This is a genomic window from Bradyrhizobium sp. I71 (genome assembly GCF_022354745.1).
Lineage (GTDB): Bacteria > Pseudomonadota > Alphaproteobacteria > Rhizobiales > Xanthobacteraceae > Bradyrhizobium > Bradyrhizobium liaoningense.
The window spans coordinates 2692623-2802180 of the sequence record NZ_CP059398.1 but is presented as its reverse complement, the minus strand read 5'-3'; the positions used below and the strand labels follow the sequence as shown (position 1 = coordinate 2802180).

Sequence of the window (109558 nt, the reverse complement as noted above, 5' to 3'; positions counted from 1 at the left end):
AATTGTTCGGCGCCGGCCGCGAGAAGCGCATCTACGCGATCCCGCCCTATACGCAGGTGGTCTCGCTCGATTTCGAGGATCACCCGTTCGAGCCCTACCGCTTCAACGCGCCCTGCGCGCTCTGCGGGGCGGAAAATTCCTATCTCGATGAGATCGTCACCGACGACAAGGGCGGGCGGATGTTCGTCTGCTCGGACACCGATTATTGCGAGGGCCGCCAGGCCGCCGGCCATCACGGCAGTCTCAGCGCTGCGCCGTACAGGGAAAAGGCGGGCTCACATGGTTGATCAAGGCTTGGCCGATCTCGATACACTTGAAAACGACCAGCCGCTGCTGGTGGCGGAGTCCCTCAGCAAGTCCTTCGGTCGCATCGCCGCCTGCCGCGACGTCTCCTTCGCGCTCTATCCCGGCGAGGTGCTGGCGATCGTCGGCGAGTCGGGCTCGGGCAAGTCGACGCTTCTGCAGATGCTGTCGGGCCAGCTGGCACCGAGCGCCGGCCATGTGTCCTACCGGATGCGCGACGGCGTCACGCGCGATCTTACGACGCTGGGTGAAGCCGAGCGGCGCTTCCTGTTCCGCACCGATTGGGGTTTTGTGCACCAGGACCCCGCGCAGGGTCTGCGCATGGCGGTCTCGGCCGGTGCCAATGTCGGCGAGCGGCTGATGGCGGTGGGGTGGAACCACTACGGCCGCATCCGCGAGACCGCGTCGGACTGGCTCACCCGCGTCGAGATCGACGTCGCGCGCATCGACGATGCTCCCCGCACCTATTCCGGCGGCATGCGGCAGCGTCTTCAGATCGCCCGCAACCTCGTCACCGAGCCGCGGCTGGTGTTCATGGACGAGCCGACCGGCGGCCTCGACGTGTCGGTGCAGGCGCGCCTGCTCGATCTCGTGCGCAGTCTCGTCGCCGAGCTGCATCTCGCCGTCATCATCGTCACCCACGATCTCGCGGTCGCGCGCCTCCTGTCGCATCGCGTGATGGTGATGAAGGGCGGCCGCGTCATCGAGACCGGTCTCACCGACCAGGTGCTCGACGATCCCCGCGAACCCTATACGCAACTTCTCGTCTCCTCGATTCTCCCGCCATGAGCTTTTCGATGACCGCCATGATCGACGTTGCCGATGCCCAGAAGACCTTTACGATGCACTTGCAAGGCGGCATCGAGCTGCCGGTCGTGCGCGGCGTGACGTTCCAAGTCAATCCCGGCGAGTGCGTCGTGCTGTCGGGGCCGTCGGGCGCCGGCAAATCGTCAATCCTGAAGATGATCTTCGGCAACTACCGTTGCGATAGCGGCCGCATCGGCATCCGCCATCGCGGCGCGGTGATCGACCTCGCCACTGCCGAGCCGCGGCAGATCCTCAACGTCCGCCGCTCCACGATCGGTTATGTCAGCCAGTTCCTGCGCGCCGTGCCCCGCGTCGCCACCATCGACGTCGTCGCCGAGCCGCTGATCGTGAACGGCATGGCACGTGCCGACGCACAGGCGCGCGCCGGCGAGCTGCTGCATCGTCTCAACATCCCCGAGCGGCTCTGGCAACTGCCGCCCGCAACCTTCTCCGGCGGCGAGCAGCAGCGCGTCAACATCGCGCGCGGCTTCATCTCGGACCTGCCGATCCTGCTGCTGGACGAGCCCACCGCCTCGCTCGATGCCGCCAATCGCGCCGTCGTGGTCGAGCTGGTCGCTGAAAAGAAGCGTCAGGGCGTCGCCATGGTCGCTATTGTCCATGACGACGAAATCCGTCATCTGATTGCGGACCGCATCGTCGATGTCGCCAGCTTCGCTGCAGCGGCCTGAAGGAAGAGGAAATGAACCCCAAGCCGAAGGATGCCGTCATTGCCAACGCCAGGATCGTGCTGGCCGACCGGGTGATCGAACAGGGCTGGCTCGCTCTTGCCGACGGACGCATCGCCGAGATCGGCGAGGGCAGGGCGCTTGCAGGTGCCGAGGACGCGGGCGGCGACCTGATCATGCCCGGCCTGATCGAGCTCCACACCGACCACCTCGAAGCGCACTACGTGCCGCGGCCGAAGGTGTTCTGGAATCCGGTCGCCGCCGTGATCTCCTATGACGGCCAGCTCGCGACCTCGGGCATCACCACGGTTTTCGATTCGCTCCGGGTCTGGCGTGAGGACGGCGCCGAGGAAGTCGATGGTCGCGCCGGCGTGCTCGCCGCCGCGATCACGACTGCGCGCGACGCCAGCCTGCTGCGTGCCGACCACTTCCTGCACCTGCGCTGCGAGATCCCGATGCCGAGCGTGGTCGAGGAAGCGAAGGAGTTGATCGACCGTCCCGACGTCAAGCTGATGTCGCTGATGGATCACACGCCCGGCCAGCGCCAGTTCCGCGACGAGGTCAAGCTGCGCGACTATTATCGCGGCAAGGGCGGCGGCAAGACCGATGCCGAGCTCGACGAGCTGTTCGCAAAGCGCTTCGAGTATCAGAAGCAATATGCGGCGAACAACATGCGCGAGATCGTGGCGCTGGCGCATCAGTACAAGATTCCGCTGGCGAGCCACGACGACACCACCGAGGAGAACGTCGCGGACGCCGTGCGCGATCGTGTCTCGGTGGCGGAATTCCCGACCACGCTGGAGGCCGCGCGCGGCCTGCACCAGGCCGGCATTGACATCCTGATGGGCGCGCCCAACGTCGTGCGCGGCGGCTCGCACTCCGGCAACATCGCTGCGGTCGATCTCGCCCGCGAAGGCCTGCTCGACATCCTGTCGTCGGACTACATCCCCTCGAGCCTCCTGATGGGCGCGCTGCAACTGCCGGAGCATGTGCCGGCAATCAGCCTCCCGGCGGCAGTTCGCACCGTGACGAAAGCGCCCGCCGAGGCGGTCGGCCTCACCGACCGCGGCGAGATCGCGACCGGCAAGCGCGCCGACCTGATCCGTGTGCACGTTGCCGGCAGCGTTCCCGTCGTCCGCAGCGTCTGGCGCGAAGGGAACCGCGTCGCATGAGCGAGACCGTGACCACGGCGCAGGACGAGGGGGGGGCGATCGGCCCCGGGCGACTTGTGCTCGTGGTCGGTCCCAGCGGCGCAGGCAAGGACACTTTGCTGCGGCTCGCGCAAGCGGCCTGCGCCGACGATCCCGACATCAGCTTCCCGCGCCGGGTCGTGACGCGGGAGTCCTCTGCGGACGAGGACAACATTGCGGTGAGCCAGGAAGAATTCCGTCGCGTGCGGGAGCACGGCGATTTTGCCGTGCATTGGGAGGCGCACGGGCACTCCTATGCTCTGCCACTCGAGATCAACGACGACATCCGGGCCGGCCGAGCCGTCGTTGCCAACGTCTCGCGCACGGTGATCGCCGCGCTGCGCCGAGCCTATGTCAACGTCGTGGTCGTTGCGATCACGGCGCCGCCCGACGTGCTGGCACAGCGGCTTGCCGCGCGGGCGCGGCACAGCGACGGAAACATCGCCGAGCGGCTGTCGCGCAGCGTTGACGACGCGTCGGTGCGGGCCGACGTCACCATCCTCAACGCCGGCAGCGCGGACTATCATGGCCGCCAGCTCGCGCGCGTGATCAGGAATGAATGCTGGCAGGAATAGCTGCCGATGCGACCAGGAGAGAACGGAATGACGGTGATCGAAACGGTCGAACAGTTGGAAGCCATCTACGGCGCCACCAATGACGCCTCGACCGTGAAAGTCGCCGACCACGTTACGCCGCTCTACCGGATCTTCATCGAGAAGGCGCCGTTTGCCGCGCTCGCCACCATCGGGCCCGAAGGCATCGATTGCTCGCCACGCGGCGATCTCCCCGGCTTCGTCCGCATCCATGATCCCAAGACGCTGATGCTGCCGGACCGCCGCGGCAACAACCGGGTCGATTCCCTGCGCAACATCGTGCGCGATCCCAGGGTGTCGCTGATGTTCCTGATTCCCGGCTCCGGCAACGCCGTCCGCGCCAATGGTCGCGCGCATCTCTCGATCGATCCGGCGCTGCTGGCTTCGTTCAAGGTTGAAGGCAAGGCGCCGCGCAGCGTCATGGTGATGAACGTCGACGAAATCTACTTCCAGTGCGCCCGCGCCATCGTGCGTTCCGACCTCTGGAATCCCGACAAGCGCGTCGATCCAAGAACGCTGCCGACGCCCGGCCAGATCCTCGCCGAGATGAGCGAGAACAAGGTCGGCGGCGCGGAGTACGACCGCATCTGGCCCGAACGCGCGGCCGCGACGATGTGGTGATTCTTCTGGCCCTCTCCCCTTCTTGTGCAGGGCCATCGCTAATGGGAGCGTTTTCTCTGTGTCCATCCTTCGAGACGCCCGCCGTTGGCGGGCCCTCAGGATGAGGACGGAGTGCGCGGCAGCAGTTTCGGTGGGCTCCGATGTCACTTAGCCTCATCCTGAGGAGACCGCAAAGCGGTCGTCTCGAAGGACGAGGCGCGCGCTCAGGCCCTGCCAAGAGCTCATATGCGACAGCCTTGCCGCAAGCGGGGAGAGGTGAAGGAGACCAGCTGCTTACCTAGTTAAACGCCATCCCGCCGCTGAGCGCCACGGTCTGCCCGGTCATGTATGCGTTGTCGACCAGCAGCATCACCGCTTTCGCCACCTCCTCTGCCGTGCCGAAGCGGCCGAGCGGGATGCGGCTGACGAGCTGGGGCTGGCCGCTCATCATGTCGGTCTCGATCAGCGACGGCGCCACCGCGTTGACGGTGATGCCCTCCTTCACCAGCCGCGCGGCATAGCCTCGCGTGAGACCTTCCATGCCGGCCTTGGACGCATTGTAGTGCGGGCCAATCGAGCCGGCGCCGCGCGCTGCTCCCGAGGAGATGTTGACGATGCGGCCCCACTTCCTTGATCGCATCGACGGCAACACGGCCTGCGTGCACAGGAAGGCGGATTTCAGGTTGACCAGGATGGTGCGGTCGAAATCGTCTTCGGTGAGATCGTCGATGCCGCGCGTGATGGCGATGCCGGCATTGTTGACGAGGATGTCGATCGGCCCGAGCCCGGCCGTGACGCGCTCGACCATTGCGGCCACGGCCTCGCGCTGCGAGACGTCGGCGGCGACGACGATGGCGCGGCCGCCTTGCTCGCCGATCTCGCCAGCCAGCTGCTCGGCCTGCCCGATCCGCTCGCGGCAATTGATCGCCACGGCGGCGCCCGCTTGGGCCAGCGCGCGACAGACGGCAGAGCCGATTCCGCGCGAGCCGCCAGTCACGAGCGCGGTGCGCCCCTTCAGATCATCAGCCATCTCTGGACCTCCCGAATTGCGTGCGTTTTGGCGCCAGAAGCGTATCACGCCGCCCGTGCGCCTGTGATGAACTCATCGCGAGATGAATCCGTCTGCCGGTGCTTGCGCCGAGAGAAGCGCCCCAGCGCGCCGGCCGTAAATATGGATAGCCATTTCATTGACCGATCGGGACAACCGCTCGATATTCGGAGCATCGAAACTGCTCCTCGAGCTTGACGCCGCGATATGAGAATGGATCACCAGCGTAACCAAGGCGACATGCATGCGTGCATGACGCGGCGCTGTTTCTCCGCGGCAACGGGCGCCTGTTGTCGTTGCTGACTGCCTCTTAGCAGCACCTCACACCGAAGATCCCCAAACAGGAACGCCGAGACTTCGGCGAACGAGCAGTCATGTCCCAGGCTCCGTCGAATGCCTACATCATCGAAATCCACGACCGCGCCGCCGGCATCATCACGCGAGATGAGCGCGGTTTTCGCTTCTTTTCCTCCGAGCGCCTGTTCGACAGTCTCGAAGGCCGCCAGTTCCGTTCGGCCCGCGACGCCGAACGCGCCGCACGCGCCGTGCTCTCGCAGCGGAGCCGTCGCGCGAGTTCCCCGCTCCTCGCCAGCTGATCCCACCGAAAGGACCGCAACATGATTCCACGACGACATATCCTGACCGCAGCGCTGCTCATCGCCACCGCCGTCGCCGCCCCCGTGCGCGCCGCGGACAAGCCGGCGGAAATCCGCATCGGCACGCAGAAGGGCGGGTTCTTTCCGGCTGTGCGCCAGCGCCAGACGCTCGAGAACGCCTTCAAGCCGCTCGGTATCGAGATCAAGTGGATCGACTTCCAGTTTGGTCCGCCGTTGCTGGAGGCGATCAATGTCGGCAGCGTCGATTTCGGTTTCGTTGGCGATACGCCGCCGATCTTCGCGCAGGCCGGCGGCGCCAAGATCCGCTACGTTGCCGCGGTGAAATCGGAAGGCAACACACAGGCGATCGTGGTGCCGAAGGATTCACCGATCAAGACGCTCGCCGATCTCAAAGGCAAGCGCGTCGCCTTCGGCAAGGGATCCAGTGCGCATAATCTCCTCGTTGCCTCGCTCGAGAAGGCCGGCCTGTCCTGGTCCGACATCACACCGGCGCCGCTCGCGCCGGCGGACGCAACAGCGGCCTTCGTGAAAGGCTCGGTCGAGGCCTGGTCGATCTGGGATCCCTATCTGGCGCTCGCGGAATTGAAGGAGAACGCGCGCGTTCTTGCCTTCGACAAGGATGTCCACAAGCCGAACGCCTATTACATCGCCAACACGGATTTCGTCGAAAAGTATCCCTCGCTGGTCGCCAAGCTCAACGCCAGCTTCGCCTCCGAAGGCGTGTGGGCAGAGACGCATCACGAGGAGGTCGCGAAGGCGCAGTCCGAGGCAACGGGCGTGGACATCGAGGCTGTCCGCCGCTTCGTCAATCGCTCGACCTACAGCGTGGTGCCGCTCGACGCGGAGGTGATCAAGACGCAGCAAGCGGTTGCCGACCGCTTTGCAAAGCTCGGCCTCATCCCGAAGCCGGTCAACGTGTCCGACATCGTCTGGAAATGGACGCCGCGCTCCTGAAGCAGCGCGACTGATCAGCTCCTGCGGCGCGCCCTGGTGCGCGCCGCCTTCTTTGCGGCGGCGGAGCGGACCTTGGCGCCCTTGGTGCGGCTCGCCTTGCGCGCAGCGGTGGAACGCGACGCCGCGGTTCGCCGGCTCGCGGCCCGCTTGCTCTGCTTCGACAGCGCACTGCGTGATGCGGTCGAGCGCGGCTCCTTCTTCAGGACGTTCTCGACCGCACGCGAGACGCGCGGGCGGCGCTTGGGCGTGCGTTTACCCTGGCCGACCTCATAGGCATATTTGGCGCTGCGGCGCGTCGCCTTCCTGGTGCGCCCCTTGCGTGGCGGCGGCAGATCGACACCGGCGCGGCGTGCCTCGGAAAGGCCGATGGCGATGGCCTGCTTCGTCGAGCGCGCGCCGTGCTTGCCCTTCCTGATCCTGTCGATCTCGTCCTTGACGAATTCGCCGGCCTGCGTGCTCGGTGATTTGCCGGCGCGCTTGTCCTGCCTGGCTTTACGAATGACTTCCTGTCTTGGCATGGTCGAGTTCCCCTTCTTGATTGAGAGGGATATCTCACCGCAACGCGCAAGGCAGAAGATCGATCCAGTCAGTTCCTCAGCGCCGCCAGCAGCTCGTCCGGACGTTCGGCCATGATCATGTGGCCGGCGCCGGGCACCACGACGGTCTTCGCGTGCGGGATCGCGGCCGCAAGCGCCTTGCCCGCCTTCGCCGGCGTCATCATGTCCCGCTCGCCGAGAATGAGCGTCGTCGGCACCTTGATGCTCGCCGCGGCGGCAAGCGCATTCGTGTAGGCATTGCAGGCCGACAGATCCTTGAACAGCACGCCGGGCTCGCAGGCCTGAAGCACGGCCTGTGCACCGCCATGCATCCACAGGCCCGGCGCGAGGCTGCCGCCGAGTTCGGCCTTGAAGCCGAGACCCCAGATCGAGACCATGTCGTTTGCATCCTGCGCGTTGGCTTCGGCCGCCTTCAAGAGATCCGGGCCGACCGTCATGGTCGCGGCGGTGCCGATCAGGCTGAGCGCGGAGACCTTGTCGGGATGGCGCGCCGCCGTCTCCAGTGCGATCAGCGAGCCCATGGAATGGCCGATCAGATGCGCCTTCGTGGCGGCTGCTGCATCCAGCAGCGCCGCGGTCCAATCCGCCATCTCCGCGATGCTGCCGAGTGAAGGCCCGGCGGAGCGGCCGTGGCCGGGCAGGTCGGGCGCCAGCACCGCAAAACCGTGATGAGCGAACCAGCGCGTGTGCAGCGCCCAGGTGGAATGGTCGAAGCCGGCGCCGTGGATGAAGACGACCGCGGGCAGCGACTTGTCGAAGTCGCGGCCGCCGGTTGCCGCGAACACTTCAGTGCCGTTGACGGAGAGCTTCATGGCGTCAGACCTTTTGCGAGATGCGCAGCGCTTGGGCGAGATCGTCGATGATGTCGCTTGCCGTCTCGATGCCGACCGACAGCCGCACCAGCTCCTCGCCGATGCCGGCGTCCCTGAGCTGTTCGGCGTCCATCTGCTGATGCGTGGTCGAGGCCGGGTGGATCACCAGCGTCTTGGCGTCTCCGACATTGGCGAGATGGCTGATCATGCGCAGCGATTCGATGAACTTGCGACCCGCCGGTCGGCCGCCCTTGATGCCGAAGGAGATGATCGAGCCGGCGCCGCGCGGCAGCAGGGTCTTTGCGAGCTGATAGTCGGGATGCGTCTCCAGCGAGGGGTGCAGCACCCAGTCGACGGCCTTGTTGGATTTGAGTGCTTCCAGCACCAGATGCGTGTTCTGCATGTGGCGGTCCATGCGCACGGGAAGCGTCTCCACGCCCTGCAGCAGCTGGAACGCGTTGGTCGGCGACAGGCAGGCGCCGAAATCGCGCAAGCCCTCGGTGCGCGCGCGCATGATGAAGGCCGCCGTGCCGAACTGCTCGTCGAAGACGATGCCGTGATAGCCGCCATAGGGCTCGGTCAGCACGCCGAACTTGGAGGACGCCCGCCAGTCGAAGCGGCCGCCGTCGACGATGGCGCCGCCGATCGCGATGCCATGGCCGCCGATCCATTTGGTCGCCGAATGCATGACGATGTCGGCGCCCAGCTCGATCGGGCGGCTGAGATAGGGCGTGGCAAAGGTGTTGTCGATCAGCAGCGGAATCTTTGCGTCATGCGCGATCGAAGCGACCTTGGGAATGTCGAGCACCTCCAGCCCGGGATTGCCGATGGTCTCACCGATCACGAGCTTGGTGTTCGGCTTGATGGCGCTGCGGAACGCGTCGAGATCGCGCGGCTTGACGAAAGTGGTGGTGATGCCGAAGCGGGGCAGCGTGTGCGCCAAGAGGTTGATGGTGCCGCCATAGAGCGAGCTCGACGCCACGATGTGGTCGCCGGCATTGAGCAGTGTCGCGATGGCCAGATGCAGCGCGGCCATGCCGCTCGCGGTGCAGATGGCGCCGACGCCACCCTCCAGCGCCGCAAGCCGCTCCTCGAGCACGCCCGTGGTCGGATTGGAAATGCGGGTATAGATGTGGCCGGCGCGCTCCAGGTTGAACAGCGCCGCGGCGTGATCGGAATCCTGGAACACGTAGGACGTGGTCTGGTAGATCGGCACCGCCCGGGCGCCGGTCACGGGATCCGGATGCTGGCCCGCATGCAGGCTCAGGGTCTCGAAAGCAGGCGGTTTTGGCGCGGGCATGCGTGGCCTCGTTGGTCGGTCGGCGATGGCGGCTCTTGTGCCATAAAACGGCGCGCCGCGTCAGCCCATTGACAACGCCGCCTAGCCCCGGATCGCCTGCTCGATGGCGCGCGCCTCCCGCAGCAGAATCTCCGCGACCTCCTGCTCGCGGCGGGGGCCGAGCCTGGTTCGAACGGCGGAGACCGTGATTGCGGCGGTCGGCTGTCCGTCCGGGGTCTTGATCCAGGTCGAGATCGATTTGGTGCCCTGCACGAGGCCGATCTCTCTCATGTTGTAGCCCCGCCGCCGTGCTGCAGTGACCTGGCTCGTCACGGCGCCCACGTCGGTCTGGTAGGCCTCGAACCGCTTCTCGTTGGCTGCAACGATCTTTCGCGCGTCCTGCGCCGGCATTGCGGCAAGGATGGCGACGCCTGCGCTGGAGACGCCGAGCGGCCGGCGCGCGCCGATCTCGATCGACAGCACCTGGATCGGATAGACGCCGATCCGGCGATCGACGCACAGCGTGTCGTTGCCGGTGCGCACCGTCAGGAACAGCGTGTCGCCGATCTCGGCGGACGCGCGCTGCAGCGACGGATTTGCGGCGACCAGCAGCCGGGATGGCCGCGGCCGTGCGAGCGCCAGCTCCGGCACCTGGTTGCCGATGGCGTAGCGGCCGCTCCTGCCATGCCGCTCGACGATGCCTTCCTCGATCAGCACGTGGACGATGCGATGCACGGTCGGGCGGGTGAGGCCGGTGGCCCGGACCACCTCGGCCAATGGCACACCGTCTTCGCGGCCTGCGGCAAGGATGCGCAGCACCGCGAGCGCGCGCCGGATCGCCTGCGCGCCCTGTCGCGGTTCCGCGGCGCCACGGGCGGATTTCGTTGAACGCCTCTTGTCCATAATATGGACAAGAACGCCATAATTCCCTCGACAGGGCAAGCGCGCATCTGGAGATTGCGCTCCGATCGGAATGCCATGCGAAACGTCAGGCATTCGAAGTGAGTTTGTAGCGCTGCCGGGAGGTTAACATGAGATTAATCTGGATTGCCATAGCCGCCGTCACTGCGATGCTGGCGGGGCCGGCGTCGGGCCAGCAATGGCCGGCGCGCAACGTCAAGCTGATCGTGCCTTATCCCGCCGGCGGCAATGTCGACAGCGCCGCGCGCATCGTCGCCGACAAGCTGCAGGAAAAGCTCGGCCAGCCCTTCATCATCGAGAACAAGGCCGGCGCCGGCGGCATGATCGCGGGCGAGGCCTTCGCGAAGTCGGCACCCGACGGCTATACGCTGTTCGTCGGCGCCAACGGCCCGGTGCTGTTCGCGACCGAGATCAACAAGCGCGACGCCTACAACTGGAAGAAGGACTTCCTCCCGATCTCGACGATCTCGATGACGCCGCTGGTGCTCGAGGTGCATCCGTCGGTGCAGGCGACGAACTTCAAGGAGTTCATCGATCTCGCCAAGCGCGAGCCCGGAAAGCTGACCATGGCCTCGCCCGGCCCCGGCACCACCAATCATCTGCTCAGCGAGCTGATGCAGTCCAGCCTCGAATTGCAATGGGTCACCGCGCATTACCGCGGCAACGCGCCTGCGATCAACGATCTGCTCGGCGGCCAGGTCCAGTTCGCGTTCGACCAGCTCACGGTCAGCCTCCAGCACATCAAGGCCGGCTTGTTCCGCGCGCTCGCGGTCACCAGCCCGCACCGGCTGAAGTCGCTGCCCGACGTGCCGACCTTCGCCGAGCTCGGCTACAAGGATTTCGACGGCCAGACCTTCACCGGCCTGTTCGCGCCCGCGGGCACGCCGGCGCCGATCGTGGACAAGCTGCACGAGACGCTGGTTGCGATCCTGAAAGATCCGGCCGTGATCGACAAGTTCGAGAAGCTCGGCGGCGAAGCGACGCCGATGACGCCGGACGAATTCAAGGCCTATCTCGCGCGCGAGGACGCCAAGTGGATTCCGGTCGTGCGCAAGGCCAACATCAGGGCGGATTGATCGATGCGGATCAATCCCGCCGAGCTCGGCGCCGAGCGCATCTACCGGCTGATGACCGGCATCGTGGTGCCGCGCCCGATCGCCTGGGTGACGAGCCTGTCGCGGAGCGGTGTGCTCAACCTCGCCCCGTTCAGCGCCTTCACCTTCGTCTCGCAGAAGCCGCCGATGCTCGCTATCAGCGTCGGCCGCAAGGGCGCCGACTACAAGGACACCGCGCACAACATCCTGGATACCGAGGAATACGTCATCCATATCGCCGACACGCCTCTGATGTCTGCGGTGCACGACTCGTCGGTCGAGCATCCGCCAGAGATCAGCGAGGTCGAGCATCTCGGCCTGGAGACGCTGCCCTGCGAGCGCATCAAGGTGCGGCGGCTCGCTGCCGCGCCGGTCGCGATGGAATGCCGCTTCCGGCAATGCCTGGAGTTCGGCGATGCCAAGAGCCGGCTGATCGTCGGCGAGGTCGTGATGTTTCATCTGCGCGACGGCCTCGTGAACGACGGCAAGGTCGAGACCAGGGCGCTCGACCCGATCGCGCGGATCGGCGGGCCGCGCTACGCCCGTCTCGGCGAGATCGTGACGCTGAACACCGTGTTCCAGACGCCCAAGTCGAAAGACTGAGCGCGCGGGTCTGTCTCGGGCCCAGCTGCCTCAAGATCATTGGAGGAAATACAATGCGACTCCTGAGCTATCTCCTGGACGGAGAGCCGCGCTACGGTGCTGCCGTCGAAGGCGGCGTGATCGATCTGACGAAACGGATCGGCCGCGACTTCTCCGATGTGAAGGCGCTGATCGCAGCCAACGCGCTGTCCGATGCGCAGGAAGCGGCGGCCGGACAGAAGCCCGACTATCCGCTGGAAAGACTGGTCCTGCTGCCGCCGGTGCTGACGCCTGAAAAGCTCTGGTGCATCGGCGTCAACTACGCCGAGCGCAATGCAGAATATAAGGACAATTCGGACCTGCCCAAATATCCCAGCCTGTTCGTGCGCAGCATGTCCTCGATGACCGGCTCGGGCCAGCCGATCGAGAAGCCAAACGTCTCGGACCAGCTCGACTATGAGGGCGAGCTGGTCATCGTGATCGGGCAGGGCGGCCGCCACATCCCGCGTGAACAGGCGTGGTCGCACATCTTCGGCATGACGCTGTGCAACGAGGGCACGATCCGCGACTGGCTGCGCCACGGCAAGTTCAACGTCACGCAGGGCAAGAATTTCGACCGCTCCGGCAGCATCGGTCCGTGGATCGTCACGGCGGACGAGCTCGATCCGCGCGGGCCGCTCGACATCATCACGCGCGTCAACGGCGAGCTCCGGCAGCAGGACACCACCGAGCGGCTGATGTTCCCGTTCGATGTCCTGATCTCCTATCTCTCCACCTTCGCGACGCTCAAGCCCGGCGACATGATCGTGACGGGCACGCCGACCGGGGCGGGCGCCCGCTTCGACCCGCCGCGCTGGTTGAAGGTCGGCGACGTCGTCGAGGTCGAGTCGAGCCGCATCGGCGTGCTGCGCAACACCGTGGCGGCGGAGCAATAGATCATGCTGGACACCGCCACGATCGAACGCCTGGCCGCGCGGCTGGACGAAGCCGAGCGCACGAAATCGCTGATCCCGATGTTCTCGAAGGATTATCCGGACTTCAGCATCGAGGACGCCTACGCCGTGCAGCGCGCCTGGACCAGGCTTCAGCTCGGCCGCGGCCGTGTCGTCAAGGGGCACAAGATCGGCCTGACCTCGAAAGCGATGCAGAACGCGGTCGGCATCTCCGAGCCCGATTACGGCGTGCTGTTCGCCGACATGTTCTATGCCGATGCCACGCCGATCCCGTTCGACCGTTTCCACGCGCCGCGCATCGAGGTCGAGCTCGCCTTCGTGCTGAAGGCGCCACTGCGCGGGCCGGACTGCACCATCTTCGACGTGCTCAACGCCACCGACTACGTCACGCCCGCGCTGGAGATCCTGGAGACGCGCATGCATCGCGTCGATCCGGAGACGGGCAAGACGCGAAAGGTCATGGACACGATCTCGGACAACGCGGCCAATGCCGCGCTGGTGCTCGGCGGCCGGCCGATCCGCCCGATGGATGCCGATCTGCGCTGGATCGGCGCGCTGCTGTTCCGCAATGGCGAGGTCGAGGAGACCGGCCTTGCCGCCGGTGTGCTCAATCATCCCGCCAACGGCATCGCCTGGCTTGCCAACCGCCTCGCGCCGCATGACGAATATCTCGCCGCCGGCGAGGTGGTGCTGGCGGGATCGTTCACGCGGCCGGTGGACATCCGCCGCGGCGACACGTTCCATGCCGACTATGGCGCGTTCGGCTCGGTGTCGTGCCAGTTCGTCTGAACCAACAACAATCAGGGAGCGCACCATGGGTCAAACACGGCGCAAGAGCATCCACATCGGCGGCTTCAAGCACGTCAATCCGATTCCGAACGCCTGCCGCATCGGCAATCTCGTGATGTCGGGCGTCATCCTCGGCCGCGATCCCGCGACCAATACGATGCCGGAGAGTCTCGAGGCCCAATGCGCCAACATGTTCGCGCATATGAAGGCGACGGTGGAGGCTGCGGGCGGCAGCACCGACGACATCATCAAGATGACGGTGTGGCTGAAGGACCGCACGCAGCGCGGCCCCGTCAATGTCGAGTGGCTCAAGATGTTTCCGGACGAGCATTCGCGCCCGGCGCGCCACGCGCTGCCGATGGACAACATGGACGGCGGCGCGCTGGTGCAGTGCGACTTCACCGCCGTGATCGACTGAAGGAGCGCTTGCATGCCGACCTATCTGCCGTTCGATCCCAATCCCCGCCGCCCGGCGAAGGCGCCGCCGCCGAAGACCGTCGACAGCCAGTTCCACGTGCTGGGTCCCATCGACAAATATCCGGAGCGCCCCGGCGCCGCCTATCGGATGCCGACCGCGACCTGGGAAGCGGCGCTGCGCATGCACAAGGCGCTCGGCATCGAGCGCGGCATCATCGTGCAGACCACGACCTATGGCGCCGACCATGCCGTCGTGCTCGACGGGCTCAAAGCGATGGGGCCGAACTATCGCGGCTGCGCCAATGCGCTGGTGTTCGCCGAGGCGAGCGACTCCTACCTCGCCAAGCTGCATGATGCCGGCGTGCGCGGCGCGCGCTTCAGCTTCCGCCAGGAACTCGGCGCCGTGCTGTCCGATGCCGATTTCGCCCGCGCGATCGCGCGCATCCGCGAACTCGGCTGGTACGTCAAGATCCAGCCGGAGAAGGACGGCATCATGTCGAGCGTCGCCAAGTACGAGACGCTCGACGTCCCCGTGCTGATCGACCACATGGCGCGCCCCGATCCCGAAGCCCGCAAGGCCGATCCGAACCTGCGCAAGATGCTGGAGTTGCTCGGCAAGGGCAATTTCTGGGTGATGCTGTCGCTCGGCGAGAAGACCTCGAAGACCGGGGCTCCCTACGACGACGTGATCCCGATCGCGCGCGCCTATATCGAGGCCGCTCCCGATCGCTGCGTCTGGGCCAGCGATTGGCCGCATCCGGTCTCGGTGAAGCAGCCGCCGAACGATGCCGATCTGCTCGAGCTGATGTATCGCTACGCCCCGGACCAGGCGGAGCTTGAGAAGATCCTGGTGCACAATCCGGCCAAGCTGTTCGGCTTTCCGGATTAGAAGGCTCTAAGCTCGCTCGGAAGACGGTGCGCTCCCTCTCCCGCGTGCGGGAGAGGGTTGGGGTGAGGGCTCTCTCCTCTTGGGGATTGTCCCATTGCGGAGACACCCTCTCCCCAACCCTCCCCCGCGAGCGGGGGAGGGAGCCCACCTTCGTTGTTGCGGCAGCCAGGCCTGATCGGATCGTCGCGCACCGCGCTCACATCGGCTGCGTCGCCAGCCGATCCCGCACCTCGGCCGCGATCTCGAACGAGCGCAGCCGCGCGGCGTGGTCGTAGATCTGCCCCGTCGTCATCAGTTCATCCGCGCCGGTCTCTGCGATCAGCGCCTTCAGCTTCTCTTCTACCACGGCCGGCGAGCCGACCGCGGAGCAGGACAGCGACTGGCCGACGCCGGCCTTCTCCGCCGGAGACCACAGCGCGTCCATGTCGCCAGTCGGCGGCGGCAGCGGGCCCGGCGTACCGCGGCGCAGGTTGATGAACTGCTGCTGCAGCGACGAGAACATCCGCTGCGCCTCTTCGTCGGTGTCGGCGGCGAACACGTTGACGCCGATCATCGCATAGGGCTTGTCGAGCTGGGCAGAGGGCTCGAACCGCGCGCGATATTCGCGCAGCGCCGGCATCATCATCTGCGGCGCGAAATGCGAGGCGAACGCAAAGGGCAGCCCGAGCATCGCGGCAAGCTGCGCACCGAAGGTGCTCGATCCCAGGATCCACAGCGGTACCTTGGTCCCCATGCCCGGCACGGCGCGGATCGCCTGGTTCGGCTGCACGTCGCCGAGCAGCGCCTGCAATTCCAGCACGTCATGCGGAAAATTCTCGGAGGTGGTGGCGAGGTCGCGCCGCAGCGCACGCGCGGTGAACTGGTCGGTGCCGGGCGCCCGGCCGAGCCCGAGATCGATCCGCCCGGGATAGAGCGATTCGAGTGTGCCGAACTGCTCGGCGATGACGAGCGGCGAATGGTTCGGCAGCATGATCCCGCCGGAGCCGACACGGATCGTCTTTGTTCCGCCCGCGACATGCCCGATCACGACCGACGTCGCCGCGCTCGCGATTCCCGTCATGTTGTGATGCTCGGCGAGCCAGAACCGTTTGTAGCCCCACGCCTCGGCATGCCGGGCTAGGTCGAGCGAGTTGCGGAAAGCCTGCGCCGCATCGCCGCCCTGGCGGATGGGAGCGAGGTCGAGCACGGAAAAGGGGATCATATGGGGGGCTGCCGGTGTGGAGGGCTGCGCGATCATGCGCGTCTTGAGGAAAGACATGTAGTGGCAGCGCGCAGGATGGGTAGAGCCCTCGCACGTTTCGTCACCAGGGCTGGTGGGTTCTCCACCACGCGACCCATCCTGCCCGCCATGAGCTGCGACTGCCCCGGATCACAACACTGTTATTGCGACCTATGGCGCCCTTCGTCTCAACTGGGCGTTCTGCGCCTGTTGTTGTAGCTTGCGCGAGCAAGAGCCCCGTTGCCGGGAGGAACTGACATGACCAACGTCGTACTCGACCGCCGCAGCCTCCTCGCCGCCGGCGGCTCCGTCCTCGCAACCGGGGCCTTGGTATCAGCCTTCCCCGGCCTCCTGGTGCCGGCGCGCGCGGACGGCCTCGCACCGACCCAGTCGATGTCGGGCGGGGCGAACAACTACCGCAAGGGCGCGGCGACCGTGGAGCGGATCGGCAAGGGCGGCTTCTGGATGAGCGGCACGGTGCGCCGCGCCGGCGATGGTGCTCCGCTCGCCGGGCAGCGCATCCAGATTTGGGCGCACACGGTCGAAGGGCAGGAGCACGAACCGCAGAGCCACGGCGCCACGCTCACCGACAAGGACGGCAAGTTCCGGCTCGAGATGCCGCAGATTATTCCGATCTTCGGCCAGCCGCACGGCCATCTCGCCTATGACAGTGGTGAATTCAGGACCGTCTTCCTGCGGCCGGTGATGCGGAGCGCCAAGGAAACCAGCCTCGAGGCGCACTTCGTGCTGCAGCCGGCCTGAGCCGACTCTGCAAATGAGGGGATGGAGATCGGCCCGGGCGATCCTGATCTGGGCGGCCCTTGCTCTGGCCATTAGCGTGCCGATCGCCGCGGCTGCGGCAAGCGAGCAGCTCGCATGGCGCGGCCCGGTTTACATCCTCGCCGGTTTCGCAGGCATCGTCGCGCTCGCTCTCGTGCTCATGCAACCCCTGCTGATCGGCGGATATCTGCCGGGCCTGCCGGCCTATCGCGGACGGCGCGCCCATCACTGGATCGGCGGCGCGCTGGTGCTCGCGGTGGTGATCCACGTCGCCGGCCTCTGGTTCACCAGCCCGCCCGACATGATCGATGCCCTGACCTACGCATCGCCGACGCCGTTCTCCCCCTTCGGCGTGACCGCGATGTGGGCCATCTTCATCGTCGCGCTGCTGGCGCTGCTGCGTCGGCGGTTGGGACTGCGGCTGCGGACCTGGCGCATCGTCCACATTCCGCTTGCGATCGTCATCGTCGCAGGCAGCGTGGTGCATTGCCTGCTGATCGAGGGGACGATGGAAACGATCTCGAAAGCGGCGCTTTGCGCGCTTGTGCTTGCGGCGGCTGCGAAGGTCATGGCTGACCTCTGGAGACGGCGGACGTTGCGCGGCGAGAGTGTTGCGCGGCAGTGAACCGCGGGGAATTGACCGCGCGTCGCTGGACCTCCCTGTTCGAGCACATTGGGCCTCACTCATTGGGCGGCGTCAGCATCGGTGCGCTCTGCTTGCCGCAGATGGCGAGGGGGCGTATCTTGGCGCAATGGCCACCGCTCCCGATCTGAGGGCGTTCCTGCGCGCCACACCGTTCTTCGGCGGTCTCCCGGAGCCGAGCCTCGACCTCCTGATTTCAATGCTGGTCGAGCGCCGCTTCGATGCCGGAGCAACCGTCGTCGCGGAGGGCGAGCCGGGACGCTCGATGTTCATCGTCAAATCCGGTCGGCTGGCGGTGAGCAAATGGGCCGGTTCGGGCAGCGTCATTCCGCTTTCCGGCCTGGAGCCTGGCGATTTCTTCGGTGAAATGACGCTGATCGAAATGCAAAACCGCTCCGCCACGGTGGTCGCGGAGAGCGCGACCGAACTGTACGAGCTGACGGCCCAGAAGCTCTACGCCTGCTACAAGAGAGATATCCACGCCTATGTGATCGTCCTGCAGAACATCAACCGCGAGCTCTGCCGACGGCTGCGACGGGCGGATGAGCGGTTCGCAACACTGCAGGTGGGTGGCTCGATCGATGGTGCGCAGGACGGCTAGAGCTGTTGCGAAACCATCATGTTTCGCCACTGAGCAAGGCTCGATGGGTCCTGGAAATCACGACTTATCGTGCGCGTACTTCTCCAAGACCAGCCGATCATATTCATCTCGCACGGCTCTTCGCGAAACATGCCCTTTCCGGTCTTTGGCGATTTTCAGAAGGTCGGGATCAGTCGGTGCCCTCCGCCTGAATCTCGCAAAGAGCCGGGTCGGAGGTGACGACGTCCTTCCAAACAGCCGGTCAAACCATTCCATCGTGTCCTCCCGGACGGACCGCAGGTTACGACATTATCACCATGAATTCAGGGGTCAAAAGGACAGCGTGACTGCATCTTTGCGAAGAGCGCCGCCGCAAGCGGATATCGATCGCAACGACTTTTGACCCGTCGGGCAAAACACCCGCCTCTCCCAAAATCCCGTCAACCCCCTTCCACGAAAATATTCCACTTTACCGAAATTCGGTTTTGCGGCATTCTCCCGCCATCCCGGTCCAGGGAGAGGGGCGATCGTACGTCGTCACGAACGTGGGCCGGGGTGCGGTGGACGCGGCAGCGCCGGGCACGCGAAGTGGGACCAGGGCGAGATGAACCTCGTGAGGTCCCGACTGCGTGCGGACGAACGGCGCTCAAGTCCGGCGAAGCCCTCGGGCGGAGCCGGGCCGGCTGCGTACGGCGAAAGCGCGTGGTCCTGACCGTCGTTGCTACGGTCAAGCCTTGCGGAGATGGGTCGGGGCTCAACCGGGTCGCGATGCATCGCCAATTCGCGAGGTGACGGAGGCCAGAAGGAACTCGGCTCCGGGGAGAGCGCGCATAAGCCGTCAAACCATCGCGCAGGGAAGGCCGGGTGTTTTTCCGGCCCACCTGTCGTCCCGCCTGCGCATTTGCGTGTGCAAATTCTTCGCGCGGCGGATCATGGGTGCCAGCCGGCACCCGGCCTTCCCTGCGCTCTCTTCACTTGGAGAGGGTCAAGGAAAACAGCAAAACTCGGACGCTTCGCGCCGCGAGAACGCTGCTTGATGTGTGAGCGCAGGAATGACCGAGCTTTCTCGCCTCGCCGATGCCGCTCGAGGATCAGCGGCGGGCGGCGATCGCCGTCAGCTCCAGCCTGACGCCTGGACCGAGGTCCGCGCCGCCGATGGCGGCACGCGCCGGCAGATGGTCCGCGGTGAAATAGCGCTTCCACACCTGGTTGAACGCCGCCTTGTCGGCGAGATCAGACATGAAGATGGTCACCTGCAGAACGCAGGAGAGATCGGAGCCGGCCCCATCGAGCAGGGCTTTCAGCTGTCGAAGCACATCGTCGGCCTGGCCCGACATGTCGAGCCCCGGATCTTCGGGAACGATGCCGCCGAGATAGAGCACGCCGTTATGCTCGACGATCTCGTGGAGCAGTCCTTCATAGGGCAGGGAACGTTTGATCACGATGGCATCCGGGAGTTGCGGGCTCGCTGGCCAGGCGCAAGGCTTGTTTCAATAGGGCTCGCTTCAATGAAGGAAGCTGGTGCTGCCAGACAGGATTGAACTGTCGACCTCTCCATTACCAATGGAGTGCTCTACCACTGAGCTACGGCAGCATGTGCTGGTGAAAGAATCGGGCGCCCGAGGGGGCCTACCAAGCGGGCCGATATCTGCCACAAGCCCCCCTCCTGTGCAAGCTTGCAAGCCCCGCCGAAACGAGAAAATCGAGCCGATATCGGGGCCAAAATGCCCCATTTGATGGGAAATCACCGACTTCCCGCCGATTCGGGGCTCGATATCCCGGCCAACTGGCCAGTTGCCCGGGACGCTGGACTTGCTCCATTTCGCGTTTCGCACGATCGGATCGCGTCGGCCTCTTGAGCTGCCACACTTCGGTGGCATCCTGTCCCCGATTTCCGTGAATGGACCCTTGATGACCGACCAGAACGACAAGAGCGCGAGCCAGGCGCGGCCGTCCCGCGACGACCGCCTGAAATCGGCGCTGCGCGAGAACCTGAAGCGGCGGAAGGTGCAGGCGCGCGAACGCGCCGCAAGCACCGACCCCTCGCAGAACGACGATGGTTCCCTAAATGAGGGGGCCGCCGGCAAGACCGGTCATTGAAGGCGGGCGGCTGGAATTTTTGGAGTGCATGAGGTGGCCATGGGGCAGGACGAACCGCAACGAACCGACCGTGACGCGCAGCTGTCGCGCTTCATTCGCCCTGAGCAGACCTTTCCGGCGCTGTCACCCGCCGAGATCGAACGGATCAGGCACTTCGGCGAAATCCGCACCTTCGTGGATGGCGCGTTGCTGTTCGAGACCGGCAAGCCCGGCCCCGGCATGTTCGTCGTGCTGAAGGGCCATGTCGCCATCACCCAGCGCGACGGGCTCGGCCACGTCACCCCGGTGATCGACCAGGGGCCGGGTCAATTCCTGGCCGAGCTCAGCCAGCTCTCCGGCCGGCCTGCGCTGGTCGACGGCCGGGCCGAGGGCGATGTCGAGACGCTGCTGCTGCCCCCGGACCGGCTGCGCGCGCTGCTGGTCGCCGAGGCCGAGCTCGGCGAGCGCATCATGCGGGCGCTGATCCTGCGCCGGGTCAATCTGATCCAGGACGGCGCCGGCGGTCCCGTGCTGATCGGACCGTCGAACTCCGCCGGCGTGGTGCGGCTGCAGGGGTTCCTCACCCGCAACGGCCAGCCGCATCATCTGCTCGACCCCGATCGCGATCGCGATGCGGCCGAACTGATCGCGCGGTATTTGCCGAAGCCCGAAGACTGGCCGCTGGTCGTCACCGCCGATGGTGCGGTGCTGCGCAATCCCAACGAGACCGAGCTCGCGCGCGCCATCGGCATGATCGGCGGCGCAAAGGGCGACCGCATCTACGACGTTGCGGTTGTCGGCTGCGGACCCGCAGGGCTCGCCACCGCCGTGTATGCCGCATCCGAAGGGCTGTCGGTCGCGGTGCTCGACACCCGCGCCTTCGGCGGCCAGGCCGGCGCCAGCGCGCGGATCGAGAACTATCTGGGTTTTCCGACCGGCATCTCGGGCCAGGCCCTGACCGCGCGTGCGTTCACCCAGGCGCAGAAATTCGGCGCCGACATCATGATTCCGGTGACGGTGAAGTCGCTGGACTGCACGCGCGGGAATGGCGCATTTTCGGTAACGCTCGAGGGCAGCGATCCCCTGCGCTCGCGCGCGGTGGTGGTCGCGAGCGGCGCGCGCTATCGCCGGCCTGACATCTCGAACCTCGACAAGTTCGAGGGACGCGGCGTCTGGTACTGGGCCTCGCCGGTCGAGGCGCGGCTCTGCGCCGGCGAGGAGGTGGCCCTCGTCGGTGCCGGCAATTCGGCAGGGCAGGCCGCCGTGTTCCTCTCGGGCCATGCCAGACGCGTGCTGATGATCATCCGCGGCGGCGGCCTGGGCGCCAGCATGTCGCGCTATCTCATCGAGCGCATCGAAGCGACGCCGAACATCGAATTGATGTTCAACACCGAGATCACCGCGCTCGAGGGCGACGAGGCCTCGCTGCTGCGGCGCATCCGCTGGAAGAGCCGGTTGTCGGACGACGAGGATTCTGCCGACATCCGCAATCTCTTCCTGTTCGTCGGCGCCGATCCCGCCACCTCCTGGCTCGACGGCTGCGGCGTGACGCTCGATCGCGGCGGCTTCGTCGTGACAGGTGCGCAGTCCGAACAGAACCAGGGCAAGCTGGTGGCGCCGCTGGAAACCTCCGTGCCCGGCGTCTACGCCGTCGGCGACGTCCGCTCCGGCTCGGTCAAGCGCGTCGGCGGCGCCATCGGCGAGGGCGCGCAGGTCGTGGCGTCCCTGCACGGCTATCTCGGCGACGTCGCAAAACCGACGCTTTAGACAAGGAGAAGACAAGCGAATGGCAAGTCAAATGGGACTTGCCATTGCGCCACATCCTGCAGACTATCCCCTCATCCTGAGGAGCGCGCCTGAGCGCGCGTCTCGAAGGATGAAGGCCCGGACGACCCGGGCCTTTCATGGTTCGAGACGCGTGCTTCGCACGCTCCTCACCATGAGGATCCAAACACAACAAATTTTTCACGGGAGGACCAAATGGCTGAAATCGTCGTGCTGTACAAAACACCCAAGGACACTGCCGCCTTCGACAAGTACTATGCCGAGACGCACATCCCGCTCGCCAAGAAACTTCCCGGCCTGAAGAAATACGCCGTCAGCAAGGGGCCGGTCGCATCTCCCGCAGGTCCTTCCGGGATCCATCTCGTCGCCATTCTCACCTTCGACAGCGTGGCCGACATTCAGGCGGCATTCGCCAGCCCCGAAGGCAAGGCGACCGGCGCCGACGTGCCCAAGTTCGCCAGCGGCGGTGCCGACCTCTTGATCTTCGACACCAAGGAAGTGTGAAGGATCGATTCGACTTTCGTCGGAAACGGCCGTCCGTCGTGACGGCGGTGCAAGAAAATCAGCCATGCGTTTGTCGATTCGCACGATGACGCATGGCCGCGCCTCTGCATGTGACGACAACGCAGGTGGCAATCCCATGAGGACCGTAATACTACTCTCAGCATCTCAATGCGGAGAACAGGAGAAATGTCATGGTCCTTGGGTTGAGTCTGCCCGCCCTTACGCTGATCCATGTCATCATCAGCCTGATCGCCATCGTCGCCGGCCTCGTGGTGATGTTCGGCCTGCTCGGCTCGAAGCCGATGCCGGCCCTTACCGCGATCTTCCTGCTGACCACGATCCTCACCAGCGCCACCGGTTTCCTGTTTCCGTTCAAGGAGCTGCTGCCCTCGCATATCATCGGCATCATCTCGCTGGTGCTGCTCGCGATCGCCTGCGTCGCGCTGTACGGCATGAAGCTCGCCGGAGTCTGGCGCCCGGTCTATATCGTGACCGCGATGATTTCGCTCTATTTCAACGTCTTCGTGCTGGTCATCCAGTCGTTCCTGAAGGTGCCGGCGCTCGCCGCGCTCGCACCGGCCGTGCCGCCGGCGCCGCCGTCCGGTCCGGTGTTCGCCGTGGTGCAGGGCATCGTGCTGGTGTTCTTCGTGGTGCTCACCATCGGCGCCTGGCGCCGCTTCCGACCGATGGCGTTTGCCTGATCACACGATTCTCAACGCTCTCCGTTGATGCGAGGCATCGCATTCAGAATCTCGCGTAGCTATCTGCACGGCATTGGCGCGTGCTCGTCGGCGCGCCACGCAGTTAAATTTTCACCGAAAGAGAGCAATCCATGCCCACCATCACCACCAAAGACGGCGTCGAGATCTTCTACAAGGATTGGGGCTCTGGTCAGCCGATCGTGTTCAGCCATGGCTGGCCGCTGTCGGCGGACGACTGGGACGCGCAGATGTTGTTCTTCGTCGCGCACGGTTATCGCGTCATCGCCCATGACCGCCGCGGCCACGGCCGCTCGGCGCAGGTCGCCGACGGCCACGACATGGACCACTATGCCGATGATCTCGCCGCGGTCACCGCGCATCTCGACCTCAAGAACGCCATCCATGTCGGCCATTCCACCGGCGGCGGCGAGGTCGTGCACTACATCGCGCGCCACGGCGAGAGCCGGGTGGCGAAGGCCGCGATCCTCTCCGCCGTGCCGCCGCTGATGGTGCAGACGCCGGCCAATCCCGGCGGGCTCCCAAAGAGCGTGTTCGACGATCTCCAGAAGCAGCTCGCCGCCAGCCGCACGCAATTCTATCGCGACCTCCCCGTCGGCCCGTTCTACGGCTACAACCGCCCCGGCGCGAAACCGTCGGAAGCGGTGATCCAGAACTGGTGGCGCCAGGGCATGATGGGCGGCGCGAAAGCGCATTACGATGGCATCGTCGCGTTCTCGCAGACCGACTTCACCGAGGACCTCAAGAAGATCAACGTGCCGGTGCTGGTGATGCACGGCGACGACGACCAGATCGTGCCCTACGCCGATTCCGCGCCGCTCTCGGCCAAGCTGCTCAAGAAGGGCATCCTGAAGACCTACAAGGGCTTTCCGCACGGCATGCCGACCACGCACGCGGAAACCATCAACGCCGATCTCCTGGCGTTTTTCAGGGAGTGAGAGACCTCACTTCAAGATCGCCCTGATCGCATCGAAGGTGCGCTTGACGAAAGCTTCCGGCTTTTCCCGCGCGCCTTCGCCGATCCAGCTCTCGCCGCCGACGCGCATGGCGCCGGTGGCGATCATGGCGACGAGCCGCGCCTTCTGTCGGTCCGGCTTGGTGCGTGCGCGCTGTGCCAGGCCGTCGGCCAGCGCGCGCTCGATCTTCTCGTATTTGAGCTGGTCGCGCGCCTGCAGCGCGGGATTGTCGCGCTTGAGCCGTGACATCGCTGCAGCCTCCGCCGGATCGAGCCGTTTGGCCACCGCCGCCATCGCATTCTCCGCCGCCGTCAGCATGGATTCGTCCACGGGCCGGGCGACGATCTCGGCCACCAGCGCGCTTGCGGCGCCTTCCTGCCAGGCGGCGACCACGTCCTCCTTCGACGCGAAATAATGGAAGAAGCTGCGCCGCGACACGTCCGCTGCCGCCGCGATGTCGTCGATGGTGGTGGCCTCGAAGCCGCGCTCCAGGAACAGGGTCATCGCCGCGCGGCCGAGCCGCTCGCGGGTCTCCTGCCGCTTGCGCTGGCGCAGGCCGGTTGCGGACGGAGATTTCTCCCCTGCGGACAATGACTTGACGCCTTTCCCGGCGAGCTTCGAAGCCTTCAAATCGTTTCACCTCTTGCAAACTTGCACTCAGTGCACATTTAGACCGGTCGCGGGCCTTTTCCATCCCTGAAAGCCGCGGAGACATGGCATGACCGACTGGACCACGGCAGACATCCCCTCACTCAGCGGCAAGACCGTCGTCGTGACGGGGGCGACGGGCGGCCTCGGTTACGGGACGGCGATGGTGCTCGCGGGCGCTGGTGCCATCGTCATACTCACCGGACGCGACGACGCAAAGGGCCTGCGGGCGATCGAGGGCATTTGCGAGCGGTTTCCCGACGCTCTGATCGCCTATGAGCATCTCGACCTCGCAAGCCTTGCCTCCATCGCCAATTTCGCCGGGCGCTTTGCCGCCGAGAACGAACGGCTCGATCTCCTCGTCAACAATGCCGGTGTGATGGCGCTGCCGAAGCGGCAGCAGACGGAGGATGGTTTCGAGATGCAGCTCGGCACCAACTATCTCGGTCACTACGCCCTGACGGCGCGGTTGTTGCCGCAGCTTCGCCGCGCCAGGGCGCCTCGCATCGTCAATCTCTCGAGCCTTGCCCACCGCTCCGGCGCTATCAATTTCGACGATCTGCACAGCAAGCATTCCTATCGTCCCTGGCGCGCCTACTGCCAGTCCAAGCTCGCGATGCTGATGTTCGCGCTCGAGCTGCAGCGTCGCAGCCTTGCCGCCGGCTGGGGCCTGACGAGCGTTGCCGCCCATCCCGGCTACGCGCGGACCGACCTCATCGCCAACGGGCCGGGCACCAACAGCGTCCAGGAGCGGCTTGGCCGATTGTTACAGCCGTTGATCAGCCAGTCCGCAGCCGAAGGCGCGCTGCCCACGCTGTTTGCGGCGACCTCTCCGGACGCCGAGCCCGGCGGCTATTACGGTCCAAACGGCTTCTATGAATTGAAGGGACCACCTGGGCCGGCGAGGATCATGCCGCAGGCGAAGGATCTCGCTGCTGCGGCCATCCTGTGGGATGCCTCGGCAGCGCTGACCGGTGTATCCTTCGACGAGATCGCGGCCGCCGCATGAGCCGCGAGGTCGCTGGAGACATTCCGATGAAGGTCATCATCTTCGGCGCGACCGGCATGGTGGGGCAGGGCGTTTTGCGCGAATGCCTGGTCGATGCCGGCATCGACCGTGTGCTCGTGGTCGGCCGCAGCCCGACAGGCGTGCGGAACGCCAAGCTCGCCGAGATCATCCACGAGGATTTTCTGGACTATTCGGCGATCGAGCCGCAGCTGACCGGCTTCGATGCCTGCTTTTTCTGCCTCGGCGTCTCCTCGATCGGCATGAGCGAGCAGCGCTACCGCCACCTCACCCATGATCTCACGCTCGCTGCCGCGACGACGCTGGCGCGGCTCAATCCGCAGATGATCTTCACCTATGTCACCGGCGCCGGCACCGATTCCACCGAGCGGGGCCAGCGGATGTGGGCGCGGATCAAGGGCAAGACCGAGAATGATCTTCTCAAGCTGCCGTTCAAGGCCGCCTACATGTTTCGGCCCGGCGCGATCCAGCCCCTGCACGGCGCCCGGTCCAAGACCCCCTGGGTGCAGGCCGTCTATGCCGTGAGCGGGCCGCTCTGGTCGGTGCTGCGCCGGATTTCGCCGCGGCTCGTGACCTCGACCGAGCAGATCGGCCGCGCCATGATCCGCGTTGCCCGGGAGGGGTATCCGCGCAAGGTGCTGGAAATGGAGGATATCAATAGCCTCTAACCTGCCGGCCGGTTAGTTTGCGCGGAAATTTCGGGGCCCGCACGCGTTGAGCCCTGACCCCCCAATGGAGAAGCGTCGGAAATGTCGCCCCAGCTCAAACTGATCGCGCTCGACGCCGACGACCTTGCCGTGATCTCGACCCATGTCCAGGACGCCCGAGTCCAGACCTCCGACATCATCTGGCGGCAGGGCGAGAAGCGGCTCGTGGTCGGAATGAGCCGGCTGGACTGGGAGCAGACATTGGAGGGCGAGGCCGAGCCACGCCGGCTGGTCGCCGCGCTCCGTTTCGACCGTGTGCTCGCCTGCAAGTCGCGCAACATCGATCTCGCCGCGCCGGACAAGGTGCTGGACCTCGTCGGCATTGAATTTCACTCCCAGGACGGGCGCCACGAGGAGCCCGGCGGCAGCGCCCTGCTTCTGTTCGCCCAGGGTGGCGCCATCCGCCTCGACGTCGAGTGCCTGGAATGCGAGCTGACCGACCTCGGGGACGACGCGCTGGGAACGGGCATCGAGGGGGAGGGGTGAAGTGGCCGGTATACCAGCCGAATGGGCTGAGGCCCTCGCCGGAACGGCATCTGCCGAGGGTTGACGCAGCTTCCCCGCCGCGCCATTGAGCAGGGGGCCCGGTGCGCCGATCCGCCCCCAAAATACCAGCCAGAAGCCAAGCGAAACATGCCCGTTCGCCTCGACCGCAGCAGCGCCGATTTTGACCAGCGATTCGCCGCATTCCTCGCCGCCAAGCGCGAGGTTTCGGCCGATGTCGAGGCCGCCGCGCGCGCGATCGTCGACGACGTGGCCAGGCGTGGCGATGCCGCCCTGCTCGAAGCCACGGCAAAGTTCGACCGGCTGACGCTGGACGCATCCTCCTTGCGCGTCTCCGCCGCCGAGATCGAGGCCGCCGTGAAGGCCTGCGATGCCGCGACGCTGGATGCGCTCGAGCTCGCGCGGGACCGCATCGAGACCTATCACCGCCGTCAGCTTCCAAAGGACGAGCGCTTCACCGACCCGCTCGGCGTCGAGCTCGGCTGGCGTTACACCGCGATCGAATCCGCCGGCCTCTACGTGCCCGGTGGCACCGCGGCCTATCCGTCCTCGGTGCTGATGAATGCGGTGCCCGCGAAAGTCGCCGGTGTTTCACGCCTCGTGATGGTGGTGCCTTCGCCTGACGGCAAGCTCAATCCGCTGGTGCTGGCGGCCGCGCATCTCGGCGGCGTCACCGAGATCTACCGTGTCGGCGGCGCGCAGGCTGTCGCCGCGCTCGCGCACGGCACCGCGACGATCGCGCCGGTCGCAAAGATCGTCGGCCCCGGTAACGCCTATGTCGCCGCCGCAAAGCGGCTGGTGTTCGGCAAGGTCGGTATCGACATGATCGCCGGCCCCTCGGAGGTGCTGGTGATTGCCGACGATACCGGAAACGCCGACTGGATCGCCGCCGACCTGCTGGCGCAGGCCGAGCACGATGCGAGCGCGCAGTCGATCCTGATCACGGACTCGGCACGCCTTGCCGCAGACGTCGAAAAGGCGGTCGAGGCGCAGTTGAAGACGCTGCCGCGCGCGGCGATCGCAGGCAGCTCCTGGGCCGATTTCGGCGCCATCATCATGGTGAAGAACCTTGCCGAGGCGATCCCGCTCGCGGACGCCATCGCTGCCGAGCATCTCGAGATCATGACCACCGATCCGGAGGCGCTCGCCGAAAAGATCCGTAACGCCGGCGCGGTGTTCCTGGGGCCCCATACGCCCGAGGCGATCGGCGACTATGTCGGCGGTTCCAATCACGTGCTGCCGACGGCTCGCTCGGCGCGATTTTCCTCGGGGCTCTCGGTGCACGACTTCATCAAGCGCACCTCGATCCTGAAATGCGGACCCGATCAATTGCGTGCGCTGGGTCCGGCCGCGATGACGCTGGGCAAGGCGGAGGGGCTGGACGCCCATTCGCGTTCGATTGGATTGCGCCTCAATCTGTCATGACAAAGCCGCCCGAACAGGACGACTCGACCAATCGCATCGTCGCGGTCACGCTCGACGAGGACTCGATCGGCCGTTCCGGGCCGGACATCGAGCATGAGCGTGCGATCGCGATCTATGATCTGATCGAGCAGAATCTGTTCGCGCCCGAGGGCGCGGAGGGCAAGGGCCCGTTCACGCTGCATATCGGCATCACCGGCAACCGATTGATGTTCGACATCCGCCGCGAGGACGGCTCGCCTGTCGTCGCGCATCTGTTGTCGCTGACGCCGTTCCGGCGGATCGTGAAGGACTATTTCATGATCTGCGACAGCTACTACCAGGCGATCCGCACCGCGACTCCCGACAAGATCGAGGCGATCGACATGGGCCGCCGCGGCATTCATGACGAGGGATCGCGCACGCTCCAGGAGCGACTGAAGGGCAAGGTCCGGGTCGACTTCGAGACCTCGCGCCGCCTGTTCACGCTGATCACCGTGCTGCACTGGAAGGGCTAGGGCATGGCCCGGAAAAGTGTGCAGCGGTTTTCCGACGAGACCATGCCCCCTATCAAAAGGGACTAGGCGCGATGGCGGGTCCGCCACGCGCACGCGATCCGCAATCGGTGCTGTTCGCCTGTGCGATGAACAGCGTACGCTCGCCGATGGCCGAGAGCCTGTTGCTGCACATGTTTCCGCAGGGCCTTTACGTGAAGTCGGCCGGTACCAGGAAGGGTGAGCTCGATCCATTCGCAGTCTCCGTGATGGCCGAGCTCGGTCAGGACATCTCGGCCCACAAGCCCCAGACCTTCGAGGAACTGGAGGACTGGGAGGGGCTGAATTTCGACCTCATCATCACGCTCTCGCCCGAGGCGCATCACAAGGCACTGGAGCTGACACGGACACTCGCGGCCGAGGTCGAATACTGGCCGACGCAGGATCCCACCATTATCGAAGGCAGCCGCGACCAGAAGCTCGCTGCCTACCGCGAGGTCTGCGATCAGCTCTTGATGCGCATCCGCCGGCGCTTCGCCAAGTCGGGCGCGGCGAGCGGGTAGGGCGCGCGCCCCGGACGCTGCGGCTCTTCCCCCTCGCCCCGCTTGCGGGGAGAGGGTCGGGGTGAGGGGGAGTCTCCGCGAGGACGGTGACAGTGAGACTCGCGGAGAGTCCCCCTCACCCGGAATTCAAGCACGCTTGAATTCCGGCCTCTCCCCGCAAGCGGGGAGAGGCGAAGAAGCCGTAACACCCGCGTCACAGAGCGCAGGCACAGGCATGTCGGACACTTCGAATCACCAAACCCCCGGTTCCCGGGTTGTGAAATCAGCCCCCTTCCGATAGGTTCCGCGCGCAATTCACCCCTCCGCTTCATCCCGCAAATCACCTGATGCTCGGCCGCCCCAAATTCGTACTTGCCTCCGGTTCGCCGCGTCGCCTGTCGCTGCTCAACCAGGCCGGCATCGAGCCCGATGCGCTCCGGCCGGCCGACGTCGACGAGACGCCCAAGCGGGGCGAGCTGCCGCGTGCCTGCGCCAACCGCCTCGCCCGGGCCAAGGCCGATGCGGCGCTGAAGTCGGTGCAGCTGGACGATGAGCTACGCGGCGCCTTCATCCTCGCCGCGGACACTGTGGTGGCGGTCGGTCGGCGCATCCTGCCCAAGGCCAATCTGGTCGACGAAGCCGCGCAATGCCTGCGGCTGCTGTCGGGCCGCAACCACCGCGTCTACACCGCGATCTGCCTCGTCACGCCGCGCGAGGCGTTCCGCCAGCGCCTGGTCGAGACCCGCGTGCGCTTCAAGCGTCTGTCGGAGGAGGACATCCAGGCCTATATCGGTTCAGGCGAATGGCGCGGCAAGGCCGGCGGCTACGCCGTGCAGGGCATCGCCGGCTCCTTCGTGGTGAAGATGGTGGGGTCCTACACCAACGTCGTCGGCCTGCCGCTGTACGAGACCACGACGCTGCTCGGCGGCGAAGGTTTTCCGATCCGTTTCGGCTGGCTCAACACCACCGCGGTGTGAATGCGGCCGCCGCGCCGGCGGGCGCCCCAGCAAAAATCGCGAAGACAAGCCCATGCGAAGACAAGCCCATGCAAAGCAGGATCGTCGCTCCGGACACCCGCGGACCGCATCCGTTGCCGTCCAGGGAACCCGGTTGCCGACAGGCGCTTGAACTTCACCGCGTGTAAGCTGCCGCCGACATCATGGACGACGAAGTCAAAAAGCAAGCCTCCCCGCTCAAGACTTGCCCGATCTGCGGCAAGCCGCAGGCGCAAGCCACCCGCCCGTTCTGCTCCTCGCGCTGCCGCGACGTCGACCTGAACCGCTGGCTGAAAGGCTCCTACGTCATCCCCGGCCGCGACGACGAAGTGGATGACGTTGAATAGATAAGTAATATCAATCAATTACAGGTATGGGCGCCGCGCCGCGCGCAGGCGATGGCCGGACGGCCGCACCTTGTGCACAGCCGGGCCGAACCCCGCGAAGCCAAAGGCGAAGCGTGGGTGGACAGGCCGCCCCGAGCCCACTATAAACCGCCCGCTCGATGGGCTTTGGCCCCTCTCTTGGAGCACGCCCAGGTAGCTCAGTTGGTAGAGCATGCGACTGAAAATCGCAGTGTCGGTGGTTCGATTCCGCCCCTGGGCACCATTCTCCTGACATCGCCGAGATGTGGCTGCCCCGGAGCCACCACCCTCGCTCGCTATACGAGCCGGACCGCCGCTGCTATGATCCTCGCCATTGGACGGTAAACGGCAGCTCGCCACCAACTTTTCTGCGATGCCGGCCTTTCTGATCGGACCTCGATCCCGCTCGCGCCTTTTCGCATTGCCTCGACAAGAACGCTGAACAAATTCGTCAACGGCTGCCGCGTCCTCGCTCACATTTGGAGATGTGCCATGGCTGCATCGGACTGGCGTCTCGAAGGCGAATGGATGAAAAATTGCAATTGCGCGTTTGGCTGCCCCTGCGATTTCAACGCTCTACCGACCCACGGCTATTGCAAAGGCATGGTCGGCATGCGGATCACGACGGGGCATTTTGAGGGCGTCAAGCTCGATGGCCTTTGTTTTGCGGTCGTGGTGGATTTCCCCGGCGCGCTGCATCAAGGCAACGGCAAGATGCAGCCCATCGTCGACCAGCGCGCGACGCTGGAGCAGCGACAGGCGCTGTTCAATATTCTGTCGGGCAAGCATTCGGCCGAGGGTACGCTGTTCCACATCTTCAGCCTGATCGTGACGACCATTCACGATCCGATCTTCGCGCCGTTCGAATTTTCCTTCGACAAGGATGGCCGTGTCGCAAAACTGGTCGCCGGCGACGTGCTCGAGACCGAGGTGGAGCCGATCAAGAATCCCGTGACCGGTGCTCCACATCGAATTCAAGTGGTCATGCCCGAGGGCTTCGAGCACAGGGCTGCCGAGATCGCGTCCGCCAACATCCGCTCGGCCGGTGCGATACCATTCGAGACCCAGGGCACGCACAGTTCGCTCGCCAACGTCGTGCAGACGCCCGAGGGCGTCGCGGCGTGATGCAGCGCTGACACCGAGGCCGCATCTTCGGTGTCAGCTCGTTGTCTTCCGGGGAGCCGCGGCGCGACGGATGAATATCCGGCCCTGGGATAGGTCATTGCGCTGGCAGATCAAGCTATGCACGGGCGTGCGATACTGGAACATGTGCTCCACCGCGATCGGTTGATCGTCGCGATCGGGACCGCCGTCGTGGCGGCGCTCGCCTGGGCCTATCTCATGGGCGGCGCCGGCATGGACACCGACATGATGGCCGAGATGCCGGACATGGCGCCAATGCCGTGGACGCTGCGTTCTGCTGCGCTGCTGTTCGCCATGTGGTGGGTGATGATGATCGCGATGATGGCGCCGAGCGCGGGGCCCACGGTCCTCTTGTATGCGACGATCAGGCACAAGGACGAGACTGGATCCCGCGCAGCAATCGATGCCTGGATCTTTCTCGCCGGGTACCTCGTGACGTGGGCTGGGTTCAGTCTCGCTGCAGTCCTGGCACAATGGGCGCTTGAACGCCTCGGCTTGTTGTCGATGGCGATGGCAAGCACCAGCGCGGTCTTGGGCGGCGTCATCTTGCTTGCCGCGGGACTCTACCAGTTCACGCCCTTCAAACGCGCCTGCCTGCGCTACTGCGAGAGCCCGCTGTTGTTTCTCAGCCGGCATTGGCGGCCCGGCGCGCGCGGGGCATTCCGCATGGGGCTGCGCCACGGCAGCTACTGCGTCGGCTGCTGCTGGGTTCTGATGGTCTTGCTGTTTGTCGGCGGCGTGATGAACCTGGTCTGGATCGTCGGCCTCATGCTCTATGTCGCCGGCGAGAAGCTGCTGCCGTTCGGCCGAAGATTGAGCTATGCGGCAGGCGGGATCCTCATCCTGTCCGGCGCGATCGTTCTTGCGCACGCAGTGTGAGGCCCGAAACCGCCAGCGCTGCCGAAGCGCGATGAGACTGGGATGAATCGTCATCGCGCTTTGGATGTTTGTCTGAGGGTGAGCCTTTCGGAAAACCGCTGCGCACTTTCTCCGGATCATGCGTTGATATTCCGCCCGCTGCTGGCGGGGGCCGCGGTCCCCTGAGCCGCGTCAGCTCCGGCGTGCAAAAACCAGCTGCCGGACGTCGATCTTTCCGGCCCTGAATCCTGCCTCGCAGTAGCACAAATAGTATTCCCACAACCGGCGGAAGGGCTCGTCGAACCCGAGCGAGGTCAGGTCGCTCCATGCCTGCCCGAAGTTCTCTCGCCACAGCGCGATCGTCTTTGCATAGTCTTGTCCAAACACGCGCTCGCGAATGACAGGCAGCTCGAAGCGTTCGCCCAGCGAGCGCAGGATATTCGTCGAGGGGAGCATCCCTCCCGGAAAGATGTATCTCTGGATGAAGTCCACACGCTGCCGATAGCTGTCAAAGAGCTCGTCGCGGACCGTGATGGCCTGGATGCCTGCCAGACCGCCGGGCTTGAGCCGCCGGTTCAACTGATCGAAGTAGGCTGGCCAGAATTGCTCGCCGACGGCCTCGATCATCTCGATGGAGGCGATGCGGTCGAAATGACCTTCCTGGTCGCGATAATCCTGCAACCGGACCTCGACCTTTTCGCCGAGCCCGGCTTCGTGGATTCGTCGACGGGCAAATTCGTGCTGCTCCTTGCTGATGGTGAGTGCCACCACGCTGGCGCCGTAAGTTTTCGCGGCAAACTCGGCGAAGCCGCCCCAGCCGCATCCGATCTCGAGCACGCTCTGACCCGGCCGCAATTCGATGGCTTTCGCCAGTTGTTCGTATTTGTGCTGTTGAGCGGCGGGCAGGTCGGCTGTCTCGGCCGGAAACAGGGCCGACGAGTAGGTCATGCTCGAATCGAGCCACGCAGCGAAGAACTCGTTTCCGAGGTCGTAATGCGAATGGATGTTGTGCCTCGACCCCTGTCTCGTGTTCCGGCGCAGTCGATGAAGCACCCGCCGGCAGAGCCGGACCAGCATGTTCCCGGCAAAGGCACTGTCGACCAGCTCTTCGTTGAGACAGAACACGTAGAGAAGCTGGGTGAGATCGGGCGTGCTCCAATCGCCTCGAATGTAAGCCTCGGCCATGCCGATGTCACCGCCCATGACGAGACTGCGCGCGAACCTGTAGTTGTTGAGCTCGATGGTGGCCGACGGACCCGGAAGCCGGCCGCGCAACGTGACGGTTCTCTGGTCGGGAAGGCGCACATGAACCGTGCCGTGTCTGATCTGCGATGCAAGGCGCAGCGCCAGTCGGGCAAGGAATGGGACACCATCGAATTGAACGGCCTGATGCGTGGCTGCGAGGTCCATGGTTCAAGTCTCGCGTTGTTTCAACCGGGGCACGTGCGGAGCACCTTTCAGCCAAAGCCGCATCGCTTCCCAGTGGATGGCTGCGATCACTTTGAACGTCAGGAAGGGCAGACCGAACAGCGCTGCCAATAGCGAGTGGCTGGTCAGAGGGCGGCGTCGTCCGCGGAACGCTGCCGCAAACATCGCGCCCTGCTCGTTCGTCTGCAGGATTCTGACCCTCACATCTCGCTCCGGTGGAGAAATGCTGAAGCGGTAATGTGTTTCCATCGCCATGAAAGGCGAAACGTAAAATTCCTTCGCCTGGCTCTGCCGTATTGTGCAGCCCGGTCGCGCATCCTGCACGGGCAGGATGTAGGAATGCATGTCCCCGAAGGTGTTGCGGACCTCGTAGATCAACAGTGCGAGATCGCCGGACGCGCGGTAGCAGAAATAGACCGAAAGCGGGTTGAACACGTAGCCCAGAACCCGGGGATAACAGAGAAGGAGAATGCGGCCTCCGGAGAGATCGATGCCGCGTTCCGCCGCCAGTCCTCGGACGTGCTGGCCGAGGCTGGCGCTCTTGCCCTCACCGTGATCGCGCTCGTGGAAGCTGAAGGGTGCTGCTCGATTGACGCCAAACAGCCTGGACTGGCCGTTTGCTTCGTCCAACCGGTCGAGATCGATCAGCAGGCTCATCACGCGGTAGCTGAACCTGTGCTGCACGGGCCGCCATCTGGCGTGCATCACCTTTCCCCGGTAGAGCGCGGCGGGCGCTATCGCATTCTCCGCTCTCGTCGGTTTCGTTCGGACCATCGTGCTACTCGGCAGCCTGAACCAGCAAGGGGGCCGACCGACGCCATGGAACCTGGCCGCCAAGCGCGTCGGCAACGGAGATGCCGGACTGCAAGCCATCCTCGTGAAAGCCGTAGCCGGTCCAGGCACCGCAGAACCACGTCCGGCGGCGCCCTTGAATTGCGGGGAGCCGTCGCTGCGCCGCGAACGCTGCCAGGTCGTATTGCGGATGGGCGAAGCTGAATTTTCCAAACGTCAGATGGGCCGCCGGCTCGAAAGGCGGATTGAGACTGACGAACAATGGCTTGCGGTCGTCTATGCCCTGCAGCCGGTTCATCCAATAGGTCACCGCGACGTCGTTATGGACGGGCGTTTGTCGCGGCCATTGCAGGAAGTTCCAGGACGCCCATGCCTGCCGGCGCCTGGGCATGAGATTGCGATCGCGGTGCAGATAAACGGTGTTGGGGGCATACCTGATCGCGCCGAGAACGGACCGCTCCTGGGCGTCGGCATCCGACAGCGCCGCCAAGGCCTGATCGCTGTGACAGGCCATCACGACGGCATCGTAAGTCTCCACACCACCATGACTGTCGCGGATCGTCACGCCATGCTCCGCTCGATGGATCGACGTCACCGCACAGCCTAGCCGAATGTTGTCCCTGAACATAGCGGTGAGCTTGTCGACATAGCGCCGGCTGCCACCCTCCACGGTCCGCCAGCGCGGCCGGTCCAGGTGCAGGAGCCGGTGGTTGTCGAAGAAGGCGACGAAGTTTTCCGCTGGGAAAGACAGAATGTCGGCCGACGAGGACGACCAGATGGCCGCCCCCATCGGTCCGAGATAATCGGAGAACAGGCGCGGCCCGAATGATTCCTTGCGCAGATACTCGCCCAGCGTCAGGTTGTGCAGCCGGCCGGCGCGCAAGTCGGCCGCGCCCTGCCTGTTGAATCGCAGGACCTCGGCCAGCATGCGGAAATAGGATGGCGATGAGAGGTTACGCGGTTGTGCAAACAGGCCGCAAACAGTCTGCAGAAAGGTCTCGCCGCCTCCCCGCCATTCGAACCGGCCCTGATCGGCGGACATGGCGAAGCTCATGCAAGTCTCGACGGTCCTCACGCCCAGCCGCGCGAACAGCGCGGTCAATTGCGGATAGTTCGCCTCGTTGAACACGATGAAGCCGACATCGACGTCAACGGCCTCGCCATCATAGTCGACGCGAACGGTATGGCTATGTCCGCCCGGGCGCAGCTCGCGCTCGTACACCGTCACGGCATGGCGTTTCGACAGGAGCCACGCGGCGGCATTGCCGGCAATTCCTGTCCCGATCACGGCCAAACGCATTCCCTGTCGCCCCCACTGGATACCGTCAATACGGTGCTCGAAACGGTCGCTGTGCAAGGAAACGTTCGGCGAGATGGCGCGGATCACCTTGCGGACCATCGGCCGACCCGCCGCCGAACGCGAAACCGGCTCCTGCAGCCGACGTATCGAGGAGAGGGCAATTCTGGTGAGGGCATGGTTTTGGTGCATGTTCAGGCAATAGGCGGCATTGCGCTGGCCCTTTGTCTCCTGATGGGACTGGCCTGGGTCGTTCAGCAGCGTACGGGAAACTCCGGATGGGTTGATGCAATCTGGTCCTACGCGACCGGCCTCGTTGGCGCGGTCGCCGCCCTGTGGCCTCTCGCCGACGACACGCCGGCGCGCCGGGTGCTCGTCGCAGGGCTCGTGCTGCTTTGGTCGGTGCGACTCGGCACGCACATTGCGCGCCGGGCCGCAGCAGGCATCGACGATCCGCGGTATGCGAACTATGCGCGTCAATGGGGGGCTGCGGCCCCTCGCCGGATGTTCTTTTTCCTGCAATCGCAGGCGCTGGTCTCGGTGCCGCTGCCGTTCGCCGTCTTCCTCGCGGCGCACGCTCCCGAGCCCGGATTGCGACTGCAGGACGACGCCGGAGCCGTCATCATTCTGGCAGCCGTCGCAGGCGAGGCATTGGCGGACCGGCAATTGCGCCGGTTCAAGCTCTGCCCATCCAACGCCGGACTCGTCTGCGATGCCGGCCTTTGGCGCTGGTCCCGTCATCCGAACTATTTCTTCGAATGGCTGGGGTGGTGGGCTTACCCGGTCATCGCGCTGTCGCCCGGATATGCATGGGGGTGGGCCAGCCTGGCGGCGCCGGCGATCATGTACTGGATACTCGTGCATGTGACGGGGATACCCCCGCTCGAGGAGCAGATGCTGCGATCGCGCGGCGATCGGTATCGGGAGTATCAGGCAAGAACCAATGCATTCTTCCCGTGGCCGCCGAAACACGCACATTGATGACCGGTGCCTGCTGTGTTGACTGGACGCAAGCGGGTGTGAGTGCGCGGATATGATCCGGCGCGGCTCGCCGGTCGTTAATCCGGTGCCGGGTTCGACAAGCCGGCCAGGTGCAACCGGACGGGAACGCGGACATGAATCCTCTCTTCACCTATCTCTCGGTGGCCTTGACCTTCGTTGCAATCGACATGGTCTGGCTCAAGATCATGGTTGAAAGACTTTACCGGCCGGTGCTGGGCGATATGTTGCGGGCCGAGCCCAATCTGGCGGCCGCTGCAGCATTTTACTTGTTGTATCCCATCGGTTTGATCTGGTTCGCCGTGCTGCCCGCGCAGCAGGATGGGAGTGCGCTGCGCGCTTTCACATCCGGCATGATGCTCGGCTGCTTCAGCTATGCGACCTATGATCTCACCAATCAGGCGACCCTGCGGAATTGGTCGACCGGGCTGACACTTGCGGATGTTTGCTGGGGATCGTTTCTTGCCGGCGTCAGTGCCTGGATCGGATTTCTCGTCGCTCGAAAGCTGGCCCACTAAGCGGGGAGCAAGCGTGCCAGGCCGAGCTAGGTATAACTTCGCCCTCCAAGCTGGTCGAACGTGTCTCTGGTTTCCGCGATCTTGTCGGACAAGGACCTGAATGCGCTTTGAGCCTGCAGCTTCGCATCTTCGTCGAGCAGGAGGCAGGCGAGATCGACCAGTTGATCGCTCATGTGCTCCATGGCAGCAAGCAGCTGATCGAGGCTGGCTCCGGGATCGTCGGCTCCGACACGTTCGACATCTCTCAAAACCGCTTCGAGCCGTGCGATCGAAGAGACGAGCCGATCCCCGCGATCGGGCTCCGGAAATGCGATGATCTCTGCAGCCATGCGCGTTCTCCGGCTTCAGGCCGCGGCCGATGCCGCAAGGCAATCCTTGCGTACCGCCAGGATGGTTCGATGCAGCCAGGTCTTGATGGTGCCGACCGGCACACCGAAGCGTCGTGACAAGCTGGCGCGGCTCTCGCCTTCGAGATAAGCGAGAGCCACCAGCCTGCGGCGATCTTCCGGCAAACGAGCCAATGCTCCGCGCGCAATCGGTTCGGCGCTGGCGTAGTCGAAATCCTCGATCGATGACGCGCCGGCTCCCGCCGGAACCAAGAGCGCTTCGTCCAATTCGTAAGTTGGCTGCCTTCTGGTCCGCCGATGATCAATTGCGGTATTCCGGACGATCGCGGACATCCAGGCCATCGCCGGGGCTCGTCCGGGATCGAACCGACCAGCCTTGCGCCAGATCTTCAGAAAGGTCTCCTGGAGGATGTCGTCGACGTCGTGAGGTGAGGCTCCAACGGCCAGCGCTGTCCTGCGCAGCCGGCCCCGTGTCAGCGTGTGGAGCTCTGCGAAGGCACGTGTCTCGCCTGCGGAAACGCGTGCCAGTAGTTCAGGCAGCCTCTCGCTCGGCACCTGACTCGCCAGGCTTGAACCGGCCATGTCCTGTCTCCCTTGCGTTTGTTTCGAAACGCTCCGGGCGCGTGTCTGGATCACCCCCGGGGAGAAGGACTCGAGAGAATCAAAGCCGCACGAATGGCCCGATCAGTCGGCCGAGAAAACCGTTCATGCGCAGGTCGCCGGTCATCGCAACCAGGCAGACGCATGGGCCTTCGTCCCCGACGATGGGACGGTGCTCGATCTCGTCATCACCGTAATCGAAATCACCAGGGCCAAAGCGACCGCCCTCGTGACTGAAGCTGCCCTCGAGGACGAGGGTCAGTTCGGTGCCGGTGTGCGTGTGTTCAAGCATGCGCGAGCCTGGTGCGGACCGAAGCAGAAAGGCGCGCGCCTTGCCCGAACCGGAAAGCTCGATCGGCCGCATGCTCAGACCCGGCGCGATGCGCCGGCGCTTGCCGATGCGATACTTTCGCAGTGCCGGCGGAAGATCATGATTGGCGTCGGACGTGAGGGGCGGCGCCGCTTCGCCTTCCGGAGAGCTGTCAATTCGCGACATGACGCGGTCGAACGCATCTGGTGCGATCGGCACCGGCTCGACATCCTCCAGCGCGGCTCCCGCAAGCTGCTCTATGGCCTGCACAAAGCGGGCGCACCGCGCGCAACCTGCCACATGAACTCCCACGACCAGCTGATGGGCCTCTTCCAGCTTGCCGGCCGCGAAATCGGCCAGAAGATCTTCAGGCGGGTGGTGGCTGATCGTCATGCTTCTTCGTCCAATATGTCTCTCAACCGGTTCATCGCCAGCCTGATCCGAGACTTGACCGTTCCGAGCGGAATACCGAGCTGGCTCGCGATTTCCGGATGCGCCCTTTCCTCGATGAACGACAGCCTCACCACCATGGATTGCTCTGTCGAGAGTTGCTTGATGGCCGACTCGATCCGTGTGGCATCCTGCACCCGCGAAATGACGGCATCTGCCGGTTCGGCTGGATCCGGTGCATCGGGCAGCTCGGAATCGGCATGCAGACGGTTTGCCCGCGCTCTGCGACGGAATAAATCGATCCGCAGGTTGCGCGCGATCGTGAATATCCAGGCCGCCACGCCCGCTGTCGCAGGATCGAAAAGGCTCGCCTTCCGCCACACGGCGATCATCGCGTTTTGGGCGATCTCCTCCGCCTCGTCGGAGCTGCACCCGGCTTTCTGCATCAGTCCCTTGATGCGAGGCGCGAAATGCTCGAATAGCCGCTTAAAAGCGGCCCGGTCACCGTGAGAGGCGACGCGTCCGATCAAATCAGCCCAGTCCACCTTTGCCTTCGGCCCTTTGCTCGCACCAATGGACAGCCGCGCCTCACCCCGCCGGGGCACGCGAGCTTCAGCCCGGATTGGCACATCTATAGCCCGGATAGCAGCGATCATAGCGCCTCGACAAGCGATCTCCGAGACTGAGAACGAGCGGGAACAGGCCCCGGATCACTGTGCAGTGCCCAATTGTTGGTTCCAACCCGCATGGCCGGCACCCGGCCATTCCTGGCATTCCGCTTGCTCATTCAGGAGCCAAGCCAAGGTCTCGGCGAGAGGCCGTTTCAGGTTGAGGCAAGTGATGCAGAAAATGTCCCGTTCTGGTGCTGCCGGTGAACTCCGGCTCGATGCATTGATCGCCGATTTGTGGTGGCGCGTTCGGCTCCTGAACACCGACATCCTCGAGGAGGAAGCTCGGGCCAGGGTGTTCGACGTGAACCAGCCGACCTATCCGCTGCTCGCGCTCAACCTGCGCACACGGCGCGACAATCTGGTGTCGACGATCGGCGTGCTGGAGCAGCGGGCGAAGGCGTCAGAAGCGGCTTGAGAGGAGTCTCAGGGGCCGGCGGCCACGCCGCGGCCGCCGGCGCGCGGGATGCAACGAGCATCGTCGCATGGCTCGAATGCCTCCGGCGCTTGTCTGGGCATGAGTTGAATTCACGCCGTGCCTGGCTGTGATATTGCTGGCCTCTGCAATCCCGCGAGGCCTCCATGCTCCCCATTCCCGCCGATATCTTCACCGAGCCCGAGGACGTCTCGCCCGACGGCCTTGCCAATCTCGGCCCGCTGCGGCGGCTCGCCGGCACCTGGCAGGCGGACAAGGGCATCGACATCAATCCGAAGGCGGAAGGGCCGGAGCGGCGGACCTTCATCGAGCGCATCCGCATGGACCCCATCGATCCGCAGGCCAACGGGCCGCAGCTGCTGTACGGTCTGCGCTATCACATCCACATCAACACGCCCGAGGAAGACATCACCTTCCACGACCAGGTCGGCTATTGGCTGTGGGAGCCCGCGACCGGGCTGATCATGCAGACGCTGGCGATCCCGCGCGGGCAGGTGCTGCTGGCCTCGGGCGAGGCAGGGCCCGATGACAGGACAATCGCGGTCACCGCCAAACGCGGCGACACCGCTTACGGGATCTGCTCGACCGACTTCCTGGAACAAGCCTTCCGCACCGATGCCTACCGCTGCGACATCACCTTCAACGACGACGGCAGCTGGACCTATCTGATCCAGACCGAGTTGCTCGTGCGCGGCGCGCCGTTCAATCATCGCGACACCAACACGCTCCGGCTCGTCGCGCCGCCAAAGCTCAATCCGCTGGCGCTGATCGTCAACGATCGCGCCAAGGAGAATGCAGCGACTGGCGGTGGATCCGCGGCCTGAGCGCTACCCGGAGAATTGCATGAAGCCGTATGTCATCTGTCTGATGCACTCCAGCCTCGACGGCCGCACGCATCCGAGCCGCTGGCGTCCGAAGGGGGCAGGCACGGATTGGTTCGAGAAGATCCATGACGAGCTCGGCGGCGATGCCTGGGTGATCGGCCGCGTCACCGGGGCGGAGTTCGCCAAGGGCGAGCCCTATCCCGCGACGGACGCGACATTCCCGCGCGAAAGCTGGTTTGCTTCGCGCGATGCGAAAACCTATGGCGTGGTGCTCGATGCACAGGGCAAGATCGGCTGGGGGCGCTCGGACATCGGCGGCGACCCGATCGTCGTCGTGCTGACCGAGCGTGTGCCGGATTCGCATCTCGCCGGGCTGCGCGGCGAGGGCGTGTCCTACATCTTTGCCGGCAAGTCCGAGATCGACCTGGGGCTGACGCTGGACATCCTCGCCCGCGAGCTCGGCGTGAAGCGCCTGCTGGTGGAGGGCGGCGGCGTTGCCAATGGCGCGTTCCTGCGCGCCGGTCTCATTGACGAGTTCAACCTGATCCTCAGCCCCGCGATCGACGGCGCAAAGGGCGCCCCCTTCGTGTTCGATTCGACTGAGGCGAACAGCGACCGGCGTGCGCCGATCACCGCGATGACGCTGGAGAGCACGCGCGAGCTCGGCGGCGGCGTCCTGCTGCTGCGATATCTCATCAAGAACGACCCTCAGGCGGCGAGCCGGTAAGCGCGGCATGTCCGATCCATCCGAGCACATCGTCATTGTCGGCGCCGGCGCGGCCGGCTTGATGGCGGCGCGCGAATTGGCGCGTGCCGGCCGTAAGGTGACGATCCTGGAGGCACGCCGGCGCTGTGGCGGCCGCATTCATCCGCTGCCGGCCTCGGAGTTCGGCTATCCCGCCGATGGCGGCGCTGAATTCGTCCATGGCGAGGCGCCGGTCACGCGCGCACTCCTGCGCGACGCCGGGCTGTCCCTTCGGGAGATCGAAGGCGAGCAGTGGAGCTTTGACGGGACGAGGCTCTCGCGCGAGGATCGCCGCGATCTCCATGAGGCAGAGCTTCAAGCCACGCTACGGGGCTTGAAGGACGATCTCACGGTCGCCGACTTCCTGCGCCGGCATTTTGCCGGGGACGACTATGCGCCGATGCGCCAATCGATCGAACGGATGGTCGAGGGTTACGATGCGGCCGACCCCGAGCGCGCGTCCACGCTGGCGCTGCGCGCGGAATGGATGGATGGCGGGCACGCTCCGCAGGCGCGGATCGACGGCGGATACGGCGCCATGATCGACGTGCTGGCGGCCGACTGTCGCAGGCACGGCGCAACCATCCGCCTCGGCTGTGTCGTGTCGGCCCTCGCGGAGGAGGGCAGCGCGGTCACCGTTCGCTGCGCCGGCGGCGATGTGCACGCCTGCGATCGCGCGATCCTCACCGTGCCGCTGCCGCTGCTGCGCGAGATCGCGCTGCCGGCGGAGGCGCGCGCGAAGCTTGCCGCTGCCGACGACATCGGCTTCGGCAACGTCATCAAGATCCTGCTGCGCTTCGCCCGGCCATGGTGGCGCGAGCGCAAGGAAAATCTCGCGGATATGACCTTCCTCCTGTCCGACCAAGCGATCCCGGTGTGGTGGACGCGCTATCCGGACCAGCAACCCGTGCTCACGGGCTGGTTCGGCGGCCCGCGCACGGCGGAGCTGGAAAGCCTCGATCCGCAAGGACTGATCGATGCCGGGCTCGGCTCGCTTGCCGCCGTGTTCGGTCTGCCGCGCGATGATGTCGCGCGCGAGCTCGTGGCGGCGGCAGCGATCAACTGGGCGCATGATCGATTCGCGCGCGGCGCCTATTCGTGGGCGACGCCGCGGACGCGGGAGGCACAAGCGATCCTCGCACGTGCCGACGGGCGCGTGCTGTTTTCGGGTGAAGCGCTCTATCGCGGCCGCGATATGGGCACGGTCGAGGCGGCGCTCGCGAGTGGGTTGGAGACCGCGGAGAGAATCTTGCAGGGATAGCAGAAAGGCCCGCATCTCTGCGGGCCTTTTGTCTTACCAGCGTCCGCTTGTCTTACCAGCGTCCGCCGCCGAAGCTGAACGTCACGCCGGGACCGCCGCCGTAATAGCCGTACGGTCCGCCGCCGTAATAGCCGTTGTGCCGCGGATAGTAGCCGTAGCTTCTGTAATGGGGCCGGTAGTGGCCGTGATGATGCCGCCCGTGATGATGGTGACCGTGCCAGTGATGGTGCCTGCGGTGCGCGCTGATGTCGGTGGACTGGCTCTCCTGCGCGGTCTGTTTGGCGCTTACGCTGCCCGCCGCGTTGGCCGCCGATCCGCCGGCGAACGCCGCAGCACCGAGGGCGATCGCGGCAATGAGATACTTCATGTCGTCACTCCAGTTGAATGTCGTGTGACAACACATGGGTGCCGGCTGCGTTCCAGCCAATGCGGGCGTCGAAACGACGCAGTGTGTGATGTTCACGCGGATGATTCGTTCATCGTGAGATGTATTGTCGCATTACCGACGTTCGTCGCGCGATCGCCATCACTTCGCCGCGAATGATGCGACCACCTCGTCCGTCGTGACGATACGCGCGAATTCGCCGTTGAGATTCGACAGCGTCATTGCGGGCTCGCCGTCCTGCTCGCGCGCCTCGTCCTTGACCGCGTAGCCGGAACGCGATGGCAGAAACGACGAATTCGGCGTCGTGCCTTCGTGGCGGATGTGGAGGATCGGCACGCGATTCGTCCTGAAGGCCTTCAGCAGATCGACGATGCGCGCGACCGCATCCGGATTGTTGCGTCGCTTGCCCGCAGCTTCCCATTCGTCGAATGCGCGCGCGTCTGCAGAGCCGCGACATCAGAATAGGGCTACGCGGGCCGCGGGAATTCTTTCTATGGATGGGGATCGGGAAAGCCGTGGCGCTCGGAGAGCGCGGCGAGGATCGCGTCCTTGTCGGCGATGAAGGCGCGGCCATGATGGCTGCCGGTCTGGTGCGGCGAAGTCGCTCCAGTCGCGAGCACGAGCAGCGGCAGCGATTGGTTCTCCTCGCCGACCAGCGCGACCACGGCTTGCCGCGGTAGCGGCCAGGGAATCCGCTCGACGTCGAGCTTTTCGGCGAGCGCCGGAAACGAGGCCAGCACGCCCTCGATCAGCGCGCAATGCCAGCAATAGAACCGACGATTCGGAAAGGCCGGATCCTCGAAACCGGGACGCAGCAGAAACAGGCGGTCGCGCGTCATGGGTCGCTCCGAAGCATGGCCGCCTTGCTGAGGATCAAGGCGGCACGGTCTGGCCGGCCTAGTGTCGAGGCCCCAAATGGTTGGGGATCGACAGGGTTAAGAAAGGACGCCATGCCGGGGCCGATCAGTCAACCGCAGTCACTCGCCGACGTGACGACACTGCCGGAGCTCTTGCGCTGGCGCGTCCGTGCGACGCCGGCGGCGGAGGCCTATCGCCATTTTGACGGCGCTGCCGGATGCTGGATCAGTCAGTCCTGGCAGGAAATCGATGCGGAATTCGAGCGCTGGCGGCGGGCGCTGGCTGCGGAGGGCTTTTCGGCCGGCGAGCGCGTTGCCATCCTGGTGCCGAACGGCATTGCGCATGTCGCGATGGACCAGGCGGCGCTGTCGCGTGGGCTCGTTCCGGTGCCGATGCATGCCGTCGACAACCCCGACAGCATCGCCTACATCCTCGCCGATTCCGGTGCGCTGCTGCTGTTCGTGGATACGCTGTCGCGCTGGCAGGCGATCACCGCCACTGGTCAGCCGCTCGACCATCTCAAGCGCATCGTCTGCGCCGATGCGACGGGGCTCGCTGCAGCCGATGCCCGTATCGTCGCGCTCGACCGCTGGCTTGCAGAGCCCCGAAGCGCCGGTGCACCGCTGGCCGACGTCGCGGTTGAGCCGGGCGATCTTGCCGCCATCGTCTACACTTCGGGCACGACCGGCCGGCCCAAGGGCGTGATGCTGTCGCATGGCAACATCGTCGCCAACGTGAAGGCCGTCGCGCGGCGCATCGCGGCCGTGCCGAACGACGTCTTCTTGTCCTTTCTGCCGCTCTCGCACACCTTCGAGCGTACCGGCGGCTATTATTATCCGATCGCGGTGGGGGCCTGCGTCGCCCATGCCCGCTCGGTGCCGCAGCTCGCGGAGGACTTGAAAACGGTGCGGCCGACGGTGCTTGTCTCGGTGCCGCGCATCTATGAGCGCATCTACGCCCTGATCATGCAACATCGCGCGGCGGCCGGCGGCGCAGAACGCGCGCTGCTCGATCTTGCGCTCGCCGTCGGAGGCCGGCGCTTCGATGCGCGGCAGGGTCGCGGCTCGCCGGCGCTGTTCGACCGGCTCGCCTGGCCGCTCCTGAAGCGTTTCGTCGCCGACAAGGTGCTGGCCCAGTTCGGCGGGCGCCTGCGCGTTGCGGTCTCCGGCGGTGCTCCGATTGCCGAGCCGGTCATCCGCCTGTTTCTCGCGCTCGGGCTCGACATCCTTCAGGGCTACGGCATGACCGAGACCTCGCCGGTCGTTTCCGTCAACACGCCCGGCGACAACGATCCGTCCTCGGTCGGCCGCGTCCTGGACGGCATAGAGGTCAGGCTCGGCGAGCTCGACGAGCTGCTCGTTCGCGGGCCGAGCGTGATGCTCGGCTACTGGCACAAGCCGGAGGAGACGCGCAGGGTCAAGCAGGCCGACGGCTGGCTGCACACCGGCGATCAGGCCCGCATCGAGAATGGGCGCATCACCATCACCGGCCGCATCAAGGACATCCTGGTCACTTCAACTGGCGAGAAGATCGCGCCGGTGGATCTGGAGACCGCCATCCTCGCCGATCCCTTGTTCGAGCAGGCGTTGGTGATCGGCGAACAGCGGCCGTTCCTCGCCGCGTTGGTCGTGCTGAATGCAAAAGCCTGGACGCAGGAAAAAGAAAGGCTCGCGGCGAGCGGCAAGCAAGGCGCCGGCGCGGAACGGGCCGTGCTGCTGGCCAGAATTGCGGCCGCCGTGAAGGCCTATCCGTCCTACGCGACGCCGCGCGCGGTATGGTGGACGCTGGATCCGTGGACCATTGCTGGCGGCCTGCTCACGCCGACGTTGAAGAACAAGCGCCCCGCGCTCGAGCGCCGCTTCGCCGCCGAGATCGAGCAGATCTACGCCAGGAAGCCGGCGCCGATAACGTCGACGTGATTTCGCCTCCGGTCGCCCTTGATCCAGCGCAACTTCGGCCGTCGCCGCCCGATGCAATGTGGCCGCGACATTCGAAATGCAATCGAGGCAGATCATGAAGGCGTATTTCATCGGCGGTGGCATTGGATCGCTCGCAGGCGCGGCGTTCCTCGTTCGCGATGCGCAGCTGCCGGGGCGCGACATCGTGATTTACGAGACTCAGCCGCTGGTCGGCGGCAGCCTCGACGGCGCGCAGCTCGCGAACGGCGCCTATTCGCTGCGCGGCGGGCGCATGCTCACCACCGACCATTACGAATGCACTTGGGATCTGCTCTCGAGCATTCCCTCGCTCGAACATCCCGGCCTCAGCGTGCGCGACGAGACCATCGCCTTCAATGAGGAGAACCCGGCGCATTCCCGCGCGCGTCTGGTCGACCGAAACCGCTTCAAGGTCGACGTCTCGCACATGGGCTTCTCCGCGCGCGACCGGATCGAGCTGCTGCGGCTCACTGAAGCTTCGGAGGAGACGCTCGGCAATAGCCGCATCACCGACTGGCTGTCGCCCGGATTCTTCGAATCCAATTTCTGGTACATGTGGCAGACCACCTTCGCCTTCCAGCCCTGGCACAGCGCGGTCGAGCTGAAGCGCTATCTGCACCGCTTCATGAGCGAGTTTCCGCGCATCGAGACGCTCGGCGGCGTCAAGCGCACCGTCTACAATCAATATGACGCGATCGTGCGGCCGCTCGCCGACTGGCTCAAGCGCCAGGGCGTGCAGTTCGTGCGCGGCACGCGCGTCACCGACATGGCGTTCGAGGCCGACGGCGCGCGCTTGCGCGTGCGTCAGCTCACGCTCGACCGCGACAGCCGCACCGCCAACGTCCGGGTCGAAGACGGCGATCTCGTCTTCTTCCAGAACGGCTCGATGACGGACGCTTCGAGCCTGGGCACGATGACCGAGCCGCCGCCGCGCCTGACCAAGGCTGATAGTCAGGGCTGGGCGCTGTGGGAGACGATCGCGAAAGGACGTCCCGAATTCGGCAATCCGACCGCGTTCAACAGTTCGATCCCCGAGTCCTATTGGCTGTCCTTCACCGTCACCTGCCGCGATCCACGGTTCTTCGACCGGATGGAGGCGTTCTCCGGCAACAGGGCCGGCACCGGCGGACTCGTCACGTTCAAGGATTCCAACTGGCTGATGTCGGTCGTGCTCTATCACCAGCCGCATTTCACGGGACAGCCCAAGAATGTGCAGGTGTTCTGGGGCTATGCGCTGCATCCCGACCGCATCGGCAATTTCGTTGCAAAGCCGATGTCGGAGTGCGGCGGCGCCGACATCCTGAAGGAGCTCTGCGGTCACCTGAACTTCGATCCCGCCGTGTTCGAGGATGCGACCTGCATTCCCTGCCGCATGCCTTACATCACCAGCATGTTCATGCCGCGCAGCGCGACCGACCGGCCGCTGCCGGTGCCGGAAAATTCCGTCAATCTCGCCTTTGTCAGCCAGTTCGTCGAAGTCCCCGATGACGTCGTGTTCACCGTCGAATATTCGGTTCGTGCGGCGCAGATGGCGGTCTATCGGCTCATGAAGATCGATCGCCCGGTGCCGCCGGTGACGCGGCACGACAAGTCGCTCGCCGTGATCTTCGCGACGCTGGAAAAGGCGTTCGCGTGATGGCTACTTGAACGGGTCCTGGATCGCCGGTGCCGACTGGCGGATGCGGCGCACGCTGACCGGCGTGCCGTCAGAGACGAACAAGAGCTCGTATTTGCGGCCCTCGTTGTCGGTCGCCGAGCAGGTGACGTCGTTGACCTTCCTGGCGGCGAAATTGCCGGTCTGGCGGCAGACGCCGGTGGAGGTCTGCTCGGCCGGCACCGGGAGGCCGTCGACCCTGGGGCGGTGCTTGGAGTTGAGCAGCATGCGGTCGATCGGCAGCTCGTAGGAATTGTCGTCGGCGCGCTTGCCGTTCTCGCCGGAGAACGACACGACGTGGTTCGCATCTGCGGGATCATCGACCGCGACCGCGAAATTGACCCGGCCCTTGTCGCCGTGGGCGTAGGCCACCGTCTTGCAAGCATAGGTGCGGCCTGCGACCTTGAACGTCTTGCAGTGACCGGAGATCAGCGCCAGGAGATCGATGAAGGCGTTCTGCTGCGGCTGCGGATTGTTGACCAGAATGGGTCCAGAAGTCTCGGCAAAACAAGGACTTGCCAAGACCATGATCAGGGCGGCGAGGACCGGTCGGCAGGGGCGCATCGTCGGGCTCATGTGCCAGGGGGCCGTGGCGGCGGACAAGGTCCGTCCAACAACCATCGAACCGCAAATTGGTTGCGATCCCGTTTGCTCCGCAATTCCCGCCTGGAATACCACCGCGTCACCCCCGACGGCGCTTTCGCCCAAATTACCCAACCCGTATGGCCGGCACATGCCATCAGGGCAGTGTTTTTTTCGTGGCGGAGCTAGCCTGTCGCCGCCTGCCAGCGCGCATCCCGAAGCGAGGGCCGGCGGTGCAGGCGGGCATCCAGCAGGGCGCGGGCGCGGGGCAGCTCACCGCTGCGCATGAGCGCGACGATAAAGGTGTCCTCGATCAGCTCGCGCTGGGCATGGCTGCCGCCGATGCGCACGACCTCGCCGAGGACCGGCGCGAGCACCTGGACGCAAGTCCGGTAATCCTCATCGGCGAAAGCCAGGAGCGCGCGGCAGATTGCCGGTACCACGGGACCGGTGGGCAGCTTGCCGTCAGCGAGCCGCTGCTCGATCGCCCCAAGGCGCGCGGCGAGCGCCTCGCGGTTTTGCGTGGCGGCCGCGAACAGCGCCATGTGGACGTCGGCAAAGGACAGGCTCGACTTCGGAAACAGCTTTTGCGCGGCGGCGTCAGCCTCGCGCCACAGCGCTTTCGGCACGGCGTGGCCGTAGGCCGACAGGCGCCAGAGCAGCGAGGCGCTGTCGGTGACGACGTTGAGCGGCGGCGCCTGCGTGGCGGAGGGCTGGAGCACGTCGGCATAGATCGACAGCGCCCGCGCCGCATCGCCATGCTCGAGCGCGCCGAGCGCCTGGTGCCAGCGGATATGGCTGTGCAGGATTCCGGCGCGGTCGTAAGTGGGGATCCATTCGTCGACGAGGCGGTCGGCCGCATCGATCGAGCCGTCCTCGAACATCGCATGCAGCACCGCGTGCACGGCGTGGGCGTTCTGCCGGCGCAGATTGAAGCCGCGCTCGGTGACGGCGCGGCCACGAGCGACGTCGCCATTCTCCGTCATCGCCCAGCCGGACATGGTGAGGAACCACCAGTCCTCGCCATAATGCCGCGCGACGCGCTCGCAGAGCTTGTGCCGGGCGCGATCGTGGTCGGCCATGCCGGAGAATGCGAACAGGCCGAACGCGCCGAGCGGCAGTGACAGCACCAAGGCGTCGCGTGGCCATGCGTCGATGTGCTTCAGCGTCGATGCGATGGCCTCGGGCAGCCGGCCCTCGATCGCGAGCGCCAGCGTCTCGACATGCGAGCGCTCGCGCTCGGTGCCGCGCTTCGCCACGAGCTCGCGCGCGAGCGTCGCCTTCTGCCGCGCGAGATCGCCCTGCTGGTAGAAGGCATGCACGCGGCCTCGGGCGATATGGGGAAGCGCGAAATCCGGGTCGGCCGCGATCGTGCGCTCCAGCGTCTCCGCCGTGCCGGTCCAGCCCGCGAGCATGAGGTCGACGCCTTCGCGATAGGCGGCCGCCGCCTCCTGCGAGGTGGTGGAGAGCGGCAGGCCGTAGCGGTCTTCAAGCGCCATCGTCGTCTCCCGCTCTCATGCCGTCCGCGCGCGGCGGCCTTCGATCGGATAGGCCGGGTCGTTGTAGCCCGGCGTCGAGGGATGGCCCGGCGTCACCAGCCGGTCGACCAGGGCCTCGTCCTCCGCGGTGAAGGAGTAATCGAGCGCGCTGATGTAGCCGTCCCATTGCTCCTCGGTGCGGGGACCGGCGATCACCGACGAGACGAAGGCAGAGTTCAGCACCCAGGCGACCGCGAACTGGCCGGCGGTGATGCCCTTCTTCTCCGCGTGCGTCTTGATCTCCTGCGCGAGGCGCAGCGATTCCGGCCGCCATTCGGTCTGCATCATGCGGGTGTCGTTGCGGCCCGCGCGCGTCTCCTTGTCGGGGGCTGCATCTGGCCTGTACTTGCCGGTGAGCACGCCGCGCGCCAAGGGGCTATAGGGCACGATGCCGAGACCGTAATAGGAACAGGCCGGGAAGTGCTCGACCTCCGGCATGCGGTTCATGGCGTTGTAGTAAGGCTGGCTCACCGCGGGTCGATCGATGCCGAGCCGGTCGCAGATGTTGCAGATCTCGGCGACGCGCCAGGCGCGGTAGTTGGAGACGCCGAAATAGCGCACCTTGCCAGCGCGGATCAGGTCGCCCATCGCGCGCACCGTCTCCTCCAGCGGTGTCGCGTGGTCTTCCTTGTGCAAATAGTAGATGTCGATGTGATCGGTGCCGAGCCGCGTCAGGCTTTCGTCTGCGGCCTGCAAGACCCAGCGTCGTGACAATCCGCCACGGTTCGGATCGTTACCCATGGGGTTGGCGAGCTTCGTAGCGAGCACCCAGGCGTGACGGTTGTTGCCGATCGCGCGCCCCACAACCTCTTCGGATGCGCCTTTCGAGTAGGCATCGGCGGTATCGATGAAGTTGATGCCTGCGCCGTGTGCCTTGTCGATGATCCGCTTCGATGCGGCTTCATCGGTCGGCCCGCCGAACATCATGGTGCCCAGGCAGATCGGCGACACTTTCAGGCCGCTGCGGCCGAGTTGGCGGTATTGCATGGGCGGGTCCTCAACGCTGCGATGGGGTGCAGCATAGCCATCCGGTTTCGTCATTGCGAGCGCAGCGTGGGGACGCCCGTGCCATACTCGGTGTCATCGTCCGCGAAGGCGGACGATCCAGCATTCCAGAGGCCGCAGTGATAGAGCCTAGAAGCCGCGGCGTACTGGATTCCCCGCCTTCGCGGGGGAATGACGCGAATGCCGGTGATACGCAGCAGTGGCGGCCTGACCGCTTCGCCTACGCCGGCCCCTTCAATATCTTGAACACGCCATTCGCCATCACGACGCAACGATCGTCCACGCTGACTTCGGTGCTCATGAAAATCAGGCTGCGGGTCGAGCGTACCACGCGCGGGCGGGAGATCAGGATGTCGCCGATCTGGCCGGCCTCGACGAAGTGGGTGTCGAGCTGCACCGTCGCCAGATATTCCTTGCCGGAGACATAGCGGGCCGTCATGCCGCAGGTGCGGTCGGCGAAGGTCATCATCACGCCGCCCTGGACCATGCCGCGACGATTGTGATGCTTGTCTTCGGTCGCGAGGGCGAACTCGTAATGGCCGTCGACCTTGCGCTCCCACAAGGGACCGACGAGATGGAGAAAGCCCGTGGTCTCCAGGATGCTCCAGCCGTCTGATTTCAGCCTTGCGGCGGCCTTGGTGGTCATGTCGTCGTCCGTTCCTGTGCGGGCCTTGCGAGCGCATTTCATCGGGGCCGGACGTGGTGTAGTCAAGCATCATGAGACCGTTCGATGATGCCACACGGCGGAATATCGCGGATGCCTGCGCGGCCTTCACGCGCCTGCAGGAGGATGATGCGCAAGCGACGCTGAAGCGCGCCGCGGTCGCGGTCGCGTTGACCGCGAGCGAGGGCGACGACACCGCGCTGCTGCTCACGCTGCGTGCGTCGCATCTGCGCGCCCATCGCGGTCAATGGGCGCTGCCGGGCGGCCGATGCGATCCCGGCGAGACGCCGGTCGAAGCGGCGCTGCGCGAGCTCGACGAGGAGCTCGGCCTTCGCCTCACGGACGCGGATGTGCTCGGCACGCTCGACGACTATCCGACGCGGTCCGGCTATCTGATCACGCCGGTCGTGGTCTGGGCTGCGGGCAGCGCCGCGATCCGGCCGAACCCGGAGGAGGTCGCGTCCGTGCATCGCATCGCGCTGGCCACCATCGAGCGCGAGGACGCTTTCGATTTCGTCGCGATCCCCGAAAGCAGCCGCCGCGTGATCCGCTTCCATCACCAGACGAGCCTGATCCACGCTCCGACGGCGGCGCTGATCTACCAGTTCCGCGAGGTACTGGCGGGGCGGCAGACCCGCGTCACCGACCTGGAACAACCGGTGTTTGCCTGGAAGTGATGGTAAACGGCGCGTTAACGTGACGGTTACCGGATGCCTGCTAAGAGGGCAGCATGCATCGATCGATTCGAAGAAACCTGGCGCTGGTTCCACTCGCGCTTGTCCTGATCTCACCCGCCGCGCGCGGCGCCGAAGCCGACGCGCTGCCGCCGGCCGTTCGCGATGCCAACGCCCAGCTGCTGTCGCAGTTTTTCGCGCAAGGTGTCTCGCCGGCCGTGCTCGAATATCGCCGCAAGCTCGCGGAATATCAGGCCGCGCGCGCGGCCTTCGACGTCGAGGCCGGCGCCTATTGGAGCCAGATCTCCGAGAAGCGGAAGACGCGCAACGCCAAGCGGCGCAATGGCCAGCAGATCACGCTCGACGATTACGTCCTGGAGCATCCGCCGCTCTATGCCGGGCCGAAGCGCCCGGTGAACCCGGAACCGGAGGAAACGCTGGAGCGGCCGCCGCGAAAGCCTATTCCGGTGGTCGCCGATTTCCTGCGCGCGGCGCAGGAGCTCTACCAGTTCACGCCGCAGCGCCCGTCCAGCGAGCTCGAGTTCAAGCGCGCCTATGCGCGCTACGCATTGGCCAACGGATTGACACGTGAGCAGGCGGTGCGGGTCTATTCGTTCGAGACCGGCGGCACCGGCAGCTACGACGTGCAGGCGGGCATCGAGCATGGCGGCAAGCGCGCGATCTCGACCGCGATGGGCTACAACCAGCTGCTGACCACCAACAGCGTCGAGCTGTTGGCCGAGCAGGGCCATGAACTGATCCGTGCGCTTTCCGAGAAAGTGGCGCGGAGCTCGGGGCCGGCGCGGCATGCGCTCGAGCACAAGCTCGGTGTCCTGAAGAAAATGGTGACGCATGCGAAGTCGGTGCCCGATACCTGGTCGGAGCACGAGAAGATCGGCAACACTCCGCAGGGCTGGGCCATGCATGCGATGGTGCTCGACGTCGATATCGGCCCGATGCTGCAGACCCACAAGCTGCTGACGTCGGTGCTGTTCGCCCGCGCCAAGGGCTACACCCGACCGCTCTCCGCGGCCGAGCTCGAAATGATGAACCTCACCGGCGACGGCACCGGTCTCGACATGGTGACGATGCCGCAGGCGATGCGCGAGAAGGTGCCGACCTCGAACTTCTTCCAGCGCGGCGGCTACGAGCGCAATCCGGTCGCGATCCGCCACAACACGGTGGCCAAGCTGCTGGCGGTCACGGACGATCGGATGGACGTGAACAGCGGCAAACCCGGCGCCAGGGAATTGGCGGCGGCGTTTTAGCTGCTGGCGAGCTGCCGCAGGGTGGGCAAAGCGAAGCGTGCCCACCATATCGATTTGAACGCGATGCTAGATGGTGGGCACGGCGCTACCGCGCCTTTGCCCACCCTTGTATTAGCCCGATTGGTTATATTGAGCCGTTCCGTGAGGAATGGCCCAGCCCGGGTGGCCGCCCGAGCTGGGTCGCCGTTCGATCGGATCGGTACCCACCGAAGCCTTGAGGGCTGTCAGACGTAGCAAGATCGCGATCGGCACTTCATCGGGACCCGAATGGTTGAACGAACTTTAGGTTCGCATAACAAGGGAGGGATCGACGAAGATGGCCAAGCATACCACGATCTGTGCCGGGATCGATACCGGCAAACGGAAGCTCGATGTGGCGATCGAGGGCAGCCGCGAGCAGTTGCAGGTGACGAACACGGCGGAAGGCCATGAGGCTTTGCTGACGTGGCTGCGACAGCATCGCATCAAACGCGTCGGCATCGAGGCGAGCGGCGGTTACGAACAGGCTGTCGTCGCCGAACTGCGACGCAAGGGGTTTGTGGTTGTGGTGTTTCAGCCGGCTCAGGTCCGAGCCTATGCCACATTCCACTTGCAACGGGCCAAGAACGATAAGATCGATGCCGCTCTTATCGCAACCTGCACCGCCGCGGTGCGGAAGATCCATACCGCTCCCGATCCCCGGTTGCTGCCGTTCGCCGAGCAGCTGACCATGATCGATCAGATCGGTGAGGATATTGCACGCCTCAAAAACAGGATCGAAAGCTGCCGCAATGCGGCGATCAACAAGCTCTGGCAAGAGGATATCGCTCGCCTGGAGCAGCGCGTGAGGGTCGCACTCAAGGCTCTGGTCGCCTCGATCCGCAAGCATCCCGACCTTGCCAAGAGACTTGCCCTGATCAACAGCGTTGACGGCATCGGGCTGCCGACCGCCGTGGCCATCCTGGTGCGTCTGCCTGAGATCGGCCAGATCACGCGGGAGCAAGCTGTCGCTCTCGCCGGCCTTGCGCCCTATGACGACGACAGCGGCGACCGGTCAGGCGTTCGGCATATCGAGGGCGGACGAAAGCGGCTGCGCCGCGCCCTTTATACGGCTTCACTGGCCGCATCGTTTCGATGGAACCCGCAGCTCATCAAGCTCTATCAACGGCTGACTGCGGCTGGAAAGGAACACAAGCAGGCGCTCGTTGCCTGTGCCAGAAAGATGCTCATCTTCGCCAACACAGTGGTGGCTCGCGGCACGCCGTGGTGCGGCGAACCTCCGGTAGGATCATTCCCTGCTTCTTAGTTCGACCGAGACGCGCTTCTTCGTCCCGACCTACGGCTCCCTCATGACGTCGCGCGTAGCGTCCGTCAAGGATGGCCGTCGCTCGCCCCAACATCACCCGATCTGCCGCCAGGCCACGCCTTGACGGACGCGAGCACGGCGTCATCATGGCAGACGCAGGCGATCCGGACGGCGCAAAACACGGCCGCTATTTAATGGTTGCTACGGCAGCTTCGTTTGTGGCAAGAGCCGCAGCGCTGCAATCGCCCGCAGCCCAATCAAGTCCCTACTGATCCGGCCCGAACTTGAACTTGCCGTCGCCCTCCAGATAAGGCCCGCTCCGCATGTAGAGCTGGCCGTTCTGGCCGATGAAGAACAGCGTGCCCTTCGGCACCTTCTTGGCTCCCTTCAGCAGCTCGCCGGCGTTGCTGGTACCCATTTTGTAGGAATAGGTTTTGCCGTCCCTGTCATAGGCATAGCCCATGTCCGGCTTGAGCTCCCAGGGCGTCGCTCCGGCTTGCGCCAATGCGGGCCCCGCCCATGCGCCGAGCACGGCTGCGATTGCAAATGTCTTTGTTGAAAACGCCGTCATCCCATCCTCCCACGGTCGGGACATTCCGGGCTTGAACAAATCACGAACGGCATGTCCGGGTCAATTTGCGAAAGCGCCGCAGCGCATCACGTCCTGCCCAGCAGCTTGTGATTTTCCCTCGGTCCCCTCGCGACTATGTTCCGCTTTCCGTCTAGAACGCAATTCGACAAAATTACTGGTAGGGATGATTCGGATGCGCCATGTGATCAAGCTTAGTTGGGCTGCTGCATTGTCGTTGACGGCGTTGGCCCCGGCCGCGCGGGCCGATGATTACCAGCTCAGCCACAATCAGCGCATCTCATGCAGCCGCGGCCTTGCCCCGGGCAAGCTGAACACGGCGACCTGCAAGTCCTACACTTATCTCTTCAACACCAAGACCTCGGAATATTTCCGTTGCCAGGTTTCGCTGGCGCTGACCCGCGACAACAAGGAAGTCATCAACGTCCAGACCGACGGCGGCTGCACCAAGAAGCCGCGTATCTTCGAGACCGACGGAAAGTATGATTTCGACGCGACCGAGACCGAGCCGCCGAACACCAACTCGTTCTTCGGCCCCGGCGGCTATTCGGTCTGGGCCGCCGACGTCACGGCGCAGAAAGTGCGCGGCTGCATCATCATCTCCTCCGGCCTCGGCTCCGACATCTCCAAATGCCTGGACATGACGTTCCAGTGAGAACGGGCTAGGCTCAATCGTCGCTTCGTAGTCGGTGCGCTCCCGCCCCCGCAGGCAGGGCAATCGCATATTGCATCATTCGCGAACTGAGCGCGCGCCTCGTCCTTCGAGACGACCGCTTCGCGGTCTCCTCAGGATGAGGCTAAGTGCCAGCGGCGCCCGCTGAAACTGCCGTCACGCACTCGGTCCTCATCCTGAGGGCCCGCCAAAGGCGGGCGTCTCGAAGGATGGCAGCAGGGAAAAGCTCTCAAATGCGATAACCCAGCGCTTGCGGGGGAGCGAAGGAGACTGCGCGAGAGGTGACCCGCCTTTTCCTGACTGCGCCACCTCGCCGCACCCACCGGTTCCCAAGGTCGAGCCGGATCGGCCGTTCGCCGCAGTCCTGTTTTGCCTTTTGGATGGGTTGACCCGCACCCCTCATCCGGCCAATTTCGCCGCCGGTTTGGGGAGAACAACAACCATGAAACGGACGACCTTCGGCGTGGCCGCGGCTCTTGCTCTGGCGGCGTCGGCGCCTTGCGCGCATGCGCAATCCTTCATCAACGTGCTGACCGGCGGCACCTCGGGCGTCTACTATCCGCTCGGCGTCGCAATCGGGAAGATCTACGGCGACAAGATTCCGAACGTGAAGACGCAGGTGCAGGCCACCAAGGCGTCGGTCGAGAATCTGATCCTGCTGCAGCAGGGGCGCGGCGAGCTGGCGTTCACGCTGGGCGATTCGCTGAAAGCGGCCTGGGACGGCGAGGAGGAGGCAGGCTTCAAGACCAAGCTCGACAAGCTCAGGACCATCGGGGCGATCTACCCGAATTACATCCAGATCGTCGCGACCGCCGAGAGCGGCATCAAGACGCTGGCCGACCTGAACGGGAAGAGCCTGTCGGTCGGCGCGCCGAAATCCGGCACGGAGCTGAACTCGCGCGCGATCCTCGCGGCCGCCGGCATGAGCTACAAGGATCTCGGCAAGGTCGAGTATCTGCCCTTCGCCGAATCGGTCGATCTCATGAAGAACCGGCAGCTCAGCGCCACGCTGCAATCGGCCGGGCTCGGCGTCGCCTCGCTGAAGGACCTGTCGACCTCAAGCCCGATCACGGTGGTGTCGGTGCCGAAGGAGACCGTCGACAAGATCGGGCCGCCCTTCGTTTCCGCGATCATTCCGGCCAAGACCTATACCGGTCAGGACAAGGACGTGCCGACTGCGGCCGTGATCAATTATCTGGTCACGAGCTCCGCCGTGTCGGACGATCTCGCCTATCAGATGACCAAGCTGGTCTATGAGTCGCTCCCCGAGCTCGTCAACGCCCATGCGGCCGGCAAGGAGATCAAGCTTGAGACCGCAGCCAATGGCAGCCCGGTTCCGCTGCACCCCGGCGCGATCCGCTATTACAAGGAAAAAGGGCTGATCAAGTAAGGTCGGCTCTCGCCACGCTTCGTCATGGCCGGGCTTGTCCCGGCCATCCACGTTTTTAGGTTTGGCGACAAAGATCGTGGATGGCCGGGGCGAGCCCGGCCATGAAGGCTCGGATGGACCGTGCCAATGCTATAAGCGCTCGACGATTGGGGACGAGTTGGATGCTGGAAAAGGCAGAGGGCACGGCGACGGCGCCCGACAAGGTCAAGGTCGAGTTCGACAATTTCGAGCACGGTTTCCCCGAAGGTTTCGGTCCGGGCTGGTGGGGACGGCTCGCCTACTGGATCGGCATCGCATTCGCGACCTTCCAGCTCTATGTCGCCGCCTTCAACTATCTGCCGAGCCAGGTTGTGCGCGGCGTCCATGTCGGCTTCCTCGTCCTGCTCACCTTCGGCCTGATCGCGAACTTCACGGCGAAGAGCAATTTCGGCCGTGCGCTCGGCTGGGTGATCGGCGGCGCCGGCTTCCTCTGCGGCCTCTACCAGTGGATCTTCTACGCCGACCTGATCGCGCGCGACGGCGATCCGACCCGGCTCGATCTCGTGGTCGGCACGCTGCTCGCGGTGCTGATCTTCGAGGGCACGCGGCGTCTGATGGGCGCGGCGCTGCCGCTGATGTGCGGCGCGTGCCTGCTCTACTGGTTCTTCGGCCAGTATCTGCCGTCGCCGCTCAACCATCGCGGCTATGATTTCGACCAGATCGTCACGCATCTGTCGTTCGGCACCGAAGGCTTCTACGGCGTGCCGATCTACGTGTCGGCGACCTACATCTTCCTGTTCATCCTGTTCGGCTCGTTCCTGGAGCGCGCCGGCATGATCCAGCTCTTCACCGACGTCTCGCTCGGCCTGTTCGGCCGCACCCGCGGCGGACCTGCCAAGGTCGCGGTGTTCGCCTCGGGCATGATGGGCACGATCTCCGGCTCCGGCGTCGCCAATGTCGTCACGGTCGGCCAGTTCACGATTCCCTTGATGATCAGGTTCGGTTACCGCCGCGCCTTCGCCGCCGGCGTCGAGGCGACGGCGTCGATGGGCGGCCAGATCATGCCGCCGGTGATGGGCGCGGTCGCCTTCATCATGGCCGAGACGCTCGGCGTCCAGTACTCGGAGATCGTCAAGGCGGCGGCGATCCCTGCGATCCTCTATTTCGCGTCGGCCTTCTGGATGGTGCATCTGGAAGCCGGCAAGCACGGCCTCGTCGGCATGAAGCGCTCGGAAATCCCGAGTGCCTGGAAGGCGCTGGTGACGCGCTGGTATCTCGTGCTGCCGCTCGCCGCCCTCGTCTACATGCTGTTCGAGGGCTTCACGCCGCTCTATGCCGGCAGCATGGGCCTCGCGCTGACCGTGACGCTGATCCTTGGCGCTGCCATCACGGCCGGCGTCTCCGCGACGGCGATTCGCTACATCTTCTGGATCGGACTTGCGCTCGTGGTCGCCGCGCTGTCGCGCGACGGCTTGCAGATCGTGCCGGTCGCAAGCGTCGTGGTCGGCCTGATCGTGATCACGGCTTTCGTCCGCGGCGGCTTTGCGGCCTTGCGCGCCTGCCGCGATGCGCTGGCCGAGAGCGCCAAATCCGCCATCACCGTCGGCATGGCCTGCGCCATCGTCGGCGTCATCATCGGCATGATGTCGCAGACTGGCGTCGGCACGATCTTCGGTGGTTGGGTGATAGGGCTCGGCGAGAAGAGCCTGTTCCTGGCGCTGGTCATGACCATGCTGCTGTCGATCCTGCTCGGCACCGGCATTCCGACCATCCCGACCTACATCATCACCGCCGCGCTCGCCGCGCCGGCGCTCGCCAAGCTCGGCGTGCCGCTGATCGCGAGCCACATGTTCGCGTTCTATTACGGAATCATGGCCGACCTTTCGCCGCCGGTGGCGCTCGCCGCGCTGGCGGCGGCACCGATCGCCAAGGAGAATCCGGACAAGATCGGCTGGGAGGCGATGCGGATCGCGCTTGCCGGCTACGTCATCCCCTTCATCTTCGTCTATTCGCCGGCCTTGATGCTGCAAGCCGGCGATCCCATGGCGGCCAAGCTCGGCTTCTACGGCGCGGTGGCGCTGGCCGCCACCAAGGCATTGGTGGCGATCGGCCTGTTCGGCATGGTCGCGATCGGCTTCTTGTTCACGCGGCTGACGCTGATCGAGCGCCTGGTCGCGCTCGGCGCCGCGTTCTGCCTGCTCGGCGAATTCCCGTTCAGCGACACCGCCGGCTTCGTGCTCGCTGCGGCGCTTGCGCTGTGGCAATGGCGGCAGCGCCCGCCGGCGGCGGTCGAGGCGGCGTGAGCCTCTGCTTCGCAACGGCATCAGGCGTGAAGGCGCTGGCGCTGTCCGCCTTCACGCTGGCCTGGACGCATTCGGTCGCGAAGGTCGAATGGCAGGAAGATTGGCGTGTCACGCCCGCCGGCCTCGAGTTGGTGCAAGCCCGCGTCAAGGGCACCGGCCCCGGCATGGAGCCGCCGCCCGAGGCGCGGCTCGTCGATGGCTGGTTTCAATGGCGGCCACAGCGTCCGCCGATGCACGAGGTCGTGCTCGGCAATTCCGGTGCGGCCGGGGAATGGCGGTTGTGCCATGACGGGAAGTGCCGGACATTGTCGGAGATTGTCGGCCATCCGATCGGTGCTAACGTCACCACAATGAAGATTTGCAGCGATCCGTAGCCCGGTTGAGCGCAGCGATATCCGGGAATGGCGGTCCCGGATATCGCTGCGCTCATCCGGGCTACAAGAACAGCAAGGGGAGACAGACGATGGATAGGCTCAAGGGCAAGGTTGCGATGGTGGTGGGCGCCGGCTCGATTGGCCCCGGCTGGGGCAATGGCAAGGCAACCGCGGTGACGTTCGCGCGCGAGGGCGCGCAGGTGTTTTGCGTCGATCGCAACGGTGCCGCGGCCGAGGAGACCGCGAAGATCATCACCGAGGAAGGCGGCAAGGCGACGGCGTTCACGGCCGACGTGTCGCGCGCAGGTGAGATCGAGGCGATGGTCGCGGCGTGCCTGAAGGCCTATGGCCGCATCGACGTGCTCGACAACAATGTCGGCATCGCCGAGATGGGGAGCGTGGTCGAGGTGAGCGAGGAAAGCTGGGACCGCGTCTTCAGCGTCAACCTCAAGAGCGCCTATCTCGCCATGAAGCACGTCATCCCCGCCATGGTGAAGCAGGGCGGCGGCTCGATCATCAACATCTCCTCGATCGCCTCGATCCGCCATATGGGCATCTCCTACGTCACCTACGGCACCTCGAAGGCGGCGATGAACATGATGACGCGCACCACGGCGGTCGAGTTCGCACGGCATCATGTGCGGGTGAACGCGATCCTGCCGGGCTTGATGAAGACGCCGATGGTCGAACATTCAGCGGGTCTTGCCGCCAGCTACGCCAAGGGCGACGTGGAAGCGATGTGGCGCGCGCGCGATGCGCAGGTGCCGATGGGCCACATGGGCGATGCCTTCGACGTCGCCAACGCCGCGCTGTTCCTGGCCTCGGACGAGTCGAAATACGTGACGGGAATCGAGCTCGTGGTCGACGGCGGGATCACCTGCAAGGCGGGGGCGTAAATTACTTCAACTAGTCCCGTCATCGTGAGGTGCGAGCCGCGCGGCGCAACGCGGCGCGCGGGGAGCCTCGAAGGATAGACGGCCCCGATGCAGCCGGGCCGTCGCCCTTCGAGGGCCGCTGAAGAAGCGGCCGCCTCAGGGTGACGGATTGAAATCGATGCTCGGGACGACAGCGGTGATTACTGTGCCAGCGCCAGGATCCTCCCGGCGAACGCATGCCATGCCGCCGTCTCGCTGACCGGCCAGTTCAGCACCTTCACCGCCAATAGCGCGAGCGTGCCGTAGATGTAGACCGGATGCACGCGGCCTTCGGTGCGCCAGTCGCGCACCATGGCGACGACGAGCAGAAGGGAGGCGACGACAGCCGGCGCAATCGTCACGGGCACCGGCGGCGGGCCGGGCGGTCCGGGAGGGGCGAGGAAGGTCAGGAACCAGCGCGCGATCGCGGCATCGAGGATCGAGACCGCCGCCAGCAGCATCAGGCGCTTGTGGACCTCCGGTCTGCGCGTGTTCATGATCGCAAGCACGAACACCACGGCGAAGAACGCGATTCCGCTCATCGGCACGATCGAGAAGCCGATGCCGGCTTCCTTCTGCCCGAGCGCGGCGGAATGCTGCATCACGTGAACCGAGGCGAGGAAGCCGAAGATCGTCATCGCGGTCGCGAGCGATACGCCGGCGATGCCGAGCGAGCGGTGATTGACCACACGGCCCGAGGCCGCGAGCCAGGTCTGGAGCACGAAATAGAGCGACCAGGTGAAGAACAATAGTCCGTGAAAGTGAATCACGGGGCTTGCGGAGAGCGTCCGGTTGGCGAGCGGCACCCAATAGGTCGGTGCGAAGCCGAGAAAGGCGGTGGCCGCGCAGGCCAGGGCCATGTGGAGATAAAAGAACCGTGCTGGCGACGCCTCACGCGCGCGTACACGACGGTCGTCGATCAGAGTGGTCATGAGGGGTGAGTCTGAGGAAGGGCAATTTGGTTCAAATCCCACCGTCGCCGTCGATCTATCCGCCCGCGCTCAATTCTGCGCGATCGAGCTCTTCCTCCAGCCGATGAAACGCGTCGTCGCCGATCACCTCGGTGGTGCGGAGGTCGAAGATCGCTTTGCGCGCGGCCTCGATGGCGCGGCGGCGCAGGGGATCGGCGGGCAATTCGCCATTGGCGATGCCGCCGTTCGGATCGGTCTCGGCCTGCATCAGGATGGCGCGATATTCCAGCCGCAGGATTTCCGCCTCCTCCGACGGATCGCTCTCGATCGCATCGAGCGCTGCGCGATAGGCGACCGCGCGCCCGCGCGCGACCTCGACTCCGACCGGATCATCGTCGTCGAGGTTAAAGGCGAGGATCAGCGGCCGCAGCGTCAGGCCCTGGATCACCAGCGAACCCAGCACGACGGCGAACGCAATGAAGACGATGAAGTCGCGATAGGGAAAGTTCTCGGGCAGGGCAAAAGCGGCGGCCAGCGTGACGAGGCCGCGCATGCCGCACCAGGAGATGATGAGTCCGCCCTTCGCCGAGGCGACCTGCTTCGGATCTTTCGGATGGTAGATCCCGCGCGCGACCAGCGCGCGCAACGTGGCGCGGTAGAACGTCACCCAGAACAGCCGCACCAGCACCACGGTGAGCAGGATCCAGCCGGCGGCCACGCAATATTCCCAGCGCACGTCCGCGTCCAGCCGCGTCCAGATCGGCCGCATCTGCATGCCGATCAGCATGAAGGCGAGCACGTTGAGCACGAACACCATCGTCTCCCAGACCGCATAGGACGGCACGCGCAGCCGCGCCGGCATGCGTGCCGGCGCCGTGCGCGCGATCGCGATGGCATAGACCACGATGGTGAGGATGCCGGAGAGGCCGAGATGCTCGGCGGCGATCCAGATCATGAAGGTGGTGGCGAACTGCACGATGATGGCGCTCGGGGCCTCCGTCACGCGCTCCATGATGGGCAGGATGATGCGGGCCGCGACCAGGCCGGCGATGACGCTGCCGACCAGGCCCAGCGCCATGGTCGGCGCGACCTGGCTCCATGTCAGATGCTGGGTGGCGACCGCGCCGACCGCGATGCGATAGATCAGAAGCGCGCTGGCGTCGTTGAGCAGGCTCTCGCCCTCCAGCACCTTCACCATGCGATGGGGCAGCTTCACCTGGCTCAGGATCGCGACGGCAGCGGCCGCATCCGGCGGCGCCACGATCGCGCCGAGCGCGACCGCGGCGGCCCAGGGCATGTCGGGCATCAGCCGGTGCGCGACATAGGCCACGGCGGCCGTGGTCAGGCCGACTGCGGCAACCACCAGGGTCGAGACCGGAACCCAGTTGTTCCGTAGATCGCGCAGCGAGGTGTCGAAGGCGGCATCGAGCAGGACCGGTGCGACAAAAAGGGCCAAGGCCAGGTCCGGCTCCAGCGCCCAGGACGGACTGGACGGCACGAAGGCGATCAGCGCGCCGCCGATGGCGAGAAAGGTCGGGTAAGGGACCTTGATCCGCCGCGCCAGCGCCGATAAGGCAACAGCGCCGAGCAGAAGCGCAATGATCCATTCGAATGTCGACACGATGATCCCCGAGACCGACCTGAGCGGCGCCACAAGCTAGCACCAATCCGGCCGTATGATGGATAGTGCAGCGTCAAGGCAAGACCTTAAGACAAGATCCTGAGACAAGGCTTTCCGGTTGCAACGAACATGCGTTCTCTCATTCACCTGTTCGGCGCCGGGCTGCTCTACGCACTCTCGCTCGCCCCGGCCGATGCTGCGACCGGAGGCGAGCCGGTTGCGGTGACGCAGGTCGATGTCGAGCTCTGCCTCGCGGCGACCGCGGCCGACGACGTGGACAAGGCGGCCGCCGCCTGCGCTGCCGTGATCGACAATGAGAAGACGGCGAAGGAGGATCTGATCAAGGCGCTGATCGCGCGCGGCGCACTGCTGGCGCGGCACGACCAGGTCGACCGTGCGATTGCCGACGACAGCCGCGCTCTCTTGCTCGATCCGACCCTCGCCGACATCTTCAACGCGCGCGGCGAGCTCTGGCTGAAGAAGGGCGACAAGCCCAGGGCGGTGCAGGATTTCGGCGCAGCACTCAAGATCGATCCGAACCACGCGAAGGCCAAGGCCAATCACAAGGCGATGGCGCGCGAGCTCGAGCGGATCGGCGCGCAGATGGCGGTCGCCGGCAAGCCCAGCTTCAATTGCGCGCGAGCGCGCCGCGCGGTGGAAAGGGCGATCTGCGGCAATCGCGAGCTCGCCGATCTCGACCGGGAGATTTTTGCATCGAACGCCCGCGTGGTTCGCGAGGCACGCAATGCGGATGAAGCGAAAGCGTTCCAACGCGAGCAGGATGAATTCATCGCGCGCCGAAATGCCGGTTTCGGCCGGCCGGGCTATGATCTCAAGAAGGCGATGCAAGAGCGCCTGCAACGGCTGAACGGGGTCGACGGATATTGACGGGCCTTCGGCTCACGAGGAGCCGTCATGCGCGGGCTTGTCCCGCCTGCGGGGCCGCGGAAGGCGTGGGCCTCCACGGTCTGTGTGCCGCGGGTAAGCCGTCGATGGCAGGGACAAGCCCGGCCATGACGGCGCGGACGGACCCGATTTGAACCCATCCCTTGCCAGCCGCGACAACGGTGAGAACCCGACGTCACGGAGCCCAATGTCATGTGCGGCACTCAAGCCTCCGCGCAAGCGCTTTCGCCTGCCAAAATCTCGCTTCGCGCCTTTTTCCTCAGCGCGGCGATCAGCCTTGTTCTCGCTTCCCCAGCCGCGGCGAGCACCGAGTGCGTGCTGGGCAGCAAGGCTGCCCCGGCAGAGTTGATTCCGGCGTGCAGTGCCATCATCGACAAGACTGCAAATCCAGCCTCCGATCGCAGCGCGGCCCTCGTTGTCCGCGCCGAAGCCAATGCGCGAACCCTTGGAGGGCAATCGCAGGCGCTGCGAGATCTGGACCGCGCCATCGTGCTCGACGGCAGGAACGCAAAGGCCTGGCGCCTGCGCGGCGACCTCCTGCGCGAGGCCGGCGGCGATCTCAGCCGCGCTGCGGCGAATTTGACCAGGGCGATCGAGCTCGATCCGCAGGATGCGGAGGCTTACGAGTCGCGCGGCGTGGTCTACACCAATCAGCGCCGGCTCGACCGCGCGCTCGCCGATTACGACCAGGCGATCAAGCTGAAGCCGGGCGATGCGCAGGCCTGGTCCGACCGCGGCGTGGCCTATTATCTCGGCGGCGACAACGAGAAGGCGATCAGGAATTTCGACGAGGCGCTGCGGCTCGACCCCAACCGGCCTCGCACCTACACCAACCGCGGCGCGGCCTGGAAGAAGCTCGGCCAGAACGACAAATCGGTCGCCGACAACACCGAGGCCATCAGGCTCGACCCGAAACAGCCGGAATATTACGACAATCGCGGCCTCGCCTATGCCGCGATGGGCGAGTACGACAAGGCCATCGCCGATTACGACGAAGCGATCCGGCGTGAGCGGCGCGCCAACTTCCTGACCAACCGCGGCGATTCCTACCAGTTCAAGGGCGAGCTCGGGGCCGCGCTGAGCGACTATGATGCCGCGCTCGAGCTCGATCCGAATTTTGCGAAGACCTACAACAACCGCGCCGTGCTCTACAAGAAGATGGGCGAGCGCAAGAAGGCGCTGGCGGACTACGAGACGGCGCTGAAGCTCGATCCGGGCAACGAGAATGCAGCCAACGGCCGCCGCGCCATGACCGCCGAGATCGCGAAATTCGGCGCCGAGCCGCTGCGTCCGCTGAATGCGGCTTCCGGCAACGGCCCGTCGTTCGATTGCGCGACGGCGAAGCGCGAGGTGGAGAAGGTGATCTGTGCCGATCCGCAGCTCGGCGTGATCGACCGCCAGATCGCCGAGGCCTACGAGCGCGTGCTGAAACTGGCGAACAAGCGCTCGGCCGGCGAATTGCGCAAGACGCAGCGCGATTTCCTCGCCACGCGCAACGCCAGCTTCGGCCGCCTCGACTATGATCTGAAGAAGACCATGAAGCAGCGGTTGCAGAAGCTGAACGCGATGGAGAGCTGACAAACGTTCCGAACTCGTCGTCTCTCCTCGAGTCGAACCGCCACCGTCCTTCCGGAGACCCCCGCCCCCCGCAAGCGGGGCGAGGGGGCGCACCGCCCGCGCGGCGGTAGCTGTGTCTTCCCCGAAAAGCCCATCCTTTTGAGCTTGAACCGCGGCCCGTTCCCGCGAAAATAAGCCCACAACAAGGCCGGCAATTGATCCTGGTCATGGCGGGGCGCCTGTCCTGCCACAAGGGTCAAGGGCAGGCGAATAAAGGCACGGGAGCGCGGGAATGAACGTCCAGGGAAACGCCGACGGCAAAAGTCGCTATCATGAGGTCCATGCGCGCTCGCTGGCCGATCCCGCAGGCTTCTGGGCCGAGGCGGCGAAGGAGATCGACTGGATCGAGCCTCCGACCAGGATCTTCGATCCCTCGCAAGGAACCTACGGCCGCTGGTTCGCCGGCGGCGTCGTCAACAGCTGCTACAACGCGCTCGACCGCCATGTCGAACGCGGCCGCGCCGACCAGGTCGCGCTGATCCATGATTCTCCGCTGACCAATTCGGTCACCAGATTCACCTATGCCGAACTGCTGAACGAGGTCCAGGCGCTCGCCGCCGTCATGCAGGACTTCGGGGTCGCCAAGGGCGACCGTGTCATCCTCTATATGCCGATGGTGCCGGAAGCGGTGGTCGCGATGCTGGCCTGCGCGCGCATCGGCGCGGTGCACTCGGTCGTGTTCGGGGGCTTTGCGGCGAAAGAGCTCGCCACCCGCATCGACGACGCGCAGCCGAAGCTGATCCTCTCCGCAAGCTGCGGCATCGAGCCCGGCCGTATCGTGCATTACAAGCCGCTGCTCGACGAGGCGATCAGGCTCGCCGGCAGCAAGCCGAAAGCCTGCATCGTGCTGCAGCGTCCGCAGCTCACCTGCGAGATGACGCCAAGCCGCGACTACGACTGGGCCAGCCTGCGCCGCAAGGCGCTGAACGACGGCAAGAAGGCGCCCTGCGTGCCCGTCGCCGCGACCGATCCGCTCTACATCCTCTACACCTCGGGCACGACCGGCGTGCCGAAGGGCGTCGTGCGCGACAATGGCGGGCATCTCGTCGCGGTGAAATGGTCGATGTTCAACCTCTATGGCGTCAAGCCGGGCGAGGTCTGGTGGTGCGGCTCCGACATCGGCTGGGTGGTCGGCCACAGCTATATCGTCTACGGTCCGCTGTTTCATGGCGCGACCACGATCATGTTCGAGGGCAAGCCCGTCGGCACGCCCGATGCCGGCGCGTTCTGGCGCGTGATCTCCGAGCACAAGGCAGTGGCCTTCTTCACCGCTCCGACGGCATTCCGTGCGATCCGCAAGGAGGATCCGGAGGGAAAATTCATCCGGCAGTACGACCTCTCCAAATTCCGCACGCTGTTCCTTGCCGGCGAGCGCGCCGATCCGCCGACGGTGGAGTGGGCGGAGCAGCAGCTGAAGGTGCCGGTGATCGACCATTGGTGGCAGACCGAGACAGGCTGGTGCATCGCCGGCAATCCGGTCGGGCTCGGCATGCTGCCCGTGAAGCACGGCTCGCCGACGGTGCCGATGCCGGGCTACCAGGTCGATGTCGTCGATGAAGCGGCAAAGCCGGTCGGCCCCAACACCATGGGCTCGATCGTCATCAAGCTGCCGATGCCGCCGGGCTGTCTGCCGACGCTGTGGAATCAGGACGAGCGCTTCAAGGAGGCCTACCTCAGCGAATTCCCCGGCTATTACAAAACCTCTGATGCCGGCTACAAGGACGAGGACGGCTATGTCTTCGTCATGGGCCGCACCGACGACATCATCAACGTCGCCGGCCATCGGCTCTCCACCGGCGGCATGGAGGAGATTTTGGCCTCGCATCCCGACGTCGCCGAATGCGCCGTGCTCGGCGTCAGGGACGCGATCAAGGGCGAGGTGCCCTGCGGTTTCCTGGTGCTGAAAGCGGGCGTGAAGCGCCCGCCGGCCGAGATCGAGAAGGAGATCATCGCATTGGTGCGCGACAAGCTCGGCCCGGTCGCCGCCTTCAAGCTCGCCATCACCGTCGGCCGCCTGCCCAAGACGCGTTCCGGAAAGATCCTGCGCGGCACCATCAAGAAAATCGCCGACGGCGAATCCTGGACCATGCCGGCGACCATCGAGGATCCCAAGGCACTCGAGGAGATCGGGGAGGCGCTAAAGGGGAGGGTGTGATGCTAACGCCATTTGCCCGCGAGGCGTGACGCCGCCCCAACAATTGCTACTGTCATCGCCCGCGAAGGCGGGCGATCCAATATTCCAGAGACGGTGAGGTTAGAGCCGAGAGGCCGCAGCGTACTGGATTCCCCGCTTTCGCGGGGAATGACACCGGGCGGGAGCGGCGTCCAGGGACTTACATTCTCCGCATTCCGCGCTAAACAGTGCCGGCCAACAAGGGACCCCTGATGCCGCTTTCCGCCGCGCCGCGCCTGCTGATCGCCTTAGCTCTCGCCATCGCTCTCTCCGCCTGCTCCGCGCGCTACCAGACGCCGGTGGCGATGGGCGGCGACGACGATGACGCGGTCTGCCAGAGCCGGGGCTATGCGCAGGGCTCGCCGGAATACGCGGCCTGCCGCAAGGACCGTGACGTCCAGCGCAATGCCGCCATTGCCCGCGCCGACCGCCGCCAGCGCGACCTCGGCGAGTACATGCTGAACCATCCCGAGCGGCCGTGATCACGTTCGACGTGTTGAACTGACGCGCCTCGCGGTGCTCAGTGGCCATCGCCGCGCGGCCAAGTACAGAGTTACCACGCAAGTCGTTCGCAATGTCGTTTGCCGTGGCAGATGTGCAACGTCGTCGCTCAATTGCGACGCATCAGTCCAGATTTGATGCAGGTCAAATCCGAAGGCACCCCCTTTCTGCTCTGACACGTGCGATCGCGCAACGGGGCGCGCATGGCACTCAAGGGGAATTCAATGCGAAGGACAATTCGGAATGCCGCACGGCTGGCGGTGCTTGCCGCCGCGTTCGGCGGGGCGCTTGCATCGGCGCAGGCCGCGGATCTGCCGGTCTATACCAAGGCACCGCCGGCGGTGGAGGCGTGGAATCCCTGGATGATCCGTCTGCGCGTCCTCGGCGTGTTGCCGGACGGCGGTGGCAGCTCGGTCAATGTTGCGGGTGTGCCTGCGCTGTCGTCGCCGAATTCGGGCCTTCACATCAGCGACCAGGTGGTTCCCGAACTCGACATCTCCTATTTCTTCACGCCGAACATCGCGGCCGAATTGATTCTCGGCGTCACGCGGCATCACCTCACCGGATCTGGCACGCTCCAGGGGCTCGATATCGGCAAGACCACGCTGCTGCCGCCGACGTTGACGCTGCAGTACCACTTCACTAATTTCGGCGCGTTCAAGCCCTATATCGGCGCCGGCGTGAACTACACGGTGTTCTTCAACAACTCGGCGTCCAACGTTCCGTTCAACGGCCTCGCCGTAACCAACCTGCATGTCAGCAACCAATGGGGCGGTGCCGTGCAATTCGGCTTCGACTACATGCTCGACAAGCATTGGGGTCTCAACGTTGATGTGAAGAAGCTGTGGCTGCGGCCAAACTACTCGGCCATGGTCAACGGCGCGATCCCGGTCACCGGTACCGCGCATATCGATCCGTGGCTGGTCGGCGCGGGCGTGACGTACAAGTTCTGAGGCGGTTGCGGCGTCGTCTCGACGCCCGCGGATCTTATAAAGCCAAAAACGCGGCAGGTTCCCCTGCCGCGTTTTTTGCGATCGATCGTCGAATTACCCGGAGCGCCTCACTCCTCCTCGTCTTCGTGCTTCTTGCCGCCGAGCGTCTTCAGCTTGGCGAACACGGCATCGACATTGAGGTCGTCGCTGGACTTTTCCGCGGGCTCGTACTCGTCCTTGCGGGTGGTCTCGGAGGCCGGCAGCAGGGTCGCGCCGCCATAGGTTGCATCGATCGGCTTTTCCTTGGCAGCGCGCTGCACCTCGAAATCGAGCTCGATCTGCGAGCACAGGCCGAGGGTGACGGGGTCGATCGGGGTCAGCGCCGACGTGTTCCAGTGGGTACGGTCGCGCACGCTCGCGATCGTGCTCTTGGTGGTGCCGACCAGGCGCATGATCTGGGCGTCCTTGAGTTCCGCATGGTTGCGCAGCAGCCAGAGGATGGCGCTCGGACGTTCGTGGCGGCGCGAGACAGGGGTGTAGCGCGGTCCCTTGCGCTTGGGCTGGGGCGGCAGCACCACTTTGCTCTCCTGGAGGCGGAGCCGGTAATCCGGGTTCTTCTCGCCCTTCTCGATCTCCTCGCGGGTCAGCTGGCCGTTGGAGAGCGGATCCATGCCCTTGATGCCCTGGGCGGCGTCGCCGTCCGCGATCGCGCGGACCTCGAGGGGATGCATCTTGGTGAAATCGGCGACCTGGTCGAAGGTCAGCGCGGTATTGTCGAGCAGCCAGACGGCGGTCGCCTTGGGCATCAGAGGTGCGTTGCTCATGGCAAATCTCCTTTGTGCTTCGCCCACCCCTCTGGAGGCGAAACCGGTGGTCATCAGCGATGACAGGGAATTCGCGCTATATAAGCCGGGTGGGGGCAGCCACGCAATGGTTCTGCTATAGATAGTGCCTTGACACCGCCCGAAAGGGGGCCCAATTCCCTTTGAACCGCTGTAGGGTTCAAGCCGACCGTTTTAAGCCCCTATTCAATCCATCGACCGCCCCCGCCAGAAGGCGAAACGGGCGATTCGGTCCCGAGATCGCTCAATGTCAGCCAAACCAGACCTCAAGATCGTGCTTTGTTCTCCCCGCGGCTTCTGTGCCGGCGTGGTCCGGGCGATCGACACCGTGGAACGGGCGCTCGATAAGTACGGCGCCCCGGTGTATGTTCGCCACGAGATTGTGCACAATAAGTACGTCGTCGATGGGTTGAAGAAGAAGGGCGCCATCTTCGTCGAGGAGCTCGCTGAAATCCCGGAAAACACCACCGCTCCGGTGGTGTTCTCGGCGCACGGCGTGCCGAAATCGGTTCCGGCCGACGCCCAGTCCCGCAATCTGTTCTCGCTGGATGCGACCTGCCCGCTGGTGACCAAGGTCCACCGCGAGGCCGCGATCCATTTCAAGCGCGGCCGCGAGATCTTCCTGATCGGCCACTCCCACCATCCCGAGGTGGTCGGCACGCTCGGCCAGCTTCCGCCCGGTGCCGTGACCCTGATCGAGACCGCCGAGGACGCCAAGACGATCACGCCGAAGGACCCCAACAACCTCGCCTTCGTGACCCAGACCACGCTGTCGATCGACGACACCGCGGAGATCGTGGCGCTGCTCAAGGAGCGCTTCCCGAACATCAACGGCCCGCACAAGGAAGACATCTGCTACGCCACCACCAACCGCCAGCTCGCGGTGAAGAAGGTGGCGCCGGTGGTGGACGCCCTGATCGTGGTCGGCGCGCCGAATTCGTCGAACTCGCAGCGCCTGCGCGAGGTCGCCGAGCGCGAGGGCTGCAAGATCGCGGTGCTGGCGCAGCGCGCCACCGACATCGACTGGACCAGGTTCGGCAACATCGCCAGTCTCGGCATCACGGCGGGCGCCTCCGCGCCTGAAGTGATCGTCGAGGAGATCATGGACGCCTTCGCCGAGCGCTACACGCTGCATGTGGAGACGGTCTCGGCCGCGGAGGAGAACGAGTTCTTCCCGCTGCCGCGCTCGGTGCGCCCCGAAGCTGCCGCCGAGTAGACCTTTATGGCGGTCTACACCGACGTCGCCGCCGACGAGCTTGCGGATTTCCTGAAACAATACGATCTCGGCGAATTGCTCTCCTACAAGGGCATCGCCGAGGGTGTCGAGAATTCCAACTTCCTGCTGCACACCAGCAAGGGCTCGTTCATTCTCACGCTCTACGAGAAGCGCGTGGCGAAGAACGATCTGCCGTTCTTCCTCGCGCTGATGACGCATCTGGCCGAGCACGGAGTCAATTGTCCGCTGCCTGTGAAGGCGAAAGATGGCGAGGCGCTGCGCGAGCTGGCGGGCCGGCCCGCGGCGATCATCACCTTTCTCGAAGGCGTCTGGCCGCGCAAGCCGAACGCGACGCATTGCGCCGGGGTGGGCGAGGGGCTGGCGGAACTGCATCTGGCGGGCGCGAACTTTGCGATCAAGCGCACCAATGCGCTCTCGGTTTCCGGCTGGCGGCCGTTGTTCGACGCGGCTTCAGGCCGCGCCGACGAGGTGCAGCCGGGCTTGCGCGATTTTCTTGCCGCCGAGCTCGATTATCTCTCGAGCGGCGTCTGGCCGACCAATCTGCCGGAGGGCGTGATCCACGCCGACCTCTTCAACGACAACGTCTTCTTCCTCGGCGACAAGCTCTCGGGCATCATCGACTTCACCTTCGCCTGCAACGACATGCTGGCCTATGACGTCGCGATCTGCCTCAACGCTTGGTGCTTCGAGCCGGATCACTCCTTCAACGTCACCAAGGCGCGCGCTTTTCTCAACGCCTATGGCCGGGTGCGAAAGCTCTCCGAGACGGAAGAGGCGGCGCTGCCGCTGCTGGCGCGCGGCGCTGCGATCCGCTTCCTGCTCACGCGGCTGGTCGACTGGCTCAACGTGCCGCCGGGCGCGCTGGTCAGGCCGAAGGATCCCTTGGAATATTTCCGCAAGCTGCGCTTCCACCAGAGCGTGACGAGCGTGCGCGACTATGGGCTGATGCCGTCGGGGCTGGTGGCGTGAGCGAGCTCCCCAATGTCACGATCTATACCGACGGCGCCTGCTCGGGAAATCCCGGGCCGGGCGGCTGGGGCGCGATCCTGAAGTTCGGCGACAAGGAAAAGGAGCTGAACGGCGGCGAGCGACATACCACCAACAACCAGATGGAGCTGATGGCGGCGATCTCCGCGCTCGAGGCGCTGAAGAAGCCGTGCACGGTCGATCTCTACACCGACAGTCAGTATGTCCGGCAGGGCATCACGGGCTGGATCTTCGGCTGGAAGCGCAACGGCTGGCGCACCGCCGACAAGAAGCCGGTGAAGAATGTGGAGCTGTGGCAGCGCCTGGATGCCGCGCTGAAGCAGCACGAGGTCCGCTGGCATTGGGTCAAGGGCCACGCCGGGCACCCGGAGAACGAGCGCGCCGATCAGCTCGCGCGCGACGGCATCGCGATGGCGCGGTTGCAGCAGCGGGTGCGGGAGTAGGCGGGCCGAAGTCGCGAGTGCCGCCTCATTCTCAACTGTCATCGCCCGGCTTGGCCGGGCGATCCAGTATTCCAGAGACGGTTGTGATTGAGCGAGAAGCCTCTGCGTACTGGATCGCCCGCCTTCGCGGGCGATGACAGTTGTGCAAATGGTGCGATGGCGTCGTGCCTTACAGCTGCCCGAGCAGCGTATCGCCGCCGGAGACCTCGACCTTGCCGGGCATCGCCTCGAGGTTCAGCTTCTTGACCACGCCGTCCTCGACCAGCATCGAATAGCGCTTGGAGCGGATGCCGAGGCCGTTGGCGGAGGCGTCGAGCTCCATGCCGATCGCCTTGGTGAAGTCGGCATTGCCATCGGCGAGGAAGACGGCCTCGTCGCGCTGGTCGGTGTCGCGCTTCCAGGCGTTCATGACGAAGGCGTCGTTGACGGAGACGATGGCGATGGTGTCGACGCCCTTGTCCTTGATGGCATAGGCGTTGAGGAAGATGCTCGGCAGATGCATCTTGTGGCAGGTGCCGGTATAGGCGCCGGGCACCGCGAACAGCGCCACCTTCTTGCCCTTGAAGATGTCGTCGGTGGTCTTCACCTGCGGGCCTTCCGCCGTCATCACGCGGAATTTCGCCTCGGGTAGCTTGTCGCCAATCTGGATCGCCATCATCAGTCTCCCTGGAAATCGGTCCCGCGTTTTAGACCGTGCGGCGGGACTGCACAATATTGCCGGCCGGGGAAGCAGCAAGACCGACCGGCCTTCACGGCTGCGTCATCAGCCGGCAAAGCCGCCACCGTCCAGGAAAGCCTGTTCTTCCGGCGAGGTCTCGCGGCCGAGGATCCGGTTGCGGTGAGGAAAGCGGCCGAAGCGGCGGACGATGTCTGCGTGCTCCCGGGCGTATCTCAGGCTCTCGGCGTCCCCGGCGCCCTCGAACAGCGCGACGCAGCGCTCCTGGTCCGCAAGGTGCTCGGAATGCATGAAAGGCATGTAGAGGAATTCGAGCAGGGCGGGATCGATCCTGCGATCGCTCCCCCGATGGATGGTGCGGCGGGCAACGTCGCGCGCCAGCGCATCGCTGGCAAAGGCTTGAGGCGTGCCGCGGAACATGTTGCGCGGAAACTGATCAAGCAGAATGACGAGCGCCAGCGCGCCCTCGTCGCTCGTCTCCCAGCCCGCCAGCTCCCCGGCGGCTGCCTTGTGCCAGAGCGCGAGAAAGCGGCGCCTGATCTCCGCGTCGAAAGCCTCGTCGCGCGCGTACCAGCGCTCGCTGCCGGCCTCGCGCCAGAAGGCGAGAATGCCTGACGGCGAGATGTCGTCGACGTCAGTCATGAACCGGAGGCGCGGCTTACGCCGCCTCGGCCTTTTGCTCGTCGCGGAGCTGCCGGCGCAAGATCTTGCCGACATTGGTCTTCGGCAGGTCGGTGCGGAATTCGATGTGCTTGGGCACCTTGTAGCCGGTGAGCTGCTCGTGACAGAACGTGACGATCGCCTCGGCCGTGAGGTTCGGGTCCTTCTTGACCACGAAGGCCTTCACCGCCTCACCCGATTTGGAATCGGGCATGCCGATCACGGCGCATTCGAGCACGCCCGGATGGCTCGCGATCACTTCCTCGACCTCGTTGGGATAGACGTTGAAGCCGGAGACCAGGATCATGTCCTTCTTGCGGTCGACGATCTTGGTGTAGCCCTTCTCGTCCATGATGCCGATGTCGCCGGTGCGGAAATAACCGTCCGCCGTCATGACCTTGGCGGTGTCTTCCGGCCTGTTCCAGTAGCCCGACATCACCTGCGGGCCCTTGGCGCAGATCTCGCCGGGCTGCCCGAGCGGGACTTCGTTGCCGTCGTCGTCGCGGATCGAGATGTAAGTCGATGGCACGGGGATGCCGATCGATCCCGAGAACTCGGTCGCGGTCGCCGGATTGCAGGTCAGCGTCGGCGAGGTCTCCGACAGGCCGTAGCCTTCGGCGATGAAGCAGCCGGTGATCGCCTTCCACTGGTCGGCAACGGGTCGCTGCACCGCCATGCCGCCGCCGTTGGAGATCTTCAGCTTGGAGAAGTCGAGCTTCTTGAAGTCGGGATGGTGCATCAACCCATTGTAGAGCGTGTTCACGGCCGGGAAGCTGTTGACCTGGTATTTCGCCAGCTCCTTGATGAAGCCGGGAATGTCGCGCGGGTTGGGGATCAGGAGATTGCAGCCGCCGGCGCGCACCGCGAGCAGGTAGCAGGCCGTCAGCGCGAAGATGTGATAGAGCGGCAGCGCGCAGACGATCATGAGCTGGTCGACATGCGGCGGCGCGGCGAGCGCCGGCTGGAGCCAGGCGTCGTTCTGCAGGACGTTGGCGACGATGTTGCGATGGAGCAGAGTCGCGCCCTTGGAGACACCGGTGGTGCCGCCGGTATATTGCAGGAACGCGACGTCGCCCGGCGAGAGTTTCGGCTTGTTGAACGTCATGCCGCGGCCGGCCGAGAGCGCGTCGTTGAAGGCCACCGCTCCCGGCAGCGACCAGGCCGGTACCATCTTCTTGACCCGGCGGACGACGAGATTGACGATGATCCCCTTGAAGCCGAGCAGGTCGCCCATGCTGGCGACGATGACGTGCTTCACTTGCGTCTTCGCGATCACCTGCTCGACCGTGTGGGCAAAGTTCTCCAGCACGATGATGGCTTCGGCGCCGGAATCCTTGAGCTGGTGCTCGAGCTCGCGCGGGGTGTAAAGCGGGTTGACGTTCACGACCGCGTATCCGGCGCGCAGCACGGCGGCGGTCGCGACGGGGTACTGCAGTACGTTCGGCATCATGATCGCAACACGGGCGCCGCGCTGGAGCCCGCGGTCCTGCAAGTAAGCGGCGAGCGCGACCGACATCTGGTCGAGGTCGCGATAGCTGATCGACTTGTCCATGCAGATGAACGCCTTGCGGTCGGCGAACTTGGTGAAGCTCTCCTCCAGAAGGTCGACCAGCGATGCATATTGTGTCGGCTCGATATCGGCGGGCACGCCGGGCGGATATTGCTTGAGCCAGATGCGCTCCATGGAAAACTCCCCTCATTGACCAGAGCCCGTTGTGTCACGGGCTTGCCGCATTGCCGCCAGTATCCAGCCTGCCGGAACTGGTGGCAAGCCGTCGTGGCTTAGGGCAAAGGTCCGGGCGTAGCTACTGGAATCGTCGCAAACCGCGCTGCTGCGCGTGCGAAGCGCGGGCTGCGGTTCAATCCCGAGGAACGTTAACTGTTGTTCGCCGGCTTGGCGGCAGCGGCGGGCTTGGTCGCGGCCTTGGGCTTGGCGGGCTTGGCCGCCTGATCGCCGCCTGCCGCAGGCTTCTCGGCGGGCTTCGCGGCCGCATCATGCTTGGTCCCGGCATGCTTGGACCCGGCCGGCTTGGCTGCGGTCTTGGCGTCGGTCTTGGCGTCACCCTTGGCACCGGATTTGGCTTCGGACTTGGATTCAGACTTGGCATCCGGCTTCACCGCCGCCGTCTTGGTGTCCTTGCCTGCGTCTTTGTACCCATCCTTGTGCCCATCCTTGGGCTTGTCGGCGGCGTCAGGCTTCTTGGCGACGCGCGACTTCTTGCCACGCGGCTTGGACGCGGCCTGCTGGTCGGCATCGGCCGCGACCGCCGCGATCAGGGCGGTGCCGGTGCGGGTCGGGCCGGTATAGACCAGCACGGGTTCGGCCGCCGCGGGGGCCGAGGCCATCAGCTCGGAAGCCTTCATCATCAGGGGCGGCTGCAGGCCCGCCGTGAAGAAGGTGACCTGGGCTTCTCCTCCGGTGGCCGAGGCCGATCCGGTCGCACCGCCATTGGCCGCAATCAGCGCATCGTCGTCGTCACTGGCCGGCCGCTTGCGGTGGGGCCCGCACATCTCGTCGCGCAGGTTCGGCGGCGAGGCGTCGATCGGCACGAGATTGTCGACGGTGCCGAGCGAGGGGCGGAGCCAGGTGAGGTTGTCCTGAGCGAAGCCACGCTCGAGCAGCTGCGCGGCCTTCACCGCGCGCGCGGTGCCGGAACTGGCGCCGAGCACCACCGCGATCAGCCGGCGGCCGTTGCGCGTGGCCGAGGCCACCAGATTGTACCCGGAGGCGCAGATGAAGCCGGTCTTGAAACCGTCGGCGCCGGGATAGCGGCCGATCAGCTTGTTGAAATTGCCGGTGACGCGTTTGCCGAAGCGGATCGCCGGGATGTGTACGAAGTACTCGTATTCCGGCAGGTCGCGCAGGAAGGCGCGCGCCAGGATTCCGAGATCGCGCGCGGACGTGATCTGGCCGTCGGCGGGCAGGCCGTTCGGATTGACGTAGCTCGTCTGCATCATGCCGAGCTTCTTCGCGGTGTCGTTCATGATCGCGGAGAAGCCGTCGATCGAGCCGCCGACGCCTTCGGCCAGCACCACGGCCATGTCGTTCGCCGACTTGACCATCATCATCTTCAGCGCGTTGTCGACGGTGAGCTGCGTTCCCGGGCGGAAGCCCATCTTCGAGGGCGACTGCGAGGCCGCCGTCGGCGACACCGTGAGCAGCGTGTCGAGCGTCAGCCTGCCGTCCTTGACCGCCTTCAGCGTGACATAGGCGGTCATGATCTTGGTGACGGAGGCCGGATACCAGGGAATGGTCGCGTTGTCCGCCTGTAGCACCTTGCCGCTGTCGGCCTCGATCAGCAGCAGCGCTTCGGCGTTCGCCGCACGCGGCGCGAGCAATGCGGCGCATGCGAGGCTCGCAGCGAACAGGTTGAACAGCGATTTGCGAAGCAGCGGGCGAAGGGCGTGCACTATCCGATTCCGGTCCTTGGAGATCCGCCGGTTCCGGTCGGCTCTCGTGATCTGATGGTCGGTTCCTGAAATCCAGCGCCGCCGCTTGCGGCGTCGCAAACCTATACCGGCTCGTGCGTCGAGAATAGGGGGATCGGCGCGGTATTCCGCAATGAAATAGGCCGAATTTCGACGGCGCCGTGGGGACTTGCTATGGGGATTTGACAGCCGTCGCGGCAGTCTCGGCCGCCGTCACGCTGGCCCGGGCGTTCTCCTGAACCATGAACTGGGCCTTGGCGAGCTCGGCGAAATGGCCGCCTTTGGCCACGAGTTCATCGAAAGTTCCGCTTTCGATCACGCGCCCATTCTCGAACACCAGGATCCGCGTGGCGTTGCGAATGGTCGAAAGGCGGTGGGCGATCACGAAGGTGGTTCGGCCCTTCATCACTTCGTCGAGAGCGGCATTCACCTTGGCCTCGGTGACCGCGTCGAGCGCGCTGGTGGCTTCGTCCAGGATCAGGATCGGCGGATCCTTCAGCAGAGCACGGGCGATGGACAGGCGTTGGCGCTCGCCGCCCGAGAGCATGCGGCCGCGTTCGCCGGCATTGGTCTCGAAGCCGCCGCTGCGCTCGATGAACGCGAGCGCCTGCGCGCGCTCCGCCGCCTTGCGCATCTCGGCCTCTGTTGCGTCCGGCTTGCCGACGCGCAAATTATCGGCGATCGAGCGGTTGAACAGCAGCGCTTCCTGGAACACCACGCCGATGTTTCGCCGCAGCGAGGTCAGCATGACGCCGCGCACGTCCATGCCGTCGATCTTGATGACGCCGGACTGCGGATCGAAGGCACGATGCAACAGCGCAATCGCGGTCGACTTGCCGGCGCCGGTCGGGCCGACCAGCGCAATGGTCTGGCCGGGCAGGGCGGTGAAGGTGAGGTCCTCGATCGCAGGCCGCTTGCCGTCATAGGAGAAGGTGACGTCGTTGAACTCGACGAGGCCCGACAGCCGGCCGGCATCGATTGCGTCGGGCCGGTCGTGCACGGCGGGCACGGCGTCGAGCACATTGAAGAACTCGCGCAGGCGCGGGGCTTCCATGAACACGTTGTTGATGAAGCTCACGACCTGCTCGAGCTTCTGGATCAGCATCGTCGCGAAGCTCACGAACATCACGATCTCGCCGACCGAGGTGAGCCCCTGATCGTGCAGGGCGATGCCGAAGGTGAAGATCGCCAGCACCGTGATGGTTGTGGAGGCGCGTGTGATCACGGTGACCAGCGCCCACCACGACAGCACCGGCATCTGCGCGGCCAGCAGCTCGTCGGCGACGGAGCGCAGCCCCTTCACCTCGGATTCGACACGCACGAAACTCTGCACCAGCGCGACGTTGCCGAGTGCGTCGGAGGCGCGCGCGGAGAGCTCGCTGTAGTGCTCCTCGACCGCCATCTGCATGCCAAAGGTCTTGCGCACCACGAAGGTGGTCAGCGCGGTGAAGACGATGCAGAGCACGAACAGCAGAATCGCCAGTCGCCAGTTCAGGTAGAGCGACAGCGGCAGCAGCACCACGACCGAGAGGATCGCGGCAAAATGCTCGCGGAAGAAGCCGAGCCAGAGCCGCCACAGCGCGTCCGTGCCGTTGAGCATCACCTTCATCAGCCGGCCGGAATGGGTGCCGGAATGGAAGGTCAATGGCAGCTGCAGGATATGCTCGAAATAGCTCGTCAGCACCGCCTGACGCTGGCGGTGCGAGAGCCGGTCGGCTTGCAGGGCCACGAGCGCGCTGCATGCGATGGTGAAGAGCCCGAACGCGACCCAGGCAGCCAGGAACGGCCAGGCCGAGTCAGATCCGGCCACCGCCTTGCCCGAGAGCACGTCGACGATACGGCCGAACAGCACAGGCTCGGCGAATTGCGAGGCCGCGAGCAGGAGATTGGCGACCGCGAGCAGCCAGCCCAGCCGCGCTTCCTTGCCGAGCAGCTCGAGAACGCGGGTGTAGAGACGGAGGATGGACATGCGGGGGACGAACTCGGGCGAGTAACGGAGCCCGCATTCTAAGCAGGGATCGTGCGGGAGATATAGCGGAAGCTGTCAGTTTTGCTCAGTTGATCAGCCGCCCGGCAACCGGTGGCAGGAACCGGTCGTCGAAGATATCACCCGCCGTGGGCAGCTTGCGGAATTTGAAGTCCTGCGCGATCTGGCCGATCGAACGATCGAAGCGTGCCGGGTCGACGCCGCCGAGGCCGTTGCGCCTGACTTCGTCCGTCAGGATGTTGTCGGCGAGCACGGCGCGCAGGCGCTCGAGCTCCAGGCTGGGGTCGCCGTCGTCGATGCGGCTCGCCGCCTCCTCCGCCGCTCGTCCCGGCTCCCTGACGGTCGCGGTGATGCCGGCCATCAAGGCGCGGACGAAGCCCTTCGCGGCGTCCGGCTTTGCTGCGGCGAAGGCGGGATTGACCACCACGGCAAAGCCGTAGGCTTCACAGCCGTAGTCCGCGTAGCGCAGCACGACGAGATCGGCGTCGGGCACGCCGCGGTCGCGCAGGTTCACCGCCGTGAGATAGCCGAAGCCGGCGACCGCATCGACCTGGCCCGCGGAGAGGATCGGCTCGCGCACCGCCGCGCTGATCTTGTGGAATTTGACGCGCGATGGATTGATTCCGTTCTGCCGCGCCAGCGCCGGCCACAGCCGCATCGACAGATCGCTGTCGGCGACGCCGACGGCCTTGCGGTCGAGATCGGTCAACAGCTGGATCCCGCGGCTCTTGCGCGCGACGATCGCGTAGGGCGCGCGGTTGAACAGCACGAACACGGCCTTGATCGGCGCCGCGTCGTCCTTGTCACGAAAGCGGATCAGCTCGTTGATGTCGACGAGCGCAAGCTCGCTGTCGCCCCTGGCGACGCGTGCGAGCGCCTCCGGCGATCCGCTTGCGCCGTTGAAGGACACGTTGAGACGCTCGGCGCCGAACCTGCCGTCCTTCGCCGCAAGGAAAAACGGCGCCATGCTTGCGTCCGGCGGGCGGTCGAAGGTGAAGTGGATCGCAACGGGCGCGTTGGTCTCGGTCGCGCTGACATCGCGTGCAAACAGCGTCGCAAGCAAGATCGAGAGAGCCAGCAGGCAGTGAAGTGCGGTCGTCTTGAATCCTGACATCGGTTGCGCCGGTCCCGCATTGTTATGGCTTCGTGACGCTTGCTGCGCGCGGCCCGCGACCGTGCGCGCGCCAACATGAACGCAGGATGAGCGGCGTTGCGGCATCGTTACGCAACCTCGTTCAGCTTGTATTGGGTTTGGGGAACCTAACTTAGGTTATGCGGGTTTTGAGAGGCATGAGCCTGTCCGCAGGCGTCCATTCCAGGTCCCAAAGGAGGGCCAAGACATGTTCGAGCGAGTCTCCAAATTTGCGGGCCGAAAGGCCGTTCTTGCCACCACCGCGGTGCTGGCGCTGACCACGATTGCCCCGACCGCTTCATATGCGGGCGGCCGCCACTGGCATGGCGGTGGAGGCGGCGCGGCCGCAGCTGCGGCTTTCGCCGCCATCGGCACGGGTCTCGCCATCGCGGCCAGCCGCAACGCCTACGCCTATGACTACGGTCCGGGCTACGGCTATTACGGCGGTCCGGTCTATTACAGCGCCCCGGCCTACGGTCCCTACTATGGTCCGGGCCCGAACTACCAGTATCAGCGCTATGGCGGCACGGCTCCGTCCGAGTTCTGCGGCCAGGGCTACTATCAGAACTGCTACTAGTTCGGCATCCATGGGTTGACCATGACGGGCCGTCGCGCTTGCGCCGGCCCGTTTTCTGCTTTTATTGTCGCGCGTTAACGCGCTCGCCATTGGTTTAGAGTAGTTTGAGTACCATGAGTGATTCGCTTGAGCGGCTATATCTGGCTGTGCTCGCGGCCAGAGATCTTGATCCGGCAACATCGCGCACGGCCCGGCTGTTTCAGCGCGGCCCTTCCAAAATGGCGAAGAAGCTGGCCGAAGAGGCCATCGAAGTCGTAATCGATGCGGTCAACGGCGATAGCGAGGCCGTGATCCGGGAAAGTGCCGATCTGCTCTACAATCTCACCGTGCTGTGGGCCTCGGCCGGGGTACGCCCCGAGGACGTCTGGCGGGAGATGACGCGGCGTGAAGACATGCTCGGCATTGCCGAGAAGCTGCCGAAATCACCGATGAAACTGCCCAAAGTCGCGTCACCCCGCGTTGCGGCCAGGCGGCCAATTGTCGCGCTTGAGAGCCGTGCCACGCGCAAGCGCCACTAGAAACGTCACAATTCGCCTCAATCTCGGCATGGACAAATCCGTCCCATGGTGCTTCATCGCGGCGCCATGCTGAAACGTATTTACGACTGGTGCATCGACGCCGCCCACAAGCCCTACGCGCTCTGGATCATGGGTGTCGTCTCCTTCGCCGAAAGCTCGTTCTTTCCGGTCCCGCCGGATGTGATGCTGATACCGATGTCCCTGGCGCGCCCGCAGCGCGCCTGGCTCTATGCGGCGGTCTGCACCGCGACCTCGGTGCTTGGCGGCATCGTCGGCTACGCCATCGGAGCGCTGCTGTTCGACTCGGTCGGCCAATGGCTAATCCAAGTCTACGGCCTCGGCGACAAGGTCGACGCCTTCCGCGCCTCCTATGCGGAATGGGGCGCGGTGATCATCCTGCTCAAGGGGCTGACGCCGATCCCCTACAAGCTCGTCACCATCACCTCGGGCTTTGCCGGCTACAACATCATCCTGTTCATCCTCTGCTCGATTATCGCGCGCGGCGGACGCTTCTTCGTCGTCGCGATCCTGCTCAACCGCTACGGCGACTGGATCCGGGTCAGGATCGAGCGGCATCTCGGATTGTGGGTCGCGCTCGGTGCCATCGTGCTGGTGCTCGGCTTCGTGGTGGCGGTCAAGCTGATCTAGGCGCTGGCGGCTTTGCCGCAGGGCCGGCTTCGGCTACGGTTGCCGCCATGATGGTTCGATCCGGCAATCCGGCGGTGCGGCTCGGGACGCTGATGTCAGCGGCGCTGCTGCTCCTCCTCAGTGGCGGCGGCATCGGATGGACGCAATCTGCACCGCCATCGCTCGGCCTCCAGCAGCAGGGGGGCCAGGCCGCGCCGTCGCCCTCGACGCCGGCCTCTTCCGCCGCGCCGGCGCGCGAGGAAAATCCCGGGCTCATCAATGAAATGAGCAAGCTGTTCGACAAGCTGCCTTCGATCCTGCCGCCCATCAAAAGCCCGAGCGAGACTATGAGCGACCTGTCGCGGCTGGCCACGCCCTCGACCATGGTATCAGGGCGCGTGGTCTGCCCCATCTCGTCGAACGGCGCCCCCGACTGCAAGCAGGCCGCCGACCAGCTTTGCCAGGGCAAGGGCTACAAGGAAGGCAAGAGCCTGAACGCCGACTCCGCGGAGAAATGCTCGGCCAAGGTTCTCATTCCGGGCAGGCAACGCAAACCGGACGACTGCCGCACCGATACGTTCGTGACCAGCGCGCTGTGCCAGAACTAGAGGACATCGCGAGCAACAAGGAGTGCCCATGAGCAGGACGGAGCAGGACTTCCTCGGGCAGCGTGAGATCGCCGACGACATCTATTACGGCGTCCAGACCATCCGCGGGAAGGAGAACTTCCACATCACCGGCATTCCGATGAGCCAGGAGCCTTACTTCGTGAAGGCGCTCGGCTACGTCAAGAAGGCTGCCGCGATGGCCAATCGCGATCTCGGTGCGATCGACGCCAAGGTCGCGGACGCCATCATCCTCGGCTGCGACCGCGTCATCGCCGGCGACATGATGGATCAGTTCGTCACCGACTTCATCCAGGGCGGCGCCGGTACCTCCACCAACATGAACGCCAACGAGGTGATCGCGAACCTCGCACTGGAAGCGCTCGGCTTCAGCAAGGGCGACTACCAGCACGTCAGTCCCAACGATCACGTCAATTACGGCCAGTCGACCAACGATACCTATCCGACCGCCTTTCGGCTGGCTCTGATCCTGCGGCTCGAGAGCTACATGACGGCGCTGCGCCAGCTCCAGGAGGCCTTCTTCACCAAGGGCCGCGAATTCGACCGCGTGCTGAAGATGGGCCGCACGCATCTCCAGGACGCGGTGCCGATGTCGCTCGGGGCCGAATTCCGCGGCTGGGGCACCACCATCGGCGAGGAGGTCGAGCGCATCTCGGAAGCGCGCGCGCTGCTGCGCGAGATCAATCTCGGCGCCACCGCGATCGGCACCTCCGTCACGGCCGCGGTCGGCTATCCCAAGCTTGCCGTGCGGCACTTGAGCGCCCTGACCGGCGTCGATTTCATCCTCGCCGGCGATCTCGTCGAGGCGACCTCCGACACCGGCGCCTATGTGCAGCTCTCGGGCGTGCTGAAGCGCACGGCGAGCAAGCTGACGAAAATCTGCAACGACATCCGCCTCCTCGCCTCGGGCCCGCGCGCCGGCTTCAACGAGATCAACCTGCCGCAGCTGCAGCCGGGCTCCTCGATCATGCCCGGCAAGGTCAATCCGGTTATTCCCGAGGTCGTCAACCAGACCAGCTTCCTGGTCATCGGGCTCGACACCACGGTGACGCTCGCGGCTTCCGCCGGCCAGCTCCAGCTCAACGTGATGGAGCCGGTGATCTCGTTCGCGCTGTTCTTCTCGATCCGTACCATGGAGCGCGCGGTCAACAGCCTGCGCGAGAACTGCGTGGTCGGAATCACCGCCAACGAGGAGCACACCCGGAACATGGTGCTGAACTCTCTCGGTATCGTCACGGTGCTGAAGCCGCTGCTCGGCTACAAGCAATGCGCCGAGATCGCGCGCGAAGGTTACAAGAGCGGCAAGTCGCTGCACCAGATCGTCGTGGTCGAGCGCAAACTGCTCACGCAGGAGAAGTGGGACGAGATGTTCTCGTTCGAGCGGCTGATCAATCCGGATTTGATCGGGTAGCTGTCAGTGACCACAGTTCTCTCCTCGTCATTGCGAGGAGCCCTTGCGACGAAGCAATCCAGGACTGCTTCCGCGGAGACAGTCTGGATTGCTTCGCTACGCTCGCAATGACGGAGGAGAGATGTGGGGTTAAGAATTCCGCTGCTTGGAATTGCGCCAGCCGCATCCGCACCGGCGTCAAAACGCAATACTTGACAGTGGAAAGATTGCCTTGTTGGTATGACGGCCAACCTTCGATTTGACCGCCAACAGAGGATCGTTCCGCAATGTCCATGCCTGCCTTGTTCAAAGGGCGCCTGTCGATCCCCGTGATCGGCTCGCCGCTCTTCATCATCTCGGTGCCCGATCTCGTGATCGCGCAATGCAAGGCGGGTGTGGTCGGCTCGTTTCCGGCGCTGAATGCGCGGCCGCCGGAGCTGCTCGACGAATGGCTGGCGCGGATCACCGAGGAGCTCGCGGCCTATGACCGCGCCCATCCCGAGAGGCCGTCGGCACCGTTCGCGGTCAACCAGATCGTGCACAAGTCGAACAACCGGCTCGACCACGACATGCAGCTCTGTGCCAAGTACAAGGTGCCGATGATCATCTCCTCGCTCGGCGCGCGCGAGGAGCTGAACCAGGCCGTGCACGGCTGGGGCGGGATCGTCTTCCACGACGTGATCAACCAGAAATTCGCGCACAAGGCGATCGAGAAGGGCGCCGACGGCCTAATCCTGGTCGCAGCCGGCGCCGGCGGCCATGCCGGCACCATCTCGCCGCTGGCTTTCGTCGCGGAGACGCGAAAATGGTTTGACGGCCCGATCGCATTGTCGGGGGCGATTGGCAACGGCAAGGCGATCCGCGCCGCGCGCATCCTCGGCGCCGACTTCGCCTATATTGGCTCGGCCTTCATCGCCACCAAGGAAGCCAACGCGGTCGAGCGGTACAAGGAGATGATCGCGAGTTCGAGCGCCGACGACATCGTCTACTCCAACCTCTTCACCGGCGTGCACGGCAATTACCTGAAACCTTCGATCGTCGCCGCCGGCATGGACCCCGAAGACCTGCCGACCTCGGATCCCTCGAAGATGAATTTCGGCACCGACGCCTCCGGCGAGCGCGCCAAGCCGAAGGCCTGGAAGGAAATCTGGGGCTCCGGCCAGGGTATCGGCAGCATCGAGGGCATCGTGCCCGCCGCCGACCTGATCGCGCGCTTCAAGAAGGAATACGACGAGGCGATCGATCCGCCGCTGTGACCGCTCCAAGGCTGAATGCAGCATGACCGCCATCTACCGCGTCGACGGCAACAGCGTCATCACCAGCCCGGATGCCGCTGGCCCCTGGGACAGGCGCATGCAGCACGGCTCGGCGCCTGCTTCCCTGGTGACGTGGGCGGCCGAACGCATTCCGACGCCCGTCCCGATGGACATCGCGCGCGTCACCATCGATCTGATGCGCCCGGTCCCGGTGGCGCCGCTGACGATCGCGACGGAGGTCCTGCGCGAGGGCCGCAAGATCCAGCTCTGTGGGATCAAGCTGCTCGCCGACGGCGTGCAGGTCGTCGGCGCCACCGTGCTGAAGATCAGGCGCCAGGTGCTGACCTTGCCTGAAGACGTCGAGGAGCTGCCGGTCACGCTGCCGTCGCCGGAGGATTCGCTGGTTGAGGACGGTCACGCGGCCACCAGCCCGTTCGTGCGATCGGTCTCGATGCGCGCCGCGCGCGGGCGCTTCGGCCAAGCCGGCGCCGGCGCGATATGGTTCCGGGTCGACCATCCGTTGATCGAGGGGGAGGCGCTCTCGCAGGCGATGCGCGCCGTGGTCGCTGCCGATTTCTCCAACGGCACCGCCTCGACGCTCGACTTCCGCGCCTGGACCTACATCAACGCCGATCTCACCGTGAACTTTTCGCGCCAACCCATCGGTGAGTGGATCTTGCTCGACGGCGAATCGTGGATCGGTCCCGACGGCGCCGGCCTTGCGATGTCTCGGCTGGCGGACCGGCGGGGCTATTTTGGCCGCGCGGTGCAGAGCCTGGTGATCGAGAAGCGGTGAGCGTGACGGCGAGCGTCGCTCTTGGAGCCGATTGAACGGCAGGCTTCCGCCGCCGCGGAAGGGATGCTTGGCATCCTGCCAGTTCACATTCCGTAGAAGATCTTGATCTCCCACAGCACCACGACGATCGCCGTGATCAACGCGATCGCGGCGATTGCACTTTCCAGGGAAGCGACTCTCATCTCTCACTCCGCTTCCCAGCCCCATCAGCGGTCTAGGTGATTCCCCGATTCGCCGGCAATTACGCGGACGTCGCCGCCACCCACTCCGTTGCGTGTTGTGGTGTCCGGGCCACAACGCCCCCGTAGAATTCCGGGGTGCTTATCCCACCATCCGGTCCCGCCCGCTCCAGAAGCCCGCGCGCAACACCTTCTTGTCGACCTTGCCGACGCCGGTCATCGGCAATTGCTTGACGAACTGGATCTGCTTCGGCGCATGGGCCGAGCCCTTTCGGGTCTTGACCAGGTTGATCAGCTCCTCCGGATCGGGCCTTGCGCCCTCGCGCGGCACGACGATGGCGGTGACGGCCTCGCCCCACTTTTCGTCGGGGATGCCGACGACCGCCACCATCGCCACGTCCGCGTGTTGCGACAGCACGTCCTCGACCTCGCGCGGGAAGATGTTGAAGCCGCCGGACACGATCATGTCCTTCTTGCGGTCGAGGATGAACATGTAGCCGCGTTCGTCCTTGCGCGCGATGTCGCCGGTATGGACCCAGCCGTTCTTCAGCGTCTCGGCGGTAATGTCGGGTCGCTTCCAATACTCCGCCATCACATGCGGGGCACGCACGCAGATCTCGCCGGGCTCGTCCGTCTTCACCTCCTGGTCGTCGTCGTCGAGAATCCTGACCTCGCAGGCCGAGATCGGGAAACCGCAGGACAGGAATAGCTCCGGGGTCCTGGGATCGTGGTCGGCCTTGCGTAGCACCGATACGGGATAGCATTCGGTCTGGCCGTAAAGCTGCGAGAACACGGGCCCGATGCGTTCGATGCCCTCGAGCAACCGGCTCGGCGACATCGCGGAGGCGCCATAGAGCACGAGCTCGAGCGAAGAGAGGTCGGTTTTGCTCAGCGCGGGCTGATCGAGCAGCACATAGATCATGGTCGGAACGAACAGCGTGAAGTTGATGCGCTCGCGCGCGATCGTCGACAGCACCGCCTCGGGATCGAAGCCTTTCAGCATGTGCACGGTGCCGCCGCGCATCAGGGTCGGAAGCACCTTCGTCCCGGCGACATGACTGATCGGCGCGGCCGTGAGATAGCGCGCAGCCTCCGGAATCTCGAAGTCGGCGAGGATCGCGCCGGCAGCCCCGCTGTTCTCGCGATGATAGCGCAGTGCGCCCTTGGATTTGCCCGTGGTGCCGCCGGTGTAGTTCAGCGTGGCGAGATCGTCGGGGCCGGCAAGGCACAGCGGGCTTGCATGTCCTGCATTCTCGATGGCGGCCAGCAGATCGACGCCGTAGCCGGCGGGGCCCGCGGTGAAGACTGCCTTCAGCCGGGTCGCCTTCGCAGCAAGCTCGCCGCCGCGGTCGTGGAAGGCGGCGGCATCGACCACCAGCATCTCGGCCTCGGAGTCCTCGAGCTGGAACAGCTGGTCCTCCAGCGATCCGAGCGGATGCAGCCAGGTGATGCAGAGCCGAGCCAATTGCGCGGCGACACCGGCGCACCAGGTATCGGCGCGATTCGCGGTGAGGAAGGCGACGCGCGCACCGGGCTGCAATCCAAGCCGCATGAACACGCCCTGGATGCGTCCGATCAGGTCGATGGTGCCCTGATAGCTCAGCGATCCCTCGGGCCAGGCGAAAGCAGTGCGATCGGGATAGCGCGACAGCGCCCGTAGCGTCTGCGCACAAGCTGGAGGCGATGCGTGGAGCGGATCAGACATATGTTTCCTCGTTGCTTTGTCACCGGCTTCTGGCGTGCCAATGTTGCCGATGACGCTAGCACAGCGAATGCGGGAGGAAACGACAAAGCCCCGCGCAGGGAGGCATGCATGCCATCGGATCGACTGCAACGCTTCCACGATCGTCTCGCGCTGCCGCTGATCGCGGCGCCGATGTTTCTGGTGTCGGGCGTCGAGCTCATGGTCGCGTCCTGTCGCAATGGGGTGATCGGCAGCTTTCCCACCGCGAATTGCCGCGGCACGGAACAACTCGACGAATGGCTCACCGAGATCGGGACGCGGCTGCGACGGCACGAAGATCAAACCGGCCGCAAGGTCGCGCCGCTCTGTCCGAACCTGATCGTGCACCGCTCCAATGCGCGGCTCGCGCAGGATCTCGCCGTGCTGCTGCGGCACGGGCCAGAGATCGTCATCACCTCGGTCGGATCGCCTGCGCAGGTGTTGGGGCCGCTCCATGATGCCGGCGCGTTGGTGCTGGCGGACGTCGCCTCGATCCGCCATGCGGAGCGTGCGGCGGAAGCCGGCGCGGACGGGCTGGTGTTGCTCACGGCGGGCGCGGGCGGGCAGACCGGTTGGCTCAACCCGTTCGCCTTCGTCCGCGCGGTGCGCGCATTCTATGACGGCATCATCGTGCTGGCAGGCGGCATCAGTGACGGCTACGCGCTGCATGCGGCGGAAGTGCTCGGCTGCGATCTCGCCTATATGGGAACGAAGTTCATTGCGACGCGGGAGAGCATGGCGGACGATCGCTACAAGCGGATGCTGGTCGAGAGCGGCGCCGACGACGTCCTGCTCACCACCGCGTTCACGGGCTTGCAGACCAGCATGCTGCGGCCGTCGATCGTCGCCGCCGGACTTGATCCGGACGACCTGCCGGCGCGCGGCGCGATCGACATCGTCAAGGACATCGACGTCGCCGCGCGCGAGAATCGGCCGAAGCGCTGGCGCGACATCTGGAGCGCCGGGCACTCCGCATCTGGGGTGACGGAGGTGCTCGCGGTCGACGATCTGGTCGCACGGACGGGTGCGGAATATCGCAAGGCGGGTGAGCGGTAGCCGATCCAGCCCTGCCGGGACATCGACGTTCTCCCAGCCCCGATCACAGTTAATCGAGCGCGCCCCTGCGCGCCCGCACTTAACGGCAGATTAACCATCGCCCGCCAAGAATCCCCTTCACGGCCGCCAACCAGGACCGAGAGGGGACAGGCGATGGACTTCGATTTTCTCAACAGCAAGACAGCTGCGACGATGGATGAAATCCGCGTCCGGGTCGCCCATGCCCTGGCCCGCCACCCGCTGTGCCGCAACGTCCGCTTCGACGTCGTCAGCGTCCCCCGGACCCGCCGTGGCGGCAACTGGACGGTGACGCTGCAATCGGTCGAGCCGCGCGCGGTCTGGGAGGCCTCGGAGATCGTGGCCGACATCCAGGACGCCTATGACCTCGCGGCAGCGGCTTGATTTCCTTGAGCTTTTTAGGCGGTGTCGCCGCAGTCCGCGCGATTGCCGCTGCAATTACACGGTTAAGCCTTATTTATCGCCCAGTTTCGGGGCAGTGATCACGTGGACTTGAAGTCGGACGCGGAGAGACGTTTGTCCAAAGCCATCACCATCGTCGCGCTGACCTGTTTCCTCGTCCTCGGCGCCGCCACCACCGCCATTCTTGGCCGCGACAGCGTGCCCAGCGTCAGCGCCGAGATGATTGCCCAGACGCCCCCGGCCAAGCCGCTCGCAACCAACCGCGCCGCCAAGGCCGACCGTCTGGTTCCGACGCTCGCGCTGGCCTCGGCCGCGATCGAGCCGGTCCAGGTGGCCGCCGACAAGCTTTCCCAGGCGCCCGTCCTGACCGAGCCGCTGCGTCAGGCCTTCGCCGCCGCCACGCCCTCCGATTTCCCGATGCCGAAGGCAAGCGCACATGAGGCGCCCGCCGCGACGGAGGTTCCTGCCGTCGAGGTTCCGGCCAAGCCGAAGGTCGTCGCCAAGCCGCAGCCGCAGAAGGCCTATTCGCTGCTGTCCGACGTGCAGATCGCGGGCATCAGGGATCGCCTGAAGCTGTCGTCGTCGCAGGAATATTACTGGCCCTCGGTCGAGACCGCGCTTCGCAACGTCGCCCGCAAGATCCAGGCGAACAAGCTGTCGAATCCGAACGCGCCGCCCAGTTCGCAGATCGACCCGAATTGCGACGAGGTGCAGCAGTTGAAGTCGGCCGCGATGCCGCTGTTGTTCCAGCTGCGTGACGACCAGAAGGAAGAAGTGCGCAAGCTCGCTCGCCTCATCGGGCTCGAGAAGGTCGCGCAGCAGATCTGATCCGCGCGGTTTCCTGTTTCAGGAGCCGCGGCCATCAGGAACATCCGGCAATCCCCAGGCGTTGCCCGCTCCAAAGAGGGAGTGGATGAATGCGCGCCTCGACAGCCTATTTTGTCGGTGCCGGAACCATCATCGCGGCCATCGCCATTGGTCTCGGTGGCGGTATCGTTGCCGGCAACATCATGCATCCGGTCGCATCCAGGCAGGGCCCGGACACCAGCAAGATGGCACAGCGCACCGAGGGCGCCACGCCGGCGACCACGAATGCGCCGTCCGAGCGCGTGAACTATCTCACCGGCTCGCAAGCCTTCGGGGCGATGATCGCTGCGCCAGCGCGGGCCGAAGCAAAGTCTGACACGCAAACCACGCAGGCGAATGCTGAACCGCCGGCGCCGCAGCCTTCGCAAGCCGCTGCAATCGAGCCGCCCAGGCCGGCACCGGCAGCGTCCGCGCAGGCAGCAAGACCTGCCGAGCAGCAGGCCTCGACCGAGCCGTCATCCTCCTCGAACAATGCCTATGCCAAGGCGAGGGATTCCGACGTGAAGCGCGCGGCGACCGAACGGCGCCGGGCGGAGCGCCGCGAGCGCTGGGCCGAGCGCCGGCACAATGAATTGCGCGAACCGCGCGGCATGCGCGACCGCACCGATTGGGACGACGTCGCGCGCAACGTCCGCGAAGATTCCGATGCGCGCGACTATGCAGGCCGGCCACGCAGCGGCTTTCCGCAGATCAGGCTGTTCGGATCTGATGACGACTAGCACTTGGCCCAGGATCGCAAGCTGCAGCGCACTCCGCGACCAGGATGGTCGACGTCCGGACATTGCCTGAGATCATGACCGGGATCACCGAGGCGTCGGCGACATGCAGACCCTTGATGCCGCGCACCTGCAATGGCTTGGGATCGACGATGGCCAGATCGTCCGTGCCCGTCCGGCAGGTCGAGGCGGCGTGATCGAGCGTCGTGCAATGGCCGCGGATATAGATCGGCGATCTCGGCATCGCTGACCGCTTCAGCGCTCGGGCGTTCGCCTCGTCGTCGCGCCGCTATTATTTGATGCCCGCGCGCCTCAAGCCTTCGAGATAATGCGCACGGTCCTCTTCCCGCAGCATCGGCAGCTCGCGGGTGATCCAGGCAAGCGAGACCTCCGGCTGGGCGCGGAGGAGGCCTTCCAGGGCGGACGCCGCGAGCGCCGGATCGCCCAGCATGCCGGCGGCGGCCGTCAGCACGCGGTGCGCGCCGACGAAATCTCCGCGTTGGCGCATCGATTCCCGTGCCATCTGGACGGCTCCCTCGTAGTCGCGGCCGACGAACCGGGCATAGGCCGCAACCCCGCAATAGATCGCCGCGAGCGGGTCGCGCGGGCTCAGCCGCAGCGCGCGACGGGCGGCGGCATCGCCGTCCTGCCATCGTCCGGCATAGCACAGCGTCACGCCGTGAAAGGCATGCGCCATCGCGAAATTCGGATTGAGTCGCAAGGCCAATTCGAATTCTGCCAGCGCGTCGTCGAAGCGGCGGCGGAACAGATAGGTGTAAGCGAGGCCGTGATGGGCCCAGGCATCCTCGCTATCGGCCTCGACCGCCGCGAGCGCCGCTCGTTCGGCGACCGGCACGGTCGCGGCCATGTCGGCCCAGCCCATATGCGCGCCGAACATATGGCTGGTCGCAAGAAGGCCCAGCGCCTTGCCATAGGCGGGATCGATCTTGACGGCCTGTTCCAGCAACCCTTGCGCGGCGGCATTGTCCTCGCGGGTAATGCGCCAGTAATGCGACAGGGCGCGCATCACGAGGTCCCATGCATCCAGGCTGCCTGGCGGCTTCTGCTGGGCTCGGAAGCTTTCGGCGGCATAGAGCTGCGGCTCGATCGCGGCGACGATCGCCTCGGTGATCTCGTCCTGCACGGCGAAGATGTCGGCGAGCTCCCGGTCGTAGCGTTCGGCCCAGAGATGGCTGCCGGTCGAGACGTCGTTGAGCTGGGCCGAGATGCGCACCCGCTCGCCGCTCCGCCGCACGCTGCCTTCGACCACGTAGCGCACCCCGAGTTCCCGCGCGACCTCGTGGATGTGCACGGCGCGGCCCTTGTAGACGAAGGAGGAATTGCGCGCGACGACGAAGAACCATCGCAGCTTCGACAGCGCGGTGATGATGTCCTCGCTGATGCCGTCGGAGAAATAATCCTGCCCGGCCTCGCCGCTCATATTCGTGAAGGGCAGCACGGCGATCGCGGGCCGCTCGGGCAGCGCGAAGGCTGCCTGGGTCTGGGCGACACGAACCGGCTCCGGCGTGACCGCGCTGAGCTGTGTCTGGACATCGCCGACGAAGCGAAAACCCTTGCGGGCGATGGTGCGGATCAGCGTCTGGCTTGCGCCATTGTCGCCGATCGCCTTGCGCGCCGCGTTGATCCGGCTGGTCAGGGTGGATTCGGACACGCTACGCCCGTGCCAGATCTTGTCGATCAGCTCGTCCTTGCTGACCACCCGGTCGCGGTTCTGCATCAGGTGGACGACGAGGTCGAACACCTGCGGCTCCACGGCAATGGGAACCTGCTCGCGGCTCAGCTCGCGCCGGTCGGTATCCAGAAGGTGGTCCCGGAACAGAAACTGCACGTCGAAAACTCAGGCCTCATTGTGAAATCGGGCAAGCAAAATGACTAAATGAAATTTAGGTCGAAAACCGTGTGTCTCTCGAAGGCGGCGCTTGGTTCATCGCGATTGCGTGAGGGCAGCCATGCCCTTTCCGGCGGGGAATACAACCGCAGCTGGAATGTTGCGGCCGGCGGATCCGCCGCGGGGCCGGGACCATGCTCGCCGCTCACCGTCATACCGAGGCTTCCCGCGCTGCCGCGCATCGCACGCCTCGCACCTTGGGATGACGGAGTCACGGGATGACGTGCCGTCATAATGTCGTGACGCGGCAAATGTGGCGAACGGTGAATGTCCATTGCCGAAATGCGCGGCCTGCGTAAGCTGCCGCCCACACAAAACACCAACCACGAAGAAACGCCCATGCCAGCTTTCCCCGCCTCCACTACTGTGCTCGACTCCATGCTGTTTCGCGACGCCTTCGGCACGCCTGAGATGCGCGAGGTGTTCTCCGACGTCGCGACGGTCGCGCGCTATGCCGAGGTCGAGGTGGCGTTGGCGAAGGCGGAAGCGAAGTGCGGCGTGATCCCACTGGAGGCGGCCGCAGCGATCGCGGCGCGGACCGACGTCGCTGCGTTCGATTTCGATCTGCTCAGGCAGGAGACCGATGTCGTCGGCTATCCGATCCTGCCTTTGGTGCATCAGATGGTGAAGCAATGCGGCGAGGCCGGCCGCTACGTGCATTGGGGCGCGACCACGCAGGACATCATGGACACGGCTGTGGTGCTGCAGCTGCGCGCCGCGATCGAGATCGTCGAACGCGACATCGCCGAGCTGCGCAGGATCCTTGCCGATCTCTCGAAGCGCCATCGCGACACGGCGATGGCGGGCCGAACCCATCTCCAGCAGGCGCTGCCGGTGACCTTCGGCTACAAGACCGCGATCTGGCTCGCGATGTTCGATCGCCATGCCGAGCGTCTGGCGCAAATGAAGCCGCGCGTTCTGGTCGGCCAGTTCGCCGGCGCTGCCGGTACGCTGGCCTCGCTTGGCGACAAGGGATTCGAGGTGCAGGCGGCGCTCTGTGCCGAGCTGAAGCTCGGCGTTCCCGCTTCGACCTGGCACGTCGCGCGTGACGGCTTTGCGGAGGCCGTGAACTTCCTCGCCCTGGTCACCGGCTCGCTCGGCAAGATCGCGCTCGACATCATGATCATGGCCTCGACCGAGTTCGCCGAGGTCTACGAGCCCTTCGTCAAGGGGCGCGGCGCCTCCTCGACCATGCCGCAGAAGCGCAACCCGATCTCCTCCGAACTGATGCTTGCGGCGTCCAAGGCGGTGCGCCAGCACGCAGGCCTGATGCTCGACGCCATGGTGCAGGATTTCGAGCGCGCGACCGGGCCCTGGCACGCCGAATGGATGGCGATCCCCGAAAGCTTCGTCCTGACCGCCGGCGCGCTGCACCAGGCGAAGTTCGCGCTCGCAGGCCTTATCGTGGACGAGGCGAAGATGAACGACAATCTCGCCATCAGCCGCGGCCTGATTGTGGCCGAAGCGGTCATGATGGGGCTGGCGCCGCAGATCGGGCGGCAGGAGGCGCACGACGTGGTCTATGATGCATGCCGTCAGGCCAACGAGAAGGGAATCAGCCTTGCCGATGCGCTGTCCGCAGATTCACGGATATCGAGCCGCATCGACCGTGCCACGATCGAGGCGCTCACCTCACCGAAAAATTACCTCGGGCTCGCGCCCGCCATGGTCGACCGGGTGCTGAAATCGGCAACACGTTGAAAACCAAAATGCGTGAAACTGCGTATCTTTCGTGCGTTGCAAGACGCTCGCACACTTGTGTCTCGCGATGCTAGACTTAGATTGAGCGAGAGACTTTCGGCAGAGGGCCCGGCATGACTGATCAACGCAACACCTCCACTCCCATCGATCCCGCGAAGCTCGACCGGCTGGCCGAGGTGGCGGTGAAGGTGGGCTTGGGCTTGCGGCCGGGACAGGATCTGCTTCTGACGGCGCCCGCGATTGCGCTGCCGCTGGTGCGGCGGATCGCCGTGCATGCCTACAAGGCCGGCGCCGGCCTCGTGACGCCGATCCTGGCGGACGAGGAAATGACGCTGGCGCGCTACCGCCATGGCCACGACGCCAGTTTCGATCGTGCCGCCGGCTGGCTCTACGAGGGCATGGCCAAGGCCTTCTCGGACAACACCGCACGGCTCGCCATCGTCGGCGACAACCCGATGCTCCTGTCGGGCGAGGATCCCTCCAAGGTGGCGCGCGCGAGCAAGGCGAATTCGATGGCCTATCAGCCCGCGCTGGAGAAGATCGTCAATTTCGACACCAACTGGAACATCATCGCCTATCCGAGCCCGTCCTGGGCGAAGCTGGTGTTCCCTGATGAACCCGAGGACGTCGCGGTCGGCAAGCTCGCGGACGCTATTTTCGCAGCGTCCCGCGTCGATCGCGAGGACGCGATGGGCAACTGGGCAAGCCACAATGCGGTGCTGCGCGAGCGCACCAACTGGCTCAACGGCCAGCGCTTTCGCGCGCTGCAATATTCGGGTCCCGGCACCGATCTCACCATCGGACTTGCCGACGGGCACGAATGGGAAGGCGGCGCCTCGCTCTCCAAGAACGGCATCAGCTGCAACGCCAATATCCCGACCGAAGAGGTCTTCACCACGCCGCATTGCCGTCGCGTCTACGGCCATGTCGTGAGCTCGAAGCCGCTGTCCTATCAGGGCACGCTGATCGACAACATCGCCGTGCGCTTCGAGGACGGCAAGATCGTCGACGCAAAAGCCTCGCGCGGCGCGGAGGTGCTGAACAAGGTGCTCGACACCGACGAGGGCGCGCGGCGTCTCGGCGAAGTGGCGCTGGTGCCGCATTCCTCGCCGATCTCGCAGAGCGGCCTGTTGTTCTACAACACGTTGTTCGACGAGAACGCAGCGTCGCACATCGCGCTCGGCCAGTGCTATTCGAAATGCTTCGTCAACGGCGCCCAGCTCACGCCGCAGCAGATCGCGGCGCAAGGCGGCAACCAGAGCCTGATCCATATCGACTGGATGATCGGCTCGGCCGAGACCGACATCGACGGCATTCTGGCCGACGGCAGCAAGGTGCCCGTATTCCGCAAGGGCGAATGGGCGAAATAGCCGGCGTGACTCTCTTCGAAGGGAGAGGGTGAGCGCGCCGGCGACAGGTTCTCGCTGCGCCCATCTACCGGCCTCAATTCCTGCGCGGTTCGTTCGAGAGCGCTGGTGCGCATCCTGCGGCGGACGCAACACGAGCCCGCCGCCGGAGCCGGCTACCAGAGCCTTGGGCGTTGAGTCATTGGCGGGCTCCGCTCCAGTGTCTTCGCGCATTTTGTCGCACCCGGGAGAGGACCGGGGCATGTGGGCGGATTTGCAAGGGAATCGGGACGTTAACCGGTTTGCACTGGCCGCTTCCGGCTGATTCTCGAAGCCGGCGTAAGAAAGAATTAAAAACGGAACACTAGCGTCCGGGCATCTTTCGAAACAATCCGGGCCCGGATCCGGCCGCAAATATCATTTCCCGAGGAAGCAGATGTCGCGCGCATTGATTGAAGTCGGTAATTGCAATGTGGACCTCGAGCTGCGGCCGATCGAGCCGTCCTGGATCATCGAAGGCGATCCGGTTTCCCGCTCCCGCGTCCTGTCGACCAGCGCCGACGGCACCGCCCAGACGATCATCTGGTCCTGCACCGAAGGGCGCTTCAACTGGTACTACGACATCGACGAGACGATCATGATCATGGAAGGATCGATCGTGCTCGAAAGCGACGGCATGCCGCCCAAGCGCTACGGCCCCGGCGATGTCATTTTCTTCCGCGACGGCGCGCATGCCAAATGGCATGTCGAAGGGCACGTCAAGAAGATCGCGTTCTGCCGCAAGACCAATCCGGTGATGATCGGCTTCCTGATCCGCGTCGTCAACAAGCTGAAGAAGATGTTCGCCTCCACCGGCGAACGCCGGCCGGCCTCGCTGATGGGTGCCGGCTAAAGCGGACAATAAGGTTTCAAGGACGCTTCCCAGCGGCCACGATGAAGAGGGGGCGGGATCAACATCCCGGCCCCTCTTTTCGTCATGACGGCAGCTCGAGCCGGTAGACGTCGGTCGCTGTCTGCGAGAACAGCGCCGTCTTCTCGGCCTCGCTTGAGGGCGAGGCGATGCGCTTGAACGCGTTGAAGATCACCTGGTAGCTGCACTGGCCCTTGTCCGGCGGGAAGTTGCTCTCGAACATCGCCCGCTTCACGCCGAATGCCTCGATACAGGTCTCGATATAGGGGCGCCATGCCGCGGCAAGCTGCTCGGATGACGGCGGTCTCTCGCGCAGATGGAAGTCGTAGCCGAGCAGGCACATTGCGAGCCCGCCGAGCTTCACCACCACGTTCTCGCACGTCGCAATCGCCTGGATCGACGCGCGCCACTGCGCAAACACCTCGTCGCGCCGGCCCGCAAAGCGACCGACGCCGGCTGGGCCGCCGCAATGATCGAGCACGATCCTGGTATCGGGGAAGGCGCGCGCCAGCTCGGTCAGTTCGCCGATCTGCGGATGGAACAGCCAGGCATCGAAGCTGAGGTTCAGCGGCGCCAGACAGGCAAAGCCCTTGCGAAAGCCCGGATCCTGCAACAGCCCCTTCGGCCTGTTCGCATACATGCCGGCGACGACAGGGTCTTCGTCCCAGGCCGACGAATGCCTGATGCCGCGGAAGCGGCCATTGCCCGCCGAGATCTCGGCTTCCAGCACCGGCTTGGCGGCGTCTCCCAGCAGAAGATTGGCGTGGCTGACGATGCCGACGCAGATGGCGGCCGGGCCGTAAGCTCCGCTGGCGCTCATCGCCGCGACGCCGTTGGCGAACTCGACTTCGCCGACGGGCCGGAATGCCTCAGGTCCGTGCGCGCGATACATCGAGCGGCAATCGACATAGACGGTGGCGATGATGTTGTGGCCGGACGCGATGTCGGCGGCCATCTCCTCGATCAGATAGCGATGGCCGCGATTCCAGAGATGGTGGTGGGGATCGACGATCGGCCGCGCCGGATCAATGATCTCCTCCTGGTGCAGCGCGAGCCAGTCCTCGCGCGGCTCGACGAATAGCCCGCTCGTGTTGGCAGGCAGACCGCTTGCGGCCATCGGCGTTCGCTCCCTCCATGTTCTTGTGGAAGGAGCCTAGCATCGGATCTCTTCACGCAGCAGCGCGCGTTCTGCAACCGCGTCCGTCGTCGCGAGCACAGCGGCGCTTTCGTCAGCCCTTGCGCCGCTTCGCCCTCACATCGACCACGAGTCGCCAATCGGCCGCGGCGGCCGGTTTGGACTCGCCGAGCCAGTGAAAGGAATCGTCCGTGATCTCGGTAAAGCTCCACCGCGTCAGTTCGCCGGCTTCGGTCGTGCCTTCCTGCACGATGTCCTCACCGCGCGGACGGCCGATCTGCTGGCGGAACACGCTGCGGCCGGGGTCGAACCAGGAGATCCGCCACGCGGACATGGTGGGGTCATAGACGCGCAGCGTCGTGCCGTACCAGTTTCCGGCGATCGGGAAGGCCGCCCCGCCTGCAGCGCGGGGGATGATCCAGACGTCCTGCACGGCGCGCCCTTCCAGCACCCAGCCAAAATGGATATCGCCTGGCGCTACGTGTTTCGTTCCGCCGGGTCCATGGGCCGTGATCTCGGCCTCCCAGTCGCCGACGAAGCGGCCGTAAAGCTGAAGCGCCGCCGCGTGCTCGGGATTCGGTCCGTCCGCGTGCAACAATCTCGCAAATTCGGTCATGTCGAGCTCCTGTCGCGGGGAGATCAACACCAAAAGCCAACAGCCGGCTTGGAGAAAATTGCGCCTCAGACCCCGTCGAGGATGATCACTGTCGGCTTCGGCGGCAGTGCATCCCGCGACATCCGGAACGATCGCTCGAGGCGCCGGTCGATCTCGAATTGCTGGCCGATCCGGCGCATGAAGTCGTCGAGCGGGGTGGCAAAGCGGTGCATCGGCAGCACCACCGAGGCGCGAAGCCGTCTGGTGATCTCGGAGATGCCGTCCAGCGACATGGTGTAGGTGCCGTCGATCGGCACCATCACGATGTCCAGCCGCCCGATCTGGGCAAAATGGCTGTCGTCGAGCTTGTGGTGAAGGTGGCCGAGATGGCCGATGCAGAGCCCGGCCGCCTCGAAGATGAAGATGGAATTGCCGTCGCGGATCATGTCGCTGCCGGCATCGTCGCCGAAATAGCGGCGGATGTCCGTCGTGACGTTGCGGATGAACGTATCGCTGATGCGCTCCGACACGATCGCCGGCTTGCCGTCCTCGCTCCAGCCATGCAGCACATGGGGAATTCGTTTGTCGGGATATAAAGAATAGTGCGTGCTGTGCGCCCGGTTCATGGTGACGACATCGGGCAGCCGTCCCACCTGGTACGCGCCGCTATAGTCGGTCGCGATGCGCAAACCGGCGGGAGTATCTATGAAATAGGTGGAATGGCCGGCATAGGTGATTTGGACCTCGGCCGCGGCTGCCGCCTGTCGGAACGCGGCCGGCATCACGCGGGGCGCCGCGTTGGCCATCGCCAGGCATTCGCTGCGTTGAGATGGCTGCTGGGCGAGCGCAGGTGCGAGGGATACGCCGAACAGCGCAAGGGCCGCCGAAACCAGTCGCCGCATGAATCCGTCCCCGATGACTTCGGAACAAGTCTAGCGCGCAACGCGGTGCGTGGCCAATGGGCCGCGATCAACAGCGCGTCAGTGTCGCACCTTCACGCCCGCCTGGGGCTGAACTTCCAGGTGAGGGCGACGAGGCTGGCTGTGATCAGGCCGCTGATGAGGCCGGCAAGCGGCAGGGCGAGCAGCAGAGCGGCGGTCGCGGCCCAGCCAATCGAGGAGAACGCTTCGGCGAAGGTCGCAAGCCGCGAAGACGTCTGGCGGCGGCGGAATTGGCTGCGACGGGCCTGCACCCGGAACCAGAGCTGGATCGCGGTCGCCGAGGCCGCGCCGACGATGATCGCGCCGGCGCTGATTGCCGCCTGGAATGGCGAGGCGAAGGCCAGCGCCGCGACCAGCGGACTGAAGATCACGGCGATTGCGATCAGCACCACCTCGATCTTGGCGCGGATGACGCTGGACGACGTCAGCGGCGCGGTGGCGACGAGATCGGGAGCGTCCTCGCCCGAGATCGTCAGCCAGGCGAGCCCGCCGGCAAGCTGTCCGGCGGCCATCACGATGACGGGTGTGATCAGCGTCAGCGCCGCGGAGCTGTCGGCAAAGTTGCGCCAGAGCAGGAGTGCCGGCGGCACCAGATAGAGCAGCTGCATCAACGTCTGCGAGATCAGCCAGGGATCGCGCCACAGGAGCATGAATTCCTTGCGCCGCAGCGCCTGCTGGCGCGATCCGCCGCGGAACGGGCGCTCCTTCGCGCGGGCGCGGCCGGACGTGCCGTACGCCGCCGCATCAATCGCGGTGTCGGCGAAGCGGTGCGAAAAGATCGCCATCACGCTGCCGAGCAGCACCAGGGCGAGCGCGAGAAACAGCAGCAGCGCCTCGGTGTCGCCCATGGTCGCCCGCGCCGGCCACCACCAGATGCTGTCCACGTCGGGCGCGTAGGCGGCGAGGCTGCCTGACGTCAGGATGGTGAAGCGCGACAGCGTGCCGTAGGACATGATAGCAGCGACCTGCAGCGCGATCACGAAGCCCGCGCCGATGATCGCGGCGAGGACCTGGGCGATCAGGCGCGTTCGCGCCGGCCCGGTCAGGCGGAACAAGAGAATGGTTACGGCGATCGCGATCGCCGCGGCCGACAGGCCCATCGCAATGACGACGCCGAAGGCGGCAAGCCAGCGCGCGCCACCGCCGATCACCAGCACGTCGATGAAGGGCGTCGAGAACAGCAGCGCCAGCACGGTGACGGTCAGCGCGATCGCGGCGATGCGGACCGAGAACAGATTGGTCAGCGTCGCCGGCGAGGACATGATCAGGTCGAGATCGGCGCGGGCGTAGAATACCCGCGTCACTGACTCGATCGCCTGCGACAGCATCAAGGTCCAGGCGAGAAAAATCGTCGTCGAAACCACGATCAGCGAGGATTTGTCGAGCGGCAGCTGCAGGTCGGCGAAACGGCCGATCACCGCCCAGGCGGGCAGGTGCAGCAGCGCGGCGAAGCAGAGCAGGTCGACGACAGCAGCGCGCGTCCGCTTGCGCCGCCCGCCGGTCATCATGGCGAACCATTCGCGCCAGGCGAGCCGCAGCTCGTGGCGGGCAAACCAGGACAGCGCCGTTGCCGAGCTCATGCGGCGGCCTGAAGCGTCACCAGCGCGATGAAGAGATCCTCAAGGCTGGTGTCGGCATGGCCGTTCTGTTGACGCAGCTCCGCCAGCGTGCCCTCGGCGACCAGGCGCCCGGACGCGATCACGCCGATCCGGTCGGCCATACGCTCGGCGACCTCGAGAATATGCGTGGTCATGATGACGGTGCAGCCGGCGCGGACGCGCTCGCTGAGCAGGGCTTTCACGTGGCGTGCGGAGACGGCATCGAGCCCCGTCAGCGGCTCATCGAGGATGATGAGGCGGGGATCGTGCACCAGTGCCCCTGCGAGAGCGACCTTCTGGCGCATGCCCTTGGAAAAGCCCTCGCAGCGCTCGTGCCGATGCGGCGCGAGCCCGAGCGAGCTGAGCAGCTCTTGCGCGACCGGTTCCGAGGCCGAGGGGGCGTTTCCCCAGAGGCCGGCGACGAATTCGAGGTATTCGAGCGGGGTCAGCTTGTCGTAGATCATGGGCTCGTCGGAGACCCATGCCATCACCTGCTTGGCGGAGGCGGGCCTCTGCAACGCATCAATGCCGAAGATCGAGATCGCGCCGGCATCGGGGCGCAGCAGGCCCGCAACCATGCGCAGGCTGGTGGTCTTGCCGGCGCCGTTGGGGCCGACCAGCGCATAGAATTCGCCGGCGTGAATGGTGAGATCGAGGCCGTCGACCGCCGGACGGTCAAAACGCTTCGTTAACCCTCGGACTTCCAGTGCCGAGTTGTCCGGCTTCATGACGGCCACACCATCCGGTTTTGCATCGTCCGAGACCATGACCCGAAGATATTTCGGCACGGTGAATCGCTTTGCCTCAAATTCCTCATCCGGGATCGACCAAAGGCAAGTCACCGTTTGTTGACAGCGCGCGGGCGTTCAGGCTGAATTGGCGCCGGGACAAATGGCGCTGACGCAGCGAAACGACTGCGTAGCGACTGGACACAAGATGCGGCAAGGCGGTCGGGAAGAACCGCGGGTTGCATCGGGAGGACACGCGTCGATGCTGGATTTTGTTCAGCAGCTGGTCAGCGGTGTTGCGCTCGGCTGCGTTTACGGCCTGATCGCGCTCGGCTTCGTGCTCGTCTACAAGGCTACCGAGGTCGTCAACTTCGCCCAGGGCGATCTGATGATGCTGGGCGGCTTCTTCGCCTTCACCTTCATCGGCATGATGGGCCTGAACTACTGGATCGGCTTTGCCGGTGCGGTGGCCGCGATGGCGCTGTTCGGCATGGTGGCGGAGCGCGTGGTGGTGCGGCCGATCCTCGGCTATCCGCAGTTCTCGATCATCATGGCGACGATCGGGCTGGGCTATTTCCTGCGCTCGGTCGCCGGCATGATCTGGGGCACCGACGACCTGAAGATCGAGACGCCGTTCAGCCAGGGCGTGCTGCGCATGGGCTCGCTGGTGCTCGCCTATGACAAGCTCTCGGTGATCGCGGCGACGATGATCCTGTGCGCGCTGCTCTGGCTGTTCTTCAACAAGACCATGCTCGGCACTGCGATGCGCGCCAGTTCCGAGAACATGCTGGCAGCCTACTATATGGGCATTCCGGTCAAGCGCGTGGTGTCGGTCGTCTGGGCGATCAGCGCGGCGGTCGCGACCTGCGCCGGCGTGCTGCTGGCGCCGATTACCTTCATCCACTCCAATGTCGGCCTCGTGCTCGGCCTGAAGGCGTTTCCCGCCGCCGTGCTCGGCGGCTTCGGCTCTATCCCCGGTGCAGTGGTCGGCGGCGTCCTGATCGGGGTGATCGAGAGCATGGCCGGCTTCTACCTGCCGGAGGGCTGGAAGGACGTCGCGCCCTATGTCGTGCTGCTGACGGTGCTGCTCCTGAAGCCCGAAGGCCTGTTCGGCCTCCACGTCCGCAAGAAGGTCTGAACGCCATGCGCTTCATGTTCAAGACCGATTATGAAGACGACATCAGGCTGTTTCCGCATTCGGGCTCCGTCGTCACCTACGGCGTCCTGCTCGCCCTGCTGCTGATCGCACCGCATGTGCTGTCCAGCTATCTGATGAGCCAGCTCGTCTTCGTCTGCATCTATGCAATCGTCGGCGTGGCGCTCTTGATCCTGACCGGCTTCACCGGCCAGGCTTCGCTCGGGCACGCCGCGTTCCTCGCGATCGGGGCCTACACCGCGGCCTATTTGCAGACATACAACGTGCCGTTCCCGGTCTACTTCCTCGCCGCCGGGCTCTTGACCGGCATCATCGGCGCGATGGTCGGCTTTCCTGCCCTGCGGCTCACCGGCATCTACCTCGTCATCGCCACCATCTCCTTTGCCTTGATCGTCGAGGAGATCCTGGCGCGCTGGGAGAGCGTGACCCACGGCAATGAGGGCATGCGGGTCAAGACGCTGTCGCTGCTCGGCGTCGCGGTGCCGCGCGACAGCCCGACCTTCTATTACCTCTGCCTTGCCGTGCTGGTGCTGACCATCGTCGGCACGCTCAATCTGCTGCGCTCGCCGACCGGCCGCGCCTTCGTCGCGATCCGCGACAGCGAGACGGCGGCGCGCAGCATGGGCGTCAATGTCGCGCTCTACAAGGTGAAGTCCTTTGCCATCTCGGCGGCGATCACCGGCTTTGCCGGCGTGTTGTTCGCGCACAAGCTCTCCTTCATCTCGCCGGAGATGTTCACGCTCCAGCTCTCGATCGAGTTCATCATCGTGATCCTGATCGGCGGCACTTTCAGCCTGCACGGCGCGGTGCTGGGGGCAATCTTCATCGTGATGATCGATCCGTTCCTGACCTATCTCAAGGACGACATGCCCGGCATCATCGCCGGCATCGCCGCAGCCTTCGGGGCGAGCACGGCGACTGCGGGAAACATCCAGTCGAACGTCGCGGCCTTTGCCTCGCTCAACGGCCTGAAGGGTGCGATCTACGGCATCATCATCGTGCTGTTCGTGCTGTTCGAGCCGCTCGGGCTCTACGGCCGCTGGCTGAAGATCAAGCTCTTCTTCCAGCTGTTCCCGCTCTACAAGCGCGCCACCTTCAAGCGGCAGAAGATCTACGTGAAGTCGGAGCGCAATCGATGAGCTATTTCCGTGCCGAGAACCTGTCGCTGCATTTCGGCGGCCTCAAGGCCGTCGACGCGGTCTCGTTCGCGGTCGAGAAGGGCGAGATTCTCTCTATCATCGGGCCGAATGGCGCCGGCAAGAGCTCGATCTTCAACCTGATCTCGCGGATCTACCGGCCGACGTCGGGGCGCATCTTCTTCGAGGACCAGGACATCACCGAGGAGCCGCCCTACGACATCGCCAGGCTCGGCATCGCCCGCACCTTCCAGAACATCGAGTTGTTCGAGAATGCGACCGTGTTGTCGAATCTCCTGGTCGGCCGCCACCGGCACTCGACCACGCAGCTCTGGCAGGAACTGCTGTTCCTGCCGAGCGTACGGGCCAACGAGAAGGTGCATCGCCGCCGGGTCGAGCAGGTCATCGAATTCCTCGATCTCGAACCCTATCGCGACAAGCTGATCTCGGGGCTGCCTTACGGCGTGCGCAAGGTCATCGAGCTGGCGCGCGCCCTGTGCTCGGAGCCCAAACTGATCCTGCTCGACGAACCGTCGTCCGGCCTCAATGTCGAGGAGACCGGCGACATGTCGTTCTGGATCCGCGACCTGAAGAACGAGCTCGGCGTCACCGTGCTGATGGTCGAACACGACATGTCGCTGGTCAATCGCGTCTCCGATCGGGTCATTGCGCTGAACTACGGCCGGGTGCTGGCGATGGGCTCGCCCGCCGAGGTGCAGCAGCACCCCGACGTCGTCGCCGCGTATCTGGGAGCCTGACCGATGGATGCCGCCACGACCCCGGACACCATCCTGAAGCTCTCCAACGTCGAGAGCTATTACGGGCCGATCATGGCGATCCGGGGCATCTCGCTGGAAGTGCCGCGCGGCCGAATCGTCACGCTGCTCGGGGCGAACGGGGCCGGCAAGACCACGGTGCTGAAGACCATCTCGGGCATCCTCGATCCGCAGAAGGGAACGATCGAGTTTCTGGGCAGGCCGATCCAGCGCATGGAGGCCGACCGGATCGTGCGGCTTGGTCTCAGCCATGTGCCGGAGGGGCGCGAGGTGTTCCCGTTCCTCTCCGTGCGCGAGAACCTGATGATGGGCGCCTATCCGCGCCAGGATCGGGACGGTGTCGCGGAGGATCTGGAGCGTGTCTACGGCTATTTCCCGCGGCTGAAGGAGCGCATCAACCAGCCGGCCGGGCAGCTCTCCGGCGGCGAGCAGCAGATGCTCGCGATCGGGCGCGCGCTGATGAACCGGCCGACGCTGCTGCTGCTCGACGAGCCCTCGCTCGGTCTGTCGCCGCTGCTGGTGAAGGAGATCTTCACCATCATCCGCAGGGTCAACGAGGAGCAGGGCATGTCGATCCTCTTGGTCGAGCAGAACGCCAAGGTGGCGCTGGAGACGGCACATTACGGCTATGTGCTGGAGATCGGCCGTATCGTGATGAACGACAGCTGCGACCGCTTGATGCATTCCCAGGACATTCAAGAGTTCTACCTTGGCGCCAAGGAAGCGGGCGCGCGCGGCGAGCGGCGCTGGAAAAAGAAGAAGACGTGGCGGTGAGGAAGAGCTGGCAGTAAGATGAGCCTGCCATCCGCAACATAGACCGCCGGCAAGGCAGGCAGCGGAGGCTGGCGACAAGGAGGGAGGAGAGGCGCATGGCCCGACCGGCGGTGCTGACGGTCGCTGATACGATCGCGAAGAGCTTCCTGCGCGCCGCCGAGACGCGGGGCGACAGGCCGGCGATCCGCGAGAAGAAGTTCGGCATCTGGCAGCCGACGAGCTGGCGCGAATGGCTGGAGATCTCGAAGGAGATCGCCTACGCGCTTCGCGCGATCGGCTTCATGCCCGGCGACGTCGCCTCCATCGTCGCCAACGCCGTCCCGGAATGGGTCCATGCCGACATGGGCATCCTGTGCGCCGGCGGCGTCTCCTCCGGAATCTATCCGACCGATTCCTCGTCCCAGGTCGAGTATCTCGTCAACGATTCCCGCACCAGGGTTATCTTCGCCGAGGACGAGGAGCAGCTCGACAAGATTCTCACCTGCCGCGCACGCTGTCCGTCCCTGCAGAAGATCATCGTGTTCGACATGGAGGGCCTCAGCGGCTTCTGCGATGACATGGTGCTGTCGTTCGACGAGCTTCGCGCGCTCGGCCGCAACCACATGGTCGGCCGCGAAGCACTGTGGCAGGAGATGATCGACAGCCGCAGCGCCGGCGATCTCGCCATCCTCGTCTACACGTCCGGCACGACCGGTCCGCCCAAGGGCGCGATGCATGCCAACCGCAGCGTCACGCACCAGATGCGGCACGCCAACGACTTCATCCCGGCGCGAGAGGACGAGGACCGGCTGATCTTCCTGCCGCTCTGCCATGTCGCCGAGCGAATCGGCGGCTACTACATCTCGGTCGCGCTCGGCTCGGTGATGAATTTCGCCGAGAGCCCGGAAACCGTGCCGGACAATCTGCGCGAGGTGCAGCCGACCGTCTTCCTCGCGGTGCCGCGCATCTGGGAAAAGTTCTATTCCGCCATCACCATCGCGCTGAAGGACGCGACGCCGCTGCAGCAATGGGTCTATCGGCGCGCGATCGGCATCGGCTACCGCATGGTCGAGTGCCGGCTCGAGGGCAGGGCCCCGCCGCTGTCGCTGCGGATAGCCAATCGCATCGCCTACCAGGTCGCGTTCCGCAACATTCGCCGCATGATCGGGCTCGATCGTTGCCGCATCGCGTTCACCGGCGCGGCACCCATCGCACCGGAGCTGATCCGCTGGTATCTGGCGCTCGGCATCGACATGCACGAGGTCTACGGCCAGACCGAGAATTGCGGAGTCGCCACCATGATGCCGGCGGAAAGGATCAAGCTCGGTTCGGTCGGCACCGCGGTGCCCTGGGGCGAGGTCGCGCTGTCGCCCGACGGCGAGATCCTGATCAAGGGCGACTTCCTGTTCATGGGCTATCTGAACCAGCCGGAGAAGACGGCCGAAACCATCGATCCGCGCGGCTGGCTGCACACCGGCGACGTCGGCACCATCGACAATGAAGGCTTCGTCCGCATCACCGATCGGATGAAGGACATCATCATCACCTCCGGCGGCAAGAACATCACGCCGTCCGAGATCGAGAACCAGCTCAAGTTCTCGCCCTACATTTCCGACGCCGTGGTGATCGGCGACAAGCGGCCGTATCTCACCTGTCTCGTGATGATCGACCAGGAGAACGTCGAGAAGTTCGCCCAGGATCACGACATCCCCTTCACCAATTACGCCAGCCTGTGCCGGGCGAGCGAAATCCAGGACTTGATCTGGCGCGAGATCGAACAGGTCAACGGCAATTTTGCCCGCGTCGAGACCATCAAGAGGTTTTATCTGATCGAACGCCAGCTCACCCCGGAGGACGAGGAGCTGACGCCGACCATGAAGTTGAAGCGCGGCTTCGTGAACAAGCGCTACGCCGCCGAGATCGAGGCGATGTATCGCGAGCGTGCAGTGGCGTGACGAGCCAGTCGATTCGAGAAAGCGAAGGAGCCGTGGCCCTCGCCCTTCGTCCAACACGGGCCTTTAGGAGAGGAGACGTCAATGTCGAAATCGTTCAGCGCATTCGGCCTTGCTTTGGGCGCCGTGGTGCTCACCTGTTTGCCAGCCGCGGCGCAAACCAAGGTCACCAACGAAGGCATCTCGGCGACCGAGATCGTCCTCGGCACCCATCAGGACCTGTCGGGTCCGATCAAGGGCTGGGGCGTCCCCGTCTCCAACGGCATGAAGATGGCGGTCGAGGAGGTCAACGCCGCCGGCGGCATCAACGGCCGCAAGATCCGCCTGGTGGTCGAAGACAGCGGCTACGATCCGAAGAAGGCCGTGCTGGCTTCGCAGAAATTGATCGAG

General features: G+C 65.1%; 115 protein-coding genes, 2 tRNA genes and 1 pseudogene (2 of these 118 only partly in view). 77 read left to right on the top strand and 41 right to left on the bottom strand.

The genetic code is table 11. From position 1 onward, the window contains the following. The 6 genes in view from FJV43_RS13765 to FJV43_RS13740 are tightly spaced (at most 27 nt apart) and all read left to right on the top strand, a layout consistent with a single transcriptional unit that may run on beyond the window. A protein-coding gene (locus FJV43_RS13765; RefSeq protein WP_239627715.1) for an alpha-D-ribose 1-methylphosphonate 5-phosphate C-P-lyase PhnJ crosses the window boundary here: on the top strand, positions 1-287 show its 3' portion. Its footprint begins 604 nt before the window's first position; 287 of the gene's 891 nt are visible here — the last part of the coding sequence; its start codon lies off the left edge, out of view; it ends in the stop codon at positions 285-287. Positions 288-294: 7 nt separating this feature from the next. Beyond that, complete coding sequence (phnK, locus tag FJV43_RS13760; protein WP_239629415.1) at positions 295-1092, top strand: phosphonate C-P lyase system protein PhnK; 798 nt, start codon at positions 295-297, stop codon at positions 1090-1092. 8 nt (positions 1093-1100) lie between these two features. Then, a complete protein-coding gene (gene phnL, locus FJV43_RS13755; protein ID WP_239627713.1) occupies positions 1101-1799 on the top strand; it encodes a phosphonate C-P lyase system protein PhnL in 699 nt (232 codons plus the stop codon). An 11-nt stretch (positions 1800-1810) separates the two neighbouring features. Then, positions 1811-2968: an alpha-D-ribose 1-methylphosphonate 5-triphosphate diphosphatase gene (locus FJV43_RS13750; RefSeq protein ID WP_239627712.1), complete on the top strand. Its 1158-nt coding sequence runs from the start codon at positions 1811-1813 to the stop codon at positions 2966-2968. Next, a complete protein-coding gene (gene phnN / locus FJV43_RS13745) occupies positions 2965-3561 on the top strand; it encodes a phosphonate metabolism protein/1,5-bisphosphokinase (PRPP-forming) PhnN (RefSeq protein ID WP_239627711.1) in 597 nt (198 codons plus the stop codon). The genes FJV43_RS13750 and phnN overlap by 4 nt, the downstream gene beginning before the upstream one ends. 27 nt (positions 3562-3588) lie before the next feature. Beyond that, positions 3589-4200 carry a pyridoxamine 5'-phosphate oxidase family protein gene (locus tag FJV43_RS13740; RefSeq protein ID WP_239627709.1) on the top strand — a complete coding sequence of 204 codons (612 nt, stop codon included), beginning with the start codon at positions 3589-3591 and terminating at the stop codon, positions 4198-4200. Between the two features lie 277 nt (positions 4201-4477). On the opposite strand, the gene FJV43_RS13735 is transcribed toward FJV43_RS13740, so the two are convergent. Beyond that, the gene (locus FJV43_RS13735) at positions 4478-5209 is read right to left on the bottom strand and encodes an SDR family NAD(P)-dependent oxidoreductase (protein WP_239627707.1); all 732 of its coding nucleotides are present in this window, start codon (positions 5207-5209) and stop codon (positions 4478-4480) included. Between the two features lie 392 nt (positions 5210-5601). Here FJV43_RS13735 and FJV43_RS13730 point away from each other — a divergent pair, with 392 nt between their 5' ends. Together FJV43_RS13730 and FJV43_RS13725 are read left to right on the top strand one after the other, a co-directional pair. Then, positions 5602-5823: a hypothetical protein gene (locus tag FJV43_RS13730; RefSeq protein WP_239627706.1), complete on the top strand. Its 222-nt coding sequence runs from the start codon at positions 5602-5604 to the stop codon at positions 5821-5823. Between the two features lie 21 nt (positions 5824-5844). Beyond that, positions 5845-6798, top strand: coding sequence for an aliphatic sulfonate ABC transporter substrate-binding protein (locus FJV43_RS13725; protein WP_239627704.1), 954 nt, complete (start codon positions 5845-5847; stop codon positions 6796-6798). A 14-nt stretch (positions 6799-6812) separates the two neighbouring features. Here FJV43_RS13725 and FJV43_RS13720 read toward each other — a convergent pair whose 3' ends face one another. The 4 genes from FJV43_RS13720 to FJV43_RS13705 form a co-directional block, all read right to left on the bottom strand. After that, positions 6813-7316: a DUF6496 domain-containing protein gene (locus tag FJV43_RS13720; protein WP_239627703.1), complete on the bottom strand. Its 504-nt coding sequence runs from the start codon at positions 7314-7316 to the stop codon at positions 6813-6815. Positions 7317-7384: 68 nt separating this feature from the next. Continuing rightward, the gene (locus FJV43_RS13715; RefSeq protein ID WP_239627701.1) at positions 7385-8167 is read right to left on the bottom strand and encodes an alpha/beta hydrolase; all 783 of its coding nucleotides are present in this window, start codon (positions 8165-8167) and stop codon (positions 7385-7387) included. A gap of 4 nt (positions 8168-8171) precedes the next feature. Continuing rightward, positions 8172-9467 carry an O-acetylhomoserine aminocarboxypropyltransferase gene (locus tag FJV43_RS13710; protein ID WP_239627699.1) on the bottom strand — a complete coding sequence of 432 codons (1296 nt, stop codon included), beginning with the start codon at positions 9465-9467 and terminating at the stop codon, positions 8172-8174. Between the two features lie 81 nt (positions 9468-9548). Then, complete coding sequence (locus FJV43_RS13705) at positions 9549-10349, bottom strand: IclR family transcriptional regulator (RefSeq protein ID WP_239627697.1); 801 nt, start codon at positions 10347-10349, stop codon at positions 9549-9551. Positions 10350-10477: 128 nt separating this feature from the next. Between FJV43_RS13705 and FJV43_RS13700 the strand changes: the two genes are divergently transcribed. The 6 genes from FJV43_RS13700 to FJV43_RS13675 are packed head-to-tail and all read left to right on the top strand — an operon-like array spanning position 10478 to position 15091. Further along, entirely contained in the window at positions 10478-11443 is a 966-nt protein-coding gene (locus tag FJV43_RS13700) for a tripartite tricarboxylate transporter substrate binding protein (RefSeq protein ID WP_239627696.1), read from the top strand. Between the two features lie 3 nt (positions 11444-11446). Further along, the gene (locus FJV43_RS13695) at positions 11447-12064 is read left to right on the top strand and encodes a flavin reductase family protein (RefSeq protein WP_239627694.1); all 618 of its coding nucleotides are present in this window, start codon (positions 11447-11449) and stop codon (positions 12062-12064) included. Between the two features lie 53 nt (positions 12065-12117). Further along, a complete protein-coding gene (locus tag FJV43_RS13690; protein WP_239627692.1) occupies positions 12118-12978 on the top strand; it encodes a fumarylacetoacetate hydrolase family protein in 861 nt (286 codons plus the stop codon). A 3-nt stretch (positions 12979-12981) separates the two neighbouring features. Next, complete coding sequence (gene hpaH, locus FJV43_RS13685) at positions 12982-13785, top strand: 2-oxo-hept-4-ene-1,7-dioate hydratase (protein ID WP_239627690.1); 804 nt, start codon at positions 12982-12984, stop codon at positions 13783-13785. 25 nt (positions 13786-13810) lie between these two features. After that, positions 13811-14203: a RidA family protein gene (locus FJV43_RS13680; RefSeq protein ID WP_239627689.1), complete on the top strand. Its 393-nt coding sequence runs from the start codon at positions 13811-13813 to the stop codon at positions 14201-14203. 12 nt (positions 14204-14215) lie between these two features. Then, entirely contained in the window at positions 14216-15091 is an 876-nt protein-coding gene (locus FJV43_RS13675; protein ID WP_239627687.1) for an amidohydrolase family protein, read from the top strand. A 196-nt stretch (positions 15092-15287) separates the two neighbouring features. On the opposite strand, the gene FJV43_RS13670 is transcribed toward FJV43_RS13675, so the two are convergent. Next, positions 15288-16292: an LLM class flavin-dependent oxidoreductase gene (locus tag FJV43_RS13670; protein WP_239627686.1), complete on the bottom strand. Its 1005-nt coding sequence runs from the start codon at positions 16290-16292 to the stop codon at positions 15288-15290. 276 nt (positions 16293-16568) lie between these two features. Here FJV43_RS13670 and FJV43_RS13665 point away from each other — a divergent pair, with 276 nt between their 5' ends. The 3 genes from FJV43_RS13665 (at position 16569) to FJV43_RS13655 (ending at position 18334) form a co-directional block, all read left to right on the top strand. Next, positions 16569-17072, top strand: coding sequence for a Twin-arginine translocation pathway signal (locus FJV43_RS13665; protein WP_239627684.1), 504 nt, complete (start codon positions 16569-16571; stop codon positions 17070-17072). Positions 17073-17085: 13 nt separating this feature from the next. Further along, complete coding sequence (locus tag FJV43_RS13660; protein ID WP_239627682.1) at positions 17086-17715, top strand: ferric reductase-like transmembrane domain-containing protein; 630 nt, start codon at positions 17086-17088, stop codon at positions 17713-17715. 127 nt (positions 17716-17842) lie between these two features. Next, positions 17843-18334: a cyclic nucleotide-binding domain-containing protein gene (locus FJV43_RS13655; protein WP_239629414.1), complete on the top strand. Its 492-nt coding sequence runs from the start codon at positions 17843-17845 to the stop codon at positions 18332-18334. Between the two features lie 1070 nt (positions 18335-19404). Here the strand turns inward: FJV43_RS13655 and FJV43_RS13650 are convergent. Beyond that, the gene (locus FJV43_RS13650; protein WP_239627681.1) at positions 19405-19755 is read right to left on the bottom strand and encodes a RidA family protein; all 351 of its coding nucleotides are present in this window, start codon (positions 19753-19755) and stop codon (positions 19405-19407) included. 77 nt (positions 19756-19832) lie between these two features. Next, positions 19833-19907: transfer RNA gene (locus FJV43_RS13645), tRNA-Thr, on the bottom strand. A 317-nt stretch (positions 19908-20224) separates the two neighbouring features. Here FJV43_RS13645 and FJV43_RS13640 point away from each other — a divergent pair. The 5 genes from FJV43_RS13640 to FJV43_RS13620 all read left to right on the top strand — a co-directional run bounded on the left by FJV43_RS13640 (position 20225) and on the right by FJV43_RS13620 (position 24338). Next, on the top strand, positions 20225-20413 hold the full coding sequence (locus FJV43_RS13640; RefSeq protein WP_239627679.1) for a hypothetical protein: 189 nt from the start codon (positions 20225-20227) through the stop codon (positions 20411-20413). A gap of 39 nt (positions 20414-20452) precedes the next feature. Beyond that, a complete protein-coding gene (locus tag FJV43_RS13635) occupies positions 20453-22159 on the top strand; it encodes an FAD-dependent oxidoreductase (RefSeq protein WP_239627677.1) in 1707 nt (568 codons plus the stop codon). Positions 22160-22372: 213 nt separating this feature from the next. Beyond that, entirely contained in the window at positions 22373-22681 is a 309-nt protein-coding gene (locus tag FJV43_RS13630; protein WP_239627675.1) for an EthD family reductase, read from the top strand. A gap of 191 nt (positions 22682-22872) precedes the next feature. Beyond that, positions 22873-23382 carry a hypothetical protein gene (locus tag FJV43_RS13625; RefSeq protein WP_061881159.1) on the top strand — a complete coding sequence of 170 codons (510 nt, stop codon included), beginning with the start codon at positions 22873-22875 and terminating at the stop codon, positions 23380-23382. A gap of 131 nt (positions 23383-23513) precedes the next feature. Continuing rightward, positions 23514-24338: an alpha/beta hydrolase gene (locus FJV43_RS13620; protein WP_239627674.1), complete on the top strand. Its 825-nt coding sequence runs from the start codon at positions 23514-23516 to the stop codon at positions 24336-24338. A 6-nt stretch (positions 24339-24344) separates the two neighbouring features. On the opposite strand, the gene FJV43_RS13615 is transcribed toward FJV43_RS13620, so the two are convergent. Beyond that, on the bottom strand, positions 24345-24986 hold the full coding sequence (locus FJV43_RS13615; RefSeq protein WP_239627672.1) for a TetR/AcrR family transcriptional regulator: 642 nt from the start codon (positions 24984-24986) through the stop codon (positions 24345-24347). 88 nt (positions 24987-25074) lie between these two features. Between FJV43_RS13615 and FJV43_RS13610 the strand changes: the two genes are divergently transcribed. From FJV43_RS13610 to FJV43_RS13560, 11 genes are all read left to right on the top strand, one after another. Further along, on the top strand, positions 25075-26013 hold the full coding sequence (locus FJV43_RS13610) for an SDR family oxidoreductase (protein WP_239627670.1): 939 nt from the start codon (positions 25075-25077) through the stop codon (positions 26011-26013). Positions 26014-26039: 26 nt separating this feature from the next. Then, positions 26040-26699 (top strand): NAD-dependent epimerase/dehydratase family protein, encoded by a 660-nt coding sequence (locus FJV43_RS13605; protein WP_239627668.1) that lies wholly within the window; start codon positions 26040-26042, stop codon positions 26697-26699. A gap of 81 nt (positions 26700-26780) precedes the next feature. Then, positions 26781-27224, top strand: a complete 444-nt coding sequence (locus FJV43_RS13600; RefSeq protein ID WP_028176540.1) for a DUF2948 family protein — start codon at positions 26781-26783, stop codon at positions 27222-27224. Positions 27225-27371: 147 nt separating this feature from the next. Next, complete coding sequence (gene hisD / locus FJV43_RS13595; protein WP_239627666.1) at positions 27372-28667, top strand: histidinol dehydrogenase; 1296 nt, start codon at positions 27372-27374, stop codon at positions 28665-28667. Next, the gene (locus tag FJV43_RS13590; RefSeq protein WP_194390144.1) at positions 28664-29161 is read left to right on the top strand and encodes a UPF0262 family protein; all 498 of its coding nucleotides are present in this window, start codon (positions 28664-28666) and stop codon (positions 29159-29161) included. Before hisD ends, FJV43_RS13590 begins: the two co-directional genes overlap by 4 nt. A gap of 71 nt (positions 29162-29232) precedes the next feature. Continuing rightward, complete coding sequence (locus FJV43_RS13585; protein WP_239627665.1) at positions 29233-29700, top strand: arsenate reductase ArsC; 468 nt, start codon at positions 29233-29235, stop codon at positions 29698-29700. A gap of 326 nt (positions 29701-30026) precedes the next feature. Beyond that, positions 30027-30656, top strand: coding sequence for a Maf-like protein (locus tag FJV43_RS13580; RefSeq protein ID WP_028176536.1), 630 nt, complete (start codon positions 30027-30029; stop codon positions 30654-30656). 182 nt (positions 30657-30838) lie between these two features. Beyond that, positions 30839-31021 carry a DNA gyrase inhibitor YacG gene (gene yacG, locus FJV43_RS13575; protein ID WP_239627663.1) on the top strand — a complete coding sequence of 61 codons (183 nt, stop codon included), beginning with the start codon at positions 30839-30841 and terminating at the stop codon, positions 31019-31021. Between the two features lie 186 nt (positions 31022-31207). After that, positions 31208-31283 (top strand) — tRNA-Phe (locus tag FJV43_RS13570). Between the two features lie 248 nt (positions 31284-31531). Further along, entirely contained in the window at positions 31532-32164 is a 633-nt protein-coding gene (locus FJV43_RS13565) for a DUF1326 domain-containing protein (protein WP_239627661.1), read from the top strand. Positions 32165-32353: 189 nt separating this feature from the next. Next, positions 32354-33061, top strand: a complete 708-nt coding sequence (locus FJV43_RS13560) for a DUF2182 domain-containing protein (protein ID WP_345946189.1) — start codon at positions 32354-32356, stop codon at positions 33059-33061. Between the two features lie 171 nt (positions 33062-33232). Here FJV43_RS13560 and FJV43_RS13555 read toward each other — a convergent pair whose 3' ends face one another. Genes FJV43_RS13555 through FJV43_RS13545 form a run of 3 tightly spaced genes read right to left on the bottom strand, consistent with a single transcriptional unit; the run spans position 33233 to position 36560 of the window. Beyond that, the gene (locus FJV43_RS13555) at positions 33233-34450 is read right to left on the bottom strand and encodes a cyclopropane-fatty-acyl-phospholipid synthase family protein (RefSeq protein WP_239627657.1); all 1218 of its coding nucleotides are present in this window, start codon (positions 34448-34450) and stop codon (positions 33233-33235) included. A 3-nt stretch (positions 34451-34453) separates the two neighbouring features. Beyond that, positions 34454-35242 (bottom strand): DUF1365 domain-containing protein, encoded by a 789-nt coding sequence (locus FJV43_RS13550; RefSeq protein ID WP_239627655.1) that lies wholly within the window; start codon positions 35240-35242, stop codon positions 34454-34456. Positions 35243-35246: 4 nt separating this feature from the next. After that, positions 35247-36560, bottom strand: a complete 1314-nt coding sequence (locus FJV43_RS13545) for an FAD-dependent oxidoreductase (protein ID WP_239629413.1) — start codon at positions 36558-36560, stop codon at positions 35247-35249. 174 nt (positions 36561-36734) lie between these two features. Between FJV43_RS13545 and FJV43_RS13540 the strand changes: the two genes are divergently transcribed. Together FJV43_RS13540 and FJV43_RS13535 are read left to right on the top strand one after the other, a co-directional pair. Next, on the top strand, positions 36735-37538 hold the full coding sequence (locus FJV43_RS13540) for a DUF1295 domain-containing protein (protein WP_239627653.1): 804 nt from the start codon (positions 36735-36737) through the stop codon (positions 37536-37538). A gap of 134 nt (positions 37539-37672) precedes the next feature. Next, complete coding sequence (locus FJV43_RS13535) at positions 37673-38074, top strand: DUF2177 family protein (protein ID WP_239627651.1); 402 nt, start codon at positions 37673-37675, stop codon at positions 38072-38074. Positions 38075-38100: 26 nt separating this feature from the next. Here FJV43_RS13535 and FJV43_RS13530 read toward each other — a convergent pair whose 3' ends face one another. The 4 genes from FJV43_RS13530 to FJV43_RS13515 form a co-directional block, all read right to left on the bottom strand. Beyond that, positions 38101-38403 (bottom strand): hypothetical protein, encoded by a 303-nt coding sequence (locus tag FJV43_RS13530; RefSeq protein WP_239627650.1) that lies wholly within the window; start codon positions 38401-38403, stop codon positions 38101-38103. Between the two features lie 15 nt (positions 38404-38418). Further along, a complete protein-coding gene (locus FJV43_RS13525; RefSeq protein WP_239629412.1) occupies positions 38419-39003 on the bottom strand; it encodes a sigma-70 family RNA polymerase sigma factor in 585 nt (194 codons plus the stop codon). Between the two features lie 79 nt (positions 39004-39082). Continuing rightward, positions 39083-39724, bottom strand: a complete 642-nt coding sequence (locus FJV43_RS13520; RefSeq protein WP_239627648.1) for a ChrR family anti-sigma-E factor — start codon at positions 39722-39724, stop codon at positions 39083-39085. Then, complete coding sequence (locus FJV43_RS13515) at positions 39721-40266, bottom strand: sigma-70 family RNA polymerase sigma factor (RefSeq protein ID WP_239629411.1); 546 nt, start codon at positions 40264-40266, stop codon at positions 39721-39723. The genes FJV43_RS13520 and FJV43_RS13515 overlap by 4 nt, the downstream gene beginning before the upstream one ends. A 295-nt stretch (positions 40267-40561) precedes the next feature. Here FJV43_RS13515 and FJV43_RS13510 point away from each other — a divergent pair, with 295 nt between their 5' ends. The 4 genes from FJV43_RS13510 to FJV43_RS13495 all read left to right on the top strand — a co-directional run bounded on the left by FJV43_RS13510 (position 40562) and on the right by FJV43_RS13495 (position 43655). Next, positions 40562-40807 (top strand): hypothetical protein, encoded by a 246-nt coding sequence (locus FJV43_RS13510; protein ID WP_239627646.1) that lies wholly within the window; start codon positions 40562-40564, stop codon positions 40805-40807. Between the two features lie 164 nt (positions 40808-40971). Continuing rightward, positions 40972-41649 carry a heme-binding beta-barrel domain-containing protein gene (locus tag FJV43_RS13505; RefSeq protein WP_239627644.1) on the top strand — a complete coding sequence of 226 codons (678 nt, stop codon included), beginning with the start codon at positions 40972-40974 and terminating at the stop codon, positions 41647-41649. Between the two features lie 19 nt (positions 41650-41668). Next, positions 41669-42376, top strand: coding sequence for a dihydrofolate reductase family protein (locus tag FJV43_RS13500; protein ID WP_239627642.1), 708 nt, complete (start codon positions 41669-41671; stop codon positions 42374-42376). A 7-nt stretch (positions 42377-42383) separates the two neighbouring features. Beyond that, on the top strand, positions 42384-43655 hold the full coding sequence (locus FJV43_RS13495; RefSeq protein ID WP_239627640.1) for an NAD(P)/FAD-dependent oxidoreductase: 1272 nt from the start codon (positions 42384-42386) through the stop codon (positions 43653-43655). Positions 43656-43707: 52 nt separating this feature from the next. On the opposite strand, the gene FJV43_RS13490 is transcribed toward FJV43_RS13495, so the two are convergent. The 3 genes and pseudogenes from FJV43_RS13490 to FJV43_RS13480 all read right to left on the bottom strand — a co-directional run bounded on the left by FJV43_RS13490 (position 43708) and on the right by FJV43_RS13480 (position 44879). Further along, positions 43708-44022: a hypothetical protein gene (locus FJV43_RS13490; protein WP_239627638.1), complete on the bottom strand. Its 315-nt coding sequence runs from the start codon at positions 44020-44022 to the stop codon at positions 43708-43710. A gap of 159 nt (positions 44023-44181) precedes the next feature. After that, positions 44182-44475, bottom strand: a pseudogene (locus FJV43_RS13485) (cysteine hydrolase); the annotation flags it as partial. A gap of 56 nt (positions 44476-44531) precedes the next feature. After that, on the bottom strand, positions 44532-44879 hold the full coding sequence (locus tag FJV43_RS13480; protein ID WP_239627636.1) for a DUF3088 domain-containing protein: 348 nt from the start codon (positions 44877-44879) through the stop codon (positions 44532-44534). Positions 44880-44990: 111 nt separating this feature from the next. Here FJV43_RS13480 and FJV43_RS13475 point away from each other — a divergent pair, with 111 nt between their 5' ends. Together FJV43_RS13475 and FJV43_RS13470 are read left to right on the top strand one after the other, a co-directional pair. After that, positions 44991-46817 (top strand): AMP-dependent synthetase/ligase, encoded by a 1827-nt coding sequence (locus tag FJV43_RS13475; protein WP_239629410.1) that lies wholly within the window; start codon positions 44991-44993, stop codon positions 46815-46817. 94 nt (positions 46818-46911) lie between these two features. Continuing rightward, the gene (locus FJV43_RS13470; RefSeq protein WP_239627634.1) at positions 46912-48471 is read left to right on the top strand and encodes an oleate hydratase; all 1560 of its coding nucleotides are present in this window, start codon (positions 46912-46914) and stop codon (positions 48469-48471) included. A 3-nt stretch (positions 48472-48474) separates the two neighbouring features. Here the strand turns inward: FJV43_RS13470 and FJV43_RS13465 are convergent, their stop codons facing one another. The 4 genes from FJV43_RS13465 to FJV43_RS13450 all read right to left on the bottom strand — a co-directional run bounded on the left by FJV43_RS13465 (position 48475) and on the right by FJV43_RS13450 (position 52260). Beyond that, a complete protein-coding gene (locus FJV43_RS13465) occupies positions 48475-49053 on the bottom strand; it encodes a hypothetical protein (protein WP_239629409.1) in 579 nt (192 codons plus the stop codon). A 203-nt stretch (positions 49054-49256) separates the two neighbouring features. Beyond that, the gene (locus FJV43_RS13460) at positions 49257-50570 is read right to left on the bottom strand and encodes a tetratricopeptide repeat protein (RefSeq protein ID WP_239627632.1); all 1314 of its coding nucleotides are present in this window, start codon (positions 50568-50570) and stop codon (positions 49257-49259) included. A gap of 15 nt (positions 50571-50585) precedes the next feature. Then, positions 50586-51596, bottom strand: a complete 1011-nt coding sequence (locus FJV43_RS13455; protein ID WP_239627631.1) for an aldo/keto reductase — start codon at positions 51594-51596, stop codon at positions 50586-50588. A gap of 238 nt (positions 51597-51834) precedes the next feature. Then, a complete protein-coding gene (locus FJV43_RS13450; protein WP_131871677.1) occupies positions 51835-52260 on the bottom strand; it encodes a PaaI family thioesterase in 426 nt (141 codons plus the stop codon). A gap of 71 nt (positions 52261-52331) precedes the next feature. On the opposite strand from FJV43_RS13450, the gene FJV43_RS13445 reads away from it, so the two are divergent. From FJV43_RS13445 to FJV43_RS13435, 3 genes are all read left to right on the top strand, one after another. Beyond that, positions 52332-52955 carry a CoA pyrophosphatase gene (locus tag FJV43_RS13445; protein ID WP_239627629.1) on the top strand — a complete coding sequence of 208 codons (624 nt, stop codon included), beginning with the start codon at positions 52332-52334 and terminating at the stop codon, positions 52953-52955. A 53-nt stretch (positions 52956-53008) separates the two neighbouring features. Further along, complete coding sequence (locus tag FJV43_RS13440) at positions 53009-54220, top strand: hypothetical protein (protein WP_239627627.1); 1212 nt, start codon at positions 53009-53011, stop codon at positions 54218-54220. Positions 54221-54536: 316 nt separating this feature from the next. Then, positions 54537-55505, top strand: a complete 969-nt coding sequence (locus FJV43_RS13435; protein WP_239620704.1) for an IS110 family transposase — start codon at positions 54537-54539, stop codon at positions 55503-55505. 265 nt (positions 55506-55770) lie between these two features. Here FJV43_RS13435 and FJV43_RS13430 read toward each other — a convergent pair whose 3' ends face one another. Further along, positions 55771-56076 (bottom strand): hypothetical protein, encoded by a 306-nt coding sequence (locus tag FJV43_RS13430; RefSeq protein ID WP_239627625.1) that lies wholly within the window; start codon positions 56074-56076, stop codon positions 55771-55773. 193 nt (positions 56077-56269) lie between these two features. Here FJV43_RS13430 and FJV43_RS13425 point away from each other — a divergent pair, with 193 nt between their 5' ends. The 5 genes from FJV43_RS13425 to FJV43_RS13405 all read left to right on the top strand — a co-directional run bounded on the left by FJV43_RS13425 (position 56270) and on the right by FJV43_RS13405 (position 61709). Then, positions 56270-56749, top strand: a complete 480-nt coding sequence (locus FJV43_RS13425) for a hypothetical protein (RefSeq protein WP_239627623.1) — start codon at positions 56270-56272, stop codon at positions 56747-56749. Between the two features lie 460 nt (positions 56750-57209). Further along, the gene (locus tag FJV43_RS13420) at positions 57210-58157 is read left to right on the top strand and encodes a TAXI family TRAP transporter solute-binding subunit (protein ID WP_239627621.1); all 948 of its coding nucleotides are present in this window, start codon (positions 57210-57212) and stop codon (positions 58155-58157) included. 161 nt (positions 58158-58318) lie between these two features. After that, a complete protein-coding gene (locus tag FJV43_RS13415; RefSeq protein WP_239627617.1) occupies positions 58319-60439 on the top strand; it encodes a TRAP transporter permease in 2121 nt (706 codons plus the stop codon). Then, positions 60400-60813 (top strand): DUF1850 domain-containing protein, encoded by a 414-nt coding sequence (locus tag FJV43_RS13410; protein WP_239627615.1) that lies wholly within the window; start codon positions 60400-60402, stop codon positions 60811-60813. Before FJV43_RS13415 ends, FJV43_RS13410 begins: the two co-directional genes overlap by 40 nt. Before the next feature lie 89 nt (positions 60814-60902). Beyond that, entirely contained in the window at positions 60903-61709 is an 807-nt protein-coding gene (locus tag FJV43_RS13405; protein WP_239627613.1) for a glucose 1-dehydrogenase, read from the top strand. A 179-nt stretch (positions 61710-61888) separates the two neighbouring features. On the opposite strand, the gene FJV43_RS13400 is transcribed toward FJV43_RS13405, so the two are convergent. Then, positions 61889-62659, bottom strand: coding sequence for a hypothetical protein (locus FJV43_RS13400; RefSeq protein ID WP_239627611.1), 771 nt, complete (start codon positions 62657-62659; stop codon positions 61889-61891). A gap of 55 nt (positions 62660-62714) precedes the next feature. Then, on the bottom strand, positions 62715-64292 hold the full coding sequence (locus tag FJV43_RS13395; RefSeq protein WP_239627609.1) for a sodium:proton antiporter: 1578 nt from the start codon (positions 64290-64292) through the stop codon (positions 62715-62717). Positions 64293-64388: 96 nt separating this feature from the next. On the opposite strand from FJV43_RS13395, the gene FJV43_RS13390 reads away from it, so the two are divergent. The 5 genes from FJV43_RS13390 to FJV43_RS13370 all read left to right on the top strand — a co-directional run bounded on the left by FJV43_RS13390 (position 64389) and on the right by FJV43_RS13370 (position 70409). Then, a complete protein-coding gene (locus FJV43_RS13390) occupies positions 64389-65147 on the top strand; it encodes a tetratricopeptide repeat protein (protein ID WP_239627607.1) in 759 nt (252 codons plus the stop codon). A 210-nt stretch (positions 65148-65357) separates the two neighbouring features. Further along, positions 65358-66743, top strand: coding sequence for a tetratricopeptide repeat protein (locus FJV43_RS13385; protein WP_239627605.1), 1386 nt, complete (start codon positions 65358-65360; stop codon positions 66741-66743). 271 nt (positions 66744-67014) lie between these two features. Then, positions 67015-68937, top strand: a complete 1923-nt coding sequence (locus FJV43_RS13380) for a propionyl-CoA synthetase (RefSeq protein ID WP_239627603.1) — start codon at positions 67015-67017, stop codon at positions 68935-68937. Positions 68938-69167: 230 nt separating this feature from the next. After that, on the top strand, positions 69168-69437 hold the full coding sequence (locus FJV43_RS13375; protein WP_239627601.1) for a hypothetical protein: 270 nt from the start codon (positions 69168-69170) through the stop codon (positions 69435-69437). 243 nt (positions 69438-69680) lie between these two features. Then, entirely contained in the window at positions 69681-70409 is a 729-nt protein-coding gene (locus FJV43_RS13370) for an OmpW family outer membrane protein (RefSeq protein WP_239627599.1), read from the top strand. A gap of 107 nt (positions 70410-70516) precedes the next feature. On the opposite strand, the gene FJV43_RS13365 is transcribed toward FJV43_RS13370, so the two are convergent. Next, entirely contained in the window at positions 70517-71212 is a 696-nt protein-coding gene (locus tag FJV43_RS13365; protein WP_239627597.1) for a cell cycle transcriptional regulator TrcR, read from the bottom strand. Positions 71213-71477: 265 nt separating this feature from the next. On the opposite strand from FJV43_RS13365, the gene ispH reads away from it, so the two are divergent. Genes ispH through rnhA form a run of 3 tightly spaced genes read left to right on the top strand, consistent with a single transcriptional unit; the run spans position 71478 to position 73897 of the window. Continuing rightward, on the top strand, positions 71478-72446 hold the full coding sequence (gene ispH, locus FJV43_RS13360; protein WP_239627595.1) for a 4-hydroxy-3-methylbut-2-enyl diphosphate reductase: 969 nt from the start codon (positions 71478-71480) through the stop codon (positions 72444-72446). A gap of 6 nt (positions 72447-72452) precedes the next feature. Continuing rightward, positions 72453-73436, top strand: coding sequence for a homoserine kinase (locus tag FJV43_RS13355; protein WP_239627593.1), 984 nt, complete (start codon positions 72453-72455; stop codon positions 73434-73436). Then, the gene (gene rnhA, locus FJV43_RS13350; protein ID WP_091895107.1) at positions 73433-73897 is read left to right on the top strand and encodes a ribonuclease HI; all 465 of its coding nucleotides are present in this window, start codon (positions 73433-73435) and stop codon (positions 73895-73897) included. The genes FJV43_RS13355 and rnhA overlap by 4 nt, the downstream gene beginning before the upstream one ends. 169 nt (positions 73898-74066) lie before the next feature. Here rnhA and FJV43_RS13345 read toward each other — a convergent pair whose 3' ends face one another. From FJV43_RS13345 to FJV43_RS13320, 6 genes are all read right to left on the bottom strand, one after another. Further along, positions 74067-74552 carry a peroxiredoxin gene (locus FJV43_RS13345; protein WP_124159398.1) on the bottom strand — a complete coding sequence of 162 codons (486 nt, stop codon included), beginning with the start codon at positions 74550-74552 and terminating at the stop codon, positions 74067-74069. Positions 74553-74660: 108 nt separating this feature from the next. After that, positions 74661-75215, bottom strand: a complete 555-nt coding sequence (locus FJV43_RS13340) for a DUF924 family protein (protein WP_239627591.1) — start codon at positions 75213-75215, stop codon at positions 74661-74663. A 16-nt stretch (positions 75216-75231) separates the two neighbouring features. Beyond that, entirely contained in the window at positions 75232-76917 is a 1686-nt protein-coding gene (locus FJV43_RS13335; RefSeq protein WP_239627589.1) for a long-chain fatty acid--CoA ligase, read from the bottom strand. Positions 76918-77108: 191 nt separating this feature from the next. Further along, positions 77109-78644, bottom strand: a complete 1536-nt coding sequence (locus tag FJV43_RS13330) for a D-alanyl-D-alanine carboxypeptidase family protein (RefSeq protein WP_239627587.1) — start codon at positions 78642-78644, stop codon at positions 77109-77111. A gap of 190 nt (positions 78645-78834) precedes the next feature. Then, on the bottom strand, positions 78835-80631 hold the full coding sequence (locus tag FJV43_RS13325) for a glucan ABC transporter ATP-binding protein/ permease (protein ID WP_239627586.1): 1797 nt from the start codon (positions 80629-80631) through the stop codon (positions 78835-78837). Positions 80632-80716: 85 nt separating this feature from the next. Continuing rightward, on the bottom strand, positions 80717-81763 hold the full coding sequence (locus FJV43_RS13320; RefSeq protein WP_239627584.1) for an ABC transporter substrate-binding protein: 1047 nt from the start codon (positions 81761-81763) through the stop codon (positions 80717-80719). A 226-nt stretch (positions 81764-81989) separates the two neighbouring features. On the opposite strand from FJV43_RS13320, the gene FJV43_RS13315 reads away from it, so the two are divergent. From FJV43_RS13315 to FJV43_RS13285, 7 genes are all read left to right on the top strand, one after another. Beyond that, a complete protein-coding gene (locus FJV43_RS13315; RefSeq protein WP_194390102.1) occupies positions 81990-82358 on the top strand; it encodes a hypothetical protein in 369 nt (122 codons plus the stop codon). Positions 82359-82471: 113 nt separating this feature from the next. After that, positions 82472-82876, top strand: coding sequence for a phosphoribosyl-ATP diphosphatase (hisE, locus tag FJV43_RS13310; protein ID WP_239627582.1), 405 nt, complete (start codon positions 82472-82474; stop codon positions 82874-82876). 66 nt (positions 82877-82942) lie between these two features. Beyond that, positions 82943-83524 (top strand): YqaA family protein, encoded by a 582-nt coding sequence (locus FJV43_RS13305; RefSeq protein WP_028179086.1) that lies wholly within the window; start codon positions 82943-82945, stop codon positions 83522-83524. A 47-nt stretch (positions 83525-83571) separates the two neighbouring features. Further along, positions 83572-84111, top strand: coding sequence for a hypothetical protein (locus FJV43_RS13300; RefSeq protein WP_239627580.1), 540 nt, complete (start codon positions 83572-83574; stop codon positions 84109-84111). A 28-nt stretch (positions 84112-84139) separates the two neighbouring features. Then, positions 84140-85540: an aspartate ammonia-lyase gene (locus FJV43_RS13295; RefSeq protein ID WP_239627578.1), complete on the top strand. Its 1401-nt coding sequence runs from the start codon at positions 84140-84142 to the stop codon at positions 85538-85540. 266 nt (positions 85541-85806) lie between these two features. Then, on the top strand, positions 85807-86775 hold the full coding sequence (locus tag FJV43_RS13290) for a nitronate monooxygenase family protein (RefSeq protein ID WP_239627575.1): 969 nt from the start codon (positions 85807-85809) through the stop codon (positions 86773-86775). A 22-nt stretch (positions 86776-86797) separates the two neighbouring features. After that, complete coding sequence (locus tag FJV43_RS13285) at positions 86798-87571, top strand: thioesterase family protein (protein WP_239627573.1); 774 nt, start codon at positions 86798-86800, stop codon at positions 87569-87571. A gap of 321 nt (positions 87572-87892) precedes the next feature. Here the strand turns inward: FJV43_RS13285 and FJV43_RS13280 are convergent, their stop codons facing one another. Further along, positions 87893-89455, bottom strand: coding sequence for an AMP-binding protein (locus tag FJV43_RS13280; RefSeq protein ID WP_239627571.1), 1563 nt, complete (start codon positions 89453-89455; stop codon positions 87893-87895). A gap of 108 nt (positions 89456-89563) precedes the next feature. On the opposite strand from FJV43_RS13280, the gene FJV43_RS13275 reads away from it, so the two are divergent. The 4 genes from FJV43_RS13275 to FJV43_RS13260 all read left to right on the top strand — a co-directional run bounded on the left by FJV43_RS13275 (position 89564) and on the right by FJV43_RS13260 (position 92535). Beyond that, complete coding sequence (locus tag FJV43_RS13275; RefSeq protein ID WP_239627570.1) at positions 89564-90529, top strand: nitronate monooxygenase; 966 nt, start codon at positions 89564-89566, stop codon at positions 90527-90529. A gap of 153 nt (positions 90530-90682) precedes the next feature. After that, positions 90683-90931 (top strand): hypothetical protein, encoded by a 249-nt coding sequence (locus FJV43_RS13270; protein WP_061024145.1) that lies wholly within the window; start codon positions 90683-90685, stop codon positions 90929-90931. A gap of 132 nt (positions 90932-91063) precedes the next feature. Further along, positions 91064-91777, top strand: a complete 714-nt coding sequence (locus FJV43_RS13265) for a hypothetical protein (RefSeq protein ID WP_239627568.1) — start codon at positions 91064-91066, stop codon at positions 91775-91777. 89 nt (positions 91778-91866) lie between these two features. Next, positions 91867-92535, top strand: a complete 669-nt coding sequence (locus tag FJV43_RS13260) for a hypothetical protein (protein WP_239627566.1) — start codon at positions 91867-91869, stop codon at positions 92533-92535. On the opposite strand, the gene FJV43_RS13255 is transcribed toward FJV43_RS13260, so the two are convergent. Together FJV43_RS13255 and FJV43_RS13250 are read right to left on the bottom strand one after the other, a co-directional pair. Beyond that, a complete protein-coding gene (locus tag FJV43_RS13255) occupies positions 92507-92776 on the bottom strand; it encodes a GMC oxidoreductase (RefSeq protein ID WP_239627564.1) in 270 nt (89 codons plus the stop codon). The two genes, FJV43_RS13260 and FJV43_RS13255, sit on opposite strands and share 29 nt — an antisense overlap. 48 nt (positions 92777-92824) lie before the next feature. Further along, positions 92825-94381 carry a winged helix-turn-helix domain-containing protein gene (locus tag FJV43_RS13250; protein ID WP_239627562.1) on the bottom strand — a complete coding sequence of 519 codons (1557 nt, stop codon included), beginning with the start codon at positions 94379-94381 and terminating at the stop codon, positions 92825-92827. A 399-nt stretch (positions 94382-94780) separates the two neighbouring features. Here FJV43_RS13250 and pcaB point away from each other — a divergent pair, with 399 nt between their 5' ends. The 3 genes from pcaB to FJV43_RS13235 all read left to right on the top strand — a co-directional run bounded on the left by pcaB (position 94781) and on the right by FJV43_RS13235 (position 98380). After that, positions 94781-96142 (top strand): 3-carboxy-cis,cis-muconate cycloisomerase, encoded by a 1362-nt coding sequence (pcaB, locus tag FJV43_RS13245; protein ID WP_239627560.1) that lies wholly within the window; start codon positions 94781-94783, stop codon positions 96140-96142. Between the two features lie 113 nt (positions 96143-96255). Beyond that, a complete protein-coding gene (locus FJV43_RS13240; protein WP_239627559.1) occupies positions 96256-97512 on the top strand; it encodes an aminopeptidase in 1257 nt (418 codons plus the stop codon). Positions 97513-97924: 412 nt separating this feature from the next. Beyond that, entirely contained in the window at positions 97925-98380 is a 456-nt protein-coding gene (locus tag FJV43_RS13235) for a cupin domain-containing protein (protein ID WP_239627557.1), read from the top strand. 82 nt (positions 98381-98462) lie between these two features. Here FJV43_RS13235 and FJV43_RS13230 read toward each other — a convergent pair whose 3' ends face one another. The 5 genes from FJV43_RS13230 to FJV43_RS13210 form a co-directional block, all read right to left on the bottom strand. Then, positions 98463-99515: an amidohydrolase family protein gene (locus tag FJV43_RS13230; RefSeq protein ID WP_239627555.1), complete on the bottom strand. Its 1053-nt coding sequence runs from the start codon at positions 99513-99515 to the stop codon at positions 98463-98465. Positions 99516-99627: 112 nt separating this feature from the next. Further along, positions 99628-100149: a hypothetical protein gene (locus FJV43_RS13225; RefSeq protein ID WP_239627553.1), complete on the bottom strand. Its 522-nt coding sequence runs from the start codon at positions 100147-100149 to the stop codon at positions 99628-99630. Positions 100150-100214: 65 nt separating this feature from the next. After that, complete coding sequence (locus FJV43_RS13220) at positions 100215-101030, bottom strand: MBL fold metallo-hydrolase (protein ID WP_239627551.1); 816 nt, start codon at positions 101028-101030, stop codon at positions 100215-100217. 92 nt (positions 101031-101122) lie between these two features. After that, positions 101123-102649, bottom strand: a complete 1527-nt coding sequence (locus FJV43_RS13215) for a permease (RefSeq protein WP_239627549.1) — start codon at positions 102647-102649, stop codon at positions 101123-101125. After that, complete coding sequence (locus FJV43_RS13210; protein ID WP_239629408.1) at positions 102646-103395, bottom strand: ABC transporter ATP-binding protein; 750 nt, start codon at positions 103393-103395, stop codon at positions 102646-102648. The genes FJV43_RS13215 and FJV43_RS13210 overlap by 4 nt, the downstream gene beginning before the upstream one ends. A gap of 262 nt (positions 103396-103657) precedes the next feature. Here FJV43_RS13210 and FJV43_RS13205 point away from each other — a divergent pair, with 262 nt between their 5' ends. The 6 genes from FJV43_RS13205 to FJV43_RS13180 all read left to right on the top strand — a co-directional run. Then, on the top strand, positions 103658-104533 hold the full coding sequence (locus FJV43_RS13205; RefSeq protein ID WP_028179067.1) for a branched-chain amino acid ABC transporter permease: 876 nt from the start codon (positions 103658-103660) through the stop codon (positions 104531-104533). A gap of 5 nt (positions 104534-104538) precedes the next feature. Further along, a complete protein-coding gene (locus FJV43_RS13200) occupies positions 104539-105690 on the top strand; it encodes a branched-chain amino acid ABC transporter permease (RefSeq protein ID WP_239627547.1) in 1152 nt (383 codons plus the stop codon). Next, positions 105687-106445, top strand: coding sequence for an ABC transporter ATP-binding protein (locus FJV43_RS13195; protein WP_028179065.1), 759 nt, complete (start codon positions 105687-105689; stop codon positions 106443-106445). The genes FJV43_RS13200 and FJV43_RS13195 overlap by 4 nt, the downstream gene beginning before the upstream one ends. A gap of 3 nt (positions 106446-106448) precedes the next feature. Continuing rightward, on the top strand, positions 106449-107237 hold the full coding sequence (locus FJV43_RS13190) for an ABC transporter ATP-binding protein (protein ID WP_239627546.1): 789 nt from the start codon (positions 106449-106451) through the stop codon (positions 107235-107237). A gap of 95 nt (positions 107238-107332) precedes the next feature. Continuing rightward, entirely contained in the window at positions 107333-109171 is a 1839-nt protein-coding gene (locus FJV43_RS13185) for an AMP-dependent synthetase/ligase (protein WP_239627544.1), read from the top strand. An 81-nt stretch (positions 109172-109252) separates the two neighbouring features. Then, positions 109253-109558, top strand: the 5' portion of a protein-coding gene (locus FJV43_RS13180; protein ID WP_239627542.1) for an ABC transporter substrate-binding protein. The gene runs 894 nt beyond the window's last position; only the first 306 of its 1200 coding nucleotides appear in the window; it begins with the start codon at positions 109253-109255; its stop codon lies beyond the right edge, outside the window.

What these genes read in the sequence shown, in the direction of transcription:
- FJV43_RS13740 (WP_239627709.1), top strand. Translation starts at nt 3,589, where the DNA reads ATGACGGTGATCGAAACGGTCGAACAGTTGGAAGCCATCTACGGCGCC.
- FJV43_RS13385 (WP_239627605.1), top strand. Translation starts at nt 65,358, where the DNA reads ATGTGCGGCACTCAAGCCTCCGCGCAAGCGCTTTCGCCTGCCAAAATC.
- FJV43_RS13600 (WP_028176540.1), top strand. Translation starts at nt 26,781, where the DNA reads ATGTCGCCCCAGCTCAAACTGATCGCGCTCGACGCCGACGACCTTGCC.
- hpaH (WP_239627690.1), top strand. Translation starts at nt 12,982, where the DNA reads ATGCTGGACACCGCCACGATCGAACGCCTGGCCGCGCGGCTGGACGAA.
- FJV43_RS13665 (WP_239627684.1), top strand. Translation starts at nt 16,569, where the DNA reads ATGACCAACGTCGTACTCGACCGCCGCAGCCTCCTCGCCGCCGGCGGC.
- FJV43_RS13345 (WP_124159398.1), bottom strand. Translation starts at nt 74,552, where the DNA reads ATGGCGATCCAGATTGGCGACAAGCTACCCGAGGCGAAATTCCGCGTG.
- FJV43_RS13710 (WP_239627699.1), bottom strand. Translation starts at nt 9,467, where the DNA reads ATGCCCGCGCCAAAACCGCCTGCTTTCGAGACCCTGAGCCTGCATGCG.
- FJV43_RS13525 (WP_239629412.1), bottom strand. Translation starts at nt 39,003, where the DNA reads ATGGCCGGTTCAAGCCTGGCGAGTCAGGTGCCGAGCGAGAGGCTGCCT.
- FJV43_RS13185 (WP_239627544.1), top strand. Translation starts at nt 107,333, where the DNA reads ATGGCCCGACCGGCGGTGCTGACGGTCGCTGATACGATCGCGAAGAGC.
- FJV43_RS13585 (WP_239627665.1), top strand. Translation starts at nt 29,233, where the DNA reads ATGGCGGGTCCGCCACGCGCACGCGATCCGCAATCGGTGCTGTTCGCC.
- FJV43_RS13370 (WP_239627599.1), top strand. Translation starts at nt 69,681, where the DNA reads ATGCGAAGGACAATTCGGAATGCCGCACGGCTGGCGGTGCTTGCCGCC.
- FJV43_RS13435 (WP_239620704.1), top strand. Translation starts at nt 54,537, where the DNA reads ATGGCCAAGCATACCACGATCTGTGCCGGGATCGATACCGGCAAACGG.
- FJV43_RS13700 (WP_239627696.1), top strand. Translation starts at nt 10,478, where the DNA reads ATGAGATTAATCTGGATTGCCATAGCCGCCGTCACTGCGATGCTGGCG.
- yacG (WP_239627663.1), top strand. Translation starts at nt 30,839, where the DNA reads ATGGACGACGAAGTCAAAAAGCAAGCCTCCCCGCTCAAGACTTGCCCG.
- FJV43_RS13285 (WP_239627573.1), top strand. Translation starts at nt 86,798, where the DNA reads ATGACCGCCATCTACCGCGTCGACGGCAACAGCGTCATCACCAGCCCG.
- FJV43_RS13725 (WP_239627704.1), top strand. Translation starts at nt 5,845, where the DNA reads ATGATTCCACGACGACATATCCTGACCGCAGCGCTGCTCATCGCCACC.
- FJV43_RS13610 (WP_239627670.1), top strand. Translation starts at nt 25,075, where the DNA reads ATGACCGACTGGACCACGGCAGACATCCCCTCACTCAGCGGCAAGACC.
- FJV43_RS13630 (WP_239627675.1), top strand. Translation starts at nt 22,373, where the DNA reads ATGGCTGAAATCGTCGTGCTGTACAAAACACCCAAGGACACTGCCGCC.
- FJV43_RS13255 (WP_239627564.1), bottom strand. Translation starts at nt 92,776, where the DNA reads ATGCCGAGATCGCCGATCTATATCCGCGGCCATTGCACGACGCTCGAT.
- FJV43_RS13200 (WP_239627547.1), top strand. Translation starts at nt 104,539, where the DNA reads ATGCGCTTCATGTTCAAGACCGATTATGAAGACGACATCAGGCTGTTT.
- FJV43_RS13405 (WP_239627613.1), top strand. Translation starts at nt 60,903, where the DNA reads ATGGATAGGCTCAAGGGCAAGGTTGCGATGGTGGTGGGCGCCGGCTCG.
- FJV43_RS13655 (WP_239629414.1), top strand. Translation starts at nt 17,843, where the DNA reads ATGGCCACCGCTCCCGATCTGAGGGCGTTCCTGCGCGCCACACCGTTC.
- FJV43_RS13300 (WP_239627580.1), top strand. Translation starts at nt 83,572, where the DNA reads ATGATGGTTCGATCCGGCAATCCGGCGGTGCGGCTCGGGACGCTGATG.
- FJV43_RS13220 (WP_239627551.1), bottom strand. Translation starts at nt 101,030, where the DNA reads ATGCGGCGACTGGTTTCGGCGGCCCTTGCGCTGTTCGGCGTATCCCTC.
- FJV43_RS13400 (WP_239627611.1), bottom strand. Translation starts at nt 62,659, where the DNA reads ATGACCACTCTGATCGACGACCGTCGTGTACGCGCGCGTGAGGCGTCG.
- FJV43_RS13205 (WP_028179067.1), top strand. Translation starts at nt 103,658, where the DNA reads ATGCTGGATTTTGTTCAGCAGCTGGTCAGCGGTGTTGCGCTCGGCTGC.
- FJV43_RS13530 (WP_239627650.1), bottom strand. Translation starts at nt 38,403, where the DNA reads ATGGCTGCAGAGATCATCGCATTTCCGGAGCCCGATCGCGGGGATCGG.
- FJV43_RS13390 (WP_239627607.1), top strand. Translation starts at nt 64,389, where the DNA reads ATGCGTTCTCTCATTCACCTGTTCGGCGCCGGGCTGCTCTACGCACTC.
- FJV43_RS13455 (WP_239627631.1), bottom strand. Translation starts at nt 51,596, where the DNA reads ATGCAATACCGCCAACTCGGCCGCAGCGGCCTGAAAGTGTCGCCGATC.
- FJV43_RS13320 (WP_239627584.1), bottom strand. Translation starts at nt 81,763, where the DNA reads ATGTCAGGATTCAAGACGACCGCACTTCACTGCCTGCTGGCTCTCTCG.
- FJV43_RS13520 (WP_239627648.1), bottom strand. Translation starts at nt 39,724, where the DNA reads ATGACGATCAGCCACCACCCGCCTGAAGATCTTCTGGCCGATTTCGCG.
- FJV43_RS13475 (WP_239629410.1), top strand. Translation starts at nt 44,991, where the DNA reads ATGCCGGGGCCGATCAGTCAACCGCAGTCACTCGCCGACGTGACGACA.
- FJV43_RS13625 (WP_061881159.1), top strand. Translation starts at nt 22,873, where the DNA reads ATGGTCCTTGGGTTGAGTCTGCCCGCCCTTACGCTGATCCATGTCATC.
- FJV43_RS13375 (WP_239627601.1), top strand. Translation starts at nt 69,168, where the DNA reads ATGCCGCTTTCCGCCGCGCCGCGCCTGCTGATCGCCTTAGCTCTCGCC.
- FJV43_RS13325 (WP_239627586.1), bottom strand. Translation starts at nt 80,631, where the DNA reads ATGTCCATCCTCCGTCTCTACACCCGCGTTCTCGAGCTGCTCGGCAAG.
- FJV43_RS13720 (WP_239627703.1), bottom strand. Translation starts at nt 7,316, where the DNA reads ATGCCAAGACAGGAAGTCATTCGTAAAGCCAGGCAGGACAAGCGCGCC.
- FJV43_RS13555 (WP_239627657.1), bottom strand. Translation starts at nt 34,450, where the DNA reads ATGGACCTCGCAGCCACGCATCAGGCCGTTCAATTCGATGGTGTCCCA.
- ispH (WP_239627595.1), top strand. Translation starts at nt 71,478, where the DNA reads ATGTCAGCCAAACCAGACCTCAAGATCGTGCTTTGTTCTCCCCGCGGC.
- FJV43_RS13425 (WP_239627623.1), top strand. Translation starts at nt 56,270, where the DNA reads ATGCGCCATGTGATCAAGCTTAGTTGGGCTGCTGCATTGTCGTTGACG.
- FJV43_RS13640 (WP_239627679.1), top strand. Translation starts at nt 20,225, where the DNA reads ATGACCGACCAGAACGACAAGAGCGCGAGCCAGGCGCGGCCGTCCCGC.
- FJV43_RS13450 (WP_131871677.1), bottom strand. Translation starts at nt 52,260, where the DNA reads ATGACCACCAAGGCCGCCGCAAGGCTGAAATCAGACGGCTGGAGCATC.
- FJV43_RS13535 (WP_239627651.1), top strand. Translation starts at nt 37,673, where the DNA reads ATGAATCCTCTCTTCACCTATCTCTCGGTGGCCTTGACCTTCGTTGCA.
- FJV43_RS13460 (WP_239627632.1), bottom strand. Translation starts at nt 50,570, where the DNA reads ATGGCGCTTGAAGACCGCTACGGCCTGCCGCTCTCCACCACCTCGCAG.
- FJV43_RS13240 (WP_239627559.1), top strand. Translation starts at nt 96,256, where the DNA reads ATGACTGATCAACGCAACACCTCCACTCCCATCGATCCCGCGAAGCTC.
- FJV43_RS13620 (WP_239627674.1), top strand. Translation starts at nt 23,514, where the DNA reads ATGCCCACCATCACCACCAAAGACGGCGTCGAGATCTTCTACAAGGAT.
- FJV43_RS13750 (WP_239627712.1), top strand. Translation starts at nt 1,811, where the DNA reads ATGAACCCCAAGCCGAAGGATGCCGTCATTGCCAACGCCAGGATCGTG.
- FJV43_RS13510 (WP_239627646.1), top strand. Translation starts at nt 40,562, where the DNA reads ATGCAGAAAATGTCCCGTTCTGGTGCTGCCGGTGAACTCCGGCTCGAT.
- FJV43_RS13410 (WP_239627615.1), top strand. Translation starts at nt 60,400, where the DNA reads ATGGCGGCAGCGCCCGCCGGCGGCGGTCGAGGCGGCGTGAGCCTCTGC.
- FJV43_RS13445 (WP_239627629.1), top strand. Translation starts at nt 52,332, where the DNA reads ATGAGACCGTTCGATGATGCCACACGGCGGAATATCGCGGATGCCTGC.
- FJV43_RS13705 (WP_239627697.1), bottom strand. Translation starts at nt 10,349, where the DNA reads ATGGACAAGAGGCGTTCAACGAAATCCGCCCGTGGCGCCGCGGAACCG.
- FJV43_RS13210 (WP_239629408.1), bottom strand. Translation starts at nt 103,395, where the DNA reads ATGAAGCCGGACAACTCGGCACTGGAAGTCCGAGGGTTAACGAAGCGT.
- FJV43_RS13565 (WP_239627661.1), top strand. Translation starts at nt 31,532, where the DNA reads ATGGCTGCATCGGACTGGCGTCTCGAAGGCGAATGGATGAAAAATTGC.
- FJV43_RS13290 (WP_239627575.1), top strand. Translation starts at nt 85,807, where the DNA reads ATGTCCATGCCTGCCTTGTTCAAAGGGCGCCTGTCGATCCCCGTGATC.
- FJV43_RS13420 (WP_239627621.1), top strand. Translation starts at nt 57,210, where the DNA reads ATGAAACGGACGACCTTCGGCGTGGCCGCGGCTCTTGCTCTGGCGGCG.
- FJV43_RS13380 (WP_239627603.1), top strand. Translation starts at nt 67,015, where the DNA reads ATGAACGTCCAGGGAAACGCCGACGGCAAAAGTCGCTATCATGAGGTC.
- FJV43_RS13715 (WP_239627701.1), bottom strand. Translation starts at nt 8,167, where the DNA reads ATGAAGCTCTCCGTCAACGGCACTGAAGTGTTCGCGGCAACCGGCGGC.
- FJV43_RS13190 (WP_239627546.1), top strand. Translation starts at nt 106,449, where the DNA reads ATGGATGCCGCCACGACCCCGGACACCATCCTGAAGCTCTCCAACGTC.
- hisE (WP_239627582.1), top strand. Translation starts at nt 82,472, where the DNA reads ATGAGTGATTCGCTTGAGCGGCTATATCTGGCTGTGCTCGCGGCCAGA.
- FJV43_RS13490 (WP_239627638.1), bottom strand. Translation starts at nt 44,022, where the DNA reads ATGAAGTATCTCATTGCCGCGATCGCCCTCGGTGCTGCGGCGTTCGCC.
- FJV43_RS13680 (WP_239627689.1), top strand. Translation starts at nt 13,811, where the DNA reads ATGGGTCAAACACGGCGCAAGAGCATCCACATCGGCGGCTTCAAGCAC.
- FJV43_RS13675 (WP_239627687.1), top strand. Translation starts at nt 14,216, where the DNA reads ATGCCGACCTATCTGCCGTTCGATCCCAATCCCCGCCGCCCGGCGAAG.
- FJV43_RS13280 (WP_239627571.1), bottom strand. Translation starts at nt 89,455, where the DNA reads ATGTCTGATCCGCTCCACGCATCGCCTCCAGCTTGTGCGCAGACGCTA.
- FJV43_RS13340 (WP_239627591.1), bottom strand. Translation starts at nt 75,215, where the DNA reads ATGACTGACGTCGACGACATCTCGCCGTCAGGCATTCTCGCCTTCTGG.
- FJV43_RS13465 (WP_239629409.1), bottom strand. Translation starts at nt 49,053, where the DNA reads ATGCGCCCCTGCCGACCGGTCCTCGCCGCCCTGATCATGGTCTTGGCA.
- FJV43_RS13670 (WP_239627686.1), bottom strand. Translation starts at nt 16,292, where the DNA reads ATGATCCCCTTTTCCGTGCTCGACCTCGCTCCCATCCGCCAGGGCGGC.
- FJV43_RS13235 (WP_239627557.1), top strand. Translation starts at nt 97,925, where the DNA reads ATGTCGCGCGCATTGATTGAAGTCGGTAATTGCAATGTGGACCTCGAG.
- FJV43_RS13590 (WP_194390144.1), top strand. Translation starts at nt 28,664, where the DNA reads ATGACAAAGCCGCCCGAACAGGACGACTCGACCAATCGCATCGTCGCG.
- FJV43_RS13355 (WP_239627593.1), top strand. Translation starts at nt 72,453, where the DNA reads ATGGCGGTCTACACCGACGTCGCCGCCGACGAGCTTGCGGATTTCCTG.
- phnN (WP_239627711.1), top strand. Translation starts at nt 2,965, where the DNA reads ATGAGCGAGACCGTGACCACGGCGCAGGACGAGGGGGGGGCGATCGGC.
- FJV43_RS13730 (WP_239627706.1), top strand. Translation starts at nt 5,602, where the DNA reads ATGTCCCAGGCTCCGTCGAATGCCTACATCATCGAAATCCACGACCGC.
- FJV43_RS13735 (WP_239627707.1), bottom strand. Translation starts at nt 5,209, where the DNA reads ATGGCTGATGATCTGAAGGGGCGCACCGCGCTCGTGACTGGCGGCTCG.
- FJV43_RS13545 (WP_239629413.1), bottom strand. Translation starts at nt 36,560, where the DNA reads ATGCGTTTGGCCGTGATCGGGACAGGAATTGCCGGCAATGCCGCCGCG.
- FJV43_RS13305 (WP_028179086.1), top strand. Translation starts at nt 82,943, where the DNA reads ATGCTGAAACGTATTTACGACTGGTGCATCGACGCCGCCCACAAGCCC.
- FJV43_RS13225 (WP_239627553.1), bottom strand. Translation starts at nt 100,149, where the DNA reads ATGACCGAATTTGCGAGATTGTTGCACGCGGACGGACCGAATCCCGAG.
- FJV43_RS13260 (WP_239627566.1), top strand. Translation starts at nt 91,867, where the DNA reads ATGCGCGCCTCGACAGCCTATTTTGTCGGTGCCGGAACCATCATCGCG.
- FJV43_RS13540 (WP_239627653.1), top strand. Translation starts at nt 36,735, where the DNA reads ATGGTTTTGGTGCATGTTCAGGCAATAGGCGGCATTGCGCTGGCCCTT.
- hisD (WP_239627666.1), top strand. Translation starts at nt 27,372, where the DNA reads ATGCCCGTTCGCCTCGACCGCAGCAGCGCCGATTTTGACCAGCGATTC.
- FJV43_RS13430 (WP_239627625.1), bottom strand. Translation starts at nt 56,076, where the DNA reads ATGACGGCGTTTTCAACAAAGACATTTGCAATCGCAGCCGTGCTCGGC.
- FJV43_RS13295 (WP_239627578.1), top strand. Translation starts at nt 84,140, where the DNA reads ATGAGCAGGACGGAGCAGGACTTCCTCGGGCAGCGTGAGATCGCCGAC.
- FJV43_RS13495 (WP_239627640.1), top strand. Translation starts at nt 42,384, where the DNA reads ATGTCCGATCCATCCGAGCACATCGTCATTGTCGGCGCCGGCGCGGCC.
- FJV43_RS13690 (WP_239627692.1), top strand. Translation starts at nt 12,118, where the DNA reads ATGCGACTCCTGAGCTATCTCCTGGACGGAGAGCCGCGCTACGGTGCT.
- FJV43_RS13580 (WP_028176536.1), top strand. Translation starts at nt 30,027, where the DNA reads ATGCTCGGCCGCCCCAAATTCGTACTTGCCTCCGGTTCGCCGCGTCGC.
- FJV43_RS13635 (WP_239627677.1), top strand. Translation starts at nt 20,453, where the DNA reads ATGGGGCAGGACGAACCGCAACGAACCGACCGTGACGCGCAGCTGTCG.
- FJV43_RS13605 (WP_239627668.1), top strand. Translation starts at nt 26,040, where the DNA reads ATGAAGGTCATCATCTTCGGCGCGACCGGCATGGTGGGGCAGGGCGTT.
- FJV43_RS13550 (WP_239627655.1), bottom strand. Translation starts at nt 35,242, where the DNA reads ATGGTCCGAACGAAACCGACGAGAGCGGAGAATGCGATAGCGCCCGCC.
- pcaB (WP_239627560.1), top strand. Translation starts at nt 94,781, where the DNA reads ATGCCAGCTTTCCCCGCCTCCACTACTGTGCTCGACTCCATGCTGTTT.
- FJV43_RS13275 (WP_239627570.1), top strand. Translation starts at nt 89,564, where the DNA reads ATGCCATCGGATCGACTGCAACGCTTCCACGATCGTCTCGCGCTGCCG.
- FJV43_RS13695 (WP_239627694.1), top strand. Translation starts at nt 11,447, where the DNA reads ATGCGGATCAATCCCGCCGAGCTCGGCGCCGAGCGCATCTACCGGCTG.
- FJV43_RS13365 (WP_239627597.1), bottom strand. Translation starts at nt 71,212, where the DNA reads ATGAGCAACGCACCTCTGATGCCCAAGGCGACCGCCGTCTGGCTGCTC.
- FJV43_RS13440 (WP_239627627.1), top strand. Translation starts at nt 53,009, where the DNA reads ATGCATCGATCGATTCGAAGAAACCTGGCGCTGGTTCCACTCGCGCTT.
- FJV43_RS13660 (WP_239627682.1), top strand. Translation starts at nt 17,086, where the DNA reads ATGAGGGGATGGAGATCGGCCCGGGCGATCCTGATCTGGGCGGCCCTT.
- phnL (WP_239627713.1), top strand. Translation starts at nt 1,101, where the DNA reads ATGACCGCCATGATCGACGTTGCCGATGCCCAGAAGACCTTTACGATG.
- FJV43_RS13480 (WP_239627636.1), bottom strand. Translation starts at nt 44,879, where the DNA reads ATGACGCGCGACCGCCTGTTTCTGCTGCGTCCCGGTTTCGAGGATCCG.
- FJV43_RS13215 (WP_239627549.1), bottom strand. Translation starts at nt 102,649, where the DNA reads ATGAGCTCGGCAACGGCGCTGTCCTGGTTTGCCCGCCACGAGCTGCGG.
- FJV43_RS13270 (WP_061024145.1), top strand. Translation starts at nt 90,683, where the DNA reads ATGGACTTCGATTTTCTCAACAGCAAGACAGCTGCGACGATGGATGAA.
- FJV43_RS13230 (WP_239627555.1), bottom strand. Translation starts at nt 99,515, where the DNA reads ATGGCCGCAAGCGGTCTGCCTGCCAACACGAGCGGGCTATTCGTCGAG.
- FJV43_RS13505 (WP_239627644.1), top strand. Translation starts at nt 40,972, where the DNA reads ATGCTCCCCATTCCCGCCGATATCTTCACCGAGCCCGAGGACGTCTCG.
- FJV43_RS13315 (WP_194390102.1), top strand. Translation starts at nt 81,990, where the DNA reads ATGTTCGAGCGAGTCTCCAAATTTGCGGGCCGAAAGGCCGTTCTTGCC.
- FJV43_RS13195 (WP_028179065.1), top strand. Translation starts at nt 105,687, where the DNA reads ATGAGCTATTTCCGTGCCGAGAACCTGTCGCTGCATTTCGGCGGCCTC.
- FJV43_RS13470 (WP_239627634.1), top strand. Translation starts at nt 46,912, where the DNA reads ATGAAGGCGTATTTCATCGGCGGTGGCATTGGATCGCTCGCAGGCGCG.
- FJV43_RS13415 (WP_239627617.1), top strand. Translation starts at nt 58,319, where the DNA reads ATGCTGGAAAAGGCAGAGGGCACGGCGACGGCGCCCGACAAGGTCAAG.
- FJV43_RS13335 (WP_239627589.1), bottom strand. Translation starts at nt 76,917, where the DNA reads ATGGAGCGCATCTGGCTCAAGCAATATCCGCCCGGCGTGCCCGCCGAT.
- FJV43_RS13500 (WP_239627642.1), top strand. Translation starts at nt 41,669, where the DNA reads ATGAAGCCGTATGTCATCTGTCTGATGCACTCCAGCCTCGACGGCCGC.